Here is a 113,648-nt window from a genome sequence, read left to right on the forward strand (position 1 = left end):
TACTGGTTGCGGGAGGGGACCCAGAACGCCTCCGGGGCCCAGGAGTGCGTGTTCATGGTGTGCAGGCGCACCCGGCGGTAGCCGGTGAAGGAGGTCAGATCGGCCGAGTCCCACACGTGGACGTACTGGTTGTCGAGATTGAACACGCGACCCTTGAGGTCGGTGGCCAGGACCGTGAACGTGCCGTCCTGCCTGCGCAGGATGAAGGGGTCGCGCAGGCCCTGCATGCCGGCCGTCGGCGTGGCGACCGGGTCGTTCTGGTTCAGCGGCGTCCAGTCGAGGCCGTCGGAGCTCACCGCCAGGTGCAGGGCGTAGCTGTCGCCGGACTGGTTCGGGGACTCCTTGAAGTAGCCCATCACGTACGCCGAGTACGTGGCCGCGAGGGCCGCGCGTGCCGTTCCGGTCACGCCGGGCGCGGGCGCGGCGAGGGCCCCCACCGGCGCGGCCAGCCCGGCCTTGAGCAGCGTCCTGCGAGAGACATGACGGTGGACCATGGGCAGTCTCCTCGTGGTGGGTTCCTCCCGGAGCCGGCCGGAAGGAGTCATGATCGGGTCGAGGCGTCGACGGAGCGAAAAATGTTATCGCTAACATTCCTTCGCGCGAGATCCCGAAGAGGACGGGATCCCGAATCGCCGGTGGGAGGGCGAGGCCGGGGTTCCGTCCGGGTCTCCGGTGTGTTTCGCAGAGTGTTAACGCTCACAGGGAGGTTGTCAATAGCCGGATCACCGGACGGAGCGGGCCCTCGCGGCACCGGCAGGCCGACAGGACGCCCGTGAACTGCGCTTTCCGGAGGACCCTCCCGGCTCGCCCGCGTGACGTCGGCGACCGGTCGGCGACCGGGCGTCATGGGGTATTGACCGACCCGATACCGGCGATCACACTGATGTGACGCCGATGCGACCCCGGCCGGGCCGAGGTCCCGTGCCGTGATTTCAGCGCGCCGGCGGTCACGTATCCCTGCGATGGACGAATTTCCACGACGTGAGATGTTAACGCTAACAGTCGCGGGCCGACAGAAGGAACGACGTGTGACGCGCCCGTGTCCCCGCGACGCCGCCGGGCCGGCCGGGCGGAGGTCGCCGGGGACGGCGGCCCCCGGCCCCGTCCTGCTCACCCCCCGAAGGAGAAACGCATGTCGAAGGCCCTGTCCAGGGTGGGCGCGGTGCTCGCCGCCTGCCTGATGTTCACCTCGTGGTCGCTGGCCGCGCCGAGGGCGGCGGTCGCCCTCGAACCCTTCACCGGATACCTGATGGCGCACTTCACCGGGGAGTCGGCGAACGGCGAGCAGATCTACCTCGCCCACAGCGACGACGGGCTGCGCTGGACCGACCTCAACAACGGCGGCCTGGTCCTGCGCTCCACGGTCGGCACGCGAGGGGTCCGCGACCCCGCCCTCGTCCGGTCCCCCGCCGGTGACCGGTACTGGATCGTCGCGACGGACCTGCGCATCGCCGCCGGCACCTCGTGGAGCGACGCCGCGAACCGCGGGAGCACCTCGCTCGTCGTGTGGGAGTCGAGCGACCTGGTGAACTGGTCGGCCCCGCGGCTGATCAACGTCGCGGGCGCCATCCCCGGCGCGGGCAACGCCTGGGCGCCCGAGGCCGTGTACAACCCCGAGACCGGTGACTACGTCCTGTACTGGGCCACGAACTCGCCCCGCAACGGCGTGACCAAGCACCGCATCTGGTACGCGCGCACCAGCGACTTCCGCAGCTTCACGGCACCGCAGCTGTACATCGAGCGCGGCGGCAGCCAGGGCATCATCGACACGCAGATCGTCGAGGTGCCCGGTGCCGTCGGCGGCTACCGGTACTACCGGGCCTCGGCGGACGGCCACATCACGATCGAGGCGAGCAACTCGATCCTGGGGTCCTGGACGACGCTGGGGAACCTGTCGCACATGGGGATCTCCAACGGCACGGGCGGTGGCAACGTGGTGGAAGGTCCGATGTGGGCGCAGTTCAACGGCCGCAACGAGTGGGCCCTGTGGCTGGACCAGTACGCCACCGGCCGCGGCTACATGCCCGTCACCTCCACCGACCTGGGCAGCACGCGGAACTTCCGGACGCGCTCCGACCACGGCATGGGCACCAACCGCAAGCGGCACGGCTCCATCCTCAACCTGACCGCCGCGGAGGAGAACCGCGTCCTGGGCCGCTGGGGCGCCACCGTGCCGGTCAACCGCATCCAGTCGTACAACTTCCAGACCCGGTACGTGCGGCACGCGAACCTCGACGTGCGCATCGACGCGAACGTCAGCCCGGCCCAGGACGCGCAGTTCCGGCTGGTGCCCGGCCTGGCGAACGCAAACGGCCACGTGTCCTTCGCGTCGGTGAACTACCCCGGGTACTACCTGCGGCACTACGGGTTCGACTTCGTCCTCGCGCCCGACGACGGCACCGCGACCTTCGCGGCCGACTCCACGTTCCGCCGGGTCGCCGGGCTCGCCGACGCGTCGTGGTCGTCCTTCCAGTCGTACAACCACCCTGACCGGTACATCCGGCACTACGACTACCTGCTCCGGCTCGACCCGATCGGCGACGCGCAGAGCCGGGGCGACGCCACCTTCCGCGTGACGTCGTGACCCGCGGCGAGTAGCCGGGCGGCCATGGGGAGGCTGCGGCGGTTTCCGGCCGATCTTTTCGGACAGAAGGAGTCAACACAAAACTCCCGAAACGGTCAGCTTTGCCACGTAGGCTGACGATCACCTCACCCCGGAAACCCCGCGGACGATCCCCCCTTGGAGAACAGGTGCGAACACCCCCCTCGACCAACGGCCGGAGGCCGTGGCCTCGCGTGCTGGTGGCCGCGATGACCGCGGTGGCCACCGTGGCCGCCGCGCTCGCCATGACGGTGGCGGGCGCGGCGCCCGCCTCGGCGGCACCGGCGACCGTGGTCGGCGTGGCCTCCGGCCGCTGCCTCGACGTGATCGGCAACAGCACGGCCTCCGGCACCGGCGTCAACATCTACGACTGCAACGGCCAGGCCAACCAGTCCTGGACCTTCACCGCGGCCGGTGAGTTCCGGGTGTACGGCGACACGATGTGCCTGGACGTGGTCGGCCAGGACACCACCGCCCCGGCCGCGCTGCAGATCTACACCTGTACCGGCGGCGCCAACCAGCGCTGGAGGATCAACGCCGACGGCACCGTCACCGGCGTGCAGTCGGGCCTGTGCCTGGACGTGACCGGCGAGGGCACGGCGAACAGCACCCGGGTGGGGCTGTGGACCTGCACCGGGCGCGGCAACCAGCGGTGGACGACGTCCGCGGGCGGCACCGACACCCGGCCCCCGACGGTGCCGGGCGGCCCGCGGGTGAGCAACCTGACGTGCGACTCGGTGACGTTCTCCTGGAACGCCTCGACCGACGACGTCGGGGTGGCCTTCTACGACGTCTACCACGACGGCCAGCAGATGAAGACGGTGAGCGGCACCACGCTGTCCACGAGCCTCACCGTGGTCCCCGGGGCCACCTGGGGCCTGTACGTCAACGCGCGCGACGCCGCGGGCAACGTCTCGCAGGCCAGCACCACGGTGACGATCACCCCGCCGCAGTGCCAGGCCGACACCCAGGCGCCGAGCGCCCCGACGCAGCTGACCGCGTCGGTGTCCGGTACCACGGTGACGCTGAGGTGGACCGCCTCGGCCGACAACGTCGGGGTCCGCGCCTACGACGTGTACCGCGGCGGCGCCAAGGTCGGCGCGGTCAACGGCACCCCGCCGGCCACCACCTTCATCGACAGCGGGCTGGCGGGCGCCACGAGTTACCAGTACCACGTGGTGGCCCGCGACGGGCAGGCCAACGTCTCGGCGCGCAGCGACACCGTGACGGCGACCACCGGCGCGGCGTGCGCCAACCCGGTGTGCACGGTGAAGCAGGTCGCGACCGACACCGACATCCCGTGGGGTCTGGTCACGCTCCCGGACGGCACGATCCTCTACGGCCGCCGCGACGCCGACGACATCGTCCGCCTCGACCCCTCCACCGGGGCGAAGACGACCGTGGGCACCGTGCCGAACGTGGCCGGCACCGACGGCGAGGGCGGCCTCCTCGGCCTGGAGATCTCACCCACCTTCACCAGTGACCGCTGGGTGTACATCATGCACACCTCGCCGACCGACAACCGGATCGTGCGGATCAGGCTGGTGAACGACAGGCTCGACACCGCCGGCGGGCAGGTCCTGCTCAGCGGGATCCTGCGCAACAAGTACCACGACGGCGGCCGCCTGCGGTTCGGCCCGGACGGCAAGCTGTACGCCAGCACCGGCGACGCGCAGAACGGCGACCACGCGCAGAACACGTCCCACCTCAGCGGGAAGATCCTGAGGATCAACCCCGACGGCAGCGTGCCGTCGGACAACCCGTTCGGCAACCCCGTGTGGAGCTACGGCCACCGCAACCCGCAGGGGCTGGCGTTCGACTCCCAGGGCCGGCTGTGGGAGCAGGAGTTCGGCAACAGCGTCATGGACGAGACCAACCTCATCACCAGGGGCGGCAACTACGGCTGGCCGGCGTGCGAGGGCACCAGCGGCGCCTGCGGCACCGCCGGGTTCATCGCCCCCAAGCGCACCTATCCCACCGCGGACGGCTCCTGCTCCGGCATCGCCGTCGTGCGGGACGCGCTCTACGTGGCCTGCCAGCGGGGCACCCGGATGTACCGGGCGGTGATCAGCGGCAGCAGCCTGACCGGGTTGCAGAGCTACTTCAACGGCACCTACGGCCGGCTGCGCACCGTGGAGCCCGCCCCGGGCGGCCTGTGGCTGACCACCTCCAACACCGGCGACAAGGACAGCACGCCGAACAACAGCAACGAGAGGATCCTGCACGTCACGCTCGGCGGCTGACCGGGCGCCGTCGATCACGGCGAGGACGCCCGGCGGTCCCCGGGGACGGCTCCGGGACCGCCGGGCGTCCTGCTCTCACAGGGGCAGGGCGCCGCCGGTCTTGAGGGCCTTCATCGCGATCTGCGAGGTGAGCTTGTCCAGGCCGGGCAGGCGGCCGAGCCGCTCCAGGCAGAGCTGGCTGTAGGCGTCCATGTCGGGCACGGCCACCCGCAGCACGTAGTCGGGGCGGCCGAACATCCGCAGGCACTCGACCACGTCGTCGATCTCCAGGACGGCCGCCTCGAAGGCGGTGACCGTCTCGGCGTCCTGGCCCTCCAGCTCGACGTAGGCGACGACCTGGAAGCCCCGGCCCACCGCCGCGGGGTCGATCACGGCCCGGTAGCCGGTGATCACCCCGGCCTCCTCCAGGTTGCGGACCCGGCGCAGGCAGGGCGACGGCGTCAGCCGCACCCGCTCGGCCAGCTCCAGGTTGCTCAGCCGCCCGTCCACCTGCAGGTGGTTGAGAATTGCGCGATCCGTCCCGTCCATGACATCGGATGCTAACGAGACGGTCCGGCCTTGGAAAGATTGAAATCGAATTTTGTTCTGTCTGGCATAACCTTGCGGGCATCGCAGGAGCGCCACAGACGGGACCAGGACCATGACGATCTTCGCCGACGCCCGTGAGATCTCCCCTGACGACCGCTACCTCCGCCAGGAGGGCCGGGTCTTCATGACCGGCACCCAGGCCCTGGTGCGGGTGATCCTCGACCGGATGCGCGCCGACCGCGCCGCCGGCCTGGACACCGGCGCGATGGTGTCGGGCTACCCCGGCTCCCCGTTGGGCGGCTTCGACCAGGAGCTGGCCCGCTCGCGGCGCCACGCCGAGCCGCTCGGCGTGGTGCACCGCCCCGGGCAGAACGAGGAACTCGGCGCCACCGCCGTCTGGGGCAGCCAGCTGGTGCCCACCCTCCCCCGCCCGCGCAGGTCCGGCGTGCTGGGCGTCTGGTACGGCAAGGCGCCGGGCGTGGACCGCGCGGCCGACGCGTTCCGGCACGGCAACTTCGTCGGCGCCCACCCTTCCGGGGGCCTGATCGCGTTCTGCGGGGACGACCCCTCCTGCAAGTCCTCCACGCTCCCCTCGGCGACCGAGACCGCGCTCGCTGCGCTCGGCATGCCGGTCGTCCACCCCGGAAGCGTCCAGGAGCTGCTCGACCTGGGACGCCACGCGATCATGGCGTCCCGGGTCAGCGGCCTCTGGGTGGCGGTGAAGGCCGTCTCCAACGTCGTGGACGCCACCGGCACCGTGGACCTCGGGTACGACCGGGCCGCCCCGGTCGTACCCGAGGTCGAGTACGAGGGCAGGCCCTACCGGCACGTGCCCGACGCCACCCTGCTGACCCCGTGGTCGCTGGAGATGGAGCGCACCCTGGTCGGCCCGCGGCTGGAGCTGGCCCGCGCCTACGCCCGCGAGAACGGCCTCAACCGCGTCACCTGCGACCCGCCGGACGCCTGGCTGGGCATCGTCGCCTCCGGCACCGCCTACCACGACGTGCGCGAGGGCTTCCGCAAGCTGGGCGTCACCCCCGAGGAGGCCGGCGTCCGGCTGCTGAAGATCGGCATGATCTGGCCGCTGGAGAAGGAGATCGTCCGCGCGTTCGCCCGGGGCCTGACGGAGATCCTGGTCGTGGAGGAGAAGGCCCCGCTGCTGGAGACCTCCGTCAAGGACGTGCTGTACGGGATGACCGGCGCCCCCCGCGTGCTGGGCAGGCACGACGAGAACGGCGAGCGGCTGATCCCCGGGTACGGATCCGTCGACGCCGACCTGGCCGCCAAGGCCATCGCCTTCCGGCTGCGCCGCCGCGGCCTGACCGGCTTCGGCGACCGGATGGACGCCGGGCTCGCGCTGCTGAACCGCCCGGCGCCGCTGACGCTGCTCGCCCCGAAGCGCACGCCCTTCTTCTGCTCGGGCTGCCCGCACAACCGCTCCACCGCCGTGCCCGACAACGCGCCCGTCGGCGCCGGCATCGGCTGCCACACGATGGTGGTGCTCAACCGCGAGGGCAAGGGCGAGCTGTTGGGCCTGACCCAGATGGGCGGTGAGGGGACGCAGTGGATCGGCCAGGCGCCCTTCACCGACACCCCGCACATCTTCCAGAACCTCGGCGACGGCACCTTCCACCACAGCGGCTCGCTCGCGATCAGGGCCGCGGTCGGCGCGGGCGTCAACATCACCTACAAGCTGCTCTACAACAGCGCGGTGGCGATGACCGGCGGGCAGACCATCACCCCGGCCCTGTCGGTGGCCGAGCTGACCCGCTGGCTGGAGATCGAGGGGGTGCGCCGGGTCGTCGTCACCACCGACGAGCCCAGGCGCTACCGGGGGGTCAGGCTGGCGGGCATCGCCGAGGTCCGCGACCGCACGGCCCTGGACGACGCCCAGCGCGAGCTGGCCGCGATCCCCGGCGTGACCGTGCTCGTCCACGACCAGCAGTGCGCGGCCGAGAAGCGCCGGCTGCGCAAGCGGGGCGAGCTGCCCGACCCGCCCAAGAGGGTCGCGATCAACCAGCGGGTCTGCGAGGGCTGCGGCGACTGCGGGCAGAAGTCCGAGTGCCTGTCGGTGCTGCCGGTGGAGACCGAGTTCGGCCGCAAGACCGAGATCCACCAGTCCTCCTGCAACAAGGACTACTCCTGCGTGGAGGGCGACTGTCCCTCGTTCGTGACCGTCCTGCCCGCCAGGGGCAAGGCCGCCGGGAGGCGCACCGTCGTGCCCGTACCGCCCGTGATGCCGCTGCCCGAGGCGCGCGCCGGTGAGGCGTCGATCAGGATGGTCGGCGTCGGCGGCACCGGGGTGGTGTCGGTCGCGCAGATCCTCGGCACCGCCGCGATGCTCGACGGCAGGCGCTCGCGCGGGCTCGACCAGACCGGCCTGGCCCAGAAGGGCGGCACCGTCGTCTCCGACATCCTCATCTACGACGACGCCGACGGGGAAGGCGACGACGGGGAGCGTACGGCGCGGGGCGGCACGGCCAGCGTGGACGCCTACCTCGCGCTGGACCTGATCGGCGCCACCGACCCCGCCCACCTGGCCGCGGCCGACCGCGGCCGGACCGTGGCGGTGGTCTCCACCAGCCTGGCCCCGACCGGCTCGATGGTGCTCGACCCGTCCACCCACCTGACCGACCCGGCCTCGCCGATCGCGGTGCTGGAGACGCGGACCCGGCGCGGGCTGAACGTCTACCTCGACGCCGAGCGGCTGGCCCAGGCGCTGTTCGGCGACCACATGCCGGCCAACACCATCGTCATCGGGGCGGCCTGGCAGCGCGGCCTCATCCCGGTCGGGCTGGAGGCGATCGAGGGGGCGATCCGCGCGACCGGCGGCCGGTCCGCCGAGCGGACGCTGACCGCCTTCGCCTGGGGACGCGCCGTCGTCGCCGCCCCCGAGGCGGTGGCCGAAGCGGTGGCCGAGGCGACCCGTCCCGCGTCCCCGGTCGCGCCGGCCCCGTCCCCGCAGGCCGCGCGGCTCGTCGACGCGGTCGCCGAGCCCGGCACCGAGCTGCACCGCATCCTCACCGTCCGGGTGCCCGACCTGGTCGCCTACCAGGACCTGCGCCACGCCGCCCGCTACGCCGACGCGGTCCGCGCGGTCCTGGAGCGCGAGCGGGCGGTCTCGGCGGACTCCTGCCCGGTCACCGAGGCCTACGCCCGCGAGCTGCACCGGCTGATGGCGTACAAGGACGAGTACGAGGTGGCGCGGCTGCACCTCGACCCGGCCGAGCGGGCCAGGATCGCCGCCGAGTTCGGGCCGGGCGCGCGGATCTCCTACAACCTGCACCCGCCGGTGCTGCGCGCCATGGGCGTGAAGCGCAAGATCCGGCTCGGCACCTGGTTCGACCCGGCCTTCCGCGCGCTGTACGGCATGCGCCGGTTGCGCGGGACCCGGCTGGACCCGTTCGGGCTGGGGTCGGTGCGCGGGACCGAGCGGGAGCTCGCCGGCGAGTACACCCGCGACGTGCACCGCGCGCTGGACCACCTGCGCCCGGAGACCGCCGAGCGGGTGCTGGAGCTGGCCGGGCTGCCCGACCTGATCCGGGGGTACGAGCACGTGAAGCTCCGCAACGTGGCGGCCTACCGCGAGCGGGCGGCGCGGCTGCTGAGCGACCTGTCCACGCTCTAGCGCGACCTGTCCGGGCTCTGGTCCCGCGCCCTGCCGGGGCCGGGCGGCGCGGGGAGCTCCCGCTCCCTGCGCAGCAGCGTCGGCTCGTCGACGGGGTCCTCGTGGGTGCCGGCCGACGTGCAGGCGTGGGCTCCGGCGACGGCGCCCAGCGGGAGGGCGTCGCGCAGCGGCCTCCCGGCGAGCAGCCCGTACAGGACCCCGGAGACGAACGCGTCGCCGGCGCCGTTGGTGTCGGCCACCGGGGCCGGCAGGGGCGCGGCCGGGACGTCGCCGAAGCCGTCCTCGTCGAGGACGCGGCAGCCCGCGGCGCCGTCGGTGCAGACGACGGCGCGTGCGCGGCCCCGGGCCAGGATGCCGCGCATGACCTCGTCGCGGCGCGTGCCCAGTGCGGTGGCCGACAGGAAGACCAGGTCGGAGGAGAGGGCGAAGTCCCTGTGGTGGTCGTCGTCGCCGTCCCAGTCGTGCAGGTCGGTGGAGACGAGCCCCGTGGTCCTGTCCTCCAGGTCGGGGTAGACGTGGCGGGAGAAGTCGTTGATCGACACGTGGACGTGCCGGGCCGCGCGCACCGCGTCCAGGTACAGCCGTCTGGGCAGCCGCTCGCCCGGCACGGCGCGCGGGTCGAACAGCGAGGTGCGCCGCCCGTCCGGGCCGACGAGCAGGACGCTGCGCCGGGTCCCCTGCGGGGCGTGCGCCCAGGCGGTGTCGATGCCGGTGCCCTCGAAGCGGTCCCTGATGAACCGGCCCTGCGGGTCGTCGCCGATCAGGTCGACCAGTTTGACGCTCAGGCCCAGGGCGTGGCAGCCCAGGGCGACGCCGCTGCCGGTGTTGCCGATCCGGTCGATCACCGGGGGCACCGCGTAGGTGTCGGCGTACGGCAGGGGCAGCGAGGGGACGTAGGCGGTGGTGTCGACGCCGGTCCCGCCGATGACGACGACGTCGACGGTGCAGCTGGGGTCGCTGGCGTCGCGGGCTGTGCTCATGCGCCCATGCTCGCACCGGTCCGGCGGGGCCGGTGCCACCCGTCCCCGGAAGGTCATCGGGTCCGGTCGCGGCCGTCCGTGCGGGAGGTCAGCGGTTGACCAGCGGGCCGGAGCCGGTGGAGCTGCGCACCACGAGCTCGGGCTGGAAGATCAGCTCGACGTGCTTGGCGTGCACCCCGTTGATCTCCTCCAGCAGGGTGGCCACCGCCGCCGAGGCCATCGCCCCGATGGGCTTGCGCACGGTGGTCAGCGGAGGGTCGGTGAACGCGATCAGCGGCGAGTCGTCGAACCCCACCACCGAGACGTCACCCGGCACCGTCAGGCCCCGGTCCCGGCAGGCGCGGATCGCGCCCAGCGCCATCAGGTCGGACGCGCACACGATGCCGGTGCACCCCCGGGCCAGCAGCTGGGTCGCCGCGGCCTGGCCGCCCTCCACCGAGAACAGCGAGTGCGAGATCAGCTCGTCCACCTCGACCGCCCCGAGCAGCTGGGACATCGCCCGCCGGTAGCCCTCGATCTTCCTGATCACCGGGACGAACCGGCGCGGCCCCACGGCCAGGCCGATCCGCTCGTGGCCCAGGTCGGCGAGGTGCTGCACGGCCAGCCGGGCCGCGGCCCGGTCGTCCGGGGAGATGAAGGGCGCCTCGATCCGCTCGCTGTAGCCGTCGACCAGGACGATCGGCAGGCCGCGGTCGGTCAGGCGGGTGTAACGGTCCATCCGGGCGGTGGTGTCGGCGTGCAGGCCGGAGACGAACACGATGCCGCTGACCCCGCGGTCCATGAGCAGCTCGGTGAACTCGTCCTCCGGGGCGCCGCCGGGGAGCTGGGTGCACAGCACCGGGGTGTAGCCGTGCTGGGTCAGCGCCTTCTCCACGGCCTGGGCGAACGCCGGGAAGATGGGGTTGTCCAGCTCCGGGGTGACCAGGCCGATCAGCCCGTTGCTGCGCTGGCGCAGCCGCTGCGGGCGCTCGTACCCCATGACGTCCAGGGCCGCCAGCACCGCCTGCCGCGTCGACGACGACACGCTGGGCTTGCCGTTGAGCACCCGGCTGACCGTGGCCTCGCTCACCCCGGCGTGCGCGGCGATGTCGGCCAGCCGGATTGACGCGCCGTCGGGGCGTGAGCGCGAGGTCTGCGCGATTTCACCGTCCATCACGAGCCACCCCACCCTGCGGCACAGGCGGGCGCGAGCCGATCGGCGCCCGGCGTCCCCCGTGCGGTTCGTTTCTGCAAATTTTCACAAACTGTAACATCTCAACCCTCGCGGTGAGGTCGCCGTAAAGCCATCCGGTCATGACCGTCCGTCACATCAGGGAACGAAGAAGTAACCATAAGATGAGCGATTTCTAACGACATCTATGGACACACGGGCAAGCGACGCGATGTACTACCTCATCAATCACACGGCTGGGATCCGGGCGGGGTCGTCCGGGAGGAACGAGCGCGCATGAGTACCGTCGTCCTCGATAACGTGAGCAAGGTGTACCCGGGTGGATACCTTGCGGTTGATCGCATGAGCCTGCGTGCGGAGCAGGGGGAGTTCCTCGTCCTGCTCGGACCCTCCGGCTGCGGCAAGTCCACGTTGCTCCGGATGATCGCGGGACTCGAGGACGTCACCGACGGTGACCTCTGGCTGGGCGGCACGCTCGCCAACGAGCTCGCTCCGCGTGACCGCGACGTGGCCATGGTGTTCCAGAACGGCGCCCTCTACCCGCACCGGACCGTACGCGGCAACATCGCCTTCCCGCTGGAGATCGCCAAGGCCGACCCGGCGATGGTCAGGGAGCGCGTGACCGAGCTGTCGAAGATACTGCAGATCGACGAGACGCTGGAGAGACGCCCTGGAACGCTCTCCGGCGGCCAGCGCCAGCGCGTCGCGATGGGCCGCGCGATCGTCCGCCAGCCCTCGCTCTTCCTGATGGACGAGCCGCTGTCCAACCTGGACGCGGGGATGCGCACCGAGCTCCGGATGGAGATCTCCTCGCTGGTCCGCTCGCTCGGGGTGACCACGATCTACGTCACGCACGACCAGGTCGAGGCCCTGACCCTGGCCGACCGGATCGCCATCATGAACCGCGGCGTGCTGCAGGACGTCGGCACCCCCGGGCAGGTCTACAACGACCCCGCGACCGCCTTCACCGCCGCCTTCCTCAGCTCCCAGCAGCTCAACCTGCTCGCGGCGACCGTCCGCACCCCGCAGAACCAGTACATCCTGCTGGACTTCGGCCCGCATCAGATCATGATCCCTTGGACCGATCCCAGGGCGTACGTCATCTCCCAGCACGTGGGCCGCCAGATCATCGTCGGGCTGCGCCCGGACTGCCTGGCACCGGTCCCCGACAGCTTCGAGGGGCCGGTCTTCCTGGGCCGGGTCCGCGCGCTGGAGTACCACGGTCACGAGTGGCTCGCCTACGTCGAGAGCGGCCTGACCTCCGTGGCCGTCCCCGAGCCGCCCGACCCCCGCCAGAAGGCCCACGCGCTGGGCGACCCCTCCCTGACCGGCGGCCGGATCCGCTCGGTGCTGCGCCGGCTGATGCCCGGTACCGTGGCGGACGAGGACGCCGAGCCCCTGCGGCAGCAGGAGCACGCCAGCGGTCACCACCGCAGGGCGGACCTCATCGTCCGCCTCGGCTCCCGACCGGTCTGGCGGGCCGGGGAGTCCGCCCGGGTCGGCGTGGACTCCACCCGGCTGATGCTCTTCACCATGGACGGCGCCCGCGTCGACCCCCCGCAGCGCTGACGGTCCCCGCCCCGGCCCGCCCCGGGGACGCCGCGTCCCGGCACCGTCGTCCGGTCTCGGAGGTACGTCACCTCGGCGCACCGGCTCAGGGGGTGCGGCTCATGATGGAGACGATCTCCAGCACCCGGACGGCGCGCTCCAGCTCCACGCGGTGGAAGGGCGGCCCGTCGGTGCGCGCCATGACCAGGTGCAGGCCCGTCCCCGGCACCGGGACGCTCATCATCCGGTACCGGCCCGACCCCAGGACGGCCGGCCGCAGCGGGGCCAGGTCGGCGGCCTTGACGCCCGCCAGGCCGCCCGTCTCGTCCAGCGTCCGTGGCGCCTGCCAGCTGCGGTGGAGCAGTTCCCCGCTCTCCGAGGACAGGATCGCCGCCCACTCGGCGCTCACCAGGTCGGGCACCGCGTCCACCAGCGTGGCGAAGGCCCGGCCGGGGTCGGCGGCCACGTGCTTCAGCAGGTCGTAGTCGGGGGCGGCTCCGGGGATCTCCCTGGTGGGCCAGACGCCCTCCACCCGCATCCCCGGCACGCCGGAGAGCCGGTCCCTGACCGTGTCCGCGTCCACGGTGCCCGGCCAGGAGACGGTGAAGTCGTCCACCGCCCGGCCCGACTCCCGTTCCAGGACCGTCACCTGGAGAATGTCGGCGCCCAGCGTGCCGAGCACCCGGGCCGCCTGGCCGAGGGCGCCCGGACGGTCGGGGAAGGAGACCCGTAGCCGCAACATCATCGTCGATCACCTCGCTCTGGTCCCCAGCCTGTCCCAACCAGGTTTCACGAGGGTTCCAGGAAGATGTCCAAAACAATGCTCAAAATCAGTAAATATCAGGATTGGTAGGCACCGGCGGCGGGGGTGGCGGAGAGCACGGCACCGGACACGTCGCGGGCCATGACCGCCCCTCCGTACCAGGCGGGCCCGAGCCGGACACCGCGGCCCCGGGCCGGGGAGCCCGGCCGCAGGCGCAGGTCGGTGGGGCTCCGGAAGCCGGGGTCGGCCATGATCGACCGCGGGCCGAGCGTGAACCGCCTGGAGCGGCCCCGGTAGACGCCCGCGTCCTCGTCGGCCCCCTTGCCGTCCTCGAACCCCACCTGCCCGCCCACCACGATGACGTTGTTGCGCAGCTTCAGGATGCCCGGGGAGCAGCCGTGGTGGCAGGCCCAGCCGATGGTGTCGCGGGCCGGCAGGTGGACCGAGTTGTGCACCGCGACGGTGCCCTTCACCGGGCCCACCACGTGGCGGGGACCGCGGGTGACGAGGAAGGAGCCGCGGCGCGAGGAGGTCACCACGTTGTGCGCGAAGACGTTGCCCGTGGCGGTCCTGCCCTTCCTCGCGCCCAGCTCGACGAAGGTCTCGTTGTTCCTGGCGACGTTGTGGGTGACCCGGTTGCGGTCGCCGTTGAACACCTCGACGGCTGCGCCGTCGGTGCCGTAGTCCCTGCTCTTCGCGTAGCTGCCGGTGATCACGTTTCCGGTGACGAGGTTGTCGTCACCGTTGAGCAGCACGCCGAAGGCGCCGGAGTCGTCGTCGCCGCCCTCGTCGTTGACGCTCATCCGGTCGTTGTCGGTCAGCACGCTGTTCTTGAGGACGTTGTGCGCACCGATGATGTGGACCCCGGTGATGTTGCGGTCGGCGATGACGCGGTCCAGCTCGTTGCGGTTCCCGCTCACCTCGAAACCGGACCACTGGCAGTTGCTCGCCCGTATCCCGGCCACCCGCACGTAGGAGCCCGACACCACCACGCAGGCCGCGTCCCTGCCGCCGATCCTGGGGGCGGCGCCCAGGCCGTACGGCTCGACGGTGACCGGGGCGGCGGCGGTGCCGCGGGCCGACAGGGTCAGCGGGCCCGCCCAGCTCCCGCCGCGCTTGAGGCGCACGATGGCGCCCGGCTGCAGCGTCGCGGCGTTGACGTTGTCGAGGCTGCGCCAGGGGGCCTTGACCGAGGTGCCCGCGGCCGCGTCGTCGCCCGCCCTGGAGTCGACGTAGTAGACGGTGCCGGCCGTGCCCGCGGTGACCGCCGTACCCGACACGCTCGCCGTACCGGACGCGCCCGCGGTGGCCGAGGCGCCCGCGGTGCTCGTCGCGCCCGTCGTGGCCGTCGTGGCCTCGGCGGCGCCGGTGACCGCGACGAGCGCGCTCGCCGCCAGGAGGCCCGTCACGGGAACGATCCAGCGCCTCGTCGAACTCATCGTGGCCACGCTCCATCACCTTCACCGCGCATGTACAGGCGCCGATCCTCGCACAGCAGGCACCCGCGCGGTGATCCGCGGAGCGGACCCACAGCCGACCGTTACCTGGGCTTCACCGGCCCGTGTTCGACCGCGCGGGCCGGGGTCGGCGGCACGCGCCCGGCGACTCCTCGGGACCGCGTGGACCCGTGTGCCCGCGGGCCCGTCAGGCGATCCGCGGGCCCGCCGATCCGCCCGGTCCTCACGCCCGGGTCGCGACGGTCAGGACGTGCGCCGGGGAACGCGTCAGGACGTGCCGTCGCGTCCCGGGACACCCGGCCGCGACGAGCCAGCCGTCGACCGTACCCGGGGAGTGCAGGCGCCCGCCCTGGGTGTGGTGCAGGTTGAGCTCGAAGAACGAGGTGAAGGCGCGCGCGACCGCGTCCCCCCGGTGGCCGGGGTCCCGTTCCAGGACCAGCGCGATCCCGCCGGGGCGCAGCGTGCCCACCGCGGCCCGCACCAGCGCCGCGGCCTCCTCCTCGCCGAAGCCGTGCAGCAGGTTGAACAGCAGCACGGCGTCCTGCCCCCGGTACGGCAGCTCGCCCGTGACGTCCCCGGCGAGCAGCTCGACCCGGCCGGCCAGCCCGGCCGCGGCCGTCGCCGCGCGGCCCGCCTCCAGCGCCGCGGGAAGGTCGACGACGCACGCGCGCAGGCCCGGCCGGTCGCGGCAGTAGGCGATGCTGTAGCGGGCGTGACCGCCGCCCAGGTCGAGCAGCCGCCCGGCGCCGTCCGGCAGGGGGGCGGCGTCCGCGATCTCCTCTCCCAGCCACTCCGCCTGCTCCCGCAGCAGCCGCTGGAAGCGGGCCAGCACGTCGGGCCGCCCGCCCAGCCAGGTGTAGAAGTCGGCCGTGCGGCCACCGGAGCGCACCGACTCCTCCAGCCCGCCCCAGAGCCCGGCCATGACCTCCTGCCAGAACAGCAGCGTGTTGCCGTACCCGCCGAGCAGGGAGCGTGCCACCGCGGTCGGCGCGTACCCGCCGGGCCCGTCCGTCACGTACCCGGTCGCGGCCAGCGCGCCGAGCAGGACCCGCAGCCCGGCCGGGTCCGCGCCGAGCGCCGCGGCCAGACCGGGAAGGGGTACGGGACCGTCCGCCAGGGCCTCGAACAGGCCGAGCCGGAGCCCGGCCGCCGCGGCCTGCGCGGCCATGGCGCCGATCAGGTCCAGGTGGGGACCGGGCGCCTCGCCGCTCTCCAGGTAGCGGCGCGCGTCCTCGGGGGTCAGGTGCAGTGGCATGGGACCTCGTTCGCGGGTTTCACGGTGGGCTCCGGGTGGGGATCGGGGACGGGGACGGGGACGGGTGGGGGATCGGGAACGGACGCGGGGTCAGGAGGCAGGGTCGGGAGCGGTCCGCGCTCGGACCGCCCCGGACGCCTCGGACGCCTCGGACGCCTCGGGGACCTCGGGGACCTCGGGGACCTCGGGGACCTCGGGGTCCAGGCGGCGGAGCCGGGGGCGGGCGTAGGTGGTGATCGCCAGGACGACCAGGAGCAGGCCGTCGATCAGGAAGATCAGGGCGGTGCCCCTTCCGGGACCGGTGCCGATCAGCTCCCCGGCGCTTCCGGCCAGCGCGCCTCCCGGCATGAGCCACGGGCCGGTGAGGTGTTCGGCCGCGGGTGCGGCACTGAGGTAGGCGACGGGCATCGCGCACTGCCCCAGGGTGCGGGCGGTGGCCAGCACCCGGCCCAGCGCCTCGCTCTCCGTCCTGGTCTGCAGGACGGTCGTCACGCACCCGTTGACCACCGGCAGGACGAACAGGAACGCCGGGGCGGCCACCGCGATGAGCGCCACCGAGGGGGACAGGCCGTGCGCGGCCAGCGCGATCCCCCCGATCCCCATGAACAGGCTCATCCCCGCGATCCTGTGGCGCGGCCCTCCCCAGGCGCCCATGAACAGGCTCCCGGCGAACAGCCCCGCCCCCCCGGCGAAGACGAGCACGCCGAGCGTGGCGGGCCCGGCGAACGACAGGATGAGGGGGCGGACCAGCACCCCCGCCACGGCGAACGCGAGGTTGAACGCGGCCGAGACCACCACCAGCGGGAGCAGCCCGCCCCGGCGCAGGTGACGCAGGCCGAAGAGCAGGTCGGCGCCGAGCGACGGAGCGACGGCCGTCCCGCCGGGGCGGGTGACCGCGCGGGGCAGCCGGGTCGCCAGCACCACGGCCGTCGCGACCGCGAACGACAGCAGGTCCAGCAGGAGCACTCCGCGTACCCCCACCACCTCCAGCAGGGTTCCGGCGGCCACCGGCGCCGCGATCTGCAGCCCCCAGGTGGCCTGCATGAGCCCGTTGGCCCGTCCCAGGTGGCGCTCGGGCACCAGCAGCGGCGTCATGGCCTGGTAGACGGTGAGGTGGAAGGTCCCGCAGACCGCGCCGACCGCGGTGGCGAGGTAGACGTGCCACACGGCCAGGCCCTGCGTCTGTACGACGAGCAGCAGCGCGGCCGTCGACAGCGCCGCCCCGCAGTCGCTGAGCACGAGCACCCGCTTCCTGTCGAAGCGGTCGACGATCACCCCCGAGAAGGGCGTGATGAGAAGGCCCGGGAGGGTGGCGCAGAGCATGGTGAGCGCGAACTGCGTCTCCGAGCCCGACTCCTGGTAGACCCAGACGCTGAGCACGAAGCCGGTGAGGCTGGAGCCGATCACCGACACCAGTTCGGCGGACCAGATACCGGCGAACCTGAGCGCGTCGGCCCTCATCGGATCCCTCCCGGTACGGACGTCCCGGCGGGGCCCGGGGCGGGAACGGGCGGGGGCGTCGCCTCCGCGGGCCCCGAGGACGCCTGGGCGCCCTCCGGTGGGGGGATCGTCCCGGACTCGGCGAGGAACGCGAGGTAGCGGCCGATGAGGGCCGGGCCGGGCGGCGGGCACGCGAACGAGCAGTCGAACCGCAGGCGGCGCGGGCCGGGCGGTTCCGAGCCAGGATCGGTGAGGAACGGCCCCGTCTCGACCGGCTCGCCCGCGGCCGAGCGGCGCTGGACCTCCGCGCGCCAGCGCTCCCAGGGGACCGTCTCCACGTCGTACCCGTGCTCGGCCAGGGCGTCCGCCATCCGCCGGTAGGTGATCCCCGCGGCGTCGGCGTAGTGGAAGTCGCGCCCGGCCGTACCGGGGTCCAGCAGCCTCTCCGCGATCGCGGCGGCGAGGTGGTCGACCGGGACGACGTCCTCGGCCACCGGGACGTCCGGCACCATGCGGAGCCTGACGAAGGTGGCGAGCAGCCGGTTGAGGTAGTCCCCCGGGTCGCCGCGACCGGTACGGCCGTGGCCGCCGACCCTCGCGGGGCGGTGGATCGTCACGGGCAGGCCGTGCTCGCGGGCCCGCCGCACCAGCGCGTCCGCGACCCACCTGGTCCGGTAGTACGGCGAGTCCAGACCCGCCGGGTCGTCGGGGGCCTCGTCCTCGGTGACGGGACGCTCCCGTCCCGTCCAGCCCAGGTACACGCCGAGGGTGGAGACGACGTGCAGCGGGGTCGGCCGCCGGTGCGCGGCCAGCCGGACGACCTCGATCGTCCCTCCGACGTTCACCGGGGCGAGCGTCCGGTACGGCAGGACGAGGTTGACGACCCGCGCGGCGTGGCAGATCAGGTCGTTCCCGACGGCCACGGAGTCGTGGACCTCCGGGGTCAGTCCCAGCCGGGAGGCCGCCAGGTCTCCCGGCAGGCCGGTGATCCTGTCCCGGTAGGCGGGCCGCCAGAGACCGTGCCCGGCCAGGACGTCGTGGACCCGGCGAACGGCCTCGTCCTCGCCGCCCGCCCTGACCAGGCATGTCACCCGGGCGACACCGCGGTCGAGCAGCGCGGCGAGCAGGTTCGCCCCGAGCAGGCCGGTCGCCCCGGTCAGCAGCACCCGTTCCGGTCTCCGCGCCCCGCCGGACGCGGAGCCGGTGACCGGGAGCGTGGCCTCTCCCGGGGCCGCGCCGGAGTGCGGCCGGCCCGGTTGCGGGAGACCGGACGCGTCGCGCACCGCGCCGAGGAGGCCGAGCACGTCGGCGGGGAACACCGCCCGTGCCCTCAGGTCGTCGTCGCCCGGGGCGGGTTCCGGGACGGTCACGCGGGCGGCGAACCCGGCCAGGTCGGCCGCCTCGAAGAGATCGGCGAGGGACGGCTCGGTACCGGTCTCGCGGCGGATCTCCCCGAGCACCCGGGCGGCCGACATCGAGGAACCGCCGAGGGCGAAGAAGCCGTCGTGGCGTCCCACCCGGGGAACGCCGAGCGTCCGCGCCCACACGGCGGCGATCGCCGTCTCCAGCGGGCCGCGCGGCGGGACGTGACCGGACACGCGCCGGGAGACGTCCGGGAGCCTCGCGGTGTCCACCTTCCCGTGCGGCGTGCGCGGGATCGCGTCGAGCGGGACGAGCAGCGCGGGCACCAGGTGCCGGGGCAGCCGCTCGCGCAGGAAGTCCCGCAGCTCCTCCGGGTCGACGGTGCCCGGCGCCACGTAGCCGACGAGCCGGTCCCCCTCCGGGGCCGCCGTCACGGCGGCGTCGCGCACCGCCGGGTGCGCCACGACCGCGGACTCGATCTCGGCCGGTTCGATCCGGTGGCCGTTGACCTTCAGCTGCCGGTCGGCCCGCCCGAGGAATTCCAGCGTCCCGCCGGGCAGGCGCCTGGCCAGGTCACCGGTCCGGTACACGCGGGCCCGCGCGCCCGGGGCGTGGGGGTCGGGGAGGAAACGGGCCGCGGTCTCCCCGGGCCGGGCGACGTAGCCCCGGGCCAGGCAGTCCCCGCCCAGGTGCAGCTCGCCGGGCGTGCCGGTCGGCGCCAGGCCGCCCCGGCGGTCGACGACGTACGCGCGCACGTGCGGCAGCGGCCGTCCGATGGGCAGGTGTTCCCGCCCGGCCGCCTCGGCGCCGTCGCGGGTGCGGTGCACGGTGGCGCACACGGTCGCCTCGGTCGGGCCGTAGTGGTTGAACAGCTCGACCCGCCCGCCGGTGGCCGCGGCCCAGGCGCGGACCGCCCAGAGCGGCACCCGCTCCCCGCCGACCATCATCGTGGTGACCGGCCAGTCGTCCGGCACCGAGCCGGGGGTCAGTTCGGTGGTCCAGCGGCGCCAGAGCGAGGCCGCGGTGTCGACCGCGGTGACCTCGTGCCGCGCGCAGAAGCGCACCAGCTCCGGGCCGTCGAGCAGGGCCGGGTCGGGGTGCAGCACCAGGGCGGCCCCGGAGCACAGGGCGGGGAAGAGGTCTCCCACCGAGGCGTCGAAGGTCAGCGGCGGCAGCATCAGCACCCGGCCTCCGGGCCCGAACCCGTGCACGGCACTGAACGACCCGGTCAGCCGGGCGAGGGTCCCGTGCGTCACCATCACCCCCTTGGGGAGCCCGGTGGAACCCGACGTGTAGATCACGTACGCGAGGTCCTCCGGTTCCACGGGAGGGACGGCGTCCCCGGTGGCCGCGCCGTCCTCCCCGGCGGCCCGGACGGCCTGGACGTCGGCGTCGGAGTCGGAGTCGGCGTCGGGGTCGGGGGCGCGAAGGGCGTCGCCGGGGTCGGGGGTGGCGCCGGGGGCGCCGGGGGCGTCGGCGCCGGGGGCGTCGAGGTTCAGGAGGGTGCCGGGGTGACCGGCCAGCGCGTCCGCGTACCGGGCGGAGGTGACGGCGACGACCGCCCCGGCCTCCCGGAGGATCCCGGCGAGCCGGTCCGGCGGGTCGGCCGGGTTGAGCGGCAGGTAGGCGGCGCCCGCGCGCAGGGCGGCGAGCAGGGCGACGACGGCGTCCGGCCCGCCGGGCAGGACGACGGCCACGACCGAGTCCCGCCGCGCCCCGGCCGCGCGCAGCCGTCCGGCCAGCCACGCGGAGCGGCGCTCCAGTTCGCCGTAGCCGACCGTCCCGGCCTCCGACACCAGCGCCGGGGCGTCCGGGGTCTCGGCCGCCCGCCGGGCGAAGAGCTCGTGAACCGCGGTGAAGCCCCCGGACGGCGGGCCACCTCCGGGGCCCGCGCCGAGGTCACCCTCGTCGTGCAGCGGGACCTGCCAGACCCGCAGGTCCGGCGTGGTGGTGAAGGCCGTCAGGAAGGCGGTGACGTGACGCAGGAACCGGTCGATCGTGTCCGCGTCGTACAGGTCGGCGGAGTGGTCGGCGTGCAGGTCGATCCGGCCCTCCCCCACGGTCACCACGAGGGTCACGTCGAAGCGGGCGCCCGGGGACGAGGTGCGCAGCGGCCACGGCTCGACCGCCAGGCCCTCCGCCCTCCGCCCGGACCGGCCCGCGGACTCCATCACCAGCAGCGTCTGGAACACCGGGTTCCTGCTCAGGTCGCGGGGCACCCCGGCCAGTTCGACGATCTCCTCGAACGGGATCGCCTGGTGGCCGAGCCCCCGGATGACCGAGCCGCGCACGGCGCGCAGCAGCTCGTCCAGGGTGGGGTCGGCCCGCAGGTCCGTCCGGACCGGGACGAGGTTGACGTAGAAGCCGACCGAGTCCTCCAGGTCGGGCAGGCCCTCGGAGTACCTGTCGACCAGGGCGGTCCCGACGACCACGTCCTCCTCGTCGGAGTACCTGGCGACGGCCGCGGTCATCGCGGCCATCGCCAGGACGAACAGGGTGGTGCGCCTGGCCCTGGCGAGGGCGTACAGCTCGGGCACCAGGGCCTCGGGCAGGCTCAGGGAGCGCCGGGCCCCGTCGCGTACGGGCTCGCGCGGCCGGGGCCGGTCCTGCGGCAGGGTGCTGAGGGCCGGGGCGCCGGACAGGTGCTCACGCCAGTGGGCGCGACCGGCCTCGCGGGCGTCCCGGTCCTGCCCGGCGAGCCAGGCGGCGTAGTCGGGGAACTGGGCGAAGACGCCCGGCGGGGGCTCCGCCCCCTCGGTGAGGGCCCGGTAGCAGGCCCACAGGTCGTCCTCCAGGATGCCGATGGAGGGCCCGTCGCACACTATGTGGTGCAGGCACCACACCAGGACGTGCTCCCCGGGGGCGATCCCGATGAGCACGGCCCGGTGCAGCGGGCCGCCGTCGAACGCGAACCCCCGCGCGAGCAGGCCGTCCGCCAGGGCGCGTGCCTCCGGCTCGCCGGGGAGGATCACCACGTTCAGCTCGGGCCCGTCCTCGCGCACCACCTGGGCGGGTCCCTCGACGACGGCCAGGCGCAGCGCCTCGTGGCGGCGTACCACGGCGGTGAACGCCGCCCGCAGCGCGTTCACGTCGAGCGGTCCGGTGACGCGCTGGGAGGTCCAGCACACGTAGGACGTCCCGGCGCCCTGTCCGGCCCGGTCGAGGAACCACAGGCGGGCCTGGGCCGGGGTGAGCGGGACGGGCGCCGAGGGGTCGCGGCGCGCGATGGGCGTCATTCCGCTCCTTCCAGGACGGTCTCCAGTGCGGTGTCGGTCGCGGCGTCGCGGACGGCGCCGGTCACGGTGGCGGTCACGGCCCCGGCCACGGCGCCCGTCACCGCGTCGGTCACGGTGGCCTCCACGCTTCCGGCCTCGGTGACCGTCTCCCGCAGGTGGGCGGGGACCCGGCCGCCGAAGCGGGCCAGGTAGGCGTCGCGGTGGGCCGGGTCCAGGTGCAGGAACGGCAGGTCCGTGGCGACCATGTGGCGGATCGCGAGCAGCGGCACGGGCCCGGACAGCGGGCGCAGCAGCGGGTTCCACAGGCCGGGCTTGTCGGGCGGGCCGTCGTGGAACTCCCCGACCATCAGCCCCTCCTCGACGAAGCGGTCCTTCAGCGCCTCCTGCGCGGCGTCGACGAGCGCCACCCGGCCGGCGAGGCCGGGCAGCAGGATCAGGATCGTGGTGAACACGGCGTCGGGCTCGCCCCGCGGGGCGAGCCCGGTGAACCAGGCCCGGTACGGCTCCACCAGGGCGACGACGTCCTCCACGGTGCGGGGGGCCGTCCCGGGCACCGCGAGGTAGAACCTGCCCCTGCTCAGCGAGCCCTGGGCGTAGGGGCAGACCGGGCCGTTGCGGCCCAGGTCGGGGTGCGGGCGGCACAGGTAGGTCTCGGCCCAGCCGATCACGGCCCGCAGCGCGTCCCGGTGCGCGTGCGCCTCGGGCGGCGGGTACGGGAGGTCGAGGTCGGCGACCTCGATCAGATGGAGCGAGGGGTCGTCGGGGTGCACGATCACGGGGAGGTCCTCCGAGCAGAGGTGAGCTTCACGGCCGCGAGGGCGGCGCCGGTCGCCAGGGCGGCACCCGACCAGCGCAGTACGCGGTCCTGGTGGCGGGCCCGGCGCAGCGCCTCGCCGTACGGCATGTCGGTGTGCGAGACCATCGTGTAGAGCGGCCGCCACAGGGTGGGGAAGATGCGGTTCAGGGCCAGGTCGGCCTGTCTGCGGGCCAGCCGCAGCGGGGAGCGGGTGCCGTCGCGCAGGTCGGCGAAGTTGCGTTCGGACAGGTCGGCCAGGATGTCGGTGTGCGGCCTGCGCAGCCGCTGGTACGCGCCGAACGCCGCCGCCCGGTCGCCGGGGTGGCGGGCCAGGCAGTCGTCGAGCACCAGGCAGTCCTCCAGCGCCGAGTTCATGCCCTGGCCGTAGAAGGGGTAGACCGCGTGGGCGGCGTCGCCCACCAGGACCACCCGGCCGGCGTGCCGCCAGCGGGAGGTGCGGATGGTGACCAGGTTGCCGACCGGGGCGGCGGCGTACTGGGCCGCCAGGTCGGGCACGAGGTCCGCGAATCCGGGGAAGACCCGGCCGAGGAAGCGGACGGCGTCGCGTTCGCCGGTGAGGCCGTCGAAGCCCGGCGCGCCGGGGACGCCGGTGTGCGGCAGGAAGAGCGTGGCGGTGAGCGAGGCGTCCACGTTGGGGTGGGCGACGATCAGGGCGCCGTCCCCCGGCCAGACGTGCAGCGCCTCCAGCGGGACGCGGGGGCCGCCACCGGGGGCGGCGGGGATCGTCAGCTCCTTGTACCCCCATTCCAGGAAGTCCTGGCGGTAGCCGGTGGGGAGCCCCCGCTGCATGGCGGCGCGTACCGCGGAGAACGCGCCGTCCGCGCCCACCACGAAGTCGGCGCGGGCACCGCGCGCCTCCCCGGTGACCGCGTCGGTCAGCGTCAGGCCCGCGTTCTCGCGGTCGACCCCGGCGCAGCGGACGCCGAAGACGTGCCTGACGCCCTCGTGCGCCGCGGCACGCTCGACCAGGAGGGTGGTCAGCTCGTCCCGGTCGACCGAGTAGAGGATCTGCGCCGGGTCGGTGCCGTACGCCTGGAAGACGGCCTGCCCGTCCGGGCGGTGGACGACGCGCCCCCGCATCGGGACCAGCCGGTCGCGCAGCGTCTCCCACAGGCCGACGTGCCGCAGGGCGCGGATGCCGCGGGCCGACAGGCCCAGGTTGATCGAGCGCCCCTCGCCGTCGCCCTTGCCGTCACGCGGGTCGGGGCGCAGGTCGTAGACGTCGACCCGGTGGCCGCGGCGGGCGAGGAGGATGGCGAGCAGCGACCCCGCGGGTCCCGCCCCGACGATCGCGGCCCGTCCGGCCGTCATGAGGTCTCCTCCCCCGGTGCCGTGCCGGAGTCCTCGGCCTCGGCGGAACGCTCCACCATGCCAGGGCTCTCGGCCGTGCCGGAACGCGGTGACGTGTCCAGCCCCGGCAGCGGCTCGTCCGGGTCCTCGACCGCGAGGCGGGCGTAGCGCTGGAAAGCCTCGGCGAGCTCGGCGGCCGTGGCGGGGTCGTAGCCGTAGTGGTTGTAGACCACGGCCGCGAGCATGGAGCCGTCCCGCTGCTCCTCGACGATCAGCTCGGGGGCACTGAGGTCGAGCTCGCCCGGGTTCGCGGCCCATTCGAGCCTTTCCTGCTCGCGCGGGAAGGGGAACGCCTCCGACAGCAGGCCGGGGAAGTGCGGGGCGCCGAAGCTCTCGTAGTGGATCCGCGAGGGGAACGGCACCCGCATCCGGGTCTCCAGGTAGGAGTGGAACTGGTGCGCGACCGCCCCGACCGAGACCTCCCTGACCCGCTCGACCAGCTCGGTGTAGGCGGGCTCGCCCGAGGCGTCGAGGCGCAGGACGAGCGACTGCACCAGGCAGCCGATCAGCGCCTCGTGCTCGGGGGCGGTACGGCCGGGCACGGGGGACATCACCACCAGGTCCGTCAGCCCGGTCCACTGCCGCAGCAGCCAGGTCCAGCAGGCGGCCACCGCCATGAACGTGGTCGCGCCGCGGCTCTGGGCGGTCTCGCGCAGCCGCCGGGCGAGGTCGGCGTCGATCTCGAAGGCGTGCCTGCGCCGGGAGAACAGGGTGGTGTCCCGCCGTCCGGGAAAGGGCGTCAGGTCGCGCGGCGCGCCGTCCAGCACCCGGTCCCAGTACGGCCGGTTGGCCGGCCAGCGCGCGCGGGCGAACTCGCAGTAGGCGGCGTAGGTCATCGGCAGCGGACGCAGCCGGACGGGGTGTCCGGTGCGCAGCGCCGAGTAGGCGATGCCCAGCTCGCGAAGGAGGACGCCGAGTGAGAAGCCGTCGAAGGCGAAGTGGTGCACGGCCAGGGCCAGCACGTGGTCGTCCTCGTCCAGGCGTACCACCAGGGCCCGCACCAGCGGGCCGCGCAGCGCGCTGTCGAGGCGCATCCGCTCGTGCCACACGATGCGTTCGGCGTCGCGCTCGCGTTCCTCGGGCGTGTCGCCACGGGCCTCGGCCTCGTCGACCTCGGGGGGCAGCTCGTCCGCGATCAGGACCTGCCCGGAGGCGGTGACGACGGTGCGCAGCGGGTCGTGCCGGGCGATCACCGTCTCCAGCGCCCGGGTCAGGAGGGGGACGTCGAGGGCGTCCCGGATGCGGACGGCGGTGGCGCAGGAGCCGATGTCGCGGACGGGGTCGCCGGAGAACATCCACTCCAGGAACTCCTCCTGCTGCGTGCTGAGCGCCGCTCCCCCGCCCTCCTCCCCGCCCGCCGCGGCGGCGGGCGGCGGGGCGGCCGGGCGGCGGGCGCCGTCGATCCACCGGGCCTGGCCCGCCAGCTCGGGCCGGTCGAAGGCCAGCGCCGGGGTGGCGGGCACGCCCAGCCGTTCACCGATCAGGGTGGCGAGCTGGGCCGCTCTGAAGGAGTCCCCGCCCAGTTCGAAGAAGTTGTCGCCGGGAGCGACCTCGGGGACGCGGAGCACCTGGCGCCACAGGGCGCCCAGCTCCGTCTCGGTGCTCTGCGCGGTCACGCGGTCTTCCAATCCAGGACGCTGGGGCCGTGCGCGGCGAGGTCGCGGCGTACGGCGTGGACGAGGTCGGCGCACCCGGCGAGGGCGGGCACCGACGGCAGCAGGTCGGCGGCGCCGGGATGGTTCCAGAGCAGGTCCTCCAGCAGGTAACGCCAGTAGGCCGGGCGCAGCTCGGGGAACTGGCGCAGCAGGCGCTTCTGGTTCCAGGTGTGGTGGAAGCGCCCGGCGTGGGAGGGCCCGTCCCACTCCTCGGTCTCCACGACCCAGAAGCGGTCGGTGAGCGGGCGCAGGTCCACGCCGAGAGAGCGGGCGACCGCGGGGGCCAGGCGCTGCTCGGCGAAGGTCTGGCGGACGATCGGCTCGGTGGCCGACGGCCCGGCGTTCCCCGTCATGAAGGCCATGGCCGCCTCCGCGTACTCGGCGCGGTGCCGGTCGTCGAGGAAGACGGACAGGGCCATGTTGGCCGCGGGGGTGTCGAAGAGCCAGCGTGACAGCTCCAGGCCGGCGGGCCGGGGGACCTCCTCGGGCGGCGGGTAGACGGCGTTGTCCACCGACTCCCAGTGCGCGAACACGAACCCGCCCCGTCCCAGGTGGCCGACGGGGGCGCGCAGGTAGAGGTCGGTGTCGACGACGGCGAACGGGGCGGCGTACAGGAGGGCCGTGTAGATCTTGCCCGCCGCGAAGTACAGCAGCGGGTCCACGTCCAGGGCGTCCAGGTCGTCGAGGCGGGTGTCGACGCGGTCGTAGAGCACGTCCAGGCCCTGCGCCGCGGTGTAGGAGGCGCCCAGCTCGTCGGTCACCAGCGCGACACCGCCGTGGAAGGCCCGCCAGGCGTACGCGCTGTGCACGCAGGTGAGGATCTCCTCGATCGGCATCGTGTACGGGCCGTTCTCCAGGGCCCGGTCACGGTGGCGGCGCAGGCCCGCCCGGTAGGGGCCGGTCCAGTTGACGTGCAGCCCGGGCACGGCCGGGGGCGGTGGGGGTGATGGGAGGGTCACGGGTCAGCGCTCCCCGGTGAGACGTTCGACGGCGGAGGCGATCGCGGCGATCGTGGGCTCGTCGTAGTAGACGTGCAGCGGCAGGTCGGCGCCCAGGCGCAGCCGGACCCTGGAGGCGATCTGGGTGATCGTCAGGGAGTGGCCGCCCAGTTCGAACAGGTCCTCGTCGAGACCGACGGCCTCGACGCCGAGCACCTCCCGCCAGATGTCGTGCAGCTCCGCGGCCACCCCGGTCAGGACGGCGGGCACGGTCGTGCCGGGCGCGGTGGCGCGGGCCCCGGGCGCGGGCAGGGCGGCCCGGTCGAGCTTGCCGTTGGCGGTCATCGGCAGCGCGGGCAACGCGACGACGTCGGCGGGGATCATGTACGGGGGCAGGGTGGTGGCGCAGTGCTCGCGCAGGTCTGCGGGTACCGTCGCGCACTCCAGGTAGGCGACCAGGCGCCGCTCCCCCTTGTCGTCCTCCCTGGCCACCACGGCGGCACGGGCCACGGCGGGGTGCTCCAGCAGCCGGGACTCGATCTCCCCGGGTTCGATGCGGTGGCCGCGGAGCTTGATCTGGTCGTCCAGGCGGCCGATGAACTCGATGAGCCCGTCGGAACGCCTGCGGACGCGGTCGCCCGTCCGGTAGAGGCGGCCGGGCCCGAACGGGTCGGCCGGGAAGCGGTCCCCGGTCAGCTCGGGCAGGCCGAGGTAGCCGTCGGCGACGCCGTCACCGGCGATGCAGAGCTCTCCGGGCACGCCCTCCGGGAGCAGCCGCAGCCGCTCGTCCAGCACGTGGACCCGGGTGTTGGCCAGCGGCGCGCCGATGGGCACGGTGGTGACGGGCTCGGTGACGAAGGCGCCGGTGGACCAGATCGTCGTCTCGGTGGGCCCGTAGACGTTGAACAGCCTGCCGGTCGCGCCGAGGATCTCCCGGGCCAGCGGGGCGGGCAGGGTCTCGCCTCCGGCCAGGGCGGTCGCGCCGGGCAGGTCGAGCCCGGCGTCCAGTAGCATCCGCCAGCCCGACGGGGTCGCCTGCACGTGGGTGACCCCGCTTCCCGCGGCCAGCCGTACGAGCTCGCGCCCGTCGGCGAGCGCCCCGTCGGGGGCGAGCACGACCCGCCCCCCGGTGACCAGCGGCAGGTAGAGCTCCAGTGCCGAGATGTCGAACGAGAGCGAGGTGAGCGCGAGCCAGCGGTCGCCGGGGGCCGAGCCGAGCAGGTCGCGCATGGCCAGCAGCAGGTTGGTCAGTGCCCGGTGCGGGATCCGCACCCCCTTGGGCCGTCCGGTGGAGCCCGAGGTGTGCAGCACGTACGCCGGGTCACCCGGCTCGGGCCACGGCGGCGGAGCCCCGGCCGCGGCGGGGGCGGGGACGGGGACGGGGACGGGATCCGCGGTCGCCCCGGCGGGCCGGGAACCCGGCCCGGTGGAATCGGCCGGGTCCGTGGAATCGGCCGGGTCCGCGGAATCGGCCGGGTCCGCGGAATCGGTCAGGTCGGTCAGGTCGAGGGTGCGGACGCCGGCCCCGGCGAGGTCGTCCCGGCGTTCCGGGCCGGTCAGGAGCAGCCCGGCGCCGGAGTCCTCCAGGATCAGGCGCAGGCGCTCGATCGGGTGGTCCGGGTCGAGGGGCAGGTAGGCGCCCCCGGCCCGGGAGACGGCGAGCAGGGTCACCAGGGTGGGCAGGGAGCGTCCCGCGCAGACCGCGACGAGCGTGCCCCGCCGCACCCCCAGCGCCCGCAGCCGCGACGCGAGCCCGTCCACGGCCCCGGCCAGCTCGGCGTAACTCATCGTCCGCGCGCCGCAGACCGCCGCGACCGCCTCGGGGGTACGGGCGGCCTGCCCGGCGATGAGCTCGGGCAGGGTCGCGGACGGGTAGGCGACGGCGGTGTCGTTCCACTCCGACAGCAGGCGCCGGGTCTCCTCCTCGCCGAGCAGCGGCAGCTCGGCGATCGGCAGGTCCGGGTCGGCGGCCACCGCGGCGAGCAGGGTGCGCCAGTGCTCCGCAACGCGCTCGGCGTCGTCGCCCTTCATCAGGCGCAGGTTGTACTGCAGGACGACGCCGAACCGGTCGGGCCCGTCCACGATGTGCGCGCGCATGGCGCCGCGGACGGTGTGGTTGAACAGCACCCATTCCACGTGGGCGCCGACGCCGTGGAACCCGGGCGCGGCCTCACGCCTGCGGTAGCCGAGGGAGATCGGCGCGAGCGAGACGCCGGGCCGTACGCCGCTGACGGCGCGCGACAGCGGCACCTCCCGGACCCGGAAGAGGCCGCGCAGGTCGGAGCGGAGGCCGTAGGCGAAACGCTGGTCGCCCACGAAGCGCCGGAAGCCCCACTCCGGCCGGAGCCGGGCGGTGACGGGCAGCTCGTTGACGAAGGCGCCGATCTGGTCGCGGGTCTCCGGCGAGCGGGTGCCCAGGTCGACGGCGACCGTCGGCTCGGCGTTGCCGTACCGGTACAGGAGGGCGTGCAGCGAGGCGAGGACGATCTCGAACCTGCTCGCCCCGATCTCCTCCGACAGCCGGGCCAGTGCCTCGCGTGCCGGAGCGGGCAGGTCGAACCGCACCGCCGCCCCCCGGTCCACCGCGGGCACCTCCCCGGTCAGGCCGGGCAGGACGACCTCGGCCGCCTCCCGCCGGCGCGGTCCCCAGAACTCGCGGGCGAAGGACAGGCTCGCCGCGACCCTGGCCTCGGCGCGGGCGGCGAGCTCGCGGGGATCGTCACCGTAGGGTTCCGGCAGGCCGGCTGGGGCGCCGGTGACCTCGGCCCGGTAGAGCGCGGCCAGGTCCCGCAGGAACACCGACGTCGACTCGCCGTCGAAGACGAGGTGGTGGACCACGACCAGCAGCGTCGCCCTGCGCGGGCCCTCCACGTACAGGGTGCCGCGCAGCAACGGCCCGCGCGTCAGGTCGAAGGGGCGCAGGATCTCCTCGGTGACCGGTCCGCCGAGCCGGTCGGCGCCGGTCTCGACGACGCGCAGCCCGGGCGGTTCCGCTGCGGGCGTCAGGTACGGCACGCCCTGGCGTTCGGAGACCACGCGGGTCAGCGACGGGTGCCGCGCGACGAGCGCCCGCCAGGCCGCGGCCAGCGCCGTGACGTCGAGGGGGCCGTCGAAGGTGACGGAGAACGGCATCGTGTAGACGGTCTCGGTGCCGCCCAGCCGTTCGTTGAACCAGATGCCCTGCTGGGCGAGTGAGGCGGGGACGGGGACGGAGCCGATCAGGGAATCGGTCTCGGACGTCATGATCACTTCCGATCGGAGACGGGATCCGGGAGGGAGAGGCCGGGTGGTGCTGAGACGGACGGGTCGCACATCGGGGAGGGGGCCCGGGAGAAGGTGCTCAGGAGACGGACGGGTCGCACAGGCGCCGGAACTCCCGGGCGAGGCGCTCGGCGTCCGGGCCCGAGCAGACGCCGGACACGGACCCGTCCTGCTGCTCGGTGAGGGTGAGGGACGGACCGCCGTCGGCGGGCGGCACGGCGGGAAGCGCCCACGGCTCGGACCTCAGGCCCGGCAGGTACGGTCCCGGCGCGAGCCCCTCGAAGAGGAAACGGGCGTCGTACGACCGGGGCGGGTCAGGGGGTCCACCGGTCTCGCGCGTACCGGACGTATCGGATGAGCGGATCGGGACGTCCAGCGCGAGCGGCCCGACGAGGAGGGCGTGGGCGGGGTCGTCCCGCCCGGGTTCGCGGACGAGCACCACGGGATCGGGCACTTTCCGCACCCGGGACACCGCGGCCGCCCAGCGGGCGAGCGCCGTCGTGTCGGCCGTGGTCCGCCCGGCGCGCGCCGCCTGCCGCATCCTGCCGGCCGTCTCCGGTTCCAGCCGGAAGGCGTGCACCTCACCTGCACCCTCTGGACGGCCAGGCCCGGCCGGCGCTGCCGGATCGAACGGGCCGGACGGGCCGTCCCGGCCGATGGATCGCGAGCGGCGTCCGGCCGCCCAGTCGGCGTAGGAGGCACGGGGAGCGCGGGAGCCGTCGGAGGGCGCAGCGGGCGGCCCGCCGGAGAGCGCGGCGGCATAGGCGGTCCCGAGCTCGTACAGGACGGTCTCCAGTGACCAGGCGTCGCAGACCAGCTCCGAGGCGCAGAGCACCAGCAGGCGGCCGTCCGGGGACGGGCCGGTGAGGATCGTCCGCCAGAGCGGCCCGCGCTCCACGTCGAAGGGCCTGGCCGACTCCTCCTCCACCCGCTCCGGGACGTCGTCGCCGCGGACCGCGTCCGCGGCGGGGAACACGACCAGCTCGGGGTCGGCGCCGGGGACGACCTCGGCGGTACGGACCCCGTCGTGGCAGGGGAACGCCAGCCGCAGCGCGTCGTGGGCGGCGGCGACCTCCCGCAGGGCCCGTCTGAGCACGCCCGGGTCCACCTCCTCGCTCACCCGTACGGCCACCCGGACCGTCTCGCCCGAGGCGAGCGGTCCGGACAGGCACCGCTCCTGCTCGGGGGTCAGGGGGACGGCGCGGCCCCGGGCGGCGAAGAGGGCGCGCACCCCGGACTTGACGATCTTGCCGATGTCGTTGCGCGGGAAGGAGTCCACCAGCAGGATCCGGGTGGGCAGCTCGTGCCGGGCCAGCCGTCCGGACAGGAAGTCGCGCAGCTCGTCCACGGCCACGGGGTACGCCGGGCGCACCGCGGCGGCGGGCATCGAGCCCATCACCGGGTGGGGCACCCCGACGACCGCGGCCTCGGCCACGGCGGGGTGCTCGTGCAGGGCGGCCTCGATCTGGACGGTGGACACCTTCAGGGCGCCGGACTTGATGACGTCGCTCTCCCGGTCGGACAGGTGCAGGTAGCCGTCGTCGTCGAGGTGGCCGACGTCGCCCATCCGGACCCAGCCGTCGCGGAAGACCAGCGCGCTGCCCTCGGGGTCGCCCACGTAGGTGCGCGCCGGGGCCGGGGAGCGGAGCCAGACCTCGCCGGTCTCCCCCGGCGGCAGGATCCGCCCGTCCTCGCCGAGGATCCGCAGGTCACCGGGGTCGGTGGGACGGCCGAGCGAGGTGGGCCTGGCCGGATCGACGATCATGGTCGTCTGCGCGGGCACCGCCTCGGTGGAGGTGTAGTGGTTGACCAGCGTCGCACCGGGAAACGCCGCGGCCAGGTCCTGGGCGACGGCCGGGGGCAGCGCCGCGGCCGAGGAGCCCAGCAGCAGCACGCTGGACAGGTCGTGCCTGCGGTGCGCGCCGGAGCCGAGCAGCTCGATCGCCATGGACGGCACCAGGAAGACCGTGCCCACCCGGTGCGCCTCGATGAGCCTGCAGAACTCCTCGGGCTCGAACACGTCGAGGGTGAGCGCCGCCGGGTGCGCGGTCAGGGCGTCCATCAGCATCATCTGCGCGGCGTTCGTCCCGATGGGGAAGGCGTGCAGGAAGCGCTCGGAGTGGGTGTAGGCCCGGCGCCGCGGGCGGAGCGGGCGGCCGTGGGTCAGGTTGGCGTGGGTGGCGCCGACGCCCTTGGGGGTTCCGGTGGTGCCGGAGGTGTAGACGATCTGGGCGAGGTCTCCCGGGCCGGCCGGGACGTCGACCGGCGAACCGTCGCCGGTGTCGGGCACCGTCGACCACCAGCGCCCGGTGCCCGGCTCGCGTGGGGACTCGCGTGGGGACTCGCGTGGGGACTCGCGTGGGGACTCGGACGGGCCGTGGAGCACGCCCGTGGCGCCGCAGTGGTCCAGGGTGTCGAGGATCTCGCGGTCGCTGAGCCGGGCCGAGAGCGGCACCGCCACGGCGCCCGCCTTGAGCACCGCGCAGAAGGCGACGGCGAACGCGGCCCAGTCCCGCCCGCCGAACAGCAGGCCGACGCGGTCGCGGGGCCGCAGTCCCCGCGCGATCAGGCCGCGGGCCGCGGCGTTGGACCACCGTTCCCAGCGGCCGAAGGTCAGGTCCTCCGATCCGAGAGGGTCGGCACCGGCGAGGGCGGGCCGGTCGGGGTCGGTCCGCGCCCGCGCGGCGAGCAGCAGGGGAACGGTGGGCGAGACGGTGGGCGGGGCGGGATCGTGCACACTCATGCGGGCCTCCTGGGCGGGCACGCGAGGTAGGCGGATCGAGCGAGGGGGGCGGGCCCGGATCGGTGACGGCCCGGGGACGCGCGTGCCGAACAGGAGAGGCGGCGGGTGCCGGTCTCCGTGGCGTGACGGGTGCGTGAAACGTGAGAGGGAGGAGGGCGGGGCCCGCCGGGAGGCCGGCGGGCGGGAGGTCAGCGCAGGATCTTGGGGCCGGAGCCCGTGGAGCCGCGCACGATGAGTTCGGGCTGGAAGATGAGCTCGGAGTGCTGCTGCCCGGGGGTGCCGGTGACGGCCTCCAGCAGGGTGTGCACGGCCGCGGTCACCATCGACTGCACGGGCTGGCGCACGGTGGTCAGGGGCGGGTCGGTGAACGCGATCAGCGGCGAGTCGTCGAACCCCACCACCGAGACGTCACCCGGCACCGTCAGGCCCCGGTCCCGGCAGGCACGGATCGCGCCCAGCGCCATCAGGTCGGACGCGCACACGATGCCGGTGCAGCCGCGCTCCAGCAGCTGGCCGGCCGCGGCCTGGCCGCCCTCCACCGAGAACAGCGAGTGCGAGATCAGCCCGTCCACCTCGGTCACCCCGAGCAGCCGGGACATCGCCCGCCGGTAGCCCTCGATCTTCCTGATCACCGGGACGAACCGGCCGGGACCGACGGCCAGGCCGATCCGCTCGTGGCCGAGGTCGACCAGGTGCTGCACGGACAGCCGGGCCGCGGCCCGGTCGTCCGGCGAGATGAACGGGGCCGGGACGTCGGCCGCGTGGCCGTTGAGCAGGACGATGGGCACGCCCTGCCCGATGAGCTGGGTGTAGCGGTCCGCGCGCGCGGTGACGTCCGCGTGCAGGCCGGAGACGAAGATGATGCCGCTGACCCCCCGCTCCACCAGCAGCTCGGTGAACTCGTCCTCGACCGCGCCGCCGGGGAGCTGGGTGCACAGCACCGGGGTGTAGCCGTGCTGGGTCAGGGTCTTCTCGAAGGCCTGGGCGAACGCCGGGAAGATGGGGTTGTCCAGCTCCGGGGTGACCAGGCCGATCAGCCCGTTGCTGCGCTGGCGCAGCCGCTGCGGGCGCTCGTACCCCATGACGTCCAGGGCCGCCAGCACCGAGCGCCGGGTGAGGGCGGAGACGCCCGGTTTGCCGTTGAGCACCCGGCTGACCGTGGCCTCGCTCACCCCGGCCTGGGCGGCGATGTCGGTCAGCCGGGCGGTGCCGTTGACGCCGCCGGTGCCGCCGGTGCCGCCGGTGCCGCTGCCGAGCGGGCCCGCGCTATACGCCATCGGTTCCCCACCAGACGGCGGAGTCGGGGGCGAGCCGTGCCAGGCCGTCCTCGACCGTCGTCCCGGCGCTGGCCAGCAGGATCCGCCCGGGGGCGGGCAGCGTGACCGGCTCGCCGGTGAGGTTGACCGTGCAGGCGAACCCGTCGCCCCGGCGGAAGGCCAGCGTTCCCTCCGGGGAGTCGAGCCAGGTCAGCGGGGTGTCGTCGAAGCTGCGGCGCTCGCGCCTGATCCTCAGCGCCTCGCGGTAGAGGTTCAGCGTGGAGAGCGGGTCCCGCAGCTGGGACTCGACGCTGAGGGGTCCCCAGGCGTCCGGGATGGGCAGCCAGGGGGCGCCGGTGCCCGGCAGCAGGCTGAAGCCGAAGTGCGGCTCGCCGTCGGCCCACGGGAGCGGCACCCGGCAGCCGTCGCGGCCGTCCTCGGGGTTGCGGTGGCGCTGCGGGTCGTGCAGGAACTCCTCGGGCAGGTCGAGCACCTCGGGAAGGCCGAGCTCCTCGCCCTGGTAGACGTAGGCCGAGCCGGGCAGGGAGAGCGTCAGCAGGGCGGCCGCCCGGGAACGGCGCAGGCCGAGCTCGCCGCCGCCGTAGCGGGTCGGGTGACGCTTGACGTCGTGGTTGGACAGCACCCAGGTGCTGGGCGCGCCGACCAGGTCGGCGGTGGCCAGCGACTCCTGGACGACCGCTCGGAACGCGTCGGCGTCCCAGGGGGTCTTGAGGAAGTGGAAGTTGAACGCCTGGTGCATCTCGTCGGGGCGGACGTAGTTGGCCAGCCGCTGCGGGGACGGCGCCCACGCCTCGGCGACGCCGATCCGCTCGCCCGGGTAGGAGTCGAGCAGCCTGCGCCAGGCGCGGTGGATGTCGTGCACGCCGTCCTGGTCGAAGAACGGCACCACGTCGGCGCCGATCATCTTCACCTGGTCGGGGTGGCCGACGTCGGGCAGGCCCTCGGCCTTGACCATGCCGTGGGCGACGTCGATGCGGAAGCCGTCCACGCCCAGGTCGAGCCAGAAGCGCAGGATCGACTCGAACTCCGCGTGGACCTCGGGGTTCTCCCAGTTCAGGTCGGGCTGCTGGGGGGCGAACAGGTGCAGGTACCACTCGCCGTCCGGCAGCCGGGTCCACGCCGGGCCGCCGAAGATCGACTCCCAGTCGTTGGGCGGCAGCTCACCGGCCGCGCCCCGGCCCGGGCGGAAGATGTAGCGCTCCCGCGCCGCCTCGCCGGGGCGTGCCGCCAGGGCCTCCAGGAACCAGGCGTGCCGGTCGGAGGTGTGGTTGGGCACCACGTCCACGATCACGCGCAGGCCGTGGCGGTGCGCGTCGTCGATCAGGGCCCGCGCGTCGGCCAGCGACCCGAAGATCGGGTCCACGTCCCGGTAGTCGGCCACGTCGTAGCCGAAGTCGGCCATCGGCGAGGTGAAGAACGGGGTGAGCCAGACCGCGTCGACCCCCAGGTCGGCCAGGTACGGCAGCCTGCCGCGCGCGCCGAGCAGGTCCCCCACGCCGTCGCCGTTGCCGTCGGCGAAGCTGCGTACGTAGACCTGGTAGATCACCGCGTCGCGCCACCACCGGGTGGCGGTGCCGGTGCCCGATGGTGACGGGTCCGCGTGAACGAGCTCGGTCATGGTTGAGTCCCCCGATCAAATGACATGTCAGGACGTGATAGCACGGGAGTGTTACGCCTTCGTGGCGCCGCTGGTGAGCCCGGCGACCAGGTGCCGCTGGACCAGCAGGAAGACGACCGCCGCGGGCACCGCGATCAGCACCGCCGAGGCGGTGAGCAGTCCCCAGTCCGACCAGTGCTGGCCGACGAACTGCTGCAGGCCGATGCCGAGCGTGCGCTTCTCCTCCTGGGACATGAAGACGGTCGCGTAGGCGACCTCACCCCAGGCGGTCATGAAGGAGTAGAACGCGGTGACCGCCAGGCTGGGCCTGGCCAGCGGCAGGATGACCCGCCAGAAGGTGCCGAACGGGGTCAGGCCGTCGACCATCCCCGCCTGGTCGATCTCGCGCGGGATGGAGTCGAAGTAGCTCTTCATCATCCACGCGCAGAACGGGACCGCCACGGTCATGTAGGCGATGACCAGGCCGGGGATCTGGTTGAGCAGTCTCAGGCCGGCCATCAGGTTGTAGAGCGGGACGATGAGGATCGCCACCGGGAACATCTGGGTGACGAGCAGCATCCACATGACCCCGCGGTAGCCGGGGAAGCGGAAGCGGCTGATCGCGTACCCGGTGGTGGAGGCCAGGAAGACGCCGATGACGGTGGTCAGGGCGGCGACGATCACCGAGTTGAGCAGCCAGGTCGGGAACTGCGTCTCGGTCAGCACCCGGGTGTAGTTGTCCAGCGAGGGCTGGTTGAAGATCTCCAGCTCGCTGGAGAGCCAGCCGTTGCGCGGCTTGAGCGAGGTCAGGACCAGCCACACGATCGGGAAGAGCGAGACGGCGACCGCGGCGAGCAAGGTCGCGTGCAGCAGGACGGAACCGCCCAGGCCGCGATCTCCCCGTCCCCGGGCGCGCCGGGCCGGGCCGGCGGTGCGTGCGGTGTCGCCAGCGGTGCCGGTGGTGCCGGCGGTGCTCACGGTGCTCACCAGACCTCCCCTTGCTTGCGCAGCGAGCGCCGGTAGACCACGGCCAGCACGACGAGGAGCAGGAGGATGATCACTCCCCAGGCCGCGGAGTTGGAGTAGTTGCGGACGCCGGTGAAGGCCTCACGGAAGGCGTAGGTGACCAGGATCTCGGTGGAGCTGCCGGGCCCGCCCCCGCTGATCAGGTAGATCACCGGGAACATGTTGAACGTCCAGATCGTGCCCAGCAGGACCACGGTGCTCGACACCGTGCTCAGGCCGGGCAGGGTGATGAAGCGGAAGCGCTGCCACGGCGTGGCGCCGTCCACCTCGGCGGCCTCGTAGAGCTCACCGGGGATCGACTGGAGCCCGCCCAGCATGGCGACCATCATGAACGGCACGCCCATCCACACGTTGACCGCGATGACCGCGATCTTCGCCGTGGTCGGGTCGTCGAGCCAGCCGACCGCGCCCAGGCCGGCGGCCCTGAGCATCGCGTTGATCACGCCGAAGTCGCTGTTGTACAGGTAGCGCCAGATGAACGCGGAGACGAACCCGGGGATGGCCCACGGCAGGATGAGCAGCAGCCGGTAGGCCGAGCGGAACCGCAGGCGCCGGTTGAGCAGCAGGGCCAGTCCCAGGCCCAGGCCGTAGTGCAGCGCCACGCAGGCGACGGTCCAGATGACCGTCCAGGTCAGCTTGTCCCAGAACAGGGAGCTGGTCAGGATCCCGACGTAGTTCTCGAGGCCCACGAACTCGTAGGTGGAGGGGATGACGTTGACGCCGATCGTGCGGCCGATGTTGGCCTCGGTGGCGTCGGTCAGCGACAGGTACACGCCACGGGCCAGCGGCCAGCCGATCAGCAGGCCGGTGACCAGGATCACCGGGGCGACCATGGCCAGGGCGTACCAGTGCCTGCCCATCGCCCGCCGGAACGGGCCGCCACCACCGCCGGACCGGCGGCCCCGGCCGCGGGCGCCGTCGGCGCCCGCGGCCCGGTCCCTGGTCGTGCTGCTCACACGTCCAGTCGAGAGCGCCACGGCTCAGCTCCAGTCCTTGAAGATGCCGCGGTACTGGCCGTCGACCTTCTTGAGCATCTCCTCGGGGGTCGTCTTGCCGCCGACCAGCGACTGGTAGCCCTCCAGCAGCGGCTGGAAGAGCTGGCCGCCCTCGGGGATCCACGGCCGGGGGGCCGCGGTGTCCATGATCGGCTTGAAGACGGCGACGTCCTTGTTGCCCTGCACGTCGGGGTTCTCGTAGGCGGAGGTCCGGGTCGGCAGGAGGCTGATCTCCTTGGCGACCTTGGCCTGGGCCTCGGGGGTGCTCATGAAGCGGACGAACTCGTAGGCGGCGTCCAGCTTGGGGGAGCCCGCGTAGATCGCCAGGTTCCAGCCGCCGGTGGGGGCGCCGGCCTTGACCGAGCCGGCCGGGACCGGGGCGATGCCCAGGTTCTCCTTGTCCTTGAACTCCTTGCCCTGGTAGATCTCGGCCAGCGCCCACGGGCCGTTGTAGATCATCGCGGCCTTGCCGTCCTTGAGGGCGGTCATCGCGTTGGCGTAGCTGTCCTGGATGGCGGGCTTGGGCGCGGCGCCGGAGGTGACCAGGTCGGCGACGGTGGCCATGGCCTTGACGTTGGCCGGGGAGTTGACGGTGATCTTCTTGTTCTCCACGTCGAGCAGGTCACCGCCCTCGCCGTACATGAAGGGCAGCAGGAAGTAGGAGTCGACGTTGAGGGCCAGGCCGTTGACGCCGGTCTTCTTCTTGACGTCGAGCGCGACCTGCTTGAGCTCCTCGACGGTGGTGGGGGCCTTCTCGTGCCCGGCCTCGGCCAGCAGCTTCTTGTTGTACAGCAGCGCCAGGGTGTCGGTCACCTGCGGCACCGCGTACGTCTTGCCCTGGTACTTGGTGCTGCTCAGCGGGCCGGGCAGGAAGTCGGACTCGTTCTCGACGGCGCGGGTGCCGTCCAGCGGCTGCAGGTAGCCGAGCGAGGCGAACTGGGAGGTCCAGGCCACCTCGGAGCGGATCACGTCGGGCGCCCCGGCGCCGGCCTGGGCCGCGGTCTGGAACTGGTTCTGCGCCTGGTCGGAGGGGACGTTGACGTACTTGACCTTGATATTGGGGTACTTCGCCTGGAACTCCTTGATGAGCGCCTGGAACGTCGGCCCCTCGCTGTCCGGCCGGACCGTGTCCCACCAGGTGATCTCACCGCTGATCTTCGACGGGTCGGCCGCCGCGGACTGGGCGGGGGCCGCCGGGGCGGCCTCACCGCCACCGCAGGCGGAGACCGCCAGGGCGAGGGCCGCGACGATCGTCGCAGCCGAGAAGGCTCGCCGCATGTTCTCTCCTCAGGTTCAAGGGGGTGGCCGGACATCGAATGACATCGAACGGGATCGAACGGAGCCGTCCGGCCGGTTCTGGAGTACGCCGGACGTTACGCCGACGTGAACCTGAGTGGAAGAAGTTTCTGCAAGAGTCTGCAAAGTCGTTACAAATGCCTCCCCAAGCCGATGATCCACCGATCCATCCCACAAATCCACACACCCGTATTGACCGTCAAATACCCATAAATCCTATTTGTACGGTTTGCAGGGACGGCGCATCTCCCTTCCGGCACCGTCGGCTTACCGGATATTCAGAAAATTGCCGCAAGGGATTGCACAGACGTGTCCCAATGAGTAACTTCCGGGCAATACCTCCGAAACAACCTCCGTGGAGGCCCCCGTGGTCTGGCCACTCCCCCCACGGCGCGCGAGAACGACCTCGCTGGCGAGCGTCGCGCTCGTGACAGCCCTGATCACCCCCCTCGCCGCCACCCCGCCCCCCGCCGCCGCGTCCGCCTCCCCCGCGTCCGCCCCGTCGTCGGCGTCCCCGGCGTCCCCGGCGTCCCCGCCGGCCCTGTCATCGGGTTCCTCACGGGTGCGGATCTCCGCGCCCGTGGTCTCGCCGCTGAGCCGCGATGCCGAGCCCTCCGACAGGGAGCTGGCCCGGGACGCGCTGCGCGCCGACCTGAGCCGCGAGCGCTTCTACTTCGCGATGACCGACCGGTTCGCCAACGGCGACACCCGCAACGACACCGGCGGCCTGTCCGGCGACCGGCTCGCCACCGGCTTCGACCCCGCCCACAAGGGGTTCTACCAGGGCGGCGACCTCAAGGGCCTGCTCGGCGGGCTCGACTACATCAAGAAGCTGGGCAGCACCGCGATCTGGATCACCCCCGCGTTCGCGAACCGTCCCGTGCAGGGCACCGGCGCGAACGTCTCGGCCGGCTACCACGGCTACTGGATCACCGACTTCACCAGGATCGACCCGCACCTGGGCACCAACGCCCAGATGAAGGAGCTGGTGCGCGAGGCCCACCGGCGCGGGATGAAGGTCTTCTTCGACATCATCACCAACCACACGGCCGACGTCATCGACTACGCCGAGAAGACCTACTCCTACCGCTCCAAGGGCGCCTACCCCTACGTCGACACCGACGGCAGGCCGTTCGACGACCGCGACCACGCCGGCAAGGACACCTTCCCCGAGGTGGACACCGGCTCGTTCCCGTACACGCCGGTCGCGCCGAAGAGGGTCAAGACGCCCTCCTGGCTGAACGACCCGACGATGTACCACAACCGGGGCGACTCCACCTTCAGCGGTGAAAACGACCAGTACGGCGACTTCTTCGGCCTCGACGACCTGTGGACCGAGCGGCCCGAGGTCGTCAAGGGCATGATCGACATCTACCGGACCTGGGTGCGCGACACCGGCCTCGACGGCTTCCGCATCGACACCGCCAAGCACGTGAACATGGAGTTCTGGGAGCGGTTCTCCCCGGCCCTGCGCGGCTACGCCGCCCAGCACGGCAACAAGCGGTTCTTCATGTTCGGCGAGGTCTACTCGGGCGAGCCGGCCTTCACCAGCCGCTACTCCACCCGCGGCGGCATGAACGCCACCCTGGACTTCCCGTTCCAGGAGGCCGCCCGCTCCTTCGTCGGCGGCACCGCGGACGCGACCAGGCTGGCCAGGCTGTACGCCGGGGACGACCACCACACCGACGCCGACGGCAACGCCTCGTCGCTGCCGACCTTCCTCGGCAACCACGACATGGGCCGCATCGGCCGCTTCGTCGCCCAGGACAACCCCGGTGCGTCCGACGCCGAGCTGCTGCGCAGGGACCTGCTCGCCCACGAGCTGATGTACCTCACCCGCGGCCAGCCCGTCGTCTACTACGGCGACGAGCAGGGCTTCACCGGCTCGGGCGGCGACCAGGACGCCCGCGCGCCGCTGTTCCCGACCAAGGCCGCCGACTACCTCGACGACGACCTCATCGGCACCGGCGCCACCCACGCGCGCGACAACCACGACCCCTCCCACCCGCTCTACCGCGGCATCGCCGCCCTGGCCGGGCTGCGCGACGCCCACCCGGCCCTGGCCGACGGCGCCCAGATCGAACGGCTCGCCTCGGGCGGCGTCTACGCCTTCTCCAGGATCGACGCGAGCAGGCAGGTCGAGTACGTGGTCGCGGTCAACAACGCCGAGCAGGCGGCGACCGCGGCCGTGCCCACCTTCTCGGCGGGCGCCGCCTTCACCCGCGTGTACGGCGAAGGGCCGGCCGCGCTCACCACCGGCGCGGACACGAAGCTGGGACTCACCGTCCCGGCCCTGTCCGCGGTGGTCTACCGGGCCTCGGCCAGGCTCGCCGCCCCGGCCACGGCCCCGGCCGTCTCGGTCGCCCTGCCCGGCGCCGAGATCAGGGGCACCGCCGAGGACGGCCGGATCCCGGTCACCGCGACCGTGCCGGGCACCGGCTTCGACCAGGTCACCTTCGCCGCCAAGACGGGCGACGGCCCGTGGAGGGTCGTCGGCACCGACGACGCGCCCAACGCGGCGGCGACCGGCGGCGGCTCCTCCCGCGTCTTCCGGGTCTTCCACGACCTGCGGGGTCTCGCGGCGGGCACGAAGGTCTCGTACAAGGCCGTGGTGAAGGACTCCGCGGGACGGTTCGCCTCGGCGACGGCGACGGCCACGGTCGGCGCCGAGCCTGCCCCCGAGCAGCCCGGCACGGTGAAGCGCGACTGGCTGGTCGTGCACCACCAGCGCGCGGACGGCGACGGCGACGACGGCGACGACGGGGACGGCTGGGGCCTGCACGTGTGGGGCGACGTGGAGAACCCCACCGAGTGGGCCGCGCCGCTGCCGCTGACCGGTGAGGACGACTACGGCCGCTTCGCCTGGATCAGGCTCAAGCCGGGTGCCACCAACGTCGGGATCATCGTCCACAAGGGCGACGAGAAGGACGGCGGCGACCGGATCGTCGACCCCGCCAGGAACGGCGAGGTCTGGCTCAGGCAGGGGTCGGCCGCGACCCACACCTCCCGCGCCGCCGCGCAGGGGTACGCGACCGTCCACTACTCGCGCCCCGACAAGGCCTACGACGGCTGGGGGCTGCACCTGTGGGGCGACGGGCTCGCCGACGGGGTGCCCACCGAGTGGGCCGCGCCCAGGCCCGCGGACGGCGTCGACGCCTCGGGCGCGTTCTGGCGGGTGCCGCTGAAGAACGCGTCGCTCCCGGTGAACTTCATCGTGCACAGGGGGGACGTCAAGGACCCCGGAGCCGACCAGTCGTTCACCCCGGCCGCGCAGCCGGACGCCCACGTCGTGTCGGGCTCGGCCACGGTCCACCCGACCCGCGCCGCGGCCGAGAACGTCGCGATCCTGCATTACCACCGGCCCGACGGGAACTATGACGGCTGGGGACTGCACCTGTGGGGGGACGTGGCGGCTCCCACCGAGTGGGCCGCGCCGCTTCGGCCCGCGGGCCGGGACGCCTTCGGCGTGTACTTCCGCGTCCCCCTGACCGAGGGGGCCGCGAACGTGAGCTACATCATCCACAACGGCGACACCAAGGACCTGCCCGACAACCAGGCGCTGAACCTGGCCGCCGACGGCCACGAGGTGTGGCGGGTCGCCGGTACCGAGGGCCATCTGCTGCCCCAGCCGGCGGCACGCGGCGCCGACGCCGACCTGTCGAAGTCCTCGGCGCACTGGATCGACCGCTCCACCGTCGCCTGGAAGATCGACTCCTCGCCGTCGAACCGCTATGTCCTGGCCTTCTCCGGCAAGGGCGGCATCGCCTACGCAGAGGGGGACCTGACCGGTGACCTCAAGCTGATCCGGCTGACGCCCGGCGCGCTGACCGAGGCGCAGAAGGCGAGATGGCCGCACCTGACCGGGCACGCCGCGTTCACCGTCGACCCGCGCGACACCGACCTGGTGCGGGAGGCCGTGCGCGGCCAGGTCGTGGCAGCCGAACGCGACGTCTCCGGAGCCCTGCTGACCGCCACCGGCGTGCAGCTGCCCGGCGTGCTCGACGACCTGTACGCCGCGGCGGCCGGTGCCGGCCTGGGACCGTCCTGGCGCGGCGGCACGCCCGAGCTGTCGGTCTGGGCGCCGACCGCCCACAAGGTCGAGCTGGCGCTGTACCGCGACCCCTCGGGCGGGCCCCGCACCGTGCACGCCATGCGGCGCGACGACCGCACCGGCGTCTGGTCGGCGCGCGGGCAGCGCGGCTGGAAGGACCGCTACTACACCTTCCTGGTGACGGTCCACTCCCCCGCCGCGGGCAAGGTCGTCGTCAACGAGGTGACCGACCCCTACAGCCTGTCGCTGTCGGCCGGGTCCGGCCGCAGCCAGCTCGTCGACCTGTCCGACCGGGCTCTGCGGCCCGACGGCTGGTCGTCGCGGGCCAAGCCACCGGCCGTGCCCCAGAGCAGGGCGTCCGTGTACGAGCTGCACGTGCGCGACTTCTCCGCCTCGGACGCGACCGTCCCGGCCGCCAGGCGCGGCACGTACGGCGCGTTCACCGGCGACTCCGCGGGGATGAGGGAGCTGCGCGCCCTGGCGAAGGACGGGCTGACCCACGTGCACCTGCTGCCGGTCTTCGACATCGCGACCGTCCCCGAGCGCAGGTCGGAGCGGACCGAACCCGACTGCGACCTGGCCTCGATGGCCCCCGACTCCGAAGAGCAGCAGGCCTGCGTCGCGAGGACGGCGGCGAAGGACTCCTTCAACTGGGGCTACGACCCGCTGCACTACACCGTGCCGGAGGGCTCCTACGCCTCCGACCCGGAGGGGTCGTCGCGGATCAGGGAGTTCCGCGAGATGGTCGGCGGGCTGAACGGGGCCGGGCTGCGGGTCGTGATGGACGTGGTCTACAACCACACCCACGCCGCGGGCCAGGACCCCACCTCGGTGCTGGACCGCATCGTGCCCGGCTACTACCACCGGCTCCTCGACGACGGCAGCGTGGCCACCTCCACCTGCTGCGCCAACACCGCGCCCGAGCACGCCATGATGGGCAGGCTCGTCGTCGACTCCGTGGTCACCTGGGCCCGCGAGTACAGGGTGGACGGCTTCCGGTTCGACCTGATGGGCCACCACCCCAAGGCGAACATGGTCGCGGTCCGCGAGGCCCTGGACCGGCTCACCCTCGCCCGCGACGGCGTCGACGGAAAGTCGATCATCCTGTACGGGGAGGGCTGGAACTTCGGCGAGGTCGCCGACGACGCCCGCTTCGAGCAGGCCACCCAGGCCGGGATGGCCGGCACCGGGATCGGCACCTTCAACGACCGGCTGCGCGACGCGGTACGCGGCGGCGGCCCGTTCGACGCCGACCCCCGCGTGCAGGGCTTCGGCTCGGGGCTGGCCGGGGCGCCCAACGGCTCGCCCGCCAACGGCGACGCCGGCGCGCAGCGGGCCCGGCTGCTGCGCTACCAGGACCTGATCAAGGTCGGGCTGACCGGCAACCTGCGCGACTACGCCTTCACCGCCTCCGACGGGCGGCGCGTCAAGGGCTCGGAGGTGGACTACAACGGCTCACCCGCCGGGTACACCGCCTCCCCCGGCGAGGCCGTCACGTACGTGGACGCCCACGACAACGAGACGCTCTTCGACGCGCTGGCCTACAAGCTGCCGCAGGCGACGGGCATGGCCGACCGGGTGCGGATGCAGTCGCTCTCGCTGGCCACGGCCGTGCTCGGGCAGGGCACCTCGTTCGTGCACGCCGGCAGCGAGCGGCTCCGCTCCAAGTCGCTCGACCGCAACTCCTTCGACTCCGGTGACTGGTTCAACCGGCTGCTGTGGGACTGCTCGGCGGGCAACGGCTTCGGCTCCGGCCTTCCCCCGAAGACCGACAACGAGGACAAGTGGCCCTACGCCAGGCCGCTGCTCGCCGACCCGGCGCTCAAGCCGGACTGCGCGGCGATCGGCGCGGCCCGCGCCCGCTACGGCGACCTGCTGAGGATCCGCTCCTCCTCCCCGGTGTTCGGCCTGGACAGCCTGGCCGAGGTGCAGAAGCGGCTTACCTTCCCGACGAGCGGCACCTCGGAGACCCCGGGTGTCGTGACCATGCACCTGGACTCCTCCGGCATCGACCCGCGCTGGAAGTCGATCACCGTCGTCTTCAACGCGACCCCCGAGACGCGGCCGCAGACCGTGGCCGCCCTCTCCGGTGCCCAGGTGACGCTCCACCCCGTCCAGGCGAACGGCGACGACGCCGTCGTGAAGCAGTCGACGTTCGACCCGGCGACGGGCACGGTGACGGTCCCGCCACGCACGGTGGCCGTCTTCGTCCGGCCCTGACCCCGTCCCTTCCTCCCCCGATCCCGTCCCCTTCTCCCCCGGGCGCCCCGGGCCGTGCCGGACGTCCCCGGACGTCTCCGGGCGGCCCGCGGGCGACCACCTGAAAGACCCGCCGGGCCGGGTGTTGCAGCACCCGGCCCGGCCAGGGAACCCGTCCACTGATCTGGAGGCCCCCACCCGTGAAACCCTACCGAGTCATCATTGCCACGGCGTTGAGCGCGCTGGCCGGAGCCACCGTCCTGGTGCCCACCGTGCTGAGCGCCCCCGCCCAGGCGACCCCGCCCACCCCCGGCCCGATCGTCAAGCTGTGGAGCTGGAACTGGAACTCCGTCGCCAAGGAGTGCACCGACGTGCTCGGCCCGGCCGGGTTCGGCGCCGTCCAGGTCTCCCCGCCGAACGACTCGATGTCCAAGGGGGGCACGGTCTGGTGGGACGTCTACCAGCCGGCCCGCTACACCCTCACCAGCAAGTTCGGCAACGAGGCCGCGTTCAAGAACATGATCAACGCCTGCCACGCCGCGGGCGTCAAGGTGCACGCCGACGCCGTCATCAACCACATGACCGGCCAGGGCAGCACCAGCTACGGCGGCTACACCTTCGGCAAGTACGACTACCCGGGGCTGTACTCGGCGGCCGACTTCCACTCCCCCACCTGCGTGATCAACGGCTCGGACTACACCAACGACGCCGGGCGGGTGCAGAACTGCGAGCTGGTCGGCCTGGCCGACCTCAACACCGGCTCGAACTACGTCCGCGACCAGATCGCCGGATACCTCAACAAACTGACCTCGCTGGGCGTGGACGGCTTCCGGATCGACGCCGCCAAGCACATCAACCCCGCCGACCTGGCCGCGATCAAGAGCAGGCTCACCGGGTCGCCGTACATCCACCAGGAGGTCATCCAGGGCAACGGGGAGGCGATCTCCCCGAGCCAGTACACCGGGATCGGCGACGTCCACGAGTTCGTCTACGGCCGCAAGCTCAAGGAGCAGTTCGGCGGCGGGCAGATCAAGAACCTGCAGTCGTTCGGGCAGAGCTGGGGCCTGTCGGTGCCCGGCGACAAGGCCGTGGTCTTCGTCGACAACCACGACACCGAGCGCAACGGCTCGACCATGAACTACAAGAACGGCGACGCCTACCGGCTGGCCAACGTCTTCATGCTGGCCTGGCCGTACGGCGCCGCGCGGGTCTACTCCGGGTTCGCCTGGGGCAACAGCGAGGCCGGCCCGCCCTCGGCGAACGGTGGCTTCGTCACCGACACCAACTGCGGCAACGGGCAGTGGACCTGCTTCCACCGCCAGATGACCGGGATGGCCCGCTTCAACCGCGTCGTCAACGGCACCCCGGTCGCCAACTGGTACGACAACGGCAACAACGTGATCGCCTTCAGCCGCGGCACCAAGGGCTGGGTCGCGATCAACAACGAGGGCGCGAGCGTCACCCGCACCTTCACCACCGGCCTGCCCGCGGGGACCTACGCCAACGCGGCGGGCAGCGGCTCGGTGACCGTCTCCTCCGGCGGCACCGCCTCGGTCACCGTCCCGGCCAGGGGCGCGGTCGCCATCCACACCGGCGCCATGGGCCCCGGCCCGAGCCCGACCCCGACGGTGACCCCGACCGTCAACCCCGGCCAGGTCGCCACCACGTTCAACGCGAACGCCACCACGACCTGGGGCCAGAACGTCTTCGTCGTCGGCAACGTCCCCGCGCTGGGCGCCTGGAACCCGGCGAACGCGATTCCGCTGTCGTCGGCCTCGTACCCGGTCTGGAAGGGCACGGTGAACCTGCCGGGCGGCACGGCGATCTCGTACAAGTACATCAAGAAGAACTCCGACGGCTCGGTGATCTGGGAGAGCGACCCCAACCGCTCCTTCACCACCCCGTCGGGCGGTACGGCGACGCGTAACGACTCCTGGCGCTGACCTCTGATCCCGGCGGGGCACGGCCACCCCGTCGCCCCGCCGGCCCCGCCCCGGGCGCGCTCCCCCGCGCCCGGGGCCCGGCCCCGGGCGTTCCGCACGCCCGGACCACCGCCCCGGGCACCCTCGCGTGCCCGGGGCCGTTCTCCGGCCCCTCGATCAGAGGAACCCCATGCGCTCACCCGCCCACCGCACCGCGGGGCTGCTCGTCACCGCCCTGCTCGTCCTCGTCCCCCTGCTCGCCGCGATCCCCGCCGCCTCGGCGGCCGGCAGCGCCACCGTCTACTACGCGACCGGCTGGAACACCGCCAACGTCCACTACCGGCCCACCGGCGGCTCCTGGACCACCGTCCCCGGCGTCCCTATGGGCGAGACCGCCTGCGCCGGCTGGAAGAAGAGGACGATCGACCTGGGCTCGGCGACCGGCCTCAGGGCCGCCTTCAACAACGGCTCCGGCACCTGGGACAACAACGGCGGCGCCGACTACGTCCTCGGCACCGGCGTCAGCACGGTCAGGGACCGTGTCGTGACCGCGAACGCGGCGAACCCGTGCGCCCCCCAGGGCCCCGACACCGTCGCCCCCACCGCACCGGCCGGCCTCACCGCCATCGCGAACGGCACCTCGATCGCGATCGCCTGGGACGCCGCCACCGACGACGTCGGGGTGACCGGCTACCGGATCACTCGCACCGGCGGCACCGGCGGAACGAAGGTCACCGACGTCACCGGCGTCACGGCCACCGCGCACTCCGACACCGGCCTGGCCGAGAACACCGCCTACCGCTACACCGTCCAGGCCAGGGACGCCGCCGGGAACGTCTCACCGGCGAGCGCGGCGGCCACCGCCACCACCGGCCGCGGGCCCGCGCAACCGGCGGGCGGCACCCCGCTCGGCGGCGACCCCCGCGAGGACTCGATCTACTTCGTGATGACCGCCCGGTTCGCCGACGGCGACCCGGCCAACAACCGGGGCGGCAGCCAGCACGTGAAGTCCGGCAACGCCGCGAACGACGACCCGATGTTCCGCGGCGACTTCAAGGGACTGATCGACAAGCTCGACTACGTCAAGGGGCTCGGGTTCTCCGCGCTGTGGATCACCCCGGTCGTGCTGAACCGGTCCGACTACGACTTCCACGGCTACCACGGCTGGGACTTCCACCGCGTCGACGCCCGGCTGGAGTCCGAGGGCGCCTCGTACCAGGACCTGATAAACGCCGCCCACGCCAAGGGCATCAAGATCTACCAGGACGTGGTCTACAACCACAGCTCCCGCTGGGGCGCCAAGGGCCTGTTCACCCCCAAGGTCTACGGGGTGCGCGACGCCCAGTGGAGCTGGTACTACGACCAGCCCGCCCCGGGCTTCACCTACGACGGCAGGAGCGTGGAGCCGGTCTCCGGGAAGTCGTACCACAACGGCGACCTGTGGTCGACGGCCGAGCCGGCGGGCAACACCTGCCGCGACTGGGGCGTCCCGACCGGTGGCCAGAGCGCCGAAGGGTACCGGGTCTACAACTGCCAGTGGCCGAGCCCCACCTCGGGCATGTTCCCGGCGACCTATTTTCACAACTGCTGGATCGGCAACTGGGAGGGCGAGGACTCGCGCAGCTGCTGGCTGCACGAGGACCTGGCCGACTTCAACACCGAGAGCAAGGTCGTCCAGGACTACCTGATCGACGTCTACAACAGGTACATCGACATGGGCGTGGACGGTTTCCGTGTCGACACCGCCGTGCACGTCCCCCGGGTCACCTGGAACCGGCGGTTCCTGCCCGCGATCCGCGCGCACGCCACCGCGAGGTTCGGCGCGGCCAAGGCCAAGGACTTCTACGTCTTCGGCGAGGTCGCCGCGTTCGTGCACGACAAGTGGAACCGCGGCTCGGTCAACCACTCGGCGCAGTTCTACACCTGGAAGGAGCGAAAGCAGTACAGCGCCGACGACGTCAAGGCGGCCATCGAGCAGTACGACCACGAGAACCTGATGGGCACCGGGAACCAGCCCGTCAGCACCAACGCCACGCTGAACGGCAACGCCTACCACGCGCCCGACCACAGTGCCTTCTCCGGCATGAACGTGATCGACATGCGGATGCACATGAACTTCGGCGAGGCCTCCAACGCCTTCCACAACGGCAAGGACTCCGACGACGGCTACAACGACGCCACCTTCAACACCGTCTACGTCGACTCCCACGACTACGGCCCCAACAAGTCCTCGGTCCGCTTCGACGGCGGCACCGACGCCTGGGCCGAGAACATGAGCCTGATGTGGACCTTCCGCGGCATCCCGACGCTCTACTACGGCTCGGAGATCGAGTTCCAGAGGGGCAAGAGGATCGACTGCGGGCCGACCTGCCCGCTCGCCACCACCGGCCGCGCCTACTACGGCGGCCACCTGGCCGGGTCGGTCATCGCCCCGGACTTCGGCACCGTCTCCGGCGCCACCGGCGCGGTGGCGCAGACCCTGGACAAGCCGCTGGTCAGGCACGTGCAGCGGCTCAACCGGATCCGGCGGGCGATCCCTGCGCTGCAGAAGGGCCAGTACTCCATCGAGGGCGTCTCGGGCGACATGGCCTTCAAGCGCCGCTTCACGCAGGGGGCGGTGGACAGCTTCGTGCTGGTCTCGGTCTCCGGCGGGGCCACGTTCACCGGCATCCCGAACGGCACCTACGTCGACGCGGTCACCGGTGACACCAGGGTCGTCACCGGCGGGACGCTGACGATCGCACCCGGCGGCAAGGGCAACCTGAGGGCGTACGTCCTCTCCCTGCCCGGCAACCCGGCCCCCGGCAGGATCGGTGCCGCCGGGCCGTACCTGAAGTAGACCCTTCACCGCTGATCCACCCCGGGCCGTCCCCGGGCCGGGGTGGATCGACCCGGGCCGGTCCGCCCGGCCCGGACCGGCCCGACCTGGACACCGTCCGGCCGGTCCGGCGGGTCAGCCCAGGCGCCAGACCCGGACGGTGTCGTCGCCTCCGGCGGTGACCGCGACGGGGCGTCCCTTCAGGTCGGCCACCGCGGCGCCGAACACGTTGTGGTCGTGGTCCTTGAACGCCTTGCCCGCGCGCTCCCCGGTGTCCAGGTCGTGGACCCGCGCGGTGGAGTCGTTGCTGCCGGAGACCACGACGGTGAGCGAGCCCACCCGGCCGACGGCCAGGGAGTAGACCCAGCCGGTGTGGCTCAGGATCGGCGGGCGCGCCTCACCGCCCCCGGCCGCGTCGTCGATGTGGATCTCCTGCGCGCCGCCCGCGGAGAGCACCACGAGCCTGCCGTCCAGCTCGGCCGTGGTGACGGCCGAGACCTGTCCGCGCTGGACGAGGATCGTCTCACCGGCCCCGCCGCGCAGCGGCCAGCGGCGCACCGTCCCGTCGCCGCCCCCGGTGAACACCACGGGCTCTCCGTCGAGCACGGCGGCCGCCAGGCCGAACACGGGCGCGGTGGAGGCGCGGCGGGTCTTGCCGATCGCGGCCCCGGTCCTCAGGTTCCACACGCGCAGGTTCCCGTTCCGGCCGCCGGTCACCGCGACGGGCTCGCCGTCGAGGTCGGCCACGGTGACCGAGAAGACGCTGCCACCGGTGGCGACGGGCCTGCCGATCGCCTTGCGGCTCGCCAGGTCCCAGCGGCGCAGGGTCCCGTCGTCACCGGCCGACACCGCGACCGCTCTGCCGTCCAGCTCGGTGACCGCGACGGACCGCACCCAGTCGGTGTGCCCGGTGAGCGTGGCCAGCGGCTTGCGGGTGGCCAGGTCCCACAGCCGGACGGTGCGGTCGTTGGCGCCGGAGACGATCACCGGCTCGCCGTCCACCCGGGCGACCTGCACCGTTCCCACGTCGTCGCGGTGGCCGCGCAGCGGGCCGCCGACGGGGGCGCTCTTCCAGTCCCCGGTGATGGTGGTGGGGGTGGCCGCGGGGGACGCGGACCCGACGGGAGAGGGTGAGGCGTCGGCGGACGGGGAGGCGTCCGGCGAGGAGGAACCGTCCGGCGAGGGGGTGCCGGAGGCGGAGACGGTGCCGTCCGGGGAGCCGGACAGCACCACCGGGGTGGGATCGGCGGCTTTCTCCCCGGTCCCGGCCATCAGGGGCGGGAGCACGAAGATCCCGGCGGCCGAGACCACGGCCGCCGAGACGGCGACGGCGGCCCCGATCAGCCACGGGCGTGACCGTGCCGGACCGCCCGGACCGCCCGGCCTGCCCGACCCGCCCGGCGCGGTCGTCTCCGGGGACCCCGCACCGGGATCACCCGGGGGCCTCCACTCCCGGGGGCCGGCGCCCGGTTCGAGCGGGGAGACCCCGGCATGCGAGGGCTGCGGGAACGGCCCGGACGGGGCCGGTGCGGACTGCGCGGGACCGGGCGGGAACGGCGCGTCCGGAGCGGGGTGCGGGAACGGCCGGGACGGCGGGCCGGACGGGGGCGGGGTGCCCTGCGGGGACGGGCCGGCCTGCGGAGGCGCGACGTTCCGCGAGGGCGGTGCGGCCTTCGGGGCCGGGAGCGTCGTGTCCGGAGCGGGCGACGGGGAGGCCACGGCGGACGGCCCGGTGCCCGGGGAGGGCTGGCGGATCAGCCGGAACAGCAGGTCCGAGGCAACCGGCCGGTCGGCGGGCGCCTTGGCCAGGCAGGCCGCCAGCAGCGGCCGCAGTCCCTCAGGGACCTCCGACAGGTCGGGCTCTGCGGTGAGGATGCGGTGCAGCACGGCCGGAATGCTGTCCTGGCCGAACGCCGGGCGGCCGGTGGCGGCGAACACCATCGTCACGGCCCAGCTGAAGACGTCCGAGGGAGCGGCGGCCGGCCGGCCGTGGATCTGCTCGGGCGACATGTAGGTGGGGGTCCCGACCGCGCCGCTGGTCTGGGCGAGCGTGGCGTCGAGCGCCTTGGAGATGCCGAAGTCGATGACGCGCGGGCCGTCGCGGCCGAGCAGCACGTTGGCCGGCTTGAGGTCCCGGTGCACGATGCCGGCCTGGTGGATGGCGACGAGCGCGGTGGCGGTGCTGATCGCGATGCGCTGCAGGGCGGCGCCGTCGCGCGGTCCCTCGTTCTCGACGGCCTGCTGCAGCGACGGTCCCTCGATGAACTCGCTCACCACGTACAGGTGGTCGCCGCTCTCCCCCGCGTCCAGCACCCGGGCGGTGCAGAACTCGGCGATCTGCCGCGCGACGCTGATCTCCCGCTGGAAGCGGGCCCGCGCGACCGGGTCGGCGGCGAACCTCGGGTGCAGCATCTTGATCGCGACGTGCTCACCACCCGGGTCGCGGGCGAGGTAGACCGCACCCTGCCCGCCCTCGCCGAGCCTGGCCTCGATCGCGTACGGACCGAGGTCGGTGGGATCTCCGGGCCGCAACGCCGTGCCGGCCATCGTGCTCCTCCCCCGGCGCGCACCCGCCCGGATCCGATGGGATCCGCCCGGCGGGTCCCGTGCCCCGCGGTCCGCGGCCGGGGAGCGCGCCACCCCGCGCGACGTCTTCCGCGAAAGAGCATGCCATCACCGGCAAGGTACGCCAAACCACCCACACATCACCCCGTCCCCTTCGGGGGCAGGTGACATGGCGTGCCCGGTGGTGCCGGCCGGTACCGGAGCTGATAGGGAGGATGAACTCACCGACGGAGGTAACACCATGATCTGGTGGCACGTATATCCCCTCGGCTTCCTGGGAGCCGAGGCCGAGGCGCTGCCCGCGTCCGCGGCCCCGGTGCCCCGGCTGGCGAGGCTGGAGCGGTGGCTGGACCACGCGGCCGATCTCGGTTGCGACGGGCTGGCCCTGGGGCCGGTCTTCGCCTCCGAGACCCACGGCTACGACACCGTCGACCACTTCCGCGTCGACCGGCGCCTGGGCACCGAGGCCGACCTGGTCGCGCTCGTCGGCGCGGCCTCCTCCCGGGGGCTCGGCGTGCTGCTCGACGGGGTCTTCAACCACGTGGGCCGGAGTTTCGCAGCGTCGCCGGGCTGGCTGAGCGGCGGCACGTTCGAGGGCCACGACCGGCTCGCCGAGCTCGACCACGGCAATCCCGAGGTCGTCGACCACGTCGCCGGCGTCATGGCGTACTGGCTGGAGCGCGGCATCGCCGGATGGCGGCTGGACGCGGCCTACGCCGTGCCGGTGGAGTTCTGGCGGAAGATCACCGACCGGCTGCGCCCGCGCTTCCCGGACGCGTGGCTGGTGGGCGAGGTCATCCACGGCGACTACGCCGCGTTCGTGGAGAAGGGCGGCCTCGACTCCGTCACCCAGTACGAGCTGTGGAAGGCGATCTGGAGCTCCCTCAACGACCGCAACCTCTTCGAGCTGGCCTGGGCGCTGGACCGGCACAACACCTTCCTGGAGACGTTCGCGCCGCTGACGTTCGTCGGCAACCACGACGTGACGCGCATCGCCAGCAGGCTCGACGACCCCCGCCGCCTCGGGGCCGCCCTGGCGGTCCTGTTCACGGTCGGCGGTGTGCCGTCGGTCTACGCCGGCGACGAGCGGGGCATGCGGGGCGTCAAGGAGGAGCGCGCGGGCGGTGACGACGCGATCCGCCCGGCCTTCCCCGACGACCCGTCCCTGCTGCCCGCCCTGTCGCCCGGCGGCGAGGAGGTCCACCGGCTGCACCGGGAGCTGATCGCCTTCCGGCGGGAACGCCCCTGGCTGGCCAGGGCCCGCACCACGGTCACCGCTCTGACCAACACCGCCCTGTCCTACCGGGTGAGCGACGGCGAGCGGGCGGTGGAGGTGACCGTCGACCTGGAGGACGAGCCGTCCTGGTCCGTGCGGCCCGCCTGAGGGCCCGGCCGCCGAGGCTTCCGGCCCCGTCCGGACTGTGAGATGGTCCGGATCATCACTTCTGCGGGCCGGACGGCCGTCCTGCCGCCGGTCCGCAGGTCCGGTCGGCAAAAGGAGTGACATGTACTTGTTTGTTTCTCGTTTAGGGGGAAGACGGAGCGCACTCACTTTCAGGAAGAGGGCGAAGATGCCTGTTTCACGAGCAGGGCGTGTGGCCGCGGCGGCGATGCTGGCCGGTTCTCTGGCCGCGTGCGGAGGGGTCGGGGCGAACAAGGGACCTGCCGAGGGGAGCAGTGGTTCCGGGGCGTCGTCCCTGACCACCATGGGGTTCGGTCTTCCCGACGAGATCGCCACGGTACGGGTGGACGCCTTCAAGAAGGCGTACCCCAAGGTCAACGTGACGATCAACCAGGGCCAGTTCAACGAGCAGGCGTTCCTGTCGGCGGTGGCCTCGGGCAACCCGCCGGACGTGGTCTACCTGGGCCGCGACCGGATCGGCGGGTACGCCGCCCGCGGGGCCATCCAGCCGCTGGACTCCTGCATCAGCGGCCAGTCGATCGCGACCGACGACTTCTACCCGGCCGCGCAGCGGCAGGTGCGCTTCGCCGACAAGTGGTACGCCATCCCCGAGTTCTACAACTCGATCGTCCTGCTGGTGAACAACAAGGCCGCGCGTGACGCCGGGGTCGACCCGGCGAGCATCGACACCTCCGACTGGGACGGGCTGGCCCGGCTCGCGAAGAAGATGACCCGGATCGAGGACGGCAAGATCGAGCGCTTCGGCTTCTACCCCAAGCTGCCGGAGTTCCTGCCGCTGTGGGCCAAGGCCAACGGCGCGGACCTGCTCAGCGAGGACGGCCGTACCGTCAACCTGGACGACCCGAAGGTCGGCGAGGCGCTGGAGTACGCCACCGGCCTGGTGGAGTCGCAGGGCGGGTGGAAGAAGCTCAAGGCCTTCACCGACACGTTCGACTACTTCGGGGAGGGCAACCCGTTCGCCAAGGACCAGATCGGCGCGATGCTCACCGAGCAGTTCGTGATCAGCGCGATGGCCGGGGTCACCCCGGACGCGGACATCACGGTGGTGCCGTTCAAGGACCGTCAGGGCAAGCCCGTGAACATGGTGGGCGGCAACGCCTGGGTCATCCCCAAGGGCGCGCGCAACGCGGACGCGGCCTGCTCGTGGATCAAGACGATGACCGCGGCCGACACCTGGGTCGCGGCGGCCCGCGCCCGCGCGGACAAGCGCGCCAAGGAGGGGAAGGTCAACATCGGCACCTACACCGGCAACGCCAAGGCCGATGAGGTGATCTTCTCCGAGGTGGTCAAGCCCAGCGGCAAGAAGGCCTACGACGACGCCGTGAAGACCATCCGCGCCGTGCAGGAGGCCGGTTTCGTGGTTCCGCAGTCGGCCGCCGCCGCCGAGTTCAACACCGCCTGGCAGGACGCGGGCACGAACGTGCTGCAGGGGCGGCAGAAAGCGGCCCAGGCCCTGGCGGAGGCGGACGCCAAGGCGCAGAAGGCCATCGACGAGGCGCAGCCGTGAGCCGCCGTCCGGGCACGCCCGCGGGGGGCCGGCCTTGAAAGCCGCGCTCTCCCGCCCGGAGACGCGCTGGGCGTACGTCTTCGTGCTGCCCTGGGTGGTCGGCCTGCTGCTCTTCCAGCTCGGGCCGATGGTCGCCAGCCTGGTGCTGTCGTTCACCGACTACGACCTGATCAGCCCGCCGCGGTTCACCGGCCTGGACAACTACGCCACGATGGCGCAGGACCCCAAGGTCATACGCGCCATCGGCAACACCCTGTTCTACACCGTGCTGCACGTCCCGCTCTCGATCGCGCTGGCCCTGGGGCTGGCGCTGATCCTGAACCGCATCACCGGCCGGGCGGCCGGGGTCTTCCGGACGATCTTCTACCTGCCGTCCATGACCCCCCACGTCGCCGTGGGCGTGCTCTTCCTGTTCCTGCTGAACGGCCAGGTGGGCATGGTCAACCAGTTCCTGGCCCTGTTCGGGGTGCAGGGGCCGCAGTGGACCAGTGACCCGGACTGGATGCTGGCGGGCATCGTGCTGATGTCGCTGTGGAACCTCGGCTCCACCACCATCATCCTGTTCGCCGCGTTGCGCAACGTCCCGGCGGAGCTGAGCGAGGCCGCGATGATCGACGGGGCGAGCACGTGGCAGCGGTTCCGGTCGATCACCCTGCCGATGATCGGCGGGGCGCTGTTCTTCGTGGTGATCGTCAACACGATCGCCTCGCTGCAGATGTTCGACCAGGTCTACACGATGTACTTCGGCAACACGCAGGCCCAGAACTCCTCGGGCGACGCCGCCCTGTTCTACGTGATCTACCTTTTCCAGCAGGCCTTCCAGTACCTGCACATGGGTTACGCCTCCGCGCTGGCCTGGGTGCTGTTCCTGGTCATCGCGATCATCACGCTGATCCAGGTGAAGGTGGGCAACCGGCTGGTGTACTACGAGGCCGAGGAGCGCAGCCGATGACCACCCTGCAACAGGCGCCCCCCGCAGCCGAGCCGGCCGCGCCGGCGCCCGACGACGCCGGCAGGCCGACCCGGAGGATCTTCTTCCTGATCGTGCTGGCCGTCGCCTCGGCGATCCTGATCTACCCGTTCGTCTGGCTGGTCTCGGCGTCGCTGAAACCGCGCGACCGGACGTTCAGCGACCCGTTCCTGCCCTGGCCGTCGCCGTTCCAGCCGGAGAACTACATCTCGGTCTGGGACGCCGCGCCGATGCTGACGTGGCTGGTGAACACCCTGGTCGTGGGCGTCGTCGCCGCCCTGGCGGTGACGCTGTCGAGCGCGTTCGTCGCGTTCGGCTTCGCCTACTTCCGCTTCCCCGGCCGGGGCCTGCTGTTCGCGAGCGTGCTGGGCACGATGATGCTGCCCGGCGCGGTCACGCTGGTCCCGACGTACCTGATCTGGAACTCGGTGGGGCTGACCGGCACGCAGGTGCCGCTCTGGGCGGCCAACCTGTTCGGCTCGGCGTTCTACATCTTCCTGCTGCGCCAGTTCCTGCTGGGCGTGCCCCGGTACGTCTTCGAGGCGGCGCGCGTGGACGGCGCCTCGTACCTGGACCTGTTCTGGCGGATCGCGCTCCCCCTGTCGCGGCCGGCGCTGATCATCGCGTTCGTCTTCGAGCTCAAGGCGAGCTGGTTCGACCTGATGAAACCGCTGATCTACCTGCAGGACCCGGCGCTCTACACGCTGCCGAGAGGGTTGAAGGCGGTGGTCGACCAGTTCTACCAGGGGGGCGACCCCAAGTGGGAGATCGTGCTGGCCGCCAGCGTGATCACCACGCTGCCGCTGATCGCGATCTTCTTCCTGGGTCAGCGGTACTTCCTGCAGGGCATCGCCACGACCGGCCAGCGAGGGTGAGACCCGGTCCCCGCCCCGCGGGGACCGGCATCCGGACGGGATCTCCCTCGGCCCCCGCGCTCCGGGCCGCGCGCGGGGACCGTGCCCCCCCTCCGCCCGGAGGGAACCGGTCCGCCCGGAGGGGACCCGTCCGCCCGGAGGGAGCCGGCCTCGGACGCGCGTCGGGCGGCTCCACCGTCACGGTGGAGCCGCCCGAGGCGGCCGGTCGCTGGCCGGGCGGCGGTCGCCCACCGCCCCGGCGCGCCGGGCAGTCGCCGGTGAGCGTCAGTCGCTGGTCAGCGCGTCGAGGAGGTCGCCGACCGGCGCGTCCGGCAGGGCACGGGCCACGTCGGCCAGCGCCACCATCCCGATGAGCGTGTGACCGTCGATCACCGGCAGGCGGCGCACCTTGTGCGAGGCCATCGTGCGCAGGATCTCCCGGGCGTCGTCGTCGGCACCGATGGTGACGGGCTTGCCCTCGCCCAGCTCGCCGGCCAGACAGCTCTTGGGGTCCTTGCCCTTGGCGAGCACCTTCACCACGATGTCCCGGTCGGTGAGCATGCCCTGGAGACGGTCGTCGGAGCCGCAGATCGGCAACGAGCCGACGTCCAGACGGGCCATCTTCTCGGCCGCCTCAAGTACGGTCTCCTCGGCCTGCACGCATTCGGCGCCCGCGGTCATGATCTCTCGTGCGGTGGACATGGTCGCTCCTTTCTCTCGCTCCCCCGCCCTGACGGGCGGCTGTGACGGGTTCGCCTACCCATGCTTCCGACCCCGACACATCGGCGGTGAAGGCGTGAACGAACGATCACCTACGGTTTGACGACGCCCGCGGAACCGGCCGTGCCCCGCCCCTGGTACGGGGGCATGACGTGTCGCCGGGACGCGGGAGCCCGTCCCCGGCCTCGTGTCTCAGGGGACCTGGAAACCGGCTTTCGTCAGCACGTCCCGGCCCTGTCGCGACAGCACCAGGTCGACGAACCGCCCGGCCGCCTCGGGAGCGGCCGCGGAGGAGAGCGCGGCGACCGGATAGTCGTTGACCGCTTTCCCCGCCCCGGGGAAGTCGATGCCCCTGACCCTGCCCGCGGCCGCCAGGACGTCGGTCCTGTAGACCAGGGCGGCGTCGACCTCGCCGAGCTCGACCTTGGTCAGGGTGGCCTTGACGTCCTGTTCCAGGGTGACCGGGGTGACCGTGAGACCGGCGGCGTCCAGGACCTTGGCCGCGGCGGCTCCGCAGGGCACCTGCTCGGCGCACAGGGCGACCTTCACCTTCGGGTCGGCGAGGTCCGCCAGCTCGTCGACCCCGGCCGGATCATCGGCGGGGACGGCGATCTGCAGGCGGTTGCGCGCGAACGTGACCGGGGGCGCGGCGGTCGGCGAGGCGTCGGTGACGGTCTTCATCGTGGCCGGGCTGGCGGCGGCGAAGACGTCGGCCGGGGCGCCCTGGACGACCTGCTGGGCGAGGGTGGCACTGGAACCGAAGTTGAAGCGCACCGTCGTCCCCGGGTGCGCGGCCTCGAAGGCCCTGCCCAGCTCGGTGAACGTCCCGGTCAGCGACGCGGCGGCGAACACCGTCAGCGTCGTGGCACCGTCCCCCGAGGGGGCGGCCGGGTCACCGGCGCCGCAGCCCGCCGCACCGGCGGCCAGGGCGAGGGCGAGCGGTGCCGCGAGCGCCCATCGGGCGAGACGCCCGGCCGTCACGCGGCCTCGTCGATCCGGAACGTCGTCACGAGCCACCACGATACCGTCGCAGATTCCGGAGGGGAAAGGCGAACTCCATGGCAATCATGATGGGATAGGTCCTTTTCCCATCGCACCTGAGGATCGCGTCGAGGTCAGGGCCCCGGGCATCCTTCGACGCTCGTCCGGCACCCGGGCCGGCACCCCGGACCGACAGACCGACACCCCGGACCGGCACCCTGGACCGGCACCCTGGACCGGCACCCTGGACCGGCACCGTCAGCGACCACAGGCCGGTGACGATCCGCCCGCCCGCCCGGCGGCCGGGCCGCAGCAGGCGTCCCCGCGCCAGGCCTCGCGGCCTTCCTTGACCGCCACGGCCGCGATCACCAGGGCCGCGACCGGATCCGCCCACCACCAGCCGAACAGGCTGTTGGCGGCCAGGCCCACCAGCAGGACCGCCGACAGGTAGGTGCACAGCAGCGTCTGCCGGGAGTCGGCCACCGCCGAGAGCGACCCGAGTTCGCGACCGGCCCGGCGCTGGGCGTACGACAGCAGCGGCATGATCGCCAGGCTGAGCGCGGCCAGGATCAGCCCGGGTGTGGAGTGCCCGGCCTGGTCGGCGCCGAGCAGGGCCCGGACGGCCTCGACGCCGACGTAGGCGGCCAGCGCGAAGAACGAGAGCGCGATGACGCGCAGCGCGGCCCTCTCCCGCCTCTCGTGGTCCGCGGCGGAGAACTGCCAGGCCACCGCGGTGGCCGAGGCGACCTCCACGACGGAGTCCAGGCCGAAGCCGATCAGCGCGGACGACGAGGCCAGGGTGCCGGCGGTGATGGCGACGGCCGCCTCGACGACGTTGTAGGTGATGGTCGCGGCCACCAGCAGCCGGATGCGCCGGGTCAGCACGGCGCGGCGGGCCGGGGCGGGGCCGAGGGAGAGGGTGGCCATCAGCAGCAGCCCTGCCGCCCGGCGTCGGCGCAGGTGCGCTCGGCGTCGGCGGCCACCGCGACGACGGCGGTGCGCAGGTCGTCCAGGGCGTGGCCGAGCCGGGCGTCGGCCAGCTCGTAGCGGGTGCGCCGGCCCACGGGGACGGCCACGACCAGGCCGCAGTCGCGCAGGCAGGCCAGGTGGTTGGACAGGCGGGTGCGGGAGATGCCCAGCACCTCGGCCAGCTCGGCCGGGTGGGCGGGGGCCTGGCGCAGGGCCAGCAGGATGCGGCAGCGGATCGGATCGGCCAGCGCGCGTCCGAACCGTACGAGCACCTCGATCTCGGGGGCGAGCGTCAGCATGACCGCATGGTACATGGAATCCTGAATTCAGGAAGTCCTGTACATCGATTCCGATCGCCGAAGGGACCGGCGACGGCCGGAGCCCGCCCCAGGGACGACCGGCATCGAACGGGCCCGCCCTGCGAGGTGACCGGCACCAGGCCGGGAACCCCCTCCCCCGCACGGTCCCGCACGGTCCCGCACGGTCCCGGACGACTCCAGGACGACTCCAGGACGACTCCAGGACGACTCCAGGACGGTTCTGGTCGACTCCCGGACGGATCACGGTCGTGGTTCGCGGTCGCCTCTCTCCGCCGCCGCCACCTTCGCGGCCGCGTCGCGGAGCAACCCGGGGGCCAGCAGGCGATGGACGGCGGACAGCGGGGGCCACACGACCCGGCCCAGGGGCAGGTCGTAGCGCACGAAGGTCGCCAGCGACACCCCGCCGTCGGCCACCCGTACGAGAAGGTTGCCGCTCAGGAACCAGGAGGCGGCCTCGAGCCGGACCCAGTCGTCGCCGCGCCCGCCGATCCGCCATCCGGCCACCGTGTCCGGCGACCGCCTCCGGTCGAGCCGGAGACCGAGGAAGCCGCGCCAGATCAGCAGCTCGGTGGCATCGGGGACGTCGCCGAACATCGCCCGGGCCCAGCGCTCCGGCGTCGCCTCCACGGTCGTGGCCAGGACGAAGTGGTCGGCATAGTTGAAATCGGGTAACGAGCTGAGAGCTCGGACGGATGCGGGGACGTCACGCGTCCCCATGACACTGCCGACGACCATCTCACGGTCTCCATTCACATATACGCCACCGTATAAAATGAGGGTAACCCCGTTTATACGGTGGCGTATACATCGCGTAGAGGTGAGGTGGGACACATCGTGGGAGCGACGCGCACACCCCGTGACAGGTGGGTCGAGGAGGGGCTGCGCGCCCTGGCCGACGGCGGCCCGGACGCCGTCCGCGTCGAGACGCTGGCGAAGAGGCTCGGCGTCACCAAGGGCGGGTTCTACGGGTTCTTCGCCGACCGCGCCGCGCTGCTGACGGAGATGCTGGACACCTGGGAACGGGAGAGCACCGACGAGGTGATCGACCGTATCGAGCGCGAGGGGGGCGACCCGAAGACCAAGATCTACCGCGCGGGCGTCCTGACCTTCTCCGACGACCGCCTGCTGCCCATCGACCTCGCGATCCGGGACTGGGCCCGGCGCGACGAGGCGGTCGCCGAGCGCCTGCGGCGGGTGGACGACCGGCGCATGGCGCTGCTGCGCGAGCTGATCGGCACCTTCTGCTCCGACCCCGACGAGGTCGAGGCCCGCAGCCTGCTGGCCTTCTGCGTGGCGATCGGCGAGCACTTCCTCGCCGCCGGCCACGGCGACCGGACCCGGGCCCAGGTCCTCGCCCGCGCCGCCGACCTGCTGCTCGACCGCCCCGGCGAGGACCGCGGCCGCTGACCGGGACGCGCCTGCCCAGGGCCCCGCGTGACCGGCCCCCGGCGACCGCGGTTGACCTCGAGTCCGGTTGAGGTTGCATCCTGGGGCCGATACCGGCCGAACAGGGGAGAACGTCGTGCGCGCGGTGTGGTTGAAGGAGTTCGGCGGGCCCGAGGTGCTCGTACCGGGGGACGCCCCCGATCCCGTCCCGGGGCCGGGACAGGTGCTGATCGACGTGGCCTACGCCAACATCACCTTCGTGGAGACCCAGTTCCGGTCGGGCGGCCCGGCGCCGTTCACACCGGAGCCGCCGATGATCCCGGGCAACGGCGTCGGGGGCGTCGTCGTGGCGGCCGGTGAGGGCGTCGGCCCCGAACTGGTCGGCCGCCGGGTGGTGACCTCCACGGGCGGCTCCGGCGGTTACGCCGAGCGGGCCGCGGTGGACGCCGCCGGGCTCTTCGCCGTTCCCGACGGCCTGGCACTGGACGACGCGGTCGCGATCCTGGCCGACGGGCGTACCGCGACCATGATGATCCGCGCGACCGCCCCACGGCCGGGGGAACGGGTGCTGGTCGAGGCGGCGGCCGGAGGTGTGGGGTCCCTCCTGGTGCAGCTCGCCGCGGCGGCGGGCGCCACCGTCGTCGCGGCGGCCGGGGGCCCGCGCAAGACCGGGGTGGCCCGCGACCTGGGCGCCGACGAGGTGGTGGACTACACGGTTCCGGGCTGGACCGACGGGATCGCCCCCGTCGACGTCGTCCTCGACGGGGTGGGCGGGGACATCGCCCGGGCCGCCTTCGAGCTGCTGGGCCCGGGCGGGCGGATGGTCAGCTTCGGGCTGGCGAGCGGGGAGTGGGCCGGCATCGGGGAGGAGGCCGCGGCCGCGCGCGGCGTCACGCTCGTCCAGGCGAGGTTCACCCCTCCGCTCATGCGCGAGTGCACCGAGAGCGCCCTCGCCGAGGCCGCGGCCGGACGGCTGAGGCCGCTGATCGGGCAGCGCTTCCCCCTCGACCGGGCCGCCGACGCGCACGCCGCCATCGAGTCGCGCGCGAGCGTCGGCAAGACCCTGCTCGAGGTGCGCTGACCGCCCGGGACCGGGACGATCCCGCCGTCGCCCACCGTCGCTCACTGTCGACCGGTGCCGTTCAGCGCAGGACGACACCGGACGACGCGGGACGGGACGACAGCGGGACCGCCTTCGGCCGCTCACGGGGCCGCGACCGAAGGTTCAGATGACCGATGCACTTTTGTAGTAGATGATCGTCCTTCGGTGGCTATGATCACTTCTTGGTAGATATGACCGGACGGTGGGCAGGCAACCGGTCAGTGAGCCGAATCGGCGTCCGAGCAGCCGGTTTCTCGGCGACGGGGGAAGGAGCCCGCTCCGGTGGGAAAACTTGATCTGAATCGTGAGGCGCTGGCCAAGCTGCGCGTCGCGGTGAACACCCAAGGGGGAAGGCTCGCCGCCGTCGGCGACGACTTCCCGGCAAAGGGCGGCGCGAGCTCGTCGATCTTCGGGACCCTGGCCGGCGCCCAGGAACTGGCCGCCGCGATCGGCCGGGTCGAAGCGCACGCGGACGGCGAGCTGGGAACGGTGAAGAGCCGCCTCGACGGCGTCGAGCGGGCCCTCGACACGATCGAGAGCAACGTGACCGCGGCCGAGCGGGACACCACGAGCAGCCTTCCGGCCATATGAGCGCCGTGGACGCCGTGGCGGCACTGCCCGGGGGGCAGGCCCTGGCCGCGCTGGCGAAGAAGACCGACGGAGACCCCGGTGCGATCCGCGCGATCGCCGCCCGGTGGCGCAAGGCGGCCGGCTCGTCCACCGAGCCGTTCGCGCTCCTCAACAAGGCGGTCAAGCAGGTCGACACCGCCTGGAAGGGCGCCTCGGCCGACGCCTTCGTGGCGTACATGCGGCGGTACGACAGCGCGGGCACCTCCCTGCGGGAGGCGCTGGGCGACTGCGCGGCCTCCCTGGACACCGCCGCCGGTGCCGTCGAGACGGCGAAGTCGAACGCCGAGCGCGTCTGCGGCGAGCTGGTGGCCTGGGTCGCGGAGTACCGGCGCGTCAACCCGCACGCCACCGAGGCACAGCTCCAGCCCGGTATCGGCCAGCAGGTCCAGGCGGCGACGTCCCTCGTGCAGGGGTACGTCGACTCGGCCGAGACGGCGCTGTCCACCGCGCGGGGCGAGATCGAGAAGCACCTCGGCGACACCACGCTGTTCTCCGCCATCCCGGCCGCGGGCGACCAGGGCTTCGTCCCCGGCCCCGGGCACACCACCCGGTGGGTGCCGGTGCCCGAGGACGAGTTCCGCACCACCACGCTCGCCGGTACGGAGAACGGCTCGCAGGGCGGTAACGGCAGCGGCAGCGGCAGCGGCGGGCAGGGAAGCTGGCAGGGCAACGGCGGCGGATCGTCGTCCGGCGGTTACGGCGGAGGCGGCGTCGGCGGAGGCGGTGGTGGCGGTGGTGGCGGTGGTGGTCAGGCGATCCCGTACACGGTCACCGGCAACGGCACCGGAGCCGACATCGTGGCCGCCGCCAGGAGCCACCTCGGCAAGCCCTACGTCTGGGGCGCCGACGGGCCCAACGCGTTCGACTGCAGCGGCCTGGTGCACGTCTCGATGAACGAGGCGGGAATCAAGATCGGGGACAACACCGCCGCCGGGTACCAGGCGAGCGGACAGCCGATCATCGGCCCTCCGCAGCCGGGCGACATCGTCTTCTTCGGCAACCCGGCGACCCACTGCGCCATCTACATCGGTGACGGCAAGATGATCGCCGCCCCGCAGACGGGCGACGTCGTCAAGGTCCAGACGGTGGCCGGCGCGTCGCCCATCAGCTACCGGCGCTTCGCATGAGCGCCCGTACGGGACGCGCACGACCTCGCAGGAGACCCGCGCGGCTGCGCACGGGGCCCGCACGACGATGACCGACATGAACGCCGTGGCCGCACTGCCCGGCGGTCAGGCGCTGGTGAACCTCGCCGACAAGGCCAAGGGGGACCCGGCCGCGATCCGGGCGATCGCGGCCCGCTGGCGCAGGGCCGCCCCCGGGGTGGTCGCACCGCTCGACGCCCTCGGCTCGGCCGTCACCGGCGTGGACGCGGCGTGGAACGGCTCCTCGGCCGACGCCTTCGTGGCGTACATGCGCAGGTACGGCCGCGCGGGTGACGCGTTGCACGACGCGCTCACCGGCTGCGCCACCTCGCTGGAGACGGCCGCGGGCGCGGTCGAGACGGCGAGGAGGCACATCGGCCAGGTCTGCGACGACCTGCTGGCCTGGGTCGCGGAGTACCGGCGGGTCAACCCGCACGCCACCGAGGCACAGCTCCGGCCCGGCATCGGCCGGCAGGTCCAGGCGGCGACGTCCCTCGCGCAGGGGCACGTCGACACGGCGGAGACCGCGCTGGCCACGGCCGCCGGTGAACTCGGCAAGCACCTCGGCGAGGCCGTCCCCGGTTTCGCCGGGATACCCGCGGCGGGCGACGAGAAGTTCGTCCCCGGCCCCGGGCACACCACCCGGTGGACGCCGGTGCCCGCGGACCAGATCAGCCCCGCGCTGCACACCGGGGGCGGCGGCTCGTCACCCGGTGGCCCGTCCATCAGTGGAGGCGGTGGAGGCGGAGGCGAGAACGCCGGGGGCACCGGGAGCGCCGGTGGCGGGGGCGGTGGCGGCTACGGGCCCAGCGGAGCCCCGCCGCCGGGCGGTGGACCGGCGCCCGAGGGCAGGGTCGCCGAGTGGATCCACCAGGCGGTCGAGATCCTCAAGGCCCAGGGCCTCCCGGCCGAGAAGATGAACGTCGACGACATCTGGATGATCATCAAGCACGAGTCGGGCGGGGACCCGCACGCCATCAACCTCTGGGACTCCAACGCGGCGGCCGGGCACCCGTCCAAGGGCCTGATGCAGACGATCGACCCGACGTTCTCCCGCTGGGCGCTCCCCGGGCACGGCGACATCTACAACCCGGTGGACAACATCATCGCCGGGGTGCGGTACGCGGTCGAGCGGTACGGGTCGGTGTCCAACGTGCCCGGGGTGGTGGGCAACAAGAACGGGTCGGGGTACGTCGGCTACTGAGCCACCGCGTCTCACGACCCGGCCGGGACGCCGGCGAACCGGACGGCCCTCCCGTGCCGGGGAGCCCAGGCCGGGAAGAACCGGGCCGGGGAGCCCGGACGGGGCGGAGGCCGTATCGCCGGCACGGACCGGGGTCCGGCTACGGTGTCCGGGTGCAGGCGGTCATCGCGGCTTTCGTCCCCATATGGTTCATCGGTGCCCTCGGCTGGCTGGCCGCCCGGTCCGGACGGGTGGGGCCCCGGGTCCAGGAGGCGCTGACGGCGTTCGCGTTCACCGTCGCGATGCCCGCCGTGCTGTTCACCACGCTCAGCCGTACCCCGCTCGACCGGATCCAGCCCGGCCCGCTCCTCGCATTCGCGATCAGCACCTTCACCGTCGGCCTGCTCGCGTTCGCGCTGTTCCGTGGCGGACCGTCCGACCGGGTGATCGGCGCGATGTCCTCGGCCTACGTCAACGCCGGGAACCTCGGCATCCCCGTCGGCCTGTACGTCCTGAACGACGCGACGTTCGTGGTGTCGGTCCTGATGTTCCAGGTCCTGCTGGTCTCTCCGCTGATCTTCCTGGGCCTCGGGGCCGGGGGCTCGTCCTTCCTCGCCCCGCTGCGGACGCCGGTCGTGGTGGCCTCGTTCCTCGGCCTGGGCGTGTCGGCCCTCGGACTGCGCCTGCCCGATCTCGCGCTGAGGCCCCTGGAGATCCTCGGCGGCGCCGCGGTGCCCCTGGCGCTGTTCTCCCTGGGCATGTCGCTGAACGGCTCGGCCGTCTCCTGGCGCACGACCGGGCCCGCGGTGGTCCTCAAACTCCTCGCCCAGCCGCTGGTGGCCTTCCTGGCCGGGCGTTTCCTGCTGCGCCTCGACGGCCCGGCCCTCTTCGCGGCCGTCCTGTTCGCCGGGCTTCCCACCGCCCAGAACACGTATGTCTACGCCGCCGAGTACGGCCGTCCCACCGAGCTGCCCCGCGACGCCATCCTCGTCTCCAGCGTCCTGTCCCTGGGCACCCTGTCCGTCATCGCCCTCCTGGGAGCCCGCTGACCCCGCGACCCGTGCCGCACCGGCCTGCCAGGGCACCGCTAGAGCTCGCGCAGCGGGAGGCGTACCCGGAAGGTGGCGCCGGTTCCGGGGCGGGAGTGGACCGACACCTCGCCGCCGTGCGCCTTCACCACCGCCTCGACGATCGACAGCCCGAGGCCGGCTCCTCCGCCGCCGGTGCCGATCCCGCGCCCCTGGTCCACCCTGTGGAAGCGCTGGAAGACCAGAGCCGCGTGCTCCTCGTCCACCCCCGGCCCCTGGTCGGTGACCTCCACCACCGCCCGGCCGTCCGCCACCGCGACGCGTACGGCCGCCGGTGACCCGGCGGCGGTGTGGTGCAGCACGTTGGCCAGGAGATTGCCCATCACCTGGCGGAGCCGGGCGACGTCACCGGTCACCCAGACCGGTCCGTCGTGGTCCAGCGACAACGGCCGATCGGGATCGACGGCCAGGGTGTCGGCCACCGCGTCGGCGGCCAGCTCGGTCAGCTCGACCGGTGCGCGGTCCAGCGGGCGGCCCTGGTCGAGGCGGGCCAGGAGAAGCAGCTCGTCCACCAGCGCCCCCATCCTCGTCGCCTCGCCCTCGATCCGGGTCATCGCCTTCTCCAGGTCGTCCTGGCGTACGGAGGCGCCGCGCCGGAACAGCTCCGCGTAGCCTCGGATGGTGGCGACGGGGGTGCGCAGCTCGTGCGAGGCGTCGGCGACGAAACGGCGCAGCCGCTCCTCCGACGCCTGCCGCTCCTGGAAGGCGTCCTCGATCTGGCCGAGCATCGCGTTGAGCGCGTCCCCGAGCCGTCCGACCTCGGTGCCCGGCGGAGCCGTCTCGATCCGCCGTCCGAGGTCGCCCGCGCCGATCGCCGCCGCGGTCTCGACGATGCGGTCCAGCGGGCGCAGGCCGCGCCGGATCAGCCAGGCGGCCAGCACGGTCAGGCAGGCCAGCCCGACCCCGGAGGTGCCGATCAGCACGAACGCCACCCGTTCGGACAGCTCGTCGCTGGCGGCCACGAGCCGCCGCGTGTCGCCCAGGGCGAGCAGGCGCGAGTCGCCGGGGCCCCGCCAGTCCTGGACGGCGCCGAACGTCGCCCCGGCGACCAGGCCCAGCGCCAGGGCCAGCAGGCCGACCACGGTGGCGACCAGGCGGGCTCGCAGCGACATCAGTCCCCCCTGGGCAGGCGCAGGACGTACCCGACGCGGGGCACGGTGTGGATGAGGGGCGGATCGACCATGTCCACCTTGCGGCGCAGGTAGCTGATGTAGGTCTGGACCACGCCGTCGTTGCCGCCGAAGTCGTACTCCCAGACGTGGTCCAGGATCTGCCGCTTGGTCATCACCCGGCCGGCGTTGGCCGTCAGGAAGCGCAACAGCTTGAACTCGGTCGGGGTCAGGTCCAGCAGGGTCCCGCCCCGTCGCACCTCGTAGGCGTCCTCGTCGATGACGAGGTCCTGGAAGCCCAGCCGGCCCCTGCCGGGCTCGGCCCGGCTGGTGCGGCGCAGCACCGCGCGGATCCGGGCGATCAGCTCCTCCAGGCTGAACGGCTTGGTGACATAGTCGTCGCCGCCCACCCTCAACCCGGCGATCTTGTCCTCGGTCGCGTCCCGGGCGGTGAGGAAAACGACGGGGACCTCCGCCCCGGTCGCCCGGATCCTGCGGCACACCTCGGTGCCGGGCACGTCCGGCAGCATCACGTCCAGCACGACGAGGTCCGGGCCGAACGAGCCGGTCATGGCGACCGCCGCCGCGCCGGTGGCGGCGACGGTCGTGTCGAACCCCTCGTACCTCAGGGCGGTCGCGACGAGATCGGCGAGAAAGGGTTCGTCGTCCACGACGAGGATGCGGCTCACCTGTCCAGTCTGACCGGTTCGGACCGGAGGATCCCGTCCTCCCCGGCGATTCACAGAAGCGTCTAAGAACGGCCCCACCGCGACTGAAGATCATTTCGCTCCACTGGGCGTCATGGAGAAACTCTCGGCCTTCGTCCTGCGGCACAGGGGACCGGTCGCCCTGCTGGCGCTGCTGGCCTTCCTCGTCGGCCTGGGCGCCACCCCCATCGCCGTCCAACGCCTCTCCGAGGAGTACGCCCACCCGGGCATGCCCGCCTTCGACGCCAACCAGGAGATCGTCCGGATCTACGGCAACGGCGGCTACCAGCGGCCCTTCGTCCCCGTCGTCGTCCTGCCCGAGGGACGGCGCGCCGACACCGACAGGGGCGCGATCGGCCGCGCCTACGCCGCGATCACCGCGAGGCTGCCCCGGGCCCGCGTCGTGTCCTACGCCGACACCGGTGACCCGCGGCTGGTCGGCACCGACGGGCGGACCACGTTCGGCCTGGTGTACCCCGGCACCTACTCCGACGGCAGCCCGCCAGGCGGCGGGCTGGGTGAGACACCCGACGAGAGCCCGGTCATCGTGGCGGCCATGACCCCGCACCTGCCGCCCGGCAGCACGGTGCACGTCACCGGGCTCGACACGCTCGCTCCGAGCGTGGACGCGGGTGGCGTGGACGTACCCGCCAAGATCGGCATCGGCGTGCTCGCCGCGGTGGTCGTGCTGTTCCTGGTGTTCCGCTCGATGCTCGCGCTCGTCCCCGTTCTCGTCGCCGTTCTGTCGATCTTCGTGTCGTTCATCGTGATCCTCCTGCTCACGCTCGTGACGACGGTGCACGACGTGGCCCTGACCACCATGCCGCTGCTCGGCCTGGGCATCGCGGTCGACTACTCGCTCCTGCTGGTCGCCCGCTGGCGGGAGGAGCAGGCCGCCGGCCACCGCGGAGACGAGGCGGTGCACCGTGCCATGGCGGGCGCCGGCCGCGCGGTGCTGTTCAGCGGCGCGGCGGTCGCGGTCGGGCTGGTGACCATGGTGGTGCTGCCCGTGCCGTTCCTGCGCAGCCTGGGCATCGCCGGCATGATCATCGCAGCGGTGAGCGTGGCCGTGACACTGACCGTGCTCCCGGTCCTGCTCGCGCTCAACGGCCGATGGCTGGACCGCCGGGCCGCGACGGACCGGCGCTTCGCCCGCGAAGCCGACGCCGGGCGGGCCTGGTCGGCCTGGGCACGCGGCGTCGTACGGTGGCGCCGGCCCGCGGCACTGCTCTCCGGCGGTCTGCTGCTGGCCCTGTCGCTGACCGCGCTCGGCGTCGACCTGGGCCTGCCGGAGAGCCGGAATCTGCGCACGTCCGGGCCTGGCCACCAGGGCCTGACCGCGCTCGCCCGGGCGGGTGTCCCGGCAGGGGCGATCACCCCGTTCGACGTCCTGGTCACCGGTGATCCGGCCGCCGCCGCCGAACGCATCGGACGTGTGGAGGGCGTGGCCACGGTGCTCGCACCACGGACGCCCGCGTGGCGACGCGACGGGACCGCGGTCGTCGCGGTGCTGCCCGTGGCCGAGAACGGCACCCCGGCCGGTGAGGCCACCGTCACCCGTGTCCGCGCCGCCGCCGGGAACGACGTCCGCGTGGGCGGGAACGCGGCGCAGAGCATGGATTTCCGGAGCCACGCCTACGGCGCGTTCCCGTGGATGCTGGGCCTGATCGCGCTGGTCACCTTCGTGATGCTGGCGCGGGCGTTCCGGTCGCTGCTGCTGCCGCTGAAGGCGATCGCGCTCAACCTGCTCTCGCTCGGCGCGGTGATCGGCGCGATGGTGCTGCTGTGGCAGTTCGGCTGGGGCACCCGGGAGATCCTGGACGTTCGGCCCACCGGCTCGATCGGTGAGTTCGTCCCGCTGACGATCTTCGCCTTCCTGTACGGGCTCAGCATGGACTACGAGGTGTTCATCCTGGCCCGGATGCGCGAGGAGTACGACAGGACCGGCGACACCCACCGGGCGGTCGTCGCGGGCGTCGGCCGCACCGGACGGCTGGTGACCTCGGCGGCGCTGATCCTCTTCATCTCGTTCGCGGCCCTGGCCATGACCCCGGAGCTGGACGTCAAGGTCTTCGCCAGCGGCCTGGCGCTCGGGATCCTCCTGGACGCCACCCTCGTACGCGGCGTCCTGGTCCCCGCGGTCGTGGCGATGATGGGCCCGTGGAACTGGTGGCTGCCCGGCTGGGCGGCCCGCCTCCTGCGTGTCGCTCCCTCGCCGCTGCGGGAGGAGGCCCCCGATCGCGTCCCGCGGCCGGTCGGCTGACGCACCGGCACAGCCGCGGACGGATCCGGCAAGGTCCTACGGGGCGGGGACCTCGGGGTCGGTGGCACCGCTCCTGCGGAGCCGCCGCATCTTTCCGGTGGCGATCACCTCGACCACGACCTGGTAGAAGCCGGCGACCGACTCGCCCTCCTCCAGACCGCCGCGGAACTGCTTCTCCACCTTCGAGAACGGGAAGATCGTGCTGCCCTCGGGGAGGACCACGCCCCATCCGTGATCGTCCGACCAGTCCCAGCGACCCCCGGTGGCGGCGACGATGCACTCGCCCAGGAACGAGCCGAGCACGCTGATCATCCCGCGGGACCCCTCCGGGTCGAAGCCCGGCCGGGACCGCTGCCGCTCGATGAAGCCCTCGACCCACTCGACGGACTCCCGGTTCAGGCCGAAGTCCACGTCGCTCACCGGCCCGAGCTCCTCGATGGCGAGGTCGACGTTCTCCTTGATTCGCGAAAGCTCCTCTGCACCCACCCGAGGATGATCGCACCGGCCGTGACCCCGGGCAACGCGATATCCGCTCACGCGCCGCCGGGCGGCTCCACCAGCCGGACGATCTCGCGGGGACGTGATTCGCGCTCGTCGTAGGCGATGTCCAGCTCCGCCGCCTGTACGGCGGTGAACGAGGCGGCGAACGCCTCCTCGGACTCCCACCGCACGAACGAGACGACCGCGTCGTCGGCGTCGTCGGTCAGCCAGCACTCGGCCGAGAGGCAACCCGGCCCGCGCCGGAACTCCTCGGCGACCCGGCGGACGCGTGCGATGAACGCGTCGCGGTGGGCGGCGTGCGGATAGTGGTTCGCCAGCATGGCGACCTTCATGAGGATCTCCTTCGCGTCTCCCGGCACCGGGGCGTGTCCCGGATCGGGCGATCTTCTATGTTGAGCAACATAGATTATGATTGTTAGCATAGAAGGAGGTGGCGTGACAACGCGACGAGAGCGGACCAGTCACGAGAGCCGCGAGCTGATCCTCACGGCGGCGTCGGAGCTGTTCGCCGAGAAGGGCTACAAGCGGACCACGTTCGTCGACGTGGCCGAGCGGTCCGGGATCAGCAGGGGTTCGATCCCCTGGCACTTCGACAGCAAGGAGGGCCTGCTGCTGGCGGTGTTCGAACGCGCGGTGGCCCTGATCCGCACCGGCCTGACCGAGGCCCCGCAGGAGACCGGGGACGGGCCCGACCGCCTGACGCGGAGCGCCGACGCCCTGTTCTCGCTCCCCGCCACCAGGCTCTTCGTCACGCTCCTGGCGGAGGCGCTGGAGCCGGACTCCCCCATCCGCGACCGCTACGTCGAGCTCCACGACACGCTGCGCGACCACTGCAGGCGGGGGCTGGAATGGATGCCGCTGCCGGACGGGACGTCCGCCGAGGCGCTGGCCGTCGCGGTCATCGGCGCCGGGATCGGCGTCCACCAGCAGTGGCTCCTCGCCCCCGACCGGGTCGATCCCCGCGCGGCCCTGGCCGCGCTGCGCGCGCTGCTGGCGGGAGCGGGGCCCGCGGCCGGGAGGTGAACGGGCTCCGCCTCCACCCGCGCCGGGGAACGGGCCCCCTCGGTGGGCAAGGGTGTCGCGTGCACGGTGACGAGGGCCGGGACGGCCGGTGCCCGCCGTCCCGCCGAGTGGCGGGGCGGCGGGCACCGGGTCGCTACGGGGTGGCCCTGTCGGGGCGGTCGGAGATGCGGATGGCGTTGAGGACGGTGTCGCCGGACCGCTCGGCGAAGCGCACGTTGAGCTGGCCGTCGGTGACCTTCACCGTGTACTGGCGGGTGGTGGCGGTGTGGGCGCCGGCCTCCAGGGCCAGGTCCAGCGCGGGGACGGCGAGCTGCCCTTCGACGATGACGTCGAAGACGCGCTGGCCCTCCCGCTTGCCCCGGGTCTCGGCGAAGCCCAGCTCGACGGTGTAGGTGCCGGCCGGTACCTGGTCGAACCGGTACTCCAGCATCCCCTCGCGGACGCTCCTGAACAGCGCCTGCTCGGTGGTGCCGGTGATCGCCTTGCTCGTGGTGTTCGTCCTGGTGGAGGTGCCCACGTAGCCGTGGCCTCCCGCGGCGTACTTCCGGTCGGCGCTCCAGCGGTCGCCGACGGCGTCGACGACGTCCCTGGTGCCGCCCACCTCGACGGCGACCCGGTGCCTGGGCACCACGAGGGTGACGGCGATCTCGATCTGCGGGTTGCGGCCGCTGGCCGAGCGGACCAGCAGTTTCCCGGTCCGTACGGTGCCCGGCTGGGCGCCCGCGCTGGAGGCGGTCACCGTCAGCGTCTGCGAGCCGCCCGTGACGAGCCGGCCGGAGACCGGTGTCACGCTCAGCCAGTCCTGGGCGGGCTCGGTCACCACGGTGTAGTCCGTGGCGACGCCCAGGTTGGACAGCTCGACGGTGCCCGACCTGGTCGTCTCCGCCGGTTGCACCAGGGTCAGCTCCGCGGCCGAGGCCGTCACCCGGCCGGTGGCCAGGGCGGTGTCGGCCCGGGTGACGGCCCCGGCGGTGACGGTGACCTCCTGGGTGAAGGTCCCGTAGTTCTCCTTGGAGATCTCGATCCGGTGGTCGCCCATCGGGACCTGCCCGAGGAACGTGCCGTCGGCGGCGGTGGTGAGGGTCACCAGGTCGCCCACCTCGACCGTCGCGCCCGCCAGCGGCCTGCCGTCGTTGGCGTCGGTGACGGTGCCGGTCAGCAGGCCGTGCCGGCTGGTGGAGAAGGTCAGGCTCTGGCCGTCGGACAGGGCGGCGGCGTTGAAGGAGTACTGCAGCGCGTCGGTGCCGGTCGCGTTCTCGACGCCGATCGTGGCGCCGATCCCGGCGTCGCGCTCACCGTCGACGCTGTCGTAGCGGTAGCCGATCGAGCCGTTCTCGCCGAGCAGCGCCGAGAACGAGATGCGCTGGGCGGCGTCGGCGTAGAACCGGGCGTTGCGCCACTCCAGGACGAAGGTGCGGTTCGGCGCGGTGCCGAGGGTCGCGGTGTAGACGCCGGACTGGTCGTCCAGCACGAGGTCGTCCCAGAAGGGGTAGATCGCCGCGTTGGGGGCGGCGGAGGCGGGCAGGGTCACGTTGCCCGCCAGGGCGGTGCCGGGGGCGAAGGTCAGGAACCCGTTGCTGCTGACCCAGCCGGCCGTGTACCCGGTGCCGTAGAGGGGGAAGGTGAACGGCAGCGTGATCGGCTGGATCGCGTCGTCGCCGGTGAGCGTCGTCCTGACGGTGCCCGCGACGTACGGCTCGGCGCCGGCCGCGCAGGTGTAACCGAAGGAGTCGGTACGGCGCGGCAGGTCGGCGTCCCTGGTCAGGTCCCCGTTCACGGTGACCGGCACGGTGAGGGCGTCCGCGCACCGCGAGCGCGGGGTGAACCTCAGCTCGTGGTCGCCGTCCGGCAGCGTGAGCCGGTAGCGTCCGGCGGCGTCGGTGACCCCGGTGACCGCGGTGCCCACCGCGGTCACGGTGACGCCCTGCTCGGGCGTGCCCGAGGAGGTGACCGTCCCCGACACCGTGCCCGAGGGCAGCGCCGTCAGCGACACGTCCCGGGTGACCGTCCGGTCCGCCACGACCGTGACGGTCGCGGTGGCGTCCTCGTAGCCGAACCGCTCCACGGTGAGCCGGTAGTCGCCCTCGGGCAGGCGGGGCAGCGTGTACGTGCCGTCCTGCGCGGTGGCGACGCCGCGGTTCAGCGGCCCGGTGACGGCGACGGCCGCCCCGGCCACCGGCGAGCCGCCGGTCGTCACGGTGCCCGCCAGCGTGCCGACGGCCCCGTCCGGAGCGGCCTGGACCGCCGCGAACGCGTCCAGGCGGCCCTCGCCCCAGACGTTGTTGTCGGCCGCGGTGCCGCCGCAGCGGGTGTCGTCGACGTCGATCGCGGTCCGGTCGAGCAGTTCTCGCGTGGCCGCGACGTCGCCCAGCAGGCCCGGGGAGGCCGACCACATCAGCGCCACGGTGGCGGCCAGGTGCGGGGCGGCCATCGACGTGCCGGAGAAGACGTCGTAGCCGCCGCCGGCCACCGAGGAGCGCACGTCGACGCCGGGGGCCGCGAGGTTGGGCTTGATCTCACCGCCCTCGCCGGAGCCGCGGGTGGAGAAGGTGGCGATCGCGTTGTTCACGTCGAACGCGCCGGCGCTGTAGCTGGAGACGTACTGTCCTGGCGAGCCGCTGGAGGTGCAGCCCGCGTTCGTGAGGTTGCCGTTGGAGAAGACGGGGAAGATGCCCGCCGCGACCCACGCCTCCACGGTCTCCCTGTACCAGGGGTCGAAGCCGCTGCCGCCCCAGGAGTTGTTGACGATGTGCGGCGCCAGGTCGGGGCGGGGGTCGTCGCCGTTCAGGTCGGTGGGCGCGAGCACCCACTGCCCGGCGGCGAGCAGCGAGGCGTCGGAGCAGGTGTTGGTCTCGCACCCCTTGGCCGCGATCCACGTCGCGCCCGGGGCGACGCCGATGCCGCCGCCGTCGCCGTCGCCGCCGCCCACCATGGTGCCCATGGTGTGGGTGCCGTGGTCGTTGTTGTCGCACGGCGCGGTGCCGGCGCAGATCCCCGCGGGGTCGAACCAGTTGTGGGCGTGGTCGACGGTGCCGTCGGCCTTCTTCCCGCGGTACCGGGCGGCCAGCGCGGGGTGGTCGAACTGCACGCCGCTGTCGATGTTGGCCACGACGATGCCCTCGCCGCGCACGCCCAGGTCGCTCCAGACCCCGGGGGCGTTGACCCGGTCGATGTTCCACTCGACCGCGTCGACCCTCGCCGTCTGCCGGCCGGGCAGCGGCTTGGGCAGGGCCGCGACCCGGCCGGGCTCGATCCGGTCGACCTCGGGCCGTTTCGCGATCTCCTCGGCCAGCTTGGAGCCTCCGGTCACCCGGATGGCGTTGGCGATCCAGAACGGCGTGAAGTCGGCGCTCTCGGCGGTCAGGAGCCTGCGCAGGCCCGCCTGGGAGGACTCGGCCAGCTCGGTCTTGGCGCGGTAGACCTGCGCCGCCTTCTCTGCCCTGGTCCTCGCCCTGCGGGCCGCGCCGAGGTCGGCGCCGGCCTTCAGGCGTACCCAGAAGGTGGCCTTGTCGTCGGCCGCCAGGTCGGCCAGGACGGTCTTGTGGATCTTGTCGGGTTCGGGGGCGGCCTGGGCCACGCCAGGGGGGAGGACGAGCGCGAGCGCGGTGACGGTCCCGATCAGGATCGATCGCCGGCGTCGGGGGGTGTTTGACACGCGGTCTCCTTCACGCCGGACGGGAGTCTCCCGCCCGGCAGGGCGACGCGGGATGCACATGATCTTTACAACCCACGTGGAGAATCCTGAATAGATCATGTGAAGTTTTCAAGCTTTCGGACGCTTAAGACGCCATATGTCATGAGAATTAACATGAACGAACCAGGCCAGAACGGGGTCCGGCGTCCCCCGGTCCCTGCCGGAGCGCCCCCACCGGATCCGTGGCGGGACGTCGCGGGGGTTACAAGGTGTCGCGGCGTGTGGGTTCACCGGATCACCCGGACGCGGGAGTATTGGCGATGTGAACCGCACCGCTGCTGTACGCCTGGGAGTGTTCCTGCTGGCCGCCGTCGCGCTCGTGGCGGTGCTGCTCGCCCTGCTGCCGCCGTCCTCCTCCGGCCGGGGGCCCGCGATCGGCGCCGACGGCGCGAAGGGCGCGCCGGCCCCGGCCTTCACGGTACGCAAACTCGGTGAGCGCGACCACGAGCTGACCGTCGCCTCCGCCGCGCTGGGCCGCGAGGGCAGGGTCCGGGTGCTGCTGCCCGAGGGGTGGACGCCCGGCTCGGGGCCGTGGCCGCTGCTGTACCTGCTGAACGGCTGCTGCCAGAGCGACTACGCCGCCTGGATCACCAGGGGGGACGCCGCACGGCTCACCTCCGGCCACCGGGCGATCGTCGCCGTCCCCGAGAGCGGTGCCGTCGGCTTCTACTCCGACTGGCGCGAGGGCCCCGGCTGGGAGACCTTCCACCTCACCGAGGTCAGGCGGATCCTGGAGCGCGACTACGGCGCCGGCGACCGGCGGGCGGTGGCCGGGCTGTCCATGGGCGGATTCGGCGCCATGTCGTACGCGGCCCGCCACCCGGGCATGTTCCAGGCGGCGGCCTCCTTCTCCGGCGTGCTGCACACCCGCGACGGCAACGGCGGCGTCGACTGGCTGCTGGAACGCAACGGCGAGCACTCCGTGAGGCTCTGGGGCCCGCCGCAGGACCCCGAATGGGCCGCCCACAACCCGGCCGACCTCACGGGCGAGCTGCGCGAGGTACGGCTCTTCGTCTCCTGCGGCGACGGCTCCCCCGGCCCGCTGGACGCCCCCTCCACCGGCCGGGACGAGGGCGAGGCCGCCCTGCTCGGCCAGTCCGTCACCTTCGCCGAGCGGGCCAGGGCGAGCGGGGCCGAGGTGACCACCGACTTCTACGGCCCCGGCACGCACACCTGGCCGTACTGGCGGCGCGGCCTGGAACGCGCCCTGCCGATGCTCATGGACACCATCGGCGCCACCGTCTGAGGACGTCCCCGTGGCGGGCGCCCTCTCGGGGCCGTCCGCGGACCGCGCCGGCGACCGGGACGCGGAAAGTTAATACGGGCGACTTTGGGCGTTCAGCTCGGGCACCCCTGTCCGGTCACCCTCGTGGCTAGGTTCCTTTGACATCCCCGAACCGGGGCGTTTCGCCGTATGTCATGAGGAGCCACCTTGCGAGTCCTGGCCGTTGTCCCCGCCCGTGGAGGTTCGGTGGGCGTTCCCCTGAAGAACCTGGCCGCGGTGGGCGGCAGTCCCCTGGTGGCCCGTGCGGTGCGGGCCTGCGTGCGCGCCGAGCTGATCGACGAGGTCGTGGTCAGCACCGACCACCGCGGCATCGCCGAGGCCGCCCGCGAGGCCGGGGCGACCGTGATCGACCGGCCGGACGAGCTGAGCGGCGCCACCGCCTCCAGCGAGTCCGCCGTGCTGCACGTGCTCGACCACCTCCCCGAGACCCCCGACGTGGTCGTCCTGGTGCAGTGCACGAGCGCGTTCATCGACCCCGCCGACCTGGACTCGGCGATCACCCGGGTCCTGGACGGCGACGCCGACGTGGTGTTCTCCGGGCTGGAGACGCACGAGTTCCTGTGGAGCGCCGCCGGCGACGGGGTCAACCACGACCCCGCCCACCGCCCGCGCCGCCAGGACCGCGAGCCGCACTTCCGCGAGACCGGCGCGTTCTACGTGATGCGCGCCCAGGGACTGCGCGAGCAGGGTCACCGCTTCTTCGGCGCCGTCGCCGTGCAGCCGGTCTCCCCCCACCACGCCATCGAGGTGGACACCCCCGAGGATCTGGAGATCGTCCGGGCGCTGGCGCCGTTCGTGGACCGGCCCGAGCCGATCGACGTGGACGCGGTGATCACCGACTTCGACGGCGTGCACACCGACGACCGCGCCTACGTCGACCAGGACGGCCGCGAGATGGTCGCGGTCAGCCGCTCCGACGGCATGGGGATCTCGCTGCTGCGCCGCTCCGGCGTCAAGCTGATGATCATGTCCACCGAGCACAACCCGGTGGTCGCCGCCCGCGCCCGCAAGCTCGGCGTGCCCGTCCTGCAGGGCCTGACCGACAAGCGGACCGTGCTGCGCGACTGGCTGGCCATCGAGGGCATCGACCCGTCCCGCGTCGCCTACGTCGGCAACGACGTCAACGACCTGGGCCCGATGAGCGACGTCGGCTGGCCGATCACCGTCCCCGACGCCCACCCCCGGGTCCGCGCCGCCGCCAGGACCGTGCTGACCAGGCCCGGCGGGGCCGGAGCCGTACGCGAGCTGTGCGACCGCGTCCTGGCCGCCCGCCCGGTGGACCAGGTCGAGCTCGCCGGCGCTCCCCGGGCCGAGCTGCGGCTCACCCCGAACGCCAGGCCCGTCCAGATCGGTGAGGCGCTGGTCGGCGCCGGGCAGCCGGTCTACATGATCGCCGAGATCGGCATCAACCACAACGGCGACGTGGAGATCGCGCGCCGGCTCATCGACGTGGCGGCCGAGGCGGGCTGCCAGGCGGTCAAGTTCCAGAAGCGCACCCCGGAGATCTGCGTGCCGCTGGAGCAGCGCGACCAGATCCGGCAGACGCCCTGGGGCGAGATGACCTACCTGGAGTACAAGATCAGGACCGAGTTCGGCCTGAAGGAGTACAGCCAGATCGCCGAGCACTGCCGGGAGCGCGGCCTGGACTGGTTCGCCTCGCCGTGGGACGTGCCGTCGGTGGAGTTCCTGGAGAACATGGACGTGGTCACCCACAAGGTCGCCTCGGCCAGCGTGACCGACGTGGACCTGCTCCGCGCGCTCGCCTCCACCGGCAAGCCGATCATCCTGTCCACCGGCATGTCAACGCTGGAGGAGATCGACCGGGCCGTGGAGATCCTCGGCACCTCCAAGCTGGTGCTGATGCACGCCACCTCCACCTACCCCCTCCCCCCGGAGGAGGCCAACCTCCGCACGATCGTCACCCTCCAGGAGCGGTACGGCGTGCCGGTCGGCTACTCGGGCCACGAGCGCGGCCTGCAGATCTCCCTCGCGGCGGTGACGCTGGGCGCGGTGACCGTGGAGCGGCACATCACGCTGGACCGCACCATGTGGGGTTCCGACCACGCCGCCTCGCTGGAGCCGGCCGGGCTGGAGCACCTGGTCCGCGACATCCGGATCATCGAGACCGCGCTGGGCGACGGGGTCAAGCGGGTGTTCCCGGGCGAGGAGGCCCCGCGGGCGCGGCTGCGGCGGGTGGCTGTGTAGAAGGCGACGCTGTGTAGAAGGCGACGCTGCGCGTCGCGGTGAGACCGCTCGGATCCGGCTCAGTGTTCATGGCGACGCTGCGCGTCGCGGTGAGACCGCTCGGATCCGGCTCCTTCCCTCGTCGGGAGGAATCGTTCGTTCCTCACGATTCCGCCCTCCTCGGTCCAGTCGCCGGCGCGGCCTCACGGGGAAGTCCCTGGGGAGGGGGGCGGGGCGGTCGCCGGGGGGCGGGGAGACCGGGGCGTTGCCTGGGGGGTCGGTGTCGGAAGGGGTGGGGTTCGAAATGGAGAGAATTAGTTGATCACGTTGTCCGTGGTCGTCCCGGTGCGGGACGCGGAGCTCTACATCGGTGACGCGCTGACCTCGCTGGTCGGGAACGCGCGCCGGGACTTCGAGTTCATCGTGGTGGACGACGGATCGGTGGACGAGACCGGGCAGATCATCGAGGACTTCAGTGCCGACCTGCCCGGTCTGACGGTGGTGCACAACGACGCGCCGGTGGGGCTGGCCGACGCCCGCAACCTCGGGCTCTCCCTGGCCTCTGGCCGCTATGTGACGTTCATGGACGGCGACGACTGGCTGGCGCCGGGGTACCTGGCGGACCTGGTGGCGGCGATCGAGCGGCTTCGCTGCGACTTCGTCCGGGTCGACCACGTGCAGGTGGAGGGGCGCAAACGGGTGATCCACCGGGCGCCGCTCGCCGTGCGGGAGACGGTGCTCAAGCCGCGTGACCACATCCTGCCCGCCCGCTCGAAGACCATGGTCGACTACCCGTACGCCTGGGCGGGGATCTACCGCCGGGACCTGGGCGATCTGCTGACCTTCCCCGGGCACCTGCACACCGCCGAGGACAGGCCGTGGATCTGGCGGCTGCACCGGCTCGCGGGCTCGTTCGCGGTGGTCTCCCTGACCGGGGTGTTCTACCGGCGGCTGGTCGCGGGCTCGCTCACCCAGACCGGCGACGCCAGGCAGCTGCACTTCTTCGACGCCTTCGACGTGGTCTTCGCCGAGACGGAGGAGGAGTTCATGCCCAAGGCGGTGCGTACCTTCCGCGCGCTGCTCACCCACCACCTGGAGCTGGGCGAGCGCTTCTCCCCCGAGCTCCGCGCCCGCTTCGCCGAGCGTGGCGCCGCAACCCTGCGGCGGCTCCCCGCCGACCTGCTCGCCGAGAGCCGCCTGGATCCGGAACGCGACCAGGTCCTGCGAAGCCTCCTGGAGGGCCGATGACCCAGCTGTTCTACGCCTCGACCCTGTTCGGCGCGATGACGCTGGCGGCGGCGATCGACGACGGCCGCTTCGGCCCCCGCTCCCGCCGCAGGATCCTGCTGGTCTCCAACAACGCGGCGATCCCGGAGATCACCCCGGCCCTGGACGAGACGCCGGCCTTCGCCGCGCTGCGCCCGCGTTTCGACGAGATCCACTCGTGGAACCGGATCGTGGCCCCGCTGCACCCCTCGGACTGGAAGGCCCGCGTCGTCGAGGTGCCGATGCTGAGCCGCCTGCTCGGCTCGTACCTGTCGCTGGACGACGGGGTGGACGAGCTGGTCCTGGAGTCCATCGCGGTCCCCCCGGCCAGGACCGTGGCCGGGCTGGTCAGGGACTGTCCCGTCTCGGTCTACTCCGACGGCCTGATGAGTTACGGCCCGACCCGTGACCCGCTGCCGCTGGAGATCGCCGGGAGGGTCACCCGCCTGCTCCACCTCGACCTGGTCCCGGAGCTGACGCCACTGCTGCTGTCGGAGTACGGGGTGAGCACCGAGATCGTCCCGGACCGGGCCTTCCTCGACGTGGTCGGCGCGCAGGCCGGTGGCGCGTCCTCGGGCCGGGCGATGATCCTCGGCCAGTACCTCTCCGCCCTCGAGATCCTCACTCCCGCCGAGGAGGCGGGGCTGCACGCCGACATGCTGCGCGGCCTGGCCGCCCGCGGGTTCCGGAGCGTGCTGTTCAAGCCCCACCCGGCCGCCGGACGGCAGCACGCCCGGCGGCTGCGCGAGACCGCCGTCGAGCTGGGCGTCGAGCTGGAGGTGGTCGCGGAGACCGTTCCGGCCGAGTCGTGCTTCGCCGCGTCCCGGCCCGAGCTCGTGGTCGGCTGCTTCTCCACCGCGCTGATCACCGCCGGGCGCTACTTCGGGCTCCCGGTGGCGACGATGGGCGGCGAGTCGGTCCTGGAGCGGCTCATCCCGTACGAGAACAGCAACCGGATCCCGGTGACGATCACCGACGCGCTGCTGCCGCGCCTGTCGGTGGACGGCTCGCTGGAGGACCCACCGGCCGTGGACCTTCCCGCGCTGGTGGGCGCGGTCGGGTACTGCATGCAGAGCGAGGCCTACCCGGGCCTGCGCGAGACGGCCGCCACCTACCTGCGGGCGTACGGCTCGGCCCGTTACTTCAAGAACCGGCGGCTGGCCTCCCTGGACCTGCTGCCCTCCGCCCCGGGCACCGCGCGGCGGGGAAGGTCTCCGCTGGGCAGGCTCCGGGGCCGTCTGTCGAGGGCGTTCCCGTCCTGATCTCCCGGATTCCGATCCACCTCCCGGGTCCTGGTCTCCCGGATACCGGCCTCCGGGACGGGAGGGCGGGGGCCGGGGCGGGTCAGCCGGTGCCGGCCGGCTCGGCCGCGACGTACGGGAAGCGGTCGGCGCGCGTGTCCGCGAACTCCCCGGGGGTCAGCCCGGTGCTCGTCGCCGCGTTCAGCACCAGGGAGAACATGACCTCGGCGGCGTTGTCCGCGAGGCCACGGCCGTTGTGCCCGGCGAACCCGAAGGCGGCCGGGGTGCCCGTCCGGTAGGGCAGCAGGTCGGGGAGCAGGTGATGGGCCACGGACCTGCCGTAGGCGACCGGGTCGCCCGGGGCGCCGTTCGCCGCGGCGACCGCGGCCACGAGGCGCGCGATGTTCTCGCTCTCGGCCCCCATCTCGTCGGCGGGGTGGACCCGGTTCGCCGCACCGGCCCGCTCGCCGTCGTCGGGACGGAAGATCGGCCACATCATCGGGCGGCCCTCCCGGTTCACCTGCCACCAGCCGCCCGCGTCGGTGGCCAGCTTCGTGGTGGCCCAGACCCCGATGCGCCGGTCGGTGCCAAGGCGCGGGTCCCGGTCGGCCACCTCCAGCACGATCGAGTGGACGGTCGAGCCGGAGAAGCTGTTCTTGGCCGCGCCCGGCTCCCAGCCCGGCGTCTCGACCCGGGCGCCGTTCCTGACCGCGAGGTTGACCGCGCGGACCTGGGCGAGATCGACGTAGAACGGGTCGAGGGCCCGCCCGGCCCACAGCCGCAGGCCGTCCGGGCCGGAGACGGTCTCACCGGTCCGGCCCTCGGCGAGGAGCTCGCCCGCCGCCCTGTCGTCGCGGGCGCCGTGGCCGGTCAGGACGTGGAGGGTGAGGCCCTGCTCACCGGACGGGGCGGGCTCGCCGAACGCCACCCGGTAGGTGAGCTCCTCGGCCGCCGAGCCGTCCAGGTGGATCTTGAACTCGTAGCGGGCCTCCGGGTGGAACCCCGGCCGCGTGCCGGACCCCGACAGGGAGCTGTTCACGTCGAGGACGAAGACGGTCCCGGTCTCGCCGCGGAAGACGTAGTGGTCGGTGATGTCGAGCCGGCCGTCCTGGCGGGCCTGCTCGGAGTCGAGATGGTGCGACATGGGCCCGCCCTTGGATTCCGCCGGTTTCTCCTCAGGGACCCTCACCGTTTTCGGCGCGGACGACACGAGCGCGGACGTTCAAAATCGAATCAAGCCTGTACGGGGTTCACCGCAGGGCCCGCAGGTAGCGGCGCATCCGGCGCTTGGCCCGGTACCCGGCGCGCAGCACGTTCGGCGGGACCTCCACGCGCATCCGGGCGCGGCGGCGGGCGGCGGCGTACTGGGGGCCGTCCAGCAGGGAGCGGGCCGGGACGAGCCGTCCCGAGCGGGCCTGGCCGACCAGGGAGACCATGCGCGAGATCCAGTCGTCGTCGGCGCCCGGATGGAAGTAGTTGGCCCTGCACCAGGCGTCGTCCGGGTCCAGGAAGCGCCCGGCGGCCAGGTCGTCGAGGGTGCCCAGCAGCCCGCTGTCCTCGAAGACCAGGTTGATCATCTCGGCGTTCACACCGAAGTCGGAGAGCACCAGCAGTGGCACCTTGCCGGCGATGGCCTCCAGCGCGGCGGTCGAGCTGACGGTGACGAACCCGGCCGCGCAGGCCAGGTGCTCGTGCATGGGGCCCGTGGCGAACCGTACGGCGTCGTCCCGCACCCGGCCCTGCTCGACCAGCGACCGCCACAGGCCCATGTAGTGGTAGCGCTCGTTGTGGGTCTGGCGTTCGGTGTCCAGGGCGCGGAGCTTGACGACGACGTCCAGGTCCGGCCGGTGCCGGGCCAGCTCGGCCAGGGCCAGCAGGACGCTCTCGCGCTCCTCCCTGCGCCTGGGCACCTTGGCCTGGGTGGCGAACACCACCCGGTCGCGCGGGCCGACGACGGCGGGCCGCACGGCGGCACCCGTCCCGGTCCCGGCTCCGGCCCCGGCCTCGATTGCGGCCCCGGCCCCGGCCCCGGCCCCGGCCCCGGCCCCGGTTCCGGTCCCGGTCCCGGTCCCGGTCCTGGTTCCGATTCCGGTTCCCGCGACGGTTCCGGTTCCCGCGACGGCTCCCCCGCCGGGTGCGCCACCGGTGCCGTGCAGGAACGGCAGCCGGGCCAGGCCGACCTGGCCGCCCCCGCCCAGCGCCCGGCCGATCGCCGAGAACTCCTCGACCTCCCGGCCGCTGTGCAGCACGAACAGCTCGCACCCGCTGCGGAACAGCCACGCCTTCTCGGTGGCGGGAATGGAGATGCCGGGCAGTCCCGACGCGAACACCGGCCGGGGCCGCAGCCCGGCCAGCACCTCGGCGACCAGCACGTCCACCACCGGCCCGGTGCAGGCCACCAGTACCACGTCGGGCCTGAACCGTTCGGCGGCCCGGCGCAGCGCGCGGGCCGAGAGCACGGGCGGCTCGGCCGCCGACCCCGCGACGGCTGCCTGGATCTGCGCCGGGGACGGCACGATCGGGGTGCGGATCACCGCCAGCTCCGTCGTGCAGCCCGAGGGCAGCCCCCGCAGCAGGCAGGCCGCCCACTTCAGGTAGGAGTCGGAGTCGGCCACGGCCAGGACCTTCAACGAGAACCTCCAGCCGGGGGTGTCTCCCCCGGTGTCGTACGTGGACAGGGAACGCGGCACCGCAGGCGCTCGCGGGTGGCCGATCCCCGGGCTCCGGGCCGCGGGGATCGTGGCGTCACGGTGTCATCGCGTCACGGCCCGATGGCTCCCGGGCCCGGGCGGGCGGTTCATGGTCCGGCGACCCCGGTGTCGTGATGGGCGAACATCGACAGGTGGGAGCGGAGCGAGGGCGCCGCCTCGGCCGTCCACCACTCGTCGGGCACGTCCACCGTCCGCACGGCCACGCCCCGCGCCGAGAGCAGGATCCGCAGGGAGGTGACCGCGGTGGACGGCAGGCTCAGCACCCGCTGCTCGGCGGCCAGGCCGCGCAGCGTCAGCTCCGCGGGGATGCCGCCGTCGTAGACGGTGATCCCGCGCTGCTCGGCGACCCGGGCCAGGTCGCCCGGGTCCTCGCGGCGGTGCGGGAAGTAGGCCACCGGCCCGTCCGCGCCCAGCCCGGCCAGCCAGGTGAAGTAGTGCTCCCGGTGGATCAGGCCGTTGCGGACCAGCGAGGTGCCCAGGACCACGGTCCGCTCCTGCGGGCGGGGCCTGCGCAGCGGCTGCGAGCGCAGCCAGGCGAAGTCGTGGGTGACCAGCTCGATCCCCCTGGCCCGTACGGCCTTCGCCAGGTCGGGGGCGACGGGCAGCGCGGTGAAGATCGAGAGCCGGCCGGAACGGGCGGCGGCGCGCAGCCGCAGTCCGGCCGCCACGCCCAGGACGGTCCTGAGCCGCCCGGCCCCGCCGCGTGCCCGCAGCAGGGGCGTGCCGGGCCTGCCGGTGATCAGCTCCAGGAGCCTGATCGTGGCCAGGCCGTCGTCGACGATCACGACCCGGCCGGGAGAGGCGGTGAGCCAGCGGAACTGGACCTTGCCGGAGAAGGCGTCGCCCAGCGCCCAGGTGCGTCCCCGGGGCGGCCGGGGCATGTCCGGGCGGGCCTCGGCGAGTTCGAGGCCCTCGGGCAGCCCCAGGCGTCTCAGCTCGCGTCCCGTCACCGCCAGGGGGCGCAGGCCCGCCCTGGGCACGAGGTGGCCGCGGGGGCCGAGCAGCCCCGCGTGATGGGCCTCCACGGCGCAGAGCATCTGCAGCGGAGACTCCACCCAGGCGACGGCCGAACCCTGCTCCCGCGCGTGGTCTCGGCCGTCCTCCACGCCGGGCGATGACCCGTTCACGACCGCCACACCGTAACCCGGTGGCCTTACCGGTCCGGGAACTGCGGGTGAACAGCGGACCACGCGCGCCAACTTGTGATCTTGCGTGGCTTCGCGCGGGGCGCCTGGCCGTTCCGTACACTGCCCGTACCTGAAGATCCACGCCGGGCACCGGCGGGTCGGCCGCGCGGGCCGCAGGGCCGTGCGGGAGCGGAGAGGGGCGAGCCATGTGGACGGCCGAGGACGTTCCCGACCTGACCGGCCGCACGGCCGTCGTCACCGGGGCCAGCGGGGGCATTGGCCTGCCGACGGCGCTGGAGCTGGCCAGGCACGGCGCCCGGGTCGTGCTGGCCGCCCGTGACCCCGGGCGGGGCAGGGCCGCGCTGGAGGCCGTCAGGGCCGAGGTGCCGGGGGCCCGGGTGGAGGCGGGGGCGCTCGACCTGGCCGACCTGCGGTCGGTGCGCGCCTTCGCCGAGACCGTCCGCGAGCCGCTGGACCTGCTGATCAACAACGCCGGGGTGGGGCTGATGCCCCGGGGGACGACCGCCGACGGCTTCGAGACCCAGTTCGGCGTCAACCACCTGGGGCACTTCGCGCTGACCGGCCTGCTGATGCCGCGCCTGCTGGCCGCCCCGGCGGCCCGGGTGGTCACGGTCTCCAGCGACGCGCACTCCGTCGGGACGATCGACTTCGACGACCTGGGCCTCGAACGCCGGTACGGCAGGTTCTCCTCCTACGGCCGTTCCAAGCTGGCCAACCTGCTGTTCACCCTGGAGCTGCAGCGCCGCGCCGACGCCTCGGGGGCGACCCTGCTCAGCCTGGCGACCCACCCGGGCACCACCGCGACCGGGATCCTGAAGACGGGCGTGCTGACCCGCCCCCTCAACGCCCTGATGCGCCTGGTGCTGCAACCGGCCGCCAAGGGCGCCCTGCCGTCCCTGTACGCCGCCACCTCCCCCGAGGTCACGGGCGGGCAGTACATCGGCCCGGGGCCGAAGGTGCTGCGCCCCTCGGCCCGGGCGACCGACCCGGAGGTGGCGGCGCGGCTGTGGGAGGTGTCGGAGGAGATGACCGGCGTGCGGTTCGGGGAGACCCGGCGGCTGCCGTGAGGGGTCGCCTCCCCGCTTGAACAGGGCATTGAGGAGGTTTTGAGAAGACTTTAGGAAAGATCGTCCGCCGCCCCCGCAGTTTTTACCATCGAAGGCCAGTTCGACAAAGGCGGTAGGTAAAGAGCCGCCCGGGGACCGGTCCTTCCCGACCCGTGACCACCGGGCCGGACGGCGGGCGGACGCGGGCCCGATCTCCGGATCGCCGGGGACACCGGGCTTTCCGGTCACCGCCCCGAAGAGGTCCGGGCGACGGCGAGGGCATGGGACGACCCGCGGGGAGGGTGATCCACTCCCCTCCCGGGGGCGCGGAACGGCATCCTCTACCCCTCTGACCAGGCGCTATCACCATGAGAAGGCAATGTGTCCTGCTTGTAATCGTCTGACCGGATGACGTAGGTTCATCCCGTTCATGGCAAATGTCTGGGTCTACCAAGGTCTGAGCATTGCCGTCACATTGCCCGACCGCGTCTCACCTGGGCGGACCCCCTCCGCCCCCGGTGAGCACGGCCGCCGAATCCGCGAGGTCTGCGGAACCGGGGAACCACGTTCCTGGGGTGAATCAACGCATACGTGCGTCGTAGGGCACTTCCCAGCCCGAACCCGTCAGCTAACCCGGTAGGCGGAATGGAAGCGACGCAAGGAGTCGAACCCCCATATGACCGAGCACCGCTCCACCCCCACCCCCATCATCCCCCGCCTGGCACGAATCGCCCTCGGCGCCTCCATCGCACTGACCGCGGGAGTCATGGGCCCCGCCGCCCAGGCCGACGGCCACGGCGCGCTGAACACCCCGCCCGCCGACACCAAGACCGCCGAGGTCTCCTCGGACTCCGGGTCCGCCAGGACCCCCCTGGAGGTCGTGGCCCAGCGGCTTCCCAAGGTCACGGCCGCGCAGGTGCTGAACCTGGCCGCCCAGCAGATCGGCGTCCGCGAGAACTCCATGGGCGGCGGGACCAAGTTCCACCAGTGGTACATGTCCTCCCCCCGCGCCCAGGAGACCGCCGCCCGCGACGGAGGCAACATCTACGGCTACGCCAACGCCCCCTGGTGCGCGATGTTCGTGTCCTGGGTCGGCGAGATGGCGGGCATCCGGCCCACGATGGGCTGGGACGCCTACACCGTCACCCACGCCAAGTGGTTCGCGCAGAACGGCCACTGGGGCACCACCCCCACCCCCGGCGCCGTCGTCTACTTCGACTGGGAGGGCGGCAAGAGCATCGACGGCATCGACCACGTCGGCTTCGTGAAGCACGACAACGGCGACGGCACGATCACCACGATCGAGGGCAACACCGGCAACGGTAACGTCGAGCAGCTCGTCCGGCCCATGTCCGAGGTCGCCGGCTTCGGCTACCCGGTCTACGCCGGCTGATCCGGCCCCGGCCGGCACCGGCCGGCACCGCGACTCACGCGGCTCACGGACTCACGCGACGGGGTCCGCACCAGGACCCTGTCAGGGTACGTGTCAGACCCCTCGCGCCCCCTCCCCCCTTCCCCTTCACACCCCCCGTCCATCCGCCCGTCGTCCCGGCCAGGCCGGGAGACGGGCCTCGTCATGCCTCCGGCGCCCGCCCGTCCCGCACGAGGGCTCCGATCGCGTACGGGCCGGCGTCTCCGGCGTCCCTGCATCTCCGGCGTCCCTGCATCTCCGGCGTCTCTGCGTCTCCGGCGTCCCCGCGTCCTCCGTGTCTCCCGCGCGGATGCCGTCCCGCGCGCGGGTGCGGCCGCGCGCCGGGCACGATCACCGCCCGGCCCCGCCACGGGCCGTCGTGTGCCGCAGCGTGCCGTCACGAGGCGGCGTATGCCGTCACGAGGCCGCGTACACGACCGGACGTCGCGCACGGTCACGCGCGGGGTCCGCCGCGCGGTGGTCCCGTCCGGTGCCGGTTCGTGGTAGGAGCGCGAAATGCCCTGACTGTATGCCCGTGTGATGGGAGCGCTCCCAAAACCCCATATGGGATGTATATCACCATTTAGGCGCCCCAGGACCCTCAAAACGCCTTCCATGTAACGGTTGAGTTTCGGTCTATTGACGTCCTGGTTGCCCATCGTCCACTCTTCGTGGGAGCGCTCCCAAAGCACATTGAGGAAAGACCGCATCGTGAGGCCGCGTTTGTCGGGGACCGGTACGCGATGTCACCTCCCAATGATTCGGGCGACCACCTGAGAGGGGTCCGGAATGTTGAACAACAAGCGGCAGGGCAAGCTGGCCGCCGTAGCGGTCATGGCGGCCACCGCCCTGGCCATCACGTCGTGCGGTTCCAGCGAGCCCGCCAAGCCCGCGGCCGGCGGTTCTTCCTCCGCCGCCGCGGCCGAGCCGGTGACGATCACCGTGCACACCTTCGGAGGTGGCGAGAACTTCGGCTATGACAAGGCCGTGGAGACCTGGAACGCCGCTCACCCGAACATCCAGGTCAAGTACCAGAACCTGACCGACCGGTTCGAGGACGTCTACCTGCCGCAGCTGCTCCAGCGTCTGCAGGCCGGCAGCGGCGCCGCCGACATCATCGCCCTCGACGAGGGCGCGATGGGCCTCATGAAGGCCCGTCCCCAGTTCTTCACGGACCTGGCCCAGTACGGGCTGGACAGCCGCAAGGCCGACTTCCCCGCGGCGAAGTGGGACAACGGCATCAACGCCGACAACAAGCTCTTCGCCCTCGGCACCGACATCGGCGGCATGACCATGTGCTACCGCAAGGACCTGTTCGAGAAGGCGGGCCTGCCCACCAACCGCGAAGAGGTCGGCAAGCTCTGGCCGGACTGGGCCGCCTTCATGGAGGTCGGCAAGAAGTTCCAGGCCGCCAACCCCGGCAAGAGCGACCCCAAGTTCCTCGACGGCCCGAACACGCTCTACAACGTGATCCTGTCGCAGGAGGCGCCGAAGAACGGCAACGTCGCCTACTTCGACAAGCAGAACCAGCTCGTCATCGAGACCAACCCCGCGATCAAGACGTCCTTCGACACGGTGAAGAGCTTCAGCGAGGCGGGCCTGACCGCCAAGCTCGCGTCCTTCACCCCGCCGTGGAACGCCGCCATCAAGAAGGGCGGCTTCGCGACCATGGGCTGCCCGGCCTGGATGCTCGGTGTGGTCTCCGGTGCGGCCGGTGAGGGCAACAAGGGCAAGTGGGACGTCGCGGCGGTGCCCGGCGGTGCCGGCAACTGGGGCGGCTCCTACCTGGCCGTGCCCAAGCAGAGCAAGCACCCCAAGGAGGCCGCCGAGGTCCTGAACTACCTCACCGGCAAGGAGGGCCACGTCATGGCCTTCCAGGAGGCCGCGGCCTTCCCGAGCTCCATCCCGGCTCAGCAGGACCCCGCGGTCGCGGACCTGAAGAACGAGTTCTTCAACGACGCGCCGACCGGCAAGATCTTCGGCGAGTCGGTCAAGGACCTGCTGCCGGTCTTCCTGGGTGAGAAGCACGCCCAGGTCAAGACCTCGGTGGAGAAGGTCCTGGAGGGCATGGACCAGGGTTCGGTCCCCTACGACCAGGCCTGGACCAAGTTCCTCGAGGCCGGCGTCAAGGCAGCGGGCTGATCCCCCTCCCGACCCGCATCGGCCCGGCGGCGGTGACCCCGCCGCCGGGCCGGTCGTCTGCCCCCGCTGAAAGGCTTTGACCGATGACACTGCACGTCGACTCCCCGGCCGCCCCGCCCCGGCCCGGCCCCGAGCGGCCGACGGGGCACCGCGGGCCGCGGCGCGGCAGCGGGTGGGCCCGGTTCGACCTCCGGGCGACCCCGTACTTCCTCGTCTCCCCCTACTTCCTGCTCTTCGCCGTCTTCGGCATCTTCCCCCTCGTCTACACCCTCTGGGTCTCGTTGCACGAGTGGGAGCTGGCCGGTGACAAGACCTTCGTCGGTGTCGAGAACTACATCGAGCTGATCACCGACGCCGCGTTCTGGAACGCGGTGATCAACACCCTCGGCATGTTCGTGATGTCGACGGTCCCGCAGCTCGTCCTGGCCCTGCTGCTGGCCAACGCGCTCAACAAGCGCATCCGGGGCCGGCTCTTCTTCCGCCTCGGCGTGCTGCTGCCGCTGATCACCTCCGTCGTCGCCGTCGCCGTCGTCTTCACCCAGCTCTACGGGCGCGACTACGGCATGATCAACTGGTTCCTGAGCCTCTTCGACGTCGAGGCGATCAACTGGCAGAACCAGAAGTGGTCCTCGTGGATCGCGATCTCCACGATGATCGACTGGCGCTGGACCGGCTACAACGCGATCATCCTGCTGGCCGCCATGCAGACGATCCCCAAGGACCTCTACGAGGCCGCCTCCATCGACGGAGCCTCGGCCAGGCGGCAGTTCTGGCAGATCACCTTCCCGATGCTGCGCCCCACGATCATCTTCGTGGTGTTCATCTCCACCATCGGCGGTCTGACGCTCTTCACCGAGCCGGTCATGTTCGACGGCAACCCGACGATGAGCGGTGGTGCCACCGGCCAGTACCAGACCGTGGCGATGTTCATCGTCAAGGAGGCGTTCCGTGACTTCGACTTCGGCTACGCCGCGGCCGCCTCGTGGCTGCTGTTCGCGCTGATCCTGCTCGGAACGCTCATCAACTACTCCTTCACCCGCCGTATCGGGGGATCCAAGTGACGGCCACCCAGCTCCAGCGCCCCCCGGCGCCCCCCAGGCGGCGGTCCTCGGGCGCGTCGGCCGCGCCGAACCGCATCTGGGACGCCGGTCCCATGACGAAGGTCGTGCTGGCCCTCGCCCTCCTGCTCTCGGCGTTCCCGATCTACTACATGTTCATCATGGCCACCCGGACCAACGAGGAGGCCATCGACGTCCCGCCGCCGCTGCTGCCCGGCGGCCACCTCGGTGAGAACATCCAGCGGCTGCTGTCCACCGAGGACGCCTACTTCATGACCGGCCTGATCAACTCGGCCATCGTCTCGGTCACCGTGACGGTCTCGGTCGTGCTGATCTCCACCCTGGCCGGCTTCGCCTTCGCCAAGCTCCGCTTCCGGGGCAGCAAGATCCTGCTGGGCCTGATCCTGGTGACGATGATGGTCCCGCTCCAGCAGATGGGCATCGTGCCGCTGTACGAGCTCATGGTCACCCTCGGCTGGACCGGCCAGCTCAAGGCCGTCATCCTGCCCTTCCTGGTCAACGGCTTCGGCGTCTTCATGATGACCCAGTACGCCACCCAGGCGGTGCCGGACGAGCTGGTCGAGGCGGCCCGCGTCGACGGCGCCTCCACCATGCGCATCTACGCGAACGTCATCCTCCCGGCGCTCCGCCCCGGGATGGCGGTACTGGCCCTGCTGGTCTTCATGCAGACCTGGAACGAGTTCATGTGGCCCCTGATCGTCCTCAACCCGGACAACCCCGTGGTCCAGACCTCGATCGCCGCGCTCAACCAGGCGCACGGAACCGACTACGTGATGCTCTTCACCGGCACCGCGGCGTCCGTCCTGCCCCTGTTCATCGTTTTCATCGCGTTCGGCCGCCAGATCGTCGGCGGACTCATGGAAGGTGCGGTCAAGGCGTGACCACGCAAGAGACGCGTATCAAGACCCCGGATCTGATCTTTCCCACCGACTTCGTCTGGGGCGCGGCCACCTCCGCCTACCAGATCGAGGGCGCCGTCACCCAGGACGGGCGGGGAACGTCCATCTGGGACACCTTCGTCAAGCAGCCGGGGCGGGTGGTGAACGGCGAGCACGCCGACGTCGCCATCGACCACTACAACCGCTACCGGGACGACGTGCGGCTGATGGCCGAGCTCGGCCTCGGCGCCTACCGGTTCTCCATCTCCTGGCCCCGCATCCAGCCCGACGGGCGCGGCCCCGTCAACCCCGGGGGCATCGACTTCTACAGCCGCCTGGTGGACGAGCTGCTGTCCCGGGGCGTCGACCCCTGGGTGACGCTCTACCACTGGGACCTGCCCCAGGCGCTCGAGGACGAGGGCGGCTGGCCCTCTCGCGAGACGTCGAAGCGCTTCGCCGACTACGCCGCGGCCGTGCACGACGCGCTGGGCGACCGGGTCCGCAACTGGAGCACGGTCAACGAGCCCTGGTGCTCGGCGTTCCTCGGGTACGCCTCGGGCGAGCACGCCCCCGGGCGGCGCGAGCCCGACAAGGCCGTGCAGGCCGCCCACCACCTGCTGCTCGCGCACGGCCTGGCCGCCCAGGCGCTGCGCGCGCAGCGCGCGGACAGCGTGATCGGCGGCTGCGTCAACCTGTACGCGATCTCCCCGCAGACCACCTCCGAGGCCGACCAGGACGCCGCCCGGCGCATCGACGGGCTGCAGAACCGCTTCTTCCTCGACGCCCTGCTCAAGGGCGAGTACCCCGACGACGTGCTGGAGGACCTGGGCCGGCCGGCCGGGCTCGTCCAGGACGGCGACATGGAGATCATCTCGACGCCGCTGGACAAGCTGCTGATCAACTACTACAGCCGCTTCACCGTCTCGGGCACCCCCGGCGGGGCGGCCTCGGCCGCGGCCGCGCCGACCGACACCGGGTCGCCCTGGGTCGGCAGCGAGCACGTGTCGTTCGTCGGGGGCGGCCGGCCGGTGACCGCCATGGGCTGGGAGATCGACCACTCCGGCCTGCTGGAGATCCTGCAGCGGCTGGCCTCCGACTACCCGCGCATCCCGCTGGTCATCTCCGAGAACGGCGCGGCCTTCGACGACGTGATGGAGGACGACGGCTCGGTCCGCGACCACGACCGGGTGAGCTACATCGAGTCCCACCTGCGCACCTGCCACGCCGCGATCGAGGCCGGGATCCCGCTGAAGGGCTACTTCGCCTGGTCGCTCATGGACAACTTCGAGTGGGCCTGGGGCTACGGCAAGCGCTTCGGTCTGGTACACGTCGACTACGAGACCCAGGCGAGAGTTCCCAAAGAGAGCGCTCTCTGGTATGCCGGAACCATCAGGCGTGGTGGCCTGAGCGGTCCTGCAGAATAAGGAGTCGGCGAATTCAGCACTGGGGGATCCAACACATGAACGGCGACCGTCGTCCGACGCTCGAGGCGGTCGCGGCTCTGGCCGGTGTCGGCCGGGGCACGGTGTCGCGGGTCATCAACGGCTCACCCAAGGTGAGCGAGAAGGCCCGCGGCGCCGTGCTGCACGCCATCGAGGAGCTGGGCTACGTGCCCAACCGGGCGGCGCGGGCCCTGGTGACCAGGCGCACCGACACCGTGGCGCTGGTCGTCTCGGAGTCCGAACTTCGCGTCTTCGACGAACCGTACTTCGCCGGGACCATCCGTGGCATCGGCTCGGCCCTGTCCGAGACCGGTCTGCAACTGATCCTCGCGATGGCCCAGTCGGTGCAGGATCACGAGCGTCTGGAGCACTACCTGACCGGCCAGCACGTCGACGGGGTGCTGCTGATCTCCCTGCACGGCGCGGACCCGCTGCCGGGGCGGCTCGAGGCGATGGGCGTGCCGACCGTGATCGGCGGCAGGCCCGTCGGCCTGACCCCCTACAGCTACGTCGACGTGGACAACCGGGCCGGGGCCAGGCAGGCGGTCAAGTACCTGCTGGCCAAGGGCCGCCGCAGGATCGCCACCATCGCCGGGCCGCAGGACATGGGCGTGGGCGTCGACCGGCTCGCCGGTTACCGCGACGCGCTGCTCGCCACCGGCGTGCGCGAGACGGTGGCCTACGGGGACTTCAGCGAGGAGAGCGGCATGGAGGCCATGCGCTCCCTGCTGATCGCCAACCCCGACCTGGACGCCGTGTTCACCGCCTCGGACCCGATGGCGCTGGGCGCGATGCGGGTCCTGCGCGAGGAGGGCAGGACGATCCCCGACGACGTCGCGGTGATCGGCTTCGACGACTCCCCCGCCGGAGCGCACTCCTCCCCCGCCCTGACCACGGTGCACCAGCCCACCGAGTCGATGGGACGGCAGATGGCGCACCTGCTCGTCGCCCGGATCAACGGCGAGCACCTGGAGCAGCCCGTGGTGATACTGGACACCCACCTGATCGAGCGCTCCTCCGCCTGATCCACCCGGTCCGCCCACCTCCGTGGGATCGACCCGATCCGCCCGATCCGCCCGATCCGCTCCACGCACCCGACCTGCCCGCTCCACGCACACGACCTGCTCGACCCGCCCGGCGCGTCCCGGAGTGCCGCCGGGCGGGGCCCCGCCCCCCCTTCCGAGGCCCTCACGCGCCCCTCACGCGGCCGGAGCCCGTAGGCCCGGAGCCCGTGGTCCGGAAGCCCGCACCCGGGTCCGCCCTGGCGCCGTCCCCCGACCCCCGGCCCGCCCGCCCCGTGACCGCGGCCGGACCCCTCGTGGCCTGACCATGCCGGCCCCCGCCCCGAGCCCGTACGGCGGACCTCGACGCCGGACGCCCGGGACGCTCCCGCCCGGAACGATGAATCGAACCGCTTTCCCCGGGCCGCGTTCTGTGTCATTATTTCACCGGGTGATGAATTATGAGACGGAACACATGCGTGATCGTCGGGGGCGGCCCGGCGGGGGCCATGCTCGCACTGCTGCTGGCCCGGGCCGGCGTCGAGGTGACTCTCCTGGAGAAGCACGGGGACTTCCTGCGCGACTTCAGGGGCGACACCATCCATCCCTCGACCCTCCAGATCATCGACGAGCTGGGCCTGGCCGAGGAGTTCCACCGGATACCGCACCGCAAGGCGTACCGGCTGGAGATCGTGACCGACGAGGCCACGGTGCGGGTCGCCGACCTGACCGGGCTGAAGGGCGCCTACCGCTACATCGCCTTCGTCCCGCAGTGGGACTTCCTCGACCTGCTGACCCGGGCGGCCGGGCGGTACCCGACCTTCCGCCTGGTGATGAACGCCGAGGTGCACGGGGTGATCCGCGAGGGCGGGGCGGTACGCGGGGTGCGCTACCGCGACCCCTCGGGCGAGCACGAGCTGCGCGCGACCCTCACCGTGGCCGCCGACGGCCGCCGCTCCGACGTGCGCCGGGCCGCGGGGCTCGTCCCGGTGGAGCAGGGGGCCCCGATGGACGTGGTCTGGTTCCGGCTGCCGCGCGAGCCGTCCGACCCGGACTCGACGTTCCTGCGGGTCTCCTCCCGCGGCCTGATGGTCTCGATCAACCGCGAGACCTACTGGCAGCTCGCCTACGTGATCCCCAAGGGGGGCTTCGACGCCCTGCGCTCGAAGGGGATCGAGGCGCTGCGCGACCCGGTCGCCGCGCTCCTGCCCTTCCTGAAGGACCGGATCGGGCTGGTGACCGGGTTCGAGGAGGTCAGCGTGCTGTCGGTGGCCCTCAACCGGCTGCGCCGCTGGCACCGTCCTGGGCTGCTGGTGATCGGCGACGCCGCGCACGCCATGTCACCGGTCTTCGGGGTCGGCATCAACCTGGCCGTGCAGGACGCGGTCGCCGCCGCCAACCTGCTGGCCGGGCCGCTCGCGGCCGGGGCCGCCGTCCCCGAGGCGCTGCTCGCCCGCCTCCAGCGGAGGCGCACCCCTCCGACCGTGCTGACCCAGCTCGCCCAGCGGCTCGTCCAGGACCGGCTGATCCGGCCGGCCCTGACCGGCCGGGGTCTTCGGGTGCCCCTGCCGCGGAATCTTTCCGACTTTCCGGTCATAGGCCGTCTGACCAGGCGTTTCATCGGCCTGGGACTGCTTCCGGAGCACGTCAGGAGCCCCGGGGGATCTCACCAGGTATAAAGACGTTCTCACTACGTGGACAATCGGGTCAGTCCTCCCGGCCGGTTGCAATAGCCTGGTCATCGTGAGCATCAACCTCGATTCCTGGCGGCGGCTGACTGCGGCGCAGCAGCCCGAGTGGCCCGACCGCGGCGAGCTGGACAAGGTCGTCAACGAGCTGAAAGGGCTTCCGCCCCTCGTCTTCGCCGGTGAGTGCGACAACCTCAAGGCGGATCTGGCGGCCGTGACGCGGGGCGAGGCCTTCGTCCTGCAGGGCGGAGACTGCGCCGAGACCTTCGCCGGCGCCACCGCCGACGACGTGCGCAACAAGCTCAAGACGCTGCTCCAGATGGCGATCGTGCTCACCTATGCGGCGAAGGTGCCGGTGGTGAAGATCGGCCGCATGGCCGGCCAGTACGCCAAGCCCCGCTCCAAGAACACGGAGACGCGCGAGGGCGTCGAGCTGCCCGCCTACCGGGGCGACATGGTCAACGGCTTCGACTTCACCCCCGAGGCCCGCATCCCGGACCCGTGGCGGCTGCTGCGCGCCTACCACTCCTCCGCGGTGACGCTCAACCTCGTCCGCGCCTTCACCAAGGGCGGCTACGCCGACCTGCGCCAGGTGCACGCCTGGAACCAGGACTTCGTGATCGAGTCCCCGGCCGGCAAGCGCTACGAGCAGCTCGCCCGCGAGATCGACCAGGCGCTCGCCTTCATGCGCGCCTGCGGGGCCGAGCCCGAGGAGTTCCACACCGTGGAGTTCTACTCCTCGCACGAGGCGCTGATCCTCGACTACGACCGGGCGCTCACCCGGATCGACTCGCGGACCGGCCAGCCGTACGACGTCTCGGCGCACATGGTCTGGATCGGCGAGCGCACCCGTCAGCTCGACGGCGCGCACGTGGAGTTCTTCGCCGGCATCCGCAACCCGATCGGCGTCAAGCTCGGCCCGACGACCAGCGCGGAGGACGCCCTCGCGCTGATCCAGAAGCTCAACCCGGAGAACGAGGCCGGCCGGCTGACCTTCATCACGCGGATGGGCGCGGCCAAGATCCGCGATCACCTGCCCGAGCTGGTGGAGAAGGTCACCGCGAGCGGCGCCCAGGTGGCGTGGATCTGCGACCCCATGCACGGCAACACCTTCGAGGCGCCCAGCGGCCACAAGACCCGCCGCCTGGACGACGTCCTGAACGAGGTGGCGGGCTTCTTCGAGGTGCACCGGGCGCTCGGCACCCACCCGGGCGGCGTTCACATCGAGTTCACCGGCGACGACGTCACCGAGTGCGTGGGCGGCGGCGCCGAGATCGTCGAGGACGACCTGGTCCGCCGTTACGAGACCGCCTGCGACCCGCGCCTCAACCGCGGCCAGTCGCTGGACCTGGCCTTCCGGGTGGCCGAGCTCTACCGCTCGGTCTGACCGTCCCCGGCCTGGTTTTCCGGGACCGGGCAGCCTTCCGGACCCGCGAGAGCCGGGTTCGCGAGGACCGGGCCCGTGAGAGGGCCCGGCCCGGCACCGGCGTCCCCCGGACGCACGAAGGCCCCGCGCCATCCGGCCGCGGGGCTCTTTCGTCGGTGGGGTCAGCCCTTCTGGGCGTCGAGCTCGCCGGCGAGCTCGGCGCGGATCGCGTCCATGTCGAGGGCGCGGACCTGGCCGATGAGGTCCTCCAGGGCGGGCTCGGGAAGCGCGCCCGGCTGGGCGAAGACCACGATGCCGTCACGGATCGCCATGATCGTCGGGATCGACGTGATCTCGAACCCCTGCGCGAGGGCCTGCTCGGCCTCGGTGTCGATCTTGCCGAACTTGATGTCGGTGTGCTTCGCCGAGGACTTCTCGAAAATCGGCCCGAAGGTGCGGCACGGTCCGCACCAGGACGCCCAGAAGTCCAGCAGGACGATCCCCTCGTCGGCGATGTCGTTGAAGTTCTTCTCGGTTACCTCGATGGTGGCCACCGGTGGCTCCTCCTGTCGCTCACGTCTGTATGGCTGGCATAACCACTTCCCTCCTCCTCGCATTCCATCCCGTCCCCACCGGTCACCCGGGGAACGCCGCCGGATGGACATGATCGTCGGGGGCGTGCCAGACTGGCGGCGACACATCAACACAGCTGTCAGCGCCTGGTCGGTCGGTGGAGCGCGCTGGCGTGCTCGCTCGTCGCGAGCACGGCCGGTCATGTCTCCGCACGGGATCACGGTCGTGTACGCGTCGGGCCGTACACGAAAGGATCACCATGTCCACCGACCAGTTCGGGCTCGCCGAGGGCGGCTACGTCCCCGATCCCGACCGCGACACGACGCTGCTCCTCGAGGCGTTCCACGATCGCCTCGCCGCGATCCTACGGGAGCACGGCCTTCCCGGCGAGCTCACGACCGCCGTACGGGAGCGCCAGGGCGAGCTCGAGGAGGCGAACCGGCTCCTGATCGTCGACGAGCCCTCTCGGTACAACCTGCGCATGACCCTGGCCCTGGTGGCCGCCTACGAGGTCCTGCTGCCCCGGCTGGGGTGGGAGACGGCCGTCGCCGCCGTGCGCACGTCGTTCGTCGAACCGCTCGGCGACACCATGAAGGAGGGCACCCGGGCGATGCTGGACGAGGCGCCGGACGCCTTCCGGGCCATGGTGGAGCTGAGCAGGTCACGCGAGGAGTACGCGTTCGGGAAGGGGTTCGTCTTCGACCGGCCGGTCGACGACGACGAGCGCTACCACCTCGACGTACACCGGTGCTTCTACCACGACGTCCTGGTCGCCAACTCGGCGTCGGAACTGACCCCGGTCATGTGCGCGTTCGACGCCAACTGGATCGAGGCCATCGTGCCCGGCAGGCACGGCTTCCGGTTCGACCGCCGCACCACCATCGGAACGGGCGGCACGCACTGCCCCTTCCATTTCAGCCGGACCCGCAGGACGGGCTGACGCCCTCGCGGCCCCCGTCCCGCGGGGGCCGCCGACGCGTTCGCCACAGGGCGTCGCGTTCACCGTGAGGCGCCGCGTTCGTCCTGAGGCGTCGCGCCCGCCCTGACGGAGACCGCCAGGGGACGTCCCCTGGCGGTCTCGTGCCGGTGCCTCGCGCCCGGGATCAGCGCCGGGCGCCCGGCAGGGTGAGTCCGATGACCACCGGGTCGTGGTCGGAGGAGCGGAACGCGTCGGGCCGGTACAGGCCCGGCGGGTTGAACTCGGTGTTGTAGTCGAGGATCCGGCTCTCGTCCGCGTTGATGTGCCAGATCGTCGCGCTGGTCACCCGCCTGAGCAGGTCCCTGCCCACCAGGGCGTGGTCCAGCTCGCCGACCAGGCCGTCGAAGAGGTAGCTGTAGCGCAGCGGGGCCGGGACGAACCTCTTGGTCACGCTGGTCAGGCCGGCCTTCTCCAGGGTGTCGATCGGGTCCTCCTCGCCGTAGGCGTTGAGGTCGCCGAGCACCAGCGGGTTGGTCAGCCTCAGGGAGTCGATCAGGCCGAGCGTGGCCTGCGCCTGGCGGACGCGCTCGCCGTTGTAGCAGCTCTGCCCGTCGCCCTGGTCGGCGTCGGGGCCCACGGCCGCCTCGTCGCAGCCCTTGGACTTGAAGTGGTTGACCAGCACGGTGAAGGACTCGCCGCCCTGGACCCTGCGGAAGGTCTGGATCAGCGGGGGCCGGCGGAAGACCGGGTCGGTGGAGGAGCGCGCGGCCCCCACCGGCTGCACCCTGCCCGGCTTGTAGATCGCCGTCACGTGGATCAGGTCGGTGCCCGGGTAGGGATGGGTGACGGCCGCGTAGGTGCCCGCGCCGACCTCGGCGTTGAGCGCGTCGACCAGGGCCTGCACCGCGGTCTGGCCGTTGTTCTGGACCTCCATGAGGCCGACGACGTCGGCGTTCATGCCCTTGAGGGCGGCGACCAGCTTGGCGAGCTGGCGCTGCTGCTCGGCGGCGTTGCTCGCGCCGCGCGAGCCGAGGGTGGTGAACCAGTTGAGCGTGTTGAAGCTGGCCACCCTGACGTTGCCGATGACGGGGAACGGGGCGGGCAGGCGCGGGTTGAGCCGCAGGAACCTGATCGGCTTGGTGGGCTGGAGGCGGTACTTGCCGAAGCCGTACCCCATCACGCCGGTGACGCCGAGCGTGGTGTCGCCCAGGCGGACGGTGCGCGGGTCGGTGTAGGGGATGGACGGCGGGTTCTCCACGCCGGAGCCGTCGTCCACGAGCAGGGTGCGCCGCGCGTTCGCGGCGGCGTCGACGCCCGGCCGGTCGGTCGGCTGGAACACCCGCCCCTCGGAGGCGACGGTGATCTCGCCGTAGCGGCCCAGGTTGTAGTGGTCGCTGAGGCTGAGCGGCTCGGGGAAGGTGACGAGCATGTTCTCGACGGGCTCGAAGGTCACCCCCTGGGGACGGGGCAGACTCTGCCTGGCGGGCCTGACGGTTCCGGTGCCGCAGACGTCCACCGCGGTGACCGGCGACAGCTCGGTCCAGCCGTTGAACTCCACGGCCCGGCCGGTGACCAGGACCCGGTCGCCGACCTTGACGTCCTTGAAGGAGCTGCGGGCGAAGGCGAACAGGCCCTCGGAGGTGGCCGGGTCGGCGTCCGGGGTCGGGTCCTGCAGGAAGAAGCCGCTGAGCTGGGTGCTCTCCTGGAAGTCGGCGGTCACGACGCCCTCGACGCGGACCGTCTGCCCGGCCAGCGGGCTCGCGTCGCCGCTCCCCTGCACCTGGGCGATCTGGTGGGTGGCCGGGGTCTCGCACGGCTCCCCGGTCGGCGTGGGGGTCGGGGTCGGGGTCGGCGTGGGGGTCGGGGTGGGCTCGACCGTGGGGGTGGGGGTGGGGGTGGGCTCGACGGCGCCGCAGGGGGCGGCGGCGACGGCCCGGTTGCGCGGCGCCGGGGCCGCGGCCTCCACGTCGGCGCCGTTGTCGTCGGTGTCGGCGCAGCCGTGGTCCCTGCGCAGTCCCGCCAGGGTGGCCGAGAGCGCCGGGGCGGGGGTGCCCTCGAAGTAGGTGGCGGTGCCGTATCCCACCAGGTCGGCGATGAGCGCCGCCTGCTCGGGCGCGCAGGGGGCCGAGCCGCCGTTGCACGCCAGTCCCTCGGCCGAGCGGACCAGGGCGACCTTGCCCGCGGAGCCGCTCAGGTTGATCGTCCCGGTGCCGTCCGGCGCGGGCAGCGGGGAGCCGTTGGCGCCTCCGGCCAGCTGGACCAGGTGGTAGCGGCCGGGGTCGAGGGTGCCCGTCAGGGGGACGACCGGGTTGGCGCCGAAGTTCCCGGTGCCGGTGGCACTGGCGTACTGGACGGACCAGCCGTCCAGTACGACCGGCGCGGCGCTGCGGTTGAACAGTTCGACGTAGTCGTTGGCGAACGGCGCTCCGGCGTTGCCGCCACCGCCGTAGACCTGGCCGATGACGACGGTGCCCGGCGCCGCGAGGGCCGGGGCTGAGGTGAGGGCCGCGACGCCGGTGGCGGTGACGCCGACGGCCGCGAGGGCGGCGAACGCCCGGGATAAAGCACGCATGACCCGGAGCGTAGAGCCCGGTGGATCAAACGACACTTACTTATACCTGGATAGGAGGTGAAATCATGGGATATTGACACTTCATGTCTATCCGGGTCCGCCAGATATGGCTTTCCTTGACCTGGAAATCACTCCCCGGGGCGTCCGCGGGTATCAACCTCCCATGAGAGCCCTGGACGTGGAGTGGGTCACCTGCGCGGCCTCCCCCGAGTGCGCCGGCTCGGCACGGCGCCCCTACGGGCGCTGCCTGGCCCACCTGGACGCCGCCGAGCTCGACGAGGTCGTGGGCGGCCTGTCCCCCGGCTCCGCGATCGACCTGCGGGCCACCGTCGTCGGCGCGCGCCTGCTGGAACGGATCGTCGCGGCGACCCGGGGCCGGCCGGGGCGCTCCCGGTTCGACTGGGCGACCTTCCCGGAGGGCGCGCGCCTCGGCGAGCTCGTGTTCGGCGGGGACGCCTCGTTCGACCACGCCCGTTTCCGGCACCTCGCCTCGTTCTTCGGCGCCCGCTTCGCCGGGAACGTCTCCTTCCGGGAGGCGAGCTTCGACAGGGAGCTGTCCCTGCACGGGGTCACCGTCGCCGGGCACGCGACCTTCGACCGGATGCGCGTCGGCGGGGACGCGCTGTTCGGCGGGACCCTCTTCGGCCGGGCCGCCTCCTTCGAGAACGCCGACCTGCAGGGGTTCGTCACCTTCGACGGGGCCGCCTTCACCGGGGACGCGAACCTGCGGGGCTGCCGGTTCCGCCGTACGGTCTCGCTGCGCAGGACGCGTTTCGGCGGCCTGGCCGGGTTCTGCGGGGCGCGTTTCTCCGCGGGCGCCCACCTGGCGCCGGTCTCCGTCGGCCGCCGGCTGACCCTCGCCGGGGCGTGGGCGGGCAGGGACCTCGCCGTGACCGTGAGCCGGTGCCCGGCGGACCTGAGGGGCCTGGAGGTGTGCGGGCGGCTGACCGTGCGGCTCGAGGGGGCCGAGGCCGACCTGGAGGGGGCCGTCCTGCGCGGCCCGGCCACGGTCCGGGGCCGGGCGGGCGCCCGGCTGGTCTCGCTGCGCGACCTGGACGCCGAGGAGCTGGAGCTGGCCGACCTCGACCTGAGCGCCTGCGTCCTGGCCGGGCTCCGCCACCCCGAGGCGCTCCGGCTGAGCGGCTGTGTCCTCCCGCCGGCCGGGCACGGCCGGAGGCGTCGAGGATTCGGGGTCTTCTCAGGGTGGTCCCGGATGCGTCCCCGTGGGGGCGAGGCCAGGATGGAGCGGACGGGGGGCCGGGACGAAGATCGGTTCCCCTGAACGCGGAACGGGCGAGCGGAGAGCACATGGCGGGCACCGGGGTCATCGACGACTACGTGACCGGGCTGGACCGTGCCCTGCGGGGTCCCAGGAGCCTGAGGCTCGACATGCTCGCCGAGGCCCGCGACAGCCTGCTCGACGCCGCCGAGGCGATGGAGGACGCCGGGCTGGAGCGTGAGGCGGCCGAGCAGGCCGCCGTCGAGGAGTTCGGGCCGATCCGCGAGATCGCGCCGGACTACCAGGAGCGGCTGTCGGTGGTGGCCGGCCGCAGGCTGGCCGCGATGCTGTTCATCGGCGTACCGCTCACCACGATCATGTGGAGCGTGATCTGGGCGGTCTTCCCCACCACCGAATCGGTGCACGAGAGCGCGCCCGGCTGGTTCGTCCCGGTCGCCCGCGCCGTGGACGTCCTGCAGCTGTTCATCGGCCTGGTCGGCGGTGTCGCGCTGCTCGCCCTGGGGCGTGGCCTGCGCAGGATCGGCCGGCCCCGGCCGGTCATCCGGTTCCTGGCCCTGTTCGTCTGGGGCGTGTTCCCGGTGATAGTCGTGATGTGCGGGGCCCTGATGCTGGGCTCCCGGGGCCCGCAGGGCCCGTTCGGCTTCGGCGACTACCCGCCCGGACAGGTCGCCTCGCTGGTGAGCTACGTGGCCTGGATCGCGCAGCTGTACGGCGCCCTGCGCTGCCTGAGCACCACCCGGCACGTCCCCGCCGGCCCCGTCCCGGCCGTCGCCTGCCGGGCCTGACGGCCTTGACCGATCGGATGCCGGCGCACACACTGATGTGACGCCGACCGGCCCGCCACCCCGGCAGGATCGCGGATGGTGCGGCCCCGTGCGCCGGCGTTTCCCGAGCCCCTCACGGCGGCTCCCCGCTCACGGATGTTAACGCAAACATTCCAGTGCCCGGAAAGAGGCCCGCATGACGATCGGCAGACGGGCGGCCGGGACGGCCGCGCTCGTGCTCGCGAGTTCCGTCCTGGTGGCGACGGCCGCTCCGGCGTCCGCCGCGACGCTGCCGACCGGCGCCCGGTCGCTGGAGGCGGTCAACTACTCCGGCCACTACGTCCGGTACACCGGCGGGCTCGGCCGCCTCGACCCGGTGGCCTCCACCGGCCCGGCCCAGACCCGGCTGGAGGCCACGTTCACCGTGGTCAACGGCCTGGCCTCGCCGTCCTGCCACTCCTTCCAGACCAGGGACGGCCTGTTCCTGCGGCACCACGACTGGCGGCTGCGCGTCGACGCCAACACCGGCGACGCGACCTTCCGCGCCGACGCCACGTTCTGCGCCGTGGACGGGTCGGTCGCCGGCTCGGTCTCCCTGACCTCCTACAACTATCCGAACCGGCGCATCAGGCACCGCGACTTCGGGCTCTGGCTGGACACCCACCAGGACACCGCGGCCTTCCGCGCGGACAGCTCGTTCAGGATCACCGCGCCGCTGGCGCCCAGGACGAACCGCAACCCGGTGATCCCCGGCCTGTTCGCCGACCCGCACGTCATCACCGCGGGCGGCCGCTACCACCTGTACGCGACGACCGACGGCTACGCGGGCTGGGGCGGCACCTACCACAAGGCGTTCTCCTCGGCCGACCTGGTGAACTGGACCGACCACGGCGTCGTCCTGGACCACGGCCCGGACGTGTCGTGGGCCGACGACTCCGCCTGGGCCCCGGCGGTCGCGGCCGCGAACGGCCGGTACTACATGTACTTCAGCGGCGGCGCGGCGTCGGGGAACACCGCCAAGCAGCTCGGGGTCGCGGTGTCCGACTCGCCCACGGGCCCGTTCCGGGACGCGCTCGGCCGCCCGCTCATCGCCGCCGGCCGGTACTCCGGCCAGGCGATCGACCCGATGGTCTTCACCGACGACGACGGCCGCTCCTACCTGTACTGGGGTCAGGGCGCCGCCCGCGTCGTGCCGTTGAACGCCGACATGACCTCCTTCGATCCCGCGCAGGTGCGCGTGATCACCCCGGCGGGTTACAACGAGGCGCCGTTCGTGTTCAAGCGCAACGGGACCTACTACCTCATGTGGTCGGAGAACGACACCCGGAGCGAGGACTACCGGGTGGCGTACGCCACGGGCACCAGCCCGCTGGGGCCGTGGACCAAGCGTGGCGTCGTGCTGCAGAAGCGGCTTGAAGCCGGGATCAAGGGCACCGGGCACCACTCGGTCGTCCGGGCGCCCGGCACCGACACCTGGTACGTCGCCTACCACCGGTTCGCCGTGCCTGCGGGCAACGGCACCAACCGGGAGGTCGCCGTCGACCGGATGGAGTTCGGCGCGGACGGCACGATCCGCCCGATCACGCCCACCCTCTGAGCCGTCCCGCCGATCGTGAGGGCCTCTCCCCGATCGACGGTCACCGGCGGTCCGTCCGACCGCCGGCGGTGCGCACGGTCACCGGCGGTCCGCACGGCCGGCGATCAGACGCGCGGGCCGAGGAACAGGCCGCCGCTCGCGTCGACGACCTGGCCGGTGATCCAGCGCGCGGCGTCGGAGGCGAGGAAGGCGACCACGTCGGCGACGTCGTCGGGCCCGCCCAGGCGGCCGAGCGCCGTGGTGCCGGCGATGAGCTCGGCCAGGCCCGGGGCGTCGAAGACCGGCCCGTTGGCCTCCGTCCGGGTGGCACCGGGAGCGACCGCGTTCACCGTGATCCCGCGGGCCCCGAGCTGGTTGGCCAGGGTCAGGCTCATCGTCTCGACCGCGCCCTTCGTCATGGCGAAGGACGTCTGGGCGGGATTGGCCATCCGGGTCGCCACGGACGAGATCGTGACGATGCGGCCACCGTCGCGAAGCAGCGGCAGCGCCCGCTGGACGATGAAGTACGGCGCCCGCACGTTCACCGCGAAGAGACGGTCGAACTCCGCCCGGGTCGTGACCCCGAGCGGGCCGGCGGGCGGCGCAGCGGCGTTGTTGACGAGGATGTCGAGCGGCCGCCCGGCCAGGCCGGCCTCGACCCCCGCGAAGAGCGTCTCGACGTCGCCGTCCACGCCCAGCTCCGCCCCGACGGCGAACGCGGTCCCACCGGCGCGCCGGATCTCGTCGACCGTCGCCGTCGCGCCCTGCTCGTCCGTGCCGAAGTGCGCGGCGACCACCGCCCCCTTCGCCGCCAGCCGGGTCGCGATCGCCCGTCCGATGCCGCGCGACGCCCCGGTCACCAGGGCCGTCCTGCCGGTCAGCTCACCCATGTCGCCCACCTCGATCCGTGAGTGACTACCAACCTGGTAGTCACTACCATGGTGGTAGTGTCTATCACATGTCCGATCGGCACTCAACGCTGCGCACGCAACGACGGGTCCAGACCCAGCGCGCGATCCAGGCGCACGCGGTACGGCTGTTCACCGAGCGCGGGTACGACGCCACGACCGTGACCGACGTCGCCGAGGCCGCGGGCGTGTCGCCCATGACCGTCTACCGGCACTTCCCCACGAAGGAGGACCTCGTCCTCGTCGACCAGAACGGCAGGCTCGTCGCCGAGCGGATCGTCGCATCCGCGGACACGCGGCCCCTGGTCCGCCGCATCGGCCGCGCGCTCGTCGACTCGGCCGCGGCGCTGACCGGCGACGGCGGCGGGGACGACCCGACGGCGGGCAGGCGGTTCCTGCTCGCCCGCCTCCGGCTCATGATCTCGACACCGGCCCTGCGGGCCCGGCACCTGGACAACCACTACGCCCTTCAGCAGGCGATCGTCGACGCCCTCGGGGACGAGGCCGCCGATCCCGACGCGGCGTTCCGCGCCCGGGTGGCGGCCGGCGCCTGCCTGGCCGCCCTGCACACGGCGCTGGTGCACTGGGCCGAGGACGACGGGCGGACCGAGCTCCCCGGCGTGATCACGAAGGCGCTCGCCGCCGCCTTCGGCGACGACCTGGCCGAGCCCGCCGAGCCCTTCGGCGAGGCCGGCACCCCGGGGGCCGGCCGCGGGCCCTCCGGGGACACGGGACGCCGATAGGGCGTCAGCGGGCGGTACGGGGCTCCAGGACGCTGCCGATGGCCCCGGTGAACTCGCGCCAGGCCGAGCGTTCCCCGGCCAGGGCGGTGCGGCCCGCGGAGGTCAGCCGGTAGGTGCGCCGCTTGCGCCCGCCCACGGTGGCCCACTCGCCGGTCAGATATCCCGCCTGCTCCAGCCGCCGCAGCGCCGGGTAGACGGTGCCGGTCGGCACGTTCAGCGCGCCCCCGCTCCGCGCCTGGAGCGCCTCGATGATCGCGTAACCGTGCAGCGGCTCCTGCTCCAGCACGGAGAGCAGCAGGGCGTCCATGTGGCCGCGGAGCGCGTCGGCGTTCATACGAGCCCCTCTTCCCACCGGCCGGCCCGCGGGCCGTCGTTCCCACCGGTTCGCGCGCTTCGATCACTCACCTGATCAGCCTACCTCTCGTATAGACACTCTACATGTAGCTCGCCTACATGTAGAGTGTCTATACGTAGGCAGACATGACATTGGAGGTGAGATCGTGGACGTGCTCGACCTGGCCCGGACGCAGTTCGCCGTGACGGGGAGTCTTCACTTCCTGTTCGTCGTCCTGACGCTGGGCCTGGCCCCCCTGATCGCGATCATGCACACCCGCTACGCCGTCACCGGCAGGCCCGACCACGAGCGCGCGACCCGTTTCTGGGGTCAGCTCTACGTGATCAACTACGCGCTCGGCATCTTCACCGGGCTGGTGATGGAGTTCCAGTTCGGCCTGAACTGGAGCGGCCTCTCGCACTACGCGGGAGACGTCTTCGGGGCGCCGCTCGCGATCGAGACGCTCGGCGCCTTCTTCCTGGAGTCCACCTTCCTGGGCCTGTGGATCTTCGGCTGGCACCGGTTGCCCACCTGGCTGCACGTGGGGTGCATCTGGGTGGTGACGCTGACCGCCTACGCCTCCGCCCTGTGGATCATGATGGCCAACTCGTTCCTGCAGAACCCGGCCGGTGCCGTGCTGCGGGACGGGCACCTGGTGCTGACCGACCCCGGCGCGCTGCTCGCCAACCCGGCCCTGACCATGGCGCTGCCGCACGTGCTGGGCGCGGGCCTGTGGGCCGGCGGCTTCGTGATCATGGGGGCCAGCGCGTACCAGCTGTTCCGGCGGACCTCCGAGCGGGAGTTCTTCACCGGATCGCTCCGCACCGGCGTGGTCGTCGCGCTGGTCGGCTCGCTGATCACGGTCGGTTTCGGGTACGCCCAGTTCGGCGCGATCTCGGTTTTCCAGCCGGGCAAGTTCGACGACGGAGGGGTCGCCGGGCTGGGCCTGGGACTCATGATCCTCATCGGCCAGCCGCTCCAGCTCGTCATCCTGTTCGTGCTGACGCCGCTGGTGTACTGGCTGCCCCGCTGGCGCTGGATGCAGCCCGTGCTGATGGCGATCACCCCGCTGCCCTTCGCCGCGGCGATCCTCGGCTGGCTGGCCCGTGAGAACGGCCGGCAGCCCTGGATGATCAACGGCAGGCTGACCGTGGCCGACGCCATGTCCCCGGGGCTCACCCCCGCCATGGTGATCGGCTCGTTCGTCGCCTTCACCGGCGTGCTCCTCCTGCTCGCGATCGTCGACTACGTGCTGATCGCCCGTACCGTCCGGCGCGGACCCGCCGCCGTCACCCTGGGCGAACCGGCCCCGGCCGACCCCCACGAGCGCGCGCACGCGCTCAGCCACTAGGAGGAGAGACCGTGGACATCCTCTGGCTCTGTGTCTTCGCCGTCCTGCTGGTCGGCTACTTCGCCCTCGAGGGCCCCGACATCGGGGCGGGCATGCTGCTCCTCTTCCTCGGGAGGACCCCGCGGGACCGGGACGAGATCGTCGCCGCCATGGCGCCGTTCGTGCTGGCGGGCGAGGTCTGGCTGGTCGCCGTGGCGGGCGTGCTGTTCGGCGCCTTCCCCGCGGCCGAGGGGGAGGTGCTGTTCGGCCTGTACCCGCTGGTGGTCTCCCTTCTGGTGTCGTGGATCGTCCGCGACGCCGGGCTCTGGTTCCGGCGCCGCGCCGACGGGAGCGCGTGGCGCGAGGGCTGGACCGCGGCCGTCTGCGCGGGCTCCTGGGGGCTCGCCCTGAGCTGGGGCATGGCCCTGGTCGCGATGGCCCGCGGCCTGGACGAACCGGTGATCGCCCTGCCCGGCCTGGCGGGCGGGCTGGTGCTGGCCGCCCTGCTCGCCTTCCACGGCTGGACGTTCCTGTCCTGGCGGCTGCCGGGCCGGATGACCGGTGCCCGGCGGAGCGGGTGGGCGCTGCTGGCCTCCGGTGCCGCCGCCGCCGCGCCCGCCGCGGTGCTGCTGGCCGCGTTCGCCCCCTGGCTGCTGGAGCGTACGGCGTCGGCCGGGGCGCTGGGTGTGTTGAGTGTCATCATCCTGCCCTTCGCACCGGTCATGGTGGGTGCGCAAGTATGGACATGGCGGACGTTCGGTCCCCGACGGGCCGCCGATCGGGTTCCGTCGTTCTTCTGAGATCTTCTAAGGTCGACATGCACAAGGATCTGGTACGGCTGGCCGTGGGCGAGCGGGCGGTCCGTCTCCATCTGGTGGTCTGCCTGGCCGCCGCCGTCCTGGCCGGGCTGCTCGTCCTGGTCCAGGCCGAACTGCTGGCCGGGGTGCTGTCCGGGCGGTTCACGACCTCCGCCCTGATCCTGCTGGCGGTCGTCGTCGGCGTCCGGGCGCTGCTCGCCCTGACGCAGGGCGCCGCCGCAGGACGGATGGCCACGGGCGTGAAGTCGGCCCTGCGGCACCGCCTGCTGGCGCGGCTGCAGGAGCTCGGCCCGGTCCGGCCGGCCTCCCAGCGGTCGGGAGAGCTGGTGACGCTGACCGGCCGCGGCCTGGACGCCCTCGACCCCTACCTGTCGGGGTACCTGCCCGCGGTGGCGGTCGCGGGCGTCGTGCCGGTGGCGGTGCTCGTCCGGCTGTTCGCCGCGGACCTGCCCAGCGCACTGATCGTGCTGGTCACGCTGCCGCTCATCCCGATCTTCGGGGCGCTGGTCGGGATGCACACCAGGGCCGTGACCGAGCGGCAGTGGAGGGCCCTGTCCCGGCTGGGCGGGCACTTCCTGGACGTGGTCCGCGGCCTTCCCACGCTGCGCGCCTTCGGCAGGGCCCGCTACCAGGCCGAGGTGATCCAGCGGGTCTCCGAGGCCCACCGGAGCGCGACGATGCGCACGCTCCGGGTCGCGTTCCTGTCCTCGCTGGTGCTGGAGCTGGCCGCGTCGCTCTCCCTGGCCCTGGTCGCCGTCCCGGTGGGCCTGCGGTTGCTGTCCGGCTCGCTGGACCTGTCGACCGCGCTGCTGGTCCTGCTGCTGGCGCCGGAGGCGTACCTGCCGCTGCGCACCATGGGCGGCCGGTTCCACGCCGCCATGGAGGGGGTCGCCGCCGCCGACGAGGCGTTCGCCGTCCTGGACGGCCCGGCGACGCCGGGACGTCGGACGGAGACGGGACGCAGGACGGAGCCGGGACGTCGGACCGGGCCGGAGAGGGGCACGGCCCCGGAGATCCGGCTGGAGCACGTCACGGTGCGTTACCCGGACCGGCCGGAGGCGGCCCTGGAGGACGTCTCGCTGGTGATCGCGCCCGGTGAGCGGGTGGCGCTGGTGGGCGAGAGCGGCGCGGGCAAGAGCACCCTGCTGCACCTGCTGCTCGGCTTCGTCACCCCGTCCGAGGGGCGGGTGCTGGTGGACGGCGCCGAGATCGGCGACCAGGACTCCTGGCGCGCCCGGCTGGCCTTCGTCCCCCAGCGGCCCCACCTGTTCGCCGCCTCGGTGGCCGAGAACATCGCGCTCGGCGCCCCGGCCGTGACGATCGACGAGGTCAGGGCCGCCGCTCGGGCCGCCCAGGCCGACGGGTTCGTCACGGCGCTTCCGGAGGGCTACGACACCGTGGTCGGCGAGCGGGGGGCGAACCTCTCGGCCGGGCAGCGGCAGCGGGTGGCCCTCGCCCGCGCGTTCTGCCGCCCCGAGGCCGGGCTGCTCCTGCTGGACGAGCCGACCGCGCGGCTGGACGGCCGCAGCGAGAGCGCGGTCGTGAGCGCGACCCGTGACCTGGCCGAGGGCCGGACCGCCGTGATCGTCGCCCACCGGCCCGCGATGATCGAGCTGGCCGACCGGGTGATCCGCATCGCCGACGGCCGGGTGGTCGCCACCGAGAGCCCCGTCGTCGAGAGCCCCGTCGAGAGCCCCACCGTCGAGGACCCCGCGGCCGGAGGACGGGCCGCCCGGGAACCGGTGGACGGCAGACCCCCGGCCGGGACGCGCGGGGGGAGGTCCTCGTCATGATCGATCTCATCCGGACCGCGACGGGCCGGGGCGGGCGGTCCCTTCTGGCCGCGGCGGCGGGAGCGGCGGCCGAGCTGGCCGGGCTGGGCCTGATCGGGTCGGCGGCGTGGCTGATCACCAGGGCCGCCGAGCAGCCCCCGCTGGCGGCGCTGAGCGTGGCGATCGTCGGGGTCAGGGCGTTCGCCACCACCCGGGGCGTCTTCCGGTACGGCGAGCGGCTGGCCGGGCACGACGTGGCGCTACGGGCCCAGGCCACGACCAGGGAGCGGCTCTACCGGGCGCTCATCCCCGCGGGATCGGCGGACCGCCGGGGCGCCGACCTGCTCAGCCGGATGGTCGACGACACCGACGCCGTACAGGACCTGCTCGTACGATGCCTGCTTCCGGCCGCCGCGGCGCTGGTCACCGGCGTGGCCGCGGTGACGATCGGGTTCTTCCTGCTCCCGGCCGCCGCGCTGGTGCTGCTGGCCGGGCTGCTGGTGGCCGGGGTGCTGATCCCGGCGGGCACGGCCGCCGCCGCGCGGCGCTGGTCGGCGCGGATCGCCCCGGCGCGGGCCGACCTGGCCGCCCGGGTCGCCGATCTGGTGCACGGCGCGCCCGACCTGGCCGCCTACGGGGCCGAGGGACGGGCCCTGGCCGCCGCCGGCGAGGCCGACGCCCGGCTGGCCGGGCTGGAGCGCCGGCAGGCGCGGGCGAACGCCGTGGCCTCGGCCCTCGGCGTGCTCGTCCAGGGCCTGACCGTGGCCGCGATCGTGCTGACCGCCCAGGGCGCGGGGGCGGGTTCCGTGGTCACCGCGGTCCTCGCGCTGACCGCGCTGGTCTCCTTCGAGCCGGTGCTGCCGATGGCGGCGGCCGGGGAGCGGCTGAGCGGGGTGCTCGCCGCCCTGCGCCGGTTGCGGGAGGTCGGCACGGCGCCGGTCGCGGTGGCCGAGCCGGACGTTCCGGCCGAGGTGCCCCCCGGGCCGGTGACCGTCGAGGTGGGGGACCTGGTGGTCCGGCACGAGGGCGGTCGGGCCCCGGCCCTGAACGGGGTCGGCCTGACCCTCACCCCCGGCAGGCGGGTCGCCCTGGTCGGCCCCAGCGGCGCCGGCAAGAGCACCCTGCTGTCCGCCCTGATGCGCCTGGTCGAACCCGAGTCGGGCACGATCCGGGTGAACGGGGTGGACGTCCGCGAGCTGTCCGGCGACGACGTCCGGCGGGTGATGACCGGCCTGACCCAGGACCCGTACGTGTTCCAGACGTCGGTGCGCGACAACCTGCGGCTGGCGGGCCCGGAGGCGGACGAGGCCGAGCTGGCCGAGGCCGTACGGCGGGCCCGCCTGGACCGGTGGGTGGAGCGGACCGGCTGGGACACCGTGCTCGGCGAGGACGGGCGGACGCTCTCCGGGGGCCAGCTCCAGCGCCTGGCACTGGCCAGGGCACTGCTGCACGATCCTCCCGTGCTGCTGCTGGACGAGCCGGCCGAGGCCCTGGACGAGACGACGGCGGACGCGCTCATGGCCGACCTGCTGGACGCCACCCACGGCCGTACGACGCTGCTGGTCACCCACCGGCTGCGCGGGCTGGAGTCGATGGACGAGATCGTCGTGCTGGAGAACGGGTCGGTGGTGCAGCGGGGCACGCACGAGGAGCTGGTCTCCTCCCCCGGCTACTACCGCGACCTGTGGCGGTCGGAGGCGCTGACCACCGGGAGGCGCTGACCGCCGCTACGGCGGGGGGGGGGGGGGGGGGGGGGGGGGGGGGGGGGGGGGGCCCCCCCCGGGCCCCCCCCCCCCGGGGGGGGGGGGGGCGCCCCCCCGGGGGGGGCCCCCCCCCCCCCCCCCCCCCCCCCCCCCCCCGCCTCCGGGCGCCCTGCACCCCCGTTGACGGTGATCAGAGCCGCGCCTAGCCTC

General features: G+C 72.8%; 79 protein-coding genes and 1 riboswitch (1 of these 80 cut by a window edge). Of the genes, 41 read left to right on the forward strand and 38 right to left on the reverse strand.

The window, feature by feature from the left end:
• Window positions 1–494, reverse strand: the 5' portion of a protein-coding gene (locus ACIBCT_RS16735) for a glycoside hydrolase family 43 protein (RefSeq protein WP_399189288.1). 919 nt of this gene lie to the left of the window's left edge; 494 of the gene's 1,413 nt are visible here — the first part of the coding sequence; its start codon is at window positions 492–494; its stop codon lies beyond the left edge, outside the window.
• A 638-nt stretch (window positions 495–1,132) separates the two neighbouring features.
• Here ACIBCT_RS16735 and ACIBCT_RS16740 point away from each other — a divergent pair.
• A complete protein-coding gene (locus ACIBCT_RS16740; RefSeq protein WP_399189290.1) occupies window positions 1,133–2,584 on the forward strand; it encodes a glycoside hydrolase family 43 protein in 1,452 nt (483 codons plus the stop codon).
• Between the two features lie 167 nt (window positions 2,585–2,751).
• Entirely contained in the window at window positions 2,752–4,845 is a 2,094-nt protein-coding gene (locus tag ACIBCT_RS16745) for a PQQ-dependent sugar dehydrogenase (RefSeq protein WP_399189292.1), read from the forward strand.
• 75 nt (window positions 4,846–4,920) lie between these two features.
• On the opposite strand, the gene ACIBCT_RS16750 is transcribed toward ACIBCT_RS16745, so the two are convergent.
• Window positions 4,921–5,373: an Lrp/AsnC family transcriptional regulator gene (locus tag ACIBCT_RS16750; RefSeq protein ID WP_344908331.1), complete on the reverse strand. Its 453-nt coding sequence runs from the start codon at window positions 5,371–5,373 to the stop codon at window positions 4,921–4,923.
• Between the two features lie 112 nt (window positions 5,374–5,485).
• On the opposite strand from ACIBCT_RS16750, the gene ACIBCT_RS16755 reads away from it, so the two are divergent.
• Window positions 5,486–9,001: an indolepyruvate ferredoxin oxidoreductase family protein gene (locus ACIBCT_RS16755; RefSeq protein WP_399189294.1), complete on the forward strand. Its 3,516-nt coding sequence runs from the start codon at window positions 5,486–5,488 to the stop codon at window positions 8,999–9,001.
• On the opposite strand, the gene ACIBCT_RS16760 is transcribed toward ACIBCT_RS16755, so the two are convergent.
• The gene (locus ACIBCT_RS16760) at window positions 8,998–9,981 is read right to left on the reverse strand and encodes a carbohydrate kinase family protein (protein WP_399189296.1); all 984 of its coding nucleotides are present in this window, start codon (window positions 9,979–9,981) and stop codon (window positions 8,998–9,000) included. The genes ACIBCT_RS16755 and ACIBCT_RS16760 overlap by 4 nt on opposite strands.
• 88 nt (window positions 9,982–10,069) lie before the next feature.
• Entirely contained in the window at window positions 10,070–11,134 is a 1,065-nt protein-coding gene (locus tag ACIBCT_RS16765; RefSeq protein WP_344908321.1) for a LacI family DNA-binding transcriptional regulator, read from the reverse strand.
• A gap of 360 nt (window positions 11,135–11,494) precedes the next feature.
• On the opposite strand from ACIBCT_RS16765, the gene ACIBCT_RS16770 reads away from it, so the two are divergent.
• Entirely contained in the window at window positions 11,495–12,721 is a 1,227-nt protein-coding gene (locus ACIBCT_RS16770) for an ABC transporter ATP-binding protein (protein WP_399189299.1), read from the forward strand.
• Between the two features lie 85 nt (window positions 12,722–12,806).
• On the opposite strand, the gene ACIBCT_RS16775 is transcribed toward ACIBCT_RS16770, so the two are convergent.
• From ACIBCT_RS16775 to ACIBCT_RS16850, 16 genes are all read right to left on the reverse strand, one after another.
• The gene (locus ACIBCT_RS16775) at window positions 12,807–13,445 is read right to left on the reverse strand and encodes an amino acid-binding protein (RefSeq protein ID WP_399189301.1); all 639 of its coding nucleotides are present in this window, start codon (window positions 13,443–13,445) and stop codon (window positions 12,807–12,809) included.
• 95 nt (window positions 13,446–13,540) lie between these two features.
• The gene (locus tag ACIBCT_RS16780; RefSeq protein WP_399189302.1) at window positions 13,541–14,902 is read right to left on the reverse strand and encodes a hypothetical protein; all 1,362 of its coding nucleotides are present in this window, start codon (window positions 14,900–14,902) and stop codon (window positions 13,541–13,543) included.
• A gap of 241 nt (window positions 14,903–15,143) precedes the next feature.
• Entirely contained in the window at window positions 15,144–16,175 is a 1,032-nt protein-coding gene (locus ACIBCT_RS16785; protein WP_399189305.1) for a methyltransferase, read from the reverse strand.
• A 90-nt stretch (window positions 16,176–16,265) separates the two neighbouring features.
• On the reverse strand, window positions 16,266–17,636 hold the full coding sequence (locus ACIBCT_RS16790) for an MFS transporter (RefSeq protein ID WP_399189307.1): 1,371 nt from the start codon (window positions 17,634–17,636) through the stop codon (window positions 16,266–16,268).
• Window positions 17,633–22,213 (reverse strand): amino acid adenylation domain-containing protein, encoded by a 4,581-nt coding sequence (locus ACIBCT_RS16795; RefSeq protein ID WP_399189309.1) that lies wholly within the window; start codon window positions 22,211–22,213, stop codon window positions 17,633–17,635. The genes ACIBCT_RS16790 and ACIBCT_RS16795 overlap by 4 nt, the downstream gene beginning before the upstream one ends.
• Window positions 22,210–22,989: a DUF6875 domain-containing protein gene (locus ACIBCT_RS16800; RefSeq protein WP_399189311.1), complete on the reverse strand. Its 780-nt coding sequence runs from the start codon at window positions 22,987–22,989 to the stop codon at window positions 22,210–22,212. Before ACIBCT_RS16800 ends, ACIBCT_RS16795 begins: the two co-directional genes overlap by 4 nt.
• The gene (locus ACIBCT_RS16805) at window positions 22,986–24,341 is read right to left on the reverse strand and encodes an FAD-dependent oxidoreductase (protein ID WP_399189313.1); all 1,356 of its coding nucleotides are present in this window, start codon (window positions 24,339–24,341) and stop codon (window positions 22,986–22,988) included. The genes ACIBCT_RS16800 and ACIBCT_RS16805 overlap by 4 nt, the downstream gene beginning before the upstream one ends.
• Window positions 24,338–26,008, reverse strand: coding sequence for a condensation domain-containing protein (locus ACIBCT_RS16810; protein ID WP_399189315.1), 1,671 nt, complete (start codon window positions 26,006–26,008; stop codon window positions 24,338–24,340). The genes ACIBCT_RS16805 and ACIBCT_RS16810 overlap by 4 nt, the downstream gene beginning before the upstream one ends.
• Entirely contained in the window at window positions 25,993–26,994 is a 1,002-nt protein-coding gene (locus ACIBCT_RS16815; RefSeq protein ID WP_399189317.1) for a DUF6734 family protein, read from the reverse strand. The genes ACIBCT_RS16810 and ACIBCT_RS16815 overlap by 16 nt, the downstream gene beginning before the upstream one ends.
• Window positions 26,995–26,997: 3 nt before the next feature.
• A complete protein-coding gene (locus ACIBCT_RS16820) occupies window positions 26,998–30,216 on the reverse strand; it encodes an amino acid adenylation domain-containing protein (protein ID WP_399189320.1) in 3,219 nt (1,072 codons plus the stop codon).
• A gap of 97 nt (window positions 30,217–30,313) precedes the next feature.
• Complete coding sequence (locus tag ACIBCT_RS16825) at window positions 30,314–32,977, reverse strand: AMP-binding protein (protein ID WP_399189322.1); 2,664 nt, start codon at window positions 32,975–32,977, stop codon at window positions 30,314–30,316.
• 188 nt (window positions 32,978–33,165) lie between these two features.
• A complete protein-coding gene (locus ACIBCT_RS16830) occupies window positions 33,166–34,254 on the reverse strand; it encodes a LacI family DNA-binding transcriptional regulator (protein WP_399189324.1) in 1,089 nt (362 codons plus the stop codon).
• Entirely contained in the window at window positions 34,244–35,872 is a 1,629-nt protein-coding gene (locus ACIBCT_RS16835; protein WP_399189326.1) for a glycoside hydrolase family 13 protein, read from the reverse strand. Before ACIBCT_RS16835 ends, ACIBCT_RS16830 begins: the two co-directional genes overlap by 11 nt.
• Window positions 35,873–35,923: 51 nt before the next feature.
• The gene (locus tag ACIBCT_RS16840; protein WP_399189328.1) at window positions 35,924–36,838 is read right to left on the reverse strand and encodes a sugar ABC transporter permease; all 915 of its coding nucleotides are present in this window, start codon (window positions 36,836–36,838) and stop codon (window positions 35,924–35,926) included.
• The gene (locus tag ACIBCT_RS16845; protein WP_399189330.1) at window positions 36,835–37,833 is read right to left on the reverse strand and encodes a carbohydrate ABC transporter permease; all 999 of its coding nucleotides are present in this window, start codon (window positions 37,831–37,833) and stop codon (window positions 36,835–36,837) included. The genes ACIBCT_RS16840 and ACIBCT_RS16845 overlap by 4 nt, the downstream gene beginning before the upstream one ends.
• A 24-nt stretch (window positions 37,834–37,857) precedes the next feature.
• Window positions 37,858–39,150, reverse strand: a complete 1,293-nt coding sequence (locus tag ACIBCT_RS16850) for an extracellular solute-binding protein (protein WP_399189332.1) — start codon at window positions 39,148–39,150, stop codon at window positions 37,858–37,860.
• Between the two features lie 445 nt (window positions 39,151–39,595).
• On the opposite strand from ACIBCT_RS16850, the gene pulA reads away from it, so the two are divergent.
• From pulA to ACIBCT_RS16865, 3 genes are all read left to right on the forward strand, one after another.
• Complete coding sequence (gene pulA / locus ACIBCT_RS16855) at window positions 39,596–45,439, forward strand: pullulanase-type alpha-1,6-glucosidase (RefSeq protein ID WP_399189334.1); 5,844 nt, start codon at window positions 39,596–39,598, stop codon at window positions 45,437–45,439.
• A 179-nt stretch (window positions 45,440–45,618) separates the two neighbouring features.
• A complete protein-coding gene (locus ACIBCT_RS16860; protein WP_399189336.1) occupies window positions 45,619–47,361 on the forward strand; it encodes a carbohydrate-binding module family 20 domain-containing protein in 1,743 nt (580 codons plus the stop codon).
• A gap of 169 nt (window positions 47,362–47,530) precedes the next feature.
• A complete protein-coding gene (locus tag ACIBCT_RS16865) occupies window positions 47,531–50,179 on the forward strand; it encodes a carbohydrate binding domain-containing protein (protein WP_399189339.1) in 2,649 nt (882 codons plus the stop codon).
• A 114-nt stretch (window positions 50,180–50,293) separates the two neighbouring features.
• Here the strand turns inward: ACIBCT_RS16865 and ACIBCT_RS16870 are convergent, their stop codons facing one another.
• Entirely contained in the window at window positions 50,294–52,705 is a 2,412-nt protein-coding gene (locus tag ACIBCT_RS16870) for a protein kinase (RefSeq protein WP_399189341.1), read from the reverse strand.
• Window positions 52,706–52,964: 259 nt separating this feature from the next.
• On the opposite strand from ACIBCT_RS16870, the gene ACIBCT_RS16875 reads away from it, so the two are divergent.
• From ACIBCT_RS16875 to ACIBCT_RS16890, 4 genes are all read left to right on the forward strand, one after another.
• Window positions 52,965–54,107, forward strand: coding sequence for an alpha-amylase family glycosyl hydrolase (locus ACIBCT_RS16875; RefSeq protein WP_399189343.1), 1,143 nt, complete (start codon window positions 52,965–52,967; stop codon window positions 54,105–54,107).
• A gap of 187 nt (window positions 54,108–54,294) precedes the next feature.
• Entirely contained in the window at window positions 54,295–55,653 is a 1,359-nt protein-coding gene (locus tag ACIBCT_RS16880; RefSeq protein ID WP_399189345.1) for an ABC transporter substrate-binding protein, read from the forward strand.
• Window positions 55,654–55,687: 34 nt separating this feature from the next.
• Window positions 55,688–56,605, forward strand: a complete 918-nt coding sequence (locus ACIBCT_RS16885; RefSeq protein ID WP_399189347.1) for a carbohydrate ABC transporter permease — start codon at window positions 55,688–55,690, stop codon at window positions 56,603–56,605.
• Entirely contained in the window at window positions 56,602–57,498 is an 897-nt protein-coding gene (locus ACIBCT_RS16890; protein WP_399189349.1) for a carbohydrate ABC transporter permease, read from the forward strand. The genes ACIBCT_RS16885 and ACIBCT_RS16890 overlap by 4 nt, the downstream gene beginning before the upstream one ends.
• A gap of 264 nt (window positions 57,499–57,762) precedes the next feature.
• Here the strand turns inward: ACIBCT_RS16890 and ACIBCT_RS16895 are convergent, their stop codons facing one another.
• The 5 genes from ACIBCT_RS16895 to ACIBCT_RS16915 all read right to left on the reverse strand — a co-directional run bounded on the left by ACIBCT_RS16895 (window position 57,763) and on the right by ACIBCT_RS16915 (window position 61,202).
• Window positions 57,763–58,179 carry a CBS domain-containing protein gene (locus tag ACIBCT_RS16895; protein ID WP_344908231.1) on the reverse strand — a complete coding sequence of 139 codons (417 nt, stop codon included), beginning with the start codon at window positions 58,177–58,179 and terminating at the stop codon, window positions 57,763–57,765.
• 210 nt (window positions 58,180–58,389) lie between these two features.
• The gene (gene modA / locus ACIBCT_RS16900; RefSeq protein WP_399189351.1) at window positions 58,390–59,178 is read right to left on the reverse strand and encodes a molybdate ABC transporter substrate-binding protein; all 789 of its coding nucleotides are present in this window, start codon (window positions 59,176–59,178) and stop codon (window positions 58,390–58,392) included.
• Between the two features lie 258 nt (window positions 59,179–59,436).
• Window positions 59,437–60,105 carry a cation transporter gene (locus ACIBCT_RS16905; protein ID WP_399189353.1) on the reverse strand — a complete coding sequence of 223 codons (669 nt, stop codon included), beginning with the start codon at window positions 60,103–60,105 and terminating at the stop codon, window positions 59,437–59,439.
• On the reverse strand, window positions 60,105–60,446 hold the full coding sequence (locus ACIBCT_RS16910; protein ID WP_399189355.1) for an ArsR/SmtB family transcription factor: 342 nt from the start codon (window positions 60,444–60,446) through the stop codon (window positions 60,105–60,107). The genes ACIBCT_RS16905 and ACIBCT_RS16910 overlap by 1 nt, the downstream gene beginning before the upstream one ends.
• 261 nt (window positions 60,447–60,707) lie before the next feature.
• Complete coding sequence (locus ACIBCT_RS16915) at window positions 60,708–61,202, reverse strand: hypothetical protein (RefSeq protein WP_399189357.1); 495 nt, start codon at window positions 61,200–61,202, stop codon at window positions 60,708–60,710.
• Between the two features lie 99 nt (window positions 61,203–61,301).
• Here ACIBCT_RS16915 and ACIBCT_RS16920 point away from each other — a divergent pair, with 99 nt between their 5' ends.
• The 6 genes from ACIBCT_RS16920 to ACIBCT_RS16945 all read left to right on the forward strand — a co-directional run bounded on the left by ACIBCT_RS16920 (window position 61,302) and on the right by ACIBCT_RS16945 (window position 66,962).
• Window positions 61,302–61,874, forward strand: coding sequence for a TetR/AcrR family transcriptional regulator (locus ACIBCT_RS16920; RefSeq protein WP_399189359.1), 573 nt, complete (start codon window positions 61,302–61,304; stop codon window positions 61,872–61,874).
• Between the two features lie 115 nt (window positions 61,875–61,989).
• Window positions 61,990–62,934, forward strand: a complete 945-nt coding sequence (locus ACIBCT_RS16925; protein ID WP_399189361.1) for a zinc-binding dehydrogenase — start codon at window positions 61,990–61,992, stop codon at window positions 62,932–62,934.
• Between the two features lie 303 nt (window positions 62,935–63,237).
• Entirely contained in the window at window positions 63,238–63,546 is a 309-nt protein-coding gene (locus tag ACIBCT_RS16930) for a hypothetical protein (RefSeq protein ID WP_399189363.1), read from the forward strand.
• Window positions 63,543–64,712 (forward strand): NlpC/P60 family protein, encoded by a 1,170-nt coding sequence (locus ACIBCT_RS16935; RefSeq protein WP_399189365.1) that lies wholly within the window; start codon window positions 63,543–63,545, stop codon window positions 64,710–64,712. Before ACIBCT_RS16930 ends, ACIBCT_RS16935 begins: the two co-directional genes overlap by 4 nt.
• A 76-nt stretch (window positions 64,713–64,788) precedes the next feature.
• Window positions 64,789–65,934 carry a WXG100 family type VII secretion target gene (locus ACIBCT_RS16940; RefSeq protein ID WP_399189367.1) on the forward strand — a complete coding sequence of 382 codons (1,146 nt, stop codon included), beginning with the start codon at window positions 64,789–64,791 and terminating at the stop codon, window positions 65,932–65,934.
• Window positions 65,935–66,086: 152 nt separating this feature from the next.
• On the forward strand, window positions 66,087–66,962 hold the full coding sequence (locus ACIBCT_RS16945) for an AEC family transporter (RefSeq protein WP_399189369.1): 876 nt from the start codon (window positions 66,087–66,089) through the stop codon (window positions 66,960–66,962).
• A 38-nt stretch (window positions 66,963–67,000) separates the two neighbouring features.
• Here ACIBCT_RS16945 and ACIBCT_RS16950 read toward each other — a convergent pair whose 3' ends face one another.
• A complete protein-coding gene (locus tag ACIBCT_RS16950) occupies window positions 67,001–68,113 on the reverse strand; it encodes a sensor histidine kinase (RefSeq protein WP_399189371.1) in 1,113 nt (370 codons plus the stop codon).
• Complete coding sequence (locus ACIBCT_RS16955; protein WP_399189373.1) at window positions 68,113–68,799, reverse strand: response regulator transcription factor; 687 nt, start codon at window positions 68,797–68,799, stop codon at window positions 68,113–68,115. The genes ACIBCT_RS16950 and ACIBCT_RS16955 overlap by 1 nt, the downstream gene beginning before the upstream one ends.
• Before the next feature lie 112 nt (window positions 68,800–68,911).
• Here ACIBCT_RS16955 and ACIBCT_RS16960 point away from each other — a divergent pair, with 112 nt between their 5' ends.
• On the forward strand, window positions 68,912–71,080 hold the full coding sequence (locus tag ACIBCT_RS16960; RefSeq protein ID WP_399189375.1) for an MMPL family transporter: 2,169 nt from the start codon (window positions 68,912–68,914) through the stop codon (window positions 71,078–71,080).
• Between the two features lie 36 nt (window positions 71,081–71,116).
• On the opposite strand, the gene ACIBCT_RS16965 is transcribed toward ACIBCT_RS16960, so the two are convergent.
• Both ACIBCT_RS16965 and ACIBCT_RS16970 read right to left on the reverse strand, forming a co-directional pair.
• Entirely contained in the window at window positions 71,117–71,566 is a 450-nt protein-coding gene (locus ACIBCT_RS16965; protein WP_399189377.1) for a hypothetical protein, read from the reverse strand.
• A 47-nt stretch (window positions 71,567–71,613) separates the two neighbouring features.
• On the reverse strand, window positions 71,614–71,913 hold the full coding sequence (locus tag ACIBCT_RS16970) for an antibiotic biosynthesis monooxygenase family protein (RefSeq protein WP_399189379.1): 300 nt from the start codon (window positions 71,911–71,913) through the stop codon (window positions 71,614–71,616).
• Between the two features lie 103 nt (window positions 71,914–72,016).
• Between ACIBCT_RS16970 and ACIBCT_RS16975 the strand changes: the two genes are divergently transcribed.
• On the forward strand, window positions 72,017–72,604 hold the full coding sequence (locus tag ACIBCT_RS16975) for a TetR/AcrR family transcriptional regulator (protein ID WP_399189381.1): 588 nt from the start codon (window positions 72,017–72,019) through the stop codon (window positions 72,602–72,604).
• A 133-nt stretch (window positions 72,605–72,737) separates the two neighbouring features.
• Here the strand turns inward: ACIBCT_RS16975 and ACIBCT_RS16980 are convergent, their stop codons facing one another.
• Window positions 72,738–76,259 carry a S8 family serine peptidase gene (locus ACIBCT_RS16980; RefSeq protein ID WP_399189383.1) on the reverse strand — a complete coding sequence of 1,174 codons (3,522 nt, stop codon included), beginning with the start codon at window positions 76,257–76,259 and terminating at the stop codon, window positions 72,738–72,740.
• 301 nt (window positions 76,260–76,560) lie between these two features.
• On the opposite strand from ACIBCT_RS16980, the gene ACIBCT_RS16985 reads away from it, so the two are divergent.
• From ACIBCT_RS16985 to ACIBCT_RS17000, 4 genes are all read left to right on the forward strand, one after another.
• The gene (locus ACIBCT_RS16985) at window positions 76,561–77,544 is read left to right on the forward strand and encodes an alpha/beta hydrolase (RefSeq protein ID WP_399189385.1); all 984 of its coding nucleotides are present in this window, start codon (window positions 76,561–76,563) and stop codon (window positions 77,542–77,544) included.
• A gap of 186 nt (window positions 77,545–77,730) precedes the next feature.
• Window positions 77,731–79,788 carry an N-acetylneuraminate synthase family protein gene (locus ACIBCT_RS16990; RefSeq protein WP_399189387.1) on the forward strand — a complete coding sequence of 686 codons (2,058 nt, stop codon included), beginning with the start codon at window positions 77,731–77,733 and terminating at the stop codon, window positions 79,786–79,788.
• A 297-nt stretch (window positions 79,789–80,085) separates the two neighbouring features.
• Window positions 80,086–81,015, forward strand: a complete 930-nt coding sequence (locus ACIBCT_RS16995) for a glycosyltransferase family 2 protein (protein WP_399189389.1) — start codon at window positions 80,086–80,088, stop codon at window positions 81,013–81,015.
• A complete protein-coding gene (locus tag ACIBCT_RS17000; RefSeq protein WP_399189391.1) occupies window positions 81,012–82,295 on the forward strand; it encodes a polysialyltransferase family glycosyltransferase in 1,284 nt (427 codons plus the stop codon). The genes ACIBCT_RS16995 and ACIBCT_RS17000 overlap by 4 nt, the downstream gene beginning before the upstream one ends.
• An 82-nt stretch (window positions 82,296–82,377) precedes the next feature.
• Here the strand turns inward: ACIBCT_RS17000 and ACIBCT_RS17005 are convergent, their stop codons facing one another.
• The 3 genes from ACIBCT_RS17005 to ACIBCT_RS17015 all read right to left on the reverse strand — a co-directional run bounded on the left by ACIBCT_RS17005 (window position 82,378) and on the right by ACIBCT_RS17015 (window position 86,112).
• Window positions 82,378–83,418, reverse strand: a complete 1,041-nt coding sequence (locus ACIBCT_RS17005) for a DUF4331 family protein (protein ID WP_399189393.1) — start codon at window positions 83,416–83,418, stop codon at window positions 82,378–82,380.
• Window positions 83,419–83,524: 106 nt separating this feature from the next.
• Window positions 83,525–84,964 carry a DUF6716 putative glycosyltransferase gene (locus ACIBCT_RS17010; protein ID WP_399189395.1) on the reverse strand — a complete coding sequence of 480 codons (1,440 nt, stop codon included), beginning with the start codon at window positions 84,962–84,964 and terminating at the stop codon, window positions 83,525–83,527.
• Between the two features lie 107 nt (window positions 84,965–85,071).
• Window positions 85,072–86,112, reverse strand: a complete 1,041-nt coding sequence (locus ACIBCT_RS17015; protein WP_399189397.1) for a hypothetical protein — start codon at window positions 86,110–86,112, stop codon at window positions 85,072–85,074.
• 206 nt (window positions 86,113–86,318) lie between these two features.
• Between ACIBCT_RS17015 and ACIBCT_RS17020 the strand changes: the two genes are divergently transcribed.
• The 9 genes from ACIBCT_RS17020 to ACIBCT_RS17060 all read left to right on the forward strand — a co-directional run bounded on the left by ACIBCT_RS17020 (window position 86,319) and on the right by ACIBCT_RS17060 (window position 98,207).
• A complete protein-coding gene (locus ACIBCT_RS17020) occupies window positions 86,319–87,200 on the forward strand; it encodes an oxidoreductase (RefSeq protein WP_399189399.1) in 882 nt (293 codons plus the stop codon).
• A gap of 498 nt (window positions 87,201–87,698) precedes the next feature.
• Window positions 87,699–87,837, forward strand: a riboswitch (cyclic di-AMP (ydaO/yuaA leader).
• A gap of 18 nt (window positions 87,838–87,855) precedes the next feature.
• Entirely contained in the window at window positions 87,856–88,572 is a 717-nt protein-coding gene (locus tag ACIBCT_RS17025; protein WP_399189401.1) for a CHAP domain-containing protein, read from the forward strand.
• Between the two features lie 807 nt (window positions 88,573–89,379).
• Window positions 89,380–90,732: an ABC transporter substrate-binding protein gene (locus ACIBCT_RS17030; protein ID WP_399189403.1), complete on the forward strand. Its 1,353-nt coding sequence runs from the start codon at window positions 89,380–89,382 to the stop codon at window positions 90,730–90,732.
• 83 nt (window positions 90,733–90,815) lie between these two features.
• Window positions 90,816–91,793 (forward strand): sugar ABC transporter permease, encoded by a 978-nt coding sequence (locus tag ACIBCT_RS17035; protein ID WP_344908149.1) that lies wholly within the window; start codon window positions 90,816–90,818, stop codon window positions 91,791–91,793.
• A gap of 92 nt (window positions 91,794–91,885) precedes the next feature.
• Entirely contained in the window at window positions 91,886–92,692 is an 807-nt protein-coding gene (locus ACIBCT_RS17040) for a carbohydrate ABC transporter permease (RefSeq protein ID WP_399189405.1), read from the forward strand.
• Window positions 92,689–94,113, forward strand: a complete 1,425-nt coding sequence (locus ACIBCT_RS17045) for a GH1 family beta-glucosidase (RefSeq protein WP_399189407.1) — start codon at window positions 92,689–92,691, stop codon at window positions 94,111–94,113. Before ACIBCT_RS17040 ends, ACIBCT_RS17045 begins: the two co-directional genes overlap by 4 nt.
• A gap of 35 nt (window positions 94,114–94,148) precedes the next feature.
• Window positions 94,149–95,156 (forward strand): LacI family DNA-binding transcriptional regulator, encoded by a 1,008-nt coding sequence (locus ACIBCT_RS17050; protein WP_344908137.1) that lies wholly within the window; start codon window positions 94,149–94,151, stop codon window positions 95,154–95,156.
• Window positions 95,157–95,593: 437 nt separating this feature from the next.
• On the forward strand, window positions 95,594–96,811 hold the full coding sequence (locus ACIBCT_RS17055; RefSeq protein ID WP_399189409.1) for an FAD-dependent oxidoreductase: 1,218 nt from the start codon (window positions 95,594–95,596) through the stop codon (window positions 96,809–96,811).
• A 64-nt stretch (window positions 96,812–96,875) separates the two neighbouring features.
• Complete coding sequence (locus ACIBCT_RS17060) at window positions 96,876–98,207, forward strand: class II 3-deoxy-7-phosphoheptulonate synthase (RefSeq protein WP_399189411.1); 1,332 nt, start codon at window positions 96,876–96,878, stop codon at window positions 98,205–98,207.
• 161 nt (window positions 98,208–98,368) lie between these two features.
• On the opposite strand, the gene trxA is transcribed toward ACIBCT_RS17060, so the two are convergent.
• A complete protein-coding gene (gene trxA, locus ACIBCT_RS17065) occupies window positions 98,369–98,740 on the reverse strand; it encodes a thioredoxin (RefSeq protein ID WP_399189413.1) in 372 nt (123 codons plus the stop codon).
• A 278-nt stretch (window positions 98,741–99,018) separates the two neighbouring features.
• Here trxA and ACIBCT_RS17070 point away from each other — a divergent pair, with 278 nt between their 5' ends.
• Window positions 99,019–99,699, forward strand: a complete 681-nt coding sequence (locus ACIBCT_RS17070; protein ID WP_399189415.1) for an L-2-amino-thiazoline-4-carboxylic acid hydrolase — start codon at window positions 99,019–99,021, stop codon at window positions 99,697–99,699.
• A gap of 163 nt (window positions 99,700–99,862) precedes the next feature.
• Here ACIBCT_RS17070 and ACIBCT_RS17075 read toward each other — a convergent pair whose 3' ends face one another.
• Window positions 99,863–102,250: an ExeM/NucH family extracellular endonuclease gene (locus ACIBCT_RS17075; RefSeq protein ID WP_399189417.1), complete on the reverse strand. Its 2,388-nt coding sequence runs from the start codon at window positions 102,248–102,250 to the stop codon at window positions 99,863–99,865.
• Between the two features lie 163 nt (window positions 102,251–102,413).
• Between ACIBCT_RS17075 and ACIBCT_RS17080 the strand changes: the two genes are divergently transcribed.
• From ACIBCT_RS17080 to ACIBCT_RS17090, 3 genes are all read left to right on the forward strand, one after another.
• Window positions 102,414–103,532, forward strand: a complete 1,119-nt coding sequence (locus tag ACIBCT_RS17080) for a pentapeptide repeat-containing protein (protein WP_399189419.1) — start codon at window positions 102,414–102,416, stop codon at window positions 103,530–103,532.
• A gap of 26 nt (window positions 103,533–103,558) precedes the next feature.
• Window positions 103,559–104,275 carry a permease prefix domain 1-containing protein gene (locus ACIBCT_RS17085; RefSeq protein WP_399189421.1) on the forward strand — a complete coding sequence of 239 codons (717 nt, stop codon included), beginning with the start codon at window positions 103,559–103,561 and terminating at the stop codon, window positions 104,273–104,275.
• Window positions 104,276–104,450: 175 nt separating this feature from the next.
• Window positions 104,451–105,851, forward strand: coding sequence for a family 43 glycosylhydrolase (locus tag ACIBCT_RS17090; RefSeq protein ID WP_399189423.1), 1,401 nt, complete (start codon window positions 104,451–104,453; stop codon window positions 105,849–105,851).
• 104 nt (window positions 105,852–105,955) lie between these two features.
• Here the strand turns inward: ACIBCT_RS17090 and ACIBCT_RS17095 are convergent, their stop codons facing one another.
• Window positions 105,956–106,720 (reverse strand): SDR family NAD(P)-dependent oxidoreductase, encoded by a 765-nt coding sequence (locus ACIBCT_RS17095; protein ID WP_399189425.1) that lies wholly within the window; start codon window positions 106,718–106,720, stop codon window positions 105,956–105,958.
• Between the two features lie 68 nt (window positions 106,721–106,788).
• On the opposite strand from ACIBCT_RS17095, the gene ACIBCT_RS17100 reads away from it, so the two are divergent.
• The gene (locus ACIBCT_RS17100) at window positions 106,789–107,481 is read left to right on the forward strand and encodes a TetR/AcrR family transcriptional regulator (RefSeq protein WP_399189427.1); all 693 of its coding nucleotides are present in this window, start codon (window positions 106,789–106,791) and stop codon (window positions 107,479–107,481) included.
• 4 nt (window positions 107,482–107,485) lie between these two features.
• Here the strand turns inward: ACIBCT_RS17100 and ACIBCT_RS17105 are convergent, their stop codons facing one another.
• On the reverse strand, window positions 107,486–107,815 hold the full coding sequence (locus ACIBCT_RS17105; protein WP_399189429.1) for a PadR family transcriptional regulator: 330 nt from the start codon (window positions 107,813–107,815) through the stop codon (window positions 107,486–107,488).
• Between the two features lie 166 nt (window positions 107,816–107,981).
• Between ACIBCT_RS17105 and ACIBCT_RS17110 the strand changes: the two genes are divergently transcribed.
• From ACIBCT_RS17110 to cydC, 4 genes are read left to right on the forward strand one after another with little or no spacing between them, the layout of a single operon-like run.
• On the forward strand, window positions 107,982–109,166 hold the full coding sequence (locus ACIBCT_RS17110; protein WP_399189431.1) for a cytochrome ubiquinol oxidase subunit I: 1,185 nt from the start codon (window positions 107,982–107,984) through the stop codon (window positions 109,164–109,166).
• 11 nt (window positions 109,167–109,177) lie between these two features.
• Window positions 109,178–109,945, forward strand: a complete 768-nt coding sequence (locus ACIBCT_RS17115) for a cytochrome d ubiquinol oxidase subunit II (RefSeq protein WP_399189433.1) — start codon at window positions 109,178–109,180, stop codon at window positions 109,943–109,945.
• Window positions 109,946–109,962: 17 nt separating this feature from the next.
• Window positions 109,963–111,756: a thiol reductant ABC exporter subunit CydD gene (gene cydD, locus ACIBCT_RS17120; protein ID WP_399189435.1), complete on the forward strand. Its 1,794-nt coding sequence runs from the start codon at window positions 109,963–109,965 to the stop codon at window positions 111,754–111,756.
• A complete protein-coding gene (gene cydC, locus ACIBCT_RS17125) occupies window positions 111,753–113,456 on the forward strand; it encodes a thiol reductant ABC exporter subunit CydC (protein WP_399189437.1) in 1,704 nt (567 codons plus the stop codon). Before cydD ends, cydC begins: the two co-directional genes overlap by 4 nt.
• Window positions 113,457–113,648: the final 192 nt, after the last annotated feature.

The organism is Streptosporangium sp. NPDC050855, from assembly GCF_044456585.1.
GTDB classification, from domain to species: Bacteria; Actinomycetota; Actinomycetes; order Streptosporangiales; family Streptosporangiaceae; genus Streptosporangium; species Streptosporangium longisporum.

Excerpts from the sequence above, each read along its gene's own strand:
- ACIBCT_RS16740 (WP_399189290.1), top strand. The coding sequence starts at position 1,133 with ATGTCGAAGGCCCTGTCCAGGGTGGGCGCGGTGCTCGCCGCCTGCCTG.
- ACIBCT_RS16750 (WP_344908331.1), bottom strand. The coding sequence starts at position 5,373 with ATGGACGGGACGGATCGCGCAATTCTCAACCACCTGCAGGTGGACGGG.
- ACIBCT_RS16755 (WP_399189294.1), top strand. The coding sequence starts at position 5,486 with ATGACGATCTTCGCCGACGCCCGTGAGATCTCCCCTGACGACCGCTAC.
- ACIBCT_RS16760 (WP_399189296.1), bottom strand. The coding sequence starts at position 9,981 with ATGAGCACAGCCCGCGACGCCAGCGACCCCAGCTGCACCGTCGACGTC.
- ACIBCT_RS16765 (WP_344908321.1), bottom strand. The coding sequence starts at position 11,134 with ATGGACGGTGAAATCGCGCAGACCTCGCGCTCACGCCCCGACGGCGCG.
- ACIBCT_RS16770 (WP_399189299.1), top strand. The coding sequence starts at position 11,495 with ATGAGCCTGCGTGCGGAGCAGGGGGAGTTCCTCGTCCTGCTCGGACCC.
- ACIBCT_RS16775 (WP_399189301.1), bottom strand. The coding sequence starts at position 13,445 with ATGATGTTGCGGCTACGGGTCTCCTTCCCCGACCGTCCGGGCGCCCTC.
- ACIBCT_RS16780 (WP_399189302.1), bottom strand. The coding sequence starts at position 14,902 with ATGAGTTCGACGAGGCGCTGGATCGTTCCCGTGACGGGCCTCCTGGCG.
- ACIBCT_RS16785 (WP_399189305.1), bottom strand. The coding sequence starts at position 16,175 with ATGCCACTGCACCTGACCCCCGAGGACGCGCGCCGCTACCTGGAGAGC.
- ACIBCT_RS16790 (WP_399189307.1), bottom strand. The coding sequence starts at position 17,636 with ATGAGGGCCGACGCGCTCAGGTTCGCCGGTATCTGGTCCGCCGAACTG.
- ACIBCT_RS16795 (WP_399189309.1), bottom strand. The coding sequence starts at position 22,213 with ATGACGCCCATCGCGCGCCGCGACCCCTCGGCGCCCGTCCCGCTCACC.
- ACIBCT_RS16805 (WP_399189313.1), bottom strand. The coding sequence starts at position 24,341 with ATGACGGCCGGACGGGCCGCGATCGTCGGGGCGGGACCCGCGGGGTCG.
- ACIBCT_RS16820 (WP_399189320.1), bottom strand. The coding sequence starts at position 30,216 with ATGACGTCCGAGACCGATTCCCTGATCGGCTCCGTCCCCGTCCCCGCC.
- ACIBCT_RS16825 (WP_399189322.1), bottom strand. The coding sequence starts at position 32,977 with ATGAGTGTGCACGATCCCGCCCCGCCCACCGTCTCGCCCACCGTTCCC.
- ACIBCT_RS16830 (WP_399189324.1), bottom strand. The coding sequence starts at position 34,254 with ATGGCGTATAGCGCGGGCCCGCTCGGCAGCGGCACCGGCGGCACCGGC.
- ACIBCT_RS16835 (WP_399189326.1), bottom strand. The coding sequence starts at position 35,872 with ATGACCGAGCTCGTTCACGCGGACCCGTCACCATCGGGCACCGGCACC.
- ACIBCT_RS16850 (WP_399189332.1), bottom strand. The coding sequence starts at position 39,150 with ATGCGGCGAGCCTTCTCGGCTGCGACGATCGTCGCGGCCCTCGCCCTG.
- ACIBCT_RS16865 (WP_399189339.1), top strand. The coding sequence starts at position 47,531 with ATGCGCTCACCCGCCCACCGCACCGCGGGGCTGCTCGTCACCGCCCTG.
- ACIBCT_RS16870 (WP_399189341.1), bottom strand. The coding sequence starts at position 52,705 with ATGGCCGGCACGGCGTTGCGGCCCGGAGATCCCACCGACCTCGGTCCG.
- ACIBCT_RS16875 (WP_399189343.1), top strand. The coding sequence starts at position 52,965 with ATGATCTGGTGGCACGTATATCCCCTCGGCTTCCTGGGAGCCGAGGCC.
- ACIBCT_RS16880 (WP_399189345.1), top strand. The coding sequence starts at position 54,295 with ATGCCTGTTTCACGAGCAGGGCGTGTGGCCGCGGCGGCGATGCTGGCC.
- ACIBCT_RS16890 (WP_399189349.1), top strand. The coding sequence starts at position 56,602 with ATGACCACCCTGCAACAGGCGCCCCCCGCAGCCGAGCCGGCCGCGCCG.
- ACIBCT_RS16895 (WP_344908231.1), bottom strand. The coding sequence starts at position 58,179 with ATGTCCACCGCACGAGAGATCATGACCGCGGGCGCCGAATGCGTGCAG.
- ACIBCT_RS16905 (WP_399189353.1), bottom strand. The coding sequence starts at position 60,105 with ATGGCCACCCTCTCCCTCGGCCCCGCCCCGGCCCGCCGCGCCGTGCTG.
- ACIBCT_RS16910 (WP_399189355.1), bottom strand. The coding sequence starts at position 60,446 with ATGCTGACGCTCGCCCCCGAGATCGAGGTGCTCGTACGGTTCGGACGC.
- ACIBCT_RS16915 (WP_399189357.1), bottom strand. The coding sequence starts at position 61,202 with ATGGTCGTCGGCAGTGTCATGGGGACGCGTGACGTCCCCGCATCCGTC.
- ACIBCT_RS16935 (WP_399189365.1), top strand. The coding sequence starts at position 63,543 with ATGAGCGCCGTGGACGCCGTGGCGGCACTGCCCGGGGGGCAGGCCCTG.
- ACIBCT_RS16940 (WP_399189367.1), top strand. The coding sequence starts at position 64,789 with ATGAACGCCGTGGCCGCACTGCCCGGCGGTCAGGCGCTGGTGAACCTC.
- ACIBCT_RS16950 (WP_399189371.1), bottom strand. The coding sequence starts at position 68,113 with ATGTCGCTGCGAGCCCGCCTGGTCGCCACCGTGGTCGGCCTGCTGGCC.
- ACIBCT_RS16960 (WP_399189375.1), top strand. The coding sequence starts at position 68,912 with ATGGAGAAACTCTCGGCCTTCGTCCTGCGGCACAGGGGACCGGTCGCC.
- ACIBCT_RS16970 (WP_399189379.1), bottom strand. The coding sequence starts at position 71,913 with ATGAAGGTCGCCATGCTGGCGAACCACTATCCGCACGCCGCCCACCGC.
- ACIBCT_RS17000 (WP_399189391.1), top strand. The coding sequence starts at position 81,012 with ATGACCCAGCTGTTCTACGCCTCGACCCTGTTCGGCGCGATGACGCTG.
- ACIBCT_RS17005 (WP_399189393.1), bottom strand. The coding sequence starts at position 83,418 with ATGTCGCACCATCTCGACTCCGAGCAGGCCCGCCAGGACGGCCGGCTC.
- ACIBCT_RS17020 (WP_399189399.1), top strand. The coding sequence starts at position 86,319 with ATGTGGACGGCCGAGGACGTTCCCGACCTGACCGGCCGCACGGCCGTC.
- ACIBCT_RS17025 (WP_399189401.1), top strand. The coding sequence starts at position 87,856 with ATGACCGAGCACCGCTCCACCCCCACCCCCATCATCCCCCGCCTGGCA.
- ACIBCT_RS17030 (WP_399189403.1), top strand. The coding sequence starts at position 89,380 with ATGTTGAACAACAAGCGGCAGGGCAAGCTGGCCGCCGTAGCGGTCATG.
- ACIBCT_RS17035 (WP_344908149.1), top strand. The coding sequence starts at position 90,816 with ATGACACTGCACGTCGACTCCCCGGCCGCCCCGCCCCGGCCCGGCCCC.
- ACIBCT_RS17040 (WP_399189405.1), top strand. The coding sequence starts at position 91,886 with ATGACGAAGGTCGTGCTGGCCCTCGCCCTCCTGCTCTCGGCGTTCCCG.
- ACIBCT_RS17050 (WP_344908137.1), top strand. The coding sequence starts at position 94,149 with ATGAACGGCGACCGTCGTCCGACGCTCGAGGCGGTCGCGGCTCTGGCC.
- ACIBCT_RS17055 (WP_399189409.1), top strand. The coding sequence starts at position 95,594 with ATGAGACGGAACACATGCGTGATCGTCGGGGGCGGCCCGGCGGGGGCC.
- ACIBCT_RS17070 (WP_399189415.1), top strand. The coding sequence starts at position 99,019 with ATGTCCACCGACCAGTTCGGGCTCGCCGAGGGCGGCTACGTCCCCGAT.
- ACIBCT_RS17075 (WP_399189417.1), bottom strand. The coding sequence starts at position 102,250 with ATGCGTGCTTTATCCCGGGCGTTCGCCGCCCTCGCGGCCGTCGGCGTC.
- ACIBCT_RS17080 (WP_399189419.1), top strand. The coding sequence starts at position 102,414 with ATGAGAGCCCTGGACGTGGAGTGGGTCACCTGCGCGGCCTCCCCCGAG.
- ACIBCT_RS17085 (WP_399189421.1), top strand. The coding sequence starts at position 103,559 with ATGGCGGGCACCGGGGTCATCGACGACTACGTGACCGGGCTGGACCGT.
- ACIBCT_RS17090 (WP_399189423.1), top strand. The coding sequence starts at position 104,451 with ATGACGATCGGCAGACGGGCGGCCGGGACGGCCGCGCTCGTGCTCGCG.
- ACIBCT_RS17095 (WP_399189425.1), bottom strand. The coding sequence starts at position 106,720 with ATGGGTGAGCTGACCGGCAGGACGGCCCTGGTGACCGGGGCGTCGCGC.
- ACIBCT_RS17100 (WP_399189427.1), top strand. The coding sequence starts at position 106,789 with ATGTCCGATCGGCACTCAACGCTGCGCACGCAACGACGGGTCCAGACC.
- ACIBCT_RS17105 (WP_399189429.1), bottom strand. The coding sequence starts at position 107,815 with ATGAACGCCGACGCGCTCCGCGGCCACATGGACGCCCTGCTGCTCTCC.
- cydD (WP_399189435.1), top strand. The coding sequence starts at position 109,963 with ATGCACAAGGATCTGGTACGGCTGGCCGTGGGCGAGCGGGCGGTCCGT.
- cydC (WP_399189437.1), top strand. The coding sequence starts at position 111,753 with ATGATCGATCTCATCCGGACCGCGACGGGCCGGGGCGGGCGGTCCCTT.